The organism is Citrobacter sp. Ct235, assembly GCF_030332305.1.
Taxonomy (GTDB): Bacteria; Pseudomonadota; Gammaproteobacteria; order Enterobacterales; family Enterobacteriaceae; genus Citrobacter_A; species Citrobacter_A telavivensis.
This window is the reverse complement of sequence record NZ_JAOWIC010000048.1, coordinates 31,094-146,436: the sequence shown is the minus strand read 5'-3', so window position 1 is coordinate 146,436 and position 115,343 is coordinate 31,094. Positions and strand designations below refer to the sequence as shown.

Below are 115,343 nucleotides of genomic sequence, written 5' to 3'. Positions count from 1 at the left end.
TGCCAAACCAGAACGAGTTCGGCCATACCAGGCAAGACTGACGCAGCGCCAGCCCGGTGTATTCGCGAAAAACCTGAATGTCATCGAGCAGGATTTCCGTGAATTCACCATGAAATTTCCCCGGATGCAGCTGATCGTAAATCTGCTGCCAGGCGGTGATCGTCAGGGCGTGCTCATAAACATCCGTGGTCCGCCGCTGGTGAACGTTATCCACTTCAACCTTTGGCGTGAGTTTAACGTCTTCGGGTAACGCTTCATGATAAAGATGGTGCAAACTGGCTGAACGGGTCTTTTTCATGATCTTTTATGCCGGACGCCTGGTAAGACGCCCGGCCCTCCGACAGGTTAATTTTTTAAGCGATAGCGACTACTGCGTTTACGCAACGCCCCGTCAGTAAAGAGCTGTTCCAGCGCGTTTCTGGCCTCTTCAAGCGGCCAGCCAAAGTGCGCGGCGACCTCTCCTGCCGTCATGCCCTGACGCACTGTGGCGAGCTGTGCCAACAGCGCGTCGGCGTACTCAGACCGTGCAGGCGCTTCAGGCGTCGGCGCGTTCTTCTGCTCAGGGGGTTTCGACGCCCGCTTAAATCCGCCGATCAGCCACTGGGTGTCGTCTTCCGGCCGACCAATTTCTTTGCGGCTGATGACGCGACCTGTCCGCTGAGCCGCGGCGCTTCCGGCATCCAGCGCCGCGCGGCACGCCGCCAGATCGCCTTCCACCACCAGCGTCACCTTGCCCGGGTCAAGCACTTCATGGCTCAGCAGGTTGACGTTGGCGGCTTTCAGCATGGCATCCGCCGCGTCAACGGCGGCAACCATGCCCTCCACTTCCAGTAACCCCAGTGCATTGATCATCGATGACCTCCGTTACGCGCGCTGAACAGGGTTACGGGCGATATCCAGAACCGCATCGGCAAAGGCATTGCAGGCGGCTTTACAGGCAGCCTGGCTGCCGGTCAAAAATGCCGCCGAGTAGTTGGTTTCCGACGGTGGCGGCACGTAGGTCACCAACTGTACATCGGCAGATTTCATCGCCGCATCAATGCCATACGTCGCTTCCAGCGGCGGTGCCACCAGATAAGCCAGCGGATCGCCCAGCGCAATGCCTGCCGTTGACGAGAGATAAGAACCGGTGCGCGAGACCACGTGCGCCAGAAACGCCGTGTTTTCTGCATCATTCGCCCACTGGAACGCCGCGCCGCCTTCAATATGGGCGACCATCGCATCCAGACCGGCGCGCACTTCCGCCGGGTTCGGTCCCCCCAACATGATCAATACTTCACCAGCCGTCGGTGATGGCCCGTGAGCCGCCCCGGCGTACAGCGAACGGCCATACACCACTTCTACCATCGCCTGTTTTGTCGCTTCGTCTGCGGCAATATACGTGACGTCATCAGAATCTGCCGTGATGAGACCGAGGCTACGTATATGCGGCGGTAATTTAAGTTCGCGCGCAAACCCGTCGTTCACGGAAGCAATCACGCGCATCGCGCTGACCGAGGGTCGAATCAAATCTAATGCTGGCATGATGCCTCCTTAACGGGTCATGTTGATGCCGGACGCTTTCTGCTCCAGCATGCGTTTGGCCAAATCCACGATCACGGCGGCCGCTTCTACCGGCGGCGTGCCGCCCTGGTGGATGTTGGAAATACAGGTACGGTCGGCCTCAACGGTGGTCGCCACTTTCGGTGAATAGACCGCATAGCAGGAGAGACTTTCTGATTGCCCCAGCCCCGGACGTTCACCGACCAGCAGAATCACCACCTTCGCGCCGAGGATTTCGCCGATCTGGTCTTCAATCTTCACGCGGCCATAGCGAACAAAGAACGGTGTCCCGACCTTGAGCCCGGCCTGCTTCAGACCGGACAGCAGCGGTGGCAGGATCTCTTCATAGTTCGCGGTGATCGCATCGGTAGACAGACCGTCAGACACCACGACCTGGACATCCGGGTTCGCGACGCACTGCGATTTCAGCGCGTCAATGGCTTCCTGGCTCAGTCGGCGACCCATATCCGGGCGCGTCAGGTAGAGATTTTTATCGCTGATTTCCGAACGCACTTCCAGCAGTCCCTGGGCTTTCACCCACTCTTCCGGCACCTCTTTCAGTACGGTGTCTTTCGAGCGCGAGTGGTCGGCAAGAAAGCGCAGCAGCGCCTGAGTGCGCGGACGCGGACCGGCACGGCCGGTGCAGACGCGCGCCGCAGTACTGCGCCGCAGTTCAGTCAGCACTTCGGCACGGTGCGGATTCTCCACGCCAATCCACGCTTTCGCTTCTGCGGAGCCCAGATCCAGCGCGCAGCTTTCTGCGCTGGACGGTGCCGCGCACTGTGCCTGGCTGCAGGACTGCGGCGACGGGGCGGCGGTCTGCGGCTCGGTCTGTCCCATTGACGCCATCACGCTGCGTACAATTTCTTCAATCTGTTTTTGATCCATTGTTTGTCATCCCCGCGTCATCAGAAGAACAGTGACGGATCGCCCGCCCGTTTGGTCAGGCGACCATTTGCCATAATGCCCATTGTTTCCAGCCAGCGTTCAAATTCCGGCGACGGGCGCAGATTCAGCAACTGGCGTACGGTCGCGGTATCGTGGAAAGCGGTGGTCTGATAGTTGAGCATGATGTCGTCGCCAAGCGGCATACCCATGATGTAGTTACAGCCCGCAGTGGCGAGCAGAATCATCAGGTTTTCGTTGAGGTTCTGATCGGCATCGGCATGGTTGGTGTAGCAGCAGTCACAGCCCATCGAGATGCCGCTCAGCTTGCCCATAAAGTGGTCTTCCAGGCCGGCACGAATGATCTGCCGGTCATTGTAGAGATACTCTGGCCCAATAAAGCCCACCACGGTGTTTACCAGGAACGGATCGTAGTGGCGCGCCAGACCGTAGTTACGGGCTTCCATCGTCACCTGGTCCGCGCCGAAGTTCGCCCCGGCGGAGAGCGCCGAACCCTGTCCGGTTTCGAAGTACAGGCAGTTTTCCCCGGCGATGCGGTTAAACTCCGCCCCCACCGCACGCGCTTCGTCCAGCATTGCCAGTTCCACGCCGAACTCTTTTAAGCCTTTTTCGCTGCCGCAGATACTCTGGAAGATCAGTCCGCCCGGCGCGCCGCGACGAATAGCTTCAATCTGCGTAGTGACGTGTGCCAGCACGCAGCCCTGGGTCGGGATGTTGAACTTGTCGATCACCCCATAAACCGTGTCGAGTACGCGGCTTAGGTTCTCCACGTCATCGGTCACCGGGTTGACGCCAATCACCGCATCGCCGGCACCGAAAGAGAGTCCTTCGTAGATTTGTGCGGCAATACTCTGCACATCGTCACGGGTATCGTTCGGCTGTAGACGACAGCTAAAGGTGCCCGGAATACCGATCGTGGTGTTGGCCTTTTTGATAACCGGCATTTTCTTGCCGCCGTAGATCAGATCGGCGTTAGAACAGATCTTCGCCACCGCCGCGACCACTTCCGAGGTCAACCCTTTACGCGTAAAGGCAATATCATCAACCGAGGTTTCATCGCTCAGCACGTGCTCACGCAGCTCGCTGATGCTCCAGTGCTTAATGCGGTTATAAGCCGTTTCGTTGACGTCGTCCTGAATCAGACGCGTGACGCAGTCCTCTTCATAGGAAATCACCGGGTTGTTGCGAATATCCGCCACCGTCATTTCCGACAACACCTGTTTCGCCGCCACGCGCTCCTGCGAACTTTGCGCCGCGACGCCAGCCAGCACATCCCCCGAACGTAGTTCGTTGGCTTTTGCCAGCACCTCTTTTACATCCTTAAACTGATAAACATTGCCGAACAATGTAGTCTTTAGTTTCATAAGTCGTTCCCTCAGGAAGGAAATGCGAGTGATTTCACCGTCACCGGCACAACCGATCCGCCAAATAAAGGCGTACCAATGTCGATATAGTCGCCCGCCCGGACAATCACTTCGTCAATGACCGCCAGCGGGAGTTGCTGTAACTGTGGGCGCAACAGCATGCCCAGCGCTTTACCAAAGTCCTGCTCGGCCACCACCAGCAGGGGATGCGGATTCGGATAACGCGCGATAAACGCGAGCAGCGCGTCGATGACCGTGAGTAATGCGGCATAACGCACCGGCAACGAGGCGGGAAGCGCCAGTACGTATGCGTCAGTCTGTGGATCCAGATCGAGCTGCATCAGCGCCTGTTGCCACGCGCTCACCAGATCGGCGTCATCCACCGGGATCGCCACCGGCAGATTGCGCAGCGGCAGTTGAACCCCTTCCAGCCAGATGGTGCTGCCGGAGAGTGAAAGCGTGTGCGCCCCCGCGCCAATCACCGTGGCGCGCACGGTTTGCGCCGGGAACTGCACGTTCATTTCGCGCAAACGCGGGTGCTCATGCAGCGCCGTCGCCAACAGCGGCCCAATATCAGAAAAACAGAACGGGTCGGCAGGCAGGTTGCGATAGCACTCCCCCACGCCGCCGGACAGGGTGATAACCTCTGGTTTCGCGCCCGTCGGCAGTAACCCGGTTTGCATCAGCGCTTGCGCCAGCGGCGACAACGTACCGTCGATCACTTCCACGATCAGACTCGCCATCCGCTGCGCGATCTGCCCTAACTGGGAGACGGTCAACGAACGGGCGTCGGTACCGGCACCGAACACCTCGTCGACAATCTGCTGTCCGGGCTGATGGGCATGCACGACGCGCCCTTGACCGTCGGTTTCCAGCAGACGTCCGCCAACGTTCAGGCAGGCGGTACCGCTCACCTTTCCGGCATCGAACAGGGCGTAATTCGAGGTGCCACCGCCGATGTCAATATTCAGTACCCGGCACATCCGCTGCTCAGACAGGGTCTGCGCCCCGGCGCCGTGACCGGCAATCACCGATTCCAGATGTGGTCCGGCACTGGCGACCACAAAGTCGCCGAGTGACTGAGAGAGCGTCATCACCGCCGGGCGAGCGTTGCGGGTTTTCGCACTCTCGCCGGTGATGATGATCGCGCCTGAATCGACCGATTCCGGGGCGATCCCCGCCGCCTGATACTGTGCAAGGATCAGCGCCTTAAGTTCGTCCTCCCGTAACCCGCCCTGCTTATCGACGGGAGTAAAGAAGACCGGGCTTTGCCAGCTAATGTCGCGTTTAATAAATTCGTAACGGGGCACCTGCGACACTGCCGCACGGTTAACCAGTTCCAGGCGCGAGAAGATCACCTGAGTGGTCGTGGTGCCGATATCGATACCGACGCTCAGTAGCTGGCGGGTGTTCACGATTGCGCCTCCACTTCCGTTTCTGCCGGAACGTTTTCATCTTTTGGCACCAGCATCATGGCCACGCCAATCGCCGTCACACCGCCAATCAATTTGCCGACAATCATGGGGAAGATCATGGCGTTCATGTTGGCGGCCGCGAAGCCTAAGTGGTCACCCAGCGCGAAGGCCGCAGAGACGGCGAAAGCACAGTTGATCACTTTGCCGCGGGTATCCATCTGCTTCATCATGCCGAACATCGGGATGTTGTTCGCCAGCGTCGCGACCATGCCACCTGCCGCCATATTGTTGATTTTCAGCAGGCTGCCGACGCGCATCAGTGGTTTTTCAAACCAGCGGGTCAGCAACAGCACCATCGGATACGCCCCGAGCAGCACGCAGGAGATGGAACCGATGACTTCAATAGCGCGCATCACTTCACCGGGAGTGTCGCCAGGCGCCATGAAGATCGGGTCAAGACCGGGGATCAGTTCCCAACCCAGCAGGAACTTGATGACTGCCGCCGCGAGGCCAATAGTGATCAGCGCAACAAGGAATTTCGCGAAGATCTGGAAGCCGCTGATCATTTTTTCCGGGATGAACTTCAGCCCCAGCGCCACCAGCACGGCGACGATGATCACCGGGATCATGTTCATCAGGATCAGTGCGAAGGTGAACTCGACGGGCTGCCCGTTGATCTCAACCCCCGAGTACATCGCGACCAGACCGCCGGCGATACAGCCGATAGGTATGGTGACAATGCCTGCCAGCACGCCAAGCGCCAGATAACGGCGGTCAGATGGTTCAATAATGCCCAGCGCAACGGGGATAGAGAAGACGATGGTTGGCCCCATCATTGCCCCCAGAATCAGCCCGGAGTAAAGCCACGCCGCGATATCGCCACCCGCCAGCTCTTTGGCGAGGAAGAAGCCGCCCATATCGCACGCCAACAGCGTGCCGGCGAACATGGACGGGTTTGCGCCCAGCATTTCATACAGCGGAATAATCACTGGCCCGAGCAATTTGGCTAACACCGGTGCCAACGCGGTCATACCGACCATCGCCAGCCCCAGAGCGCCCATCGCCATAAACCCTTCTTCGAACTGACCGCCGGATCCCTCGATGCTTTTGCCGAACTTTCCAAGGAAGCGCGCTGACCCGCCGAACTGTGACAGGATCCTGTCAACGGCGGCAATCAGCATAAAGAACATCATGATGTACATGATGATTTCGTTAATTCCCATACCCTTGTCTCCATTTGCCAGGGTCTTCGTAGGCCTGATAAGCGCAGCGCCATCAGGCAATGATGCCGCGTTTTGCCGGATGGCGGCGCGAACGCCTTATTCGGCCTACGTCCTGGTATGCTTTTATTGTGCCGCCGCGTACAAATCGATAATGTCGCTCTGCGTAGCGGTGCGTGGGTTACTGCGAATACAAATATCCTCCAGCGCGGCTTGCGCCCAGGCGCTGTAGTGTTCTGGTTTTGCGCCGACGTCGGCGAGCCGTTTGTTCTGGCCCACTTCAGCAATCAGTTCACTGACCGCACTGATCGCATCGCGATCGTCTGATTTCTTATTGGTCAGCGCCCGCCCGATATGGCTGAAGCGTTCCCGACATACCATGCGGTTAAAGCCCATCACCGTCGGCAACAGCATGGCGTTCGCCTGGCCGTGCGGAATGTGTAATGTCGCGCCCGGTTGATGCGCCATCGCATGGCACAGTCCCAGTCCGGCGCTGGAAAACGCCATCCCCGCCATGCAGGAGGCGAGCAGCATGCTCTCCCGCGCCGCGAGGTCGTGACCGTAGCCCACCGCCTTCGGCAGCGATTTGCCGATCATCGCAATCGCGCCAATCGCCAGGCTGTCGGTGAACGGTGACGCATTCAGCGCGCTGTAAGCCTCAACCGCATGCGTCAGCGCGTCAATCCCGGTCATTGCCGTCACATGAGGCGGTACCCCTTCGGTCAGCGCGGCGTCGAGGATCGCCACGTCCGGCATCAGCGTCGCATGCGCCAGTACCTGCTTGCGTCCCGTCGCCGCGTCGATAATCACCGTCACGTTGGTGGTTTCCGATCCGGTTCCGGCCGTCGTCGGCACGGCAATCAGCGGCAGACGAGGACGTAACGCGCTGTATTCCGTCATCTCCGCCAGCGTCTGATTCGGATTGGTTACCAGCAGCGCGACCGCTTTTGCCGCATCCAGCACCGAACCACCGCCAAAGGCGACGACGCCGTCGCATTTTGACTCACGCAGTTGGGCGACCGCCGCGCAGACGTCGGTGATGCATGGCTCGCCCATCGGACACGGCCAGACCGTCATCGCCACGCCTTTCATCGCCAGACTGCGCTCTAACGACGCGGTCATTCCCGCCTGATGCAGGAAACTGTCGACCATCACGAACAGATGGCTTAAGCCTCGTGATTGCGCTTCTTGTCCGCAGGAACTGAGCGCCCCGAGCCCGCACAGCGTGACCGGCGGTACGCTGAACGTTTTCACGCGTTGCAGATTCAGGGTATCGAATGCCTGAAAGAGCGCCGTCTGCAATTCAGCTTGCATAGATTCCCTCCGCTTTCTCTCTCCCGCTGTTTGCGATCGCCAGCGGTGTCATAAACAGGCTGTGCCGGGGCAGATGCACCTGGAGTGCCGGGAAGCGCTGGCGAAACAACGCCTCCACGCCCGGCTGCATACAAGAGCCGCCCGCCAGCCATAAATCGGCTATTCCTTGTCCTTCGATATGACGGGCAACGATCTCCGCCATTTTTTCGTAGACCGGTTTCACCACCGGCCAGATATCCTGCGCGTTGCTGCGCTTGACCTGCTCGGCGTCTTCCAGTGGGATACGACGATTTCCGGCCAGAGTCAGAGAAATATGGTGACCGCCCGTCGCTTCATCCGCCGAGTACGCCACCTTGCCCCGCTTAACGATGGCGATCCCGGTCGTGCCGCCACCGATATCCACGACGCCGGCGTTATCCAGTTGCAGCAGGTCGGCAACGGCGGTCGGTTCATCCAGCACATGACTGACTTCCAGCCCGGCAGACTCCAGCACGTTGATGGAGATGCGCGGGTCGGTACCCGGCGGGAACGAGGTCGCCGCGTGGGTAAACCGACTGCCGAGTTGCTGTTCGAGCGTATCGAGATGGCGACGCACGATGGTGACCGCACCAAAGAAATCCCAGACGATGCCGTCGCGCACGACGTCAGCCCAGTCAAGACACACCGCAACCGGCTGTCCGTCGCCGTCGACAACCATCGACACCACATCACAGGTGCCCAGGTCAACGCCCAGCCACAGTGGGGAATCGCTCATTGCAGGCGCCTGATTACACAGGTCGGCTGCTTTTTGCAGTCTTGGGGTGAGCCAACTTTCTTCGTCGTGCGCCATCTCTCTCTCTCCGTTGGCCTGAGGCACTTAAACGATGCGAAACGCATCCACCAAAACACAGCGACGCAGACGCACAAACGTGCGCGCACTGGTCACCCCTTCCCCGGTTGGCGTGGTGATGGTCATGGTGGTCCAGCCTTCTCCGCCCAGCCCCAGTCCGGCAATGCACGGCCCGTTCTTGACGAAGATGCTGGTATCAATGGCGTTTGCCATCTGGTTCATGTTGTCGATGTTGCGCGAATGCATCGCGGCGGTATGGTGACAGCCGCCTTCCAGTTGCACCGCCAGCGCGATAGCCTCGTCGACATTTGCCACCCGTACCACCGGCAGAACCGGCATCATCAGTTCAGTGACGGCAAAGGGGTGCGTGGCAGGCGTTTCAACAAACAGCAGTCGGGTTTGATCCGGGACGTGCAGACCAATCGCGGCGGCGATTTTGGTCGCGTCGCGTCCAACCCAATCACGGCTGACGGTACCTTTGCCGCGTTCATCGATATTTTTCAGCAGTACCGGCTGGAGCTGTTCGGCCTGCGCGGCGCTCAGTTTCACCGCCTGCTGACCTTCCATCAGGCGCATCAACTCATCCGCTACGCTGTCGACAACAATCAGCACCTTCTCATCAGCACAAATGATGTTGTTATCAAACGACGCGCCTTTGACGATGGATTGCGCAGCCCGTGCCAGATCTGCGGTTTCATCGACGACGACCGGCGGGTTACCGGCACCGGCGGCAATCAGACGTTTATTAGTGTGTTTGCGCGCGGCGTCGACCACCGCTTCACCGCCGGTCACGACCAGCAGGCCAATGCCCGGGTACTTAAACAGCCGCTGCGCGGTTTCAATATCCGGATTCGCAACGGTCACCAGTAAATTTTCCGGGCCACCCGCTGCAACCACCGCCTGGTTAAGCAGCGTAATCGCACGTTGTGAAACCCCTTTCGCCGCGGGGTGGGGAGCAAACACGACGCTATTTCCCGCCGCAATCAGGCTAATGGCGTTGTTTATCACCGTTGCCGCCGGGTTTGTGGATGGCGTCACCGACGCGACAACGCCCCACGGCGCATTTTCGATCAGCGTCAGGCCGTTATCGCCGGTCAATACCTGTGGCGATAAACACTCCACGCCCGGTGTACCGCGCGCCTGCGCCACGTTTTTGGCAAATTTATCGTCAACGCGTCCCATGCCGGTTTCTGCGACGGCAAGTTCCGCTAATTCTTTGGCGTGCTTTTCGCCTGCTTCACGTAGAGCCGCAATGGCAAGCTGACGCATCGCCACGCTCTTCAGCCCCTGCTGAGCGACTTTTGCTGCCGCCACCGCATCATCCAGGGAGGCAAAGACGCCCATTTCATGAACGGCAGTCGCTGGCTGGCTGCTGTCTTTCATTTTCAGCAGTACCGCTTTCACCACCTGTTCAATATCCTGTTGATTCATGATGTTCAGTCCTATTTGTGGAATATCACCTGACCGCCAGCCACCACTTCGTCGACGATACCAATCACGCACAGATCGACAGGGGACGCTTCGCTGCGATGCGCCTGGCGAGCAGAACTACCGCTAACCAGCAGCACCCACTCCCCGGTTCCCGCCCCGATGCTGTCAATGGCGACGGCGCACTGCCCGTCGGGATTTCCCTGGGCATCGATAATCTCCACCATCAACAATTTGTCGTGTGCCAGTCCCTGATGGCGTACGGTACAAACGATTTGTCCTGTGACGACTGCCAGTTTCATACCCGCCTCCGTGGGTTAAGTTTTGCTGCTGTCCTGTAGGCCGGATAAGCGCAGCGCCATCCGGCCCCAGTCCTGCTTAGATGTTGTTGTCGCCCTTGAAGCTGATCGGGAACACTTCTTCCAGATCGCCATGCGGACGCGGGATCACGTGAACGGAGACCAGTTCGCCGATACGCTGTGCAGCGGCGGCACCGGCATCCGTTGCCGCTTTGCAGGCCGCGACATCGCCACGGACCATCGCAGTCACCAGACCGCCGCCAATCTGTTTCACACCAACCAGCTTCACGCGTGCGGCTTTTACCATCGCGTCAGAGGCCTCAATCAGTGCAACCAGGCCCCGGGTTTCAATCATTCCTAAAGCTTCCATTATGTTTTCCTCTCATGGGGTCCAGAACGGGACCATTTATACAACCAGGGTTTGTGAGTCACGTTCGCGACTCACGTCAGTCTGGCGCGGCACGGCTGCCACCAACGCCAGTTCGATAATTTCCTGTACGCTACAGCCTCGCGAAAGGTCATGAAGCGGTGCGGCAAGCCCCTGAATCAGCGGCCCGACGGCACGATATCCACCCAAACGCTGGGCGATTTTGTAGCCAATATTGCCTGCCTCCAGTGACGGAAAAACCATCACGTTGGCGTTACCCCGTAGCGGACTGGCTGGCGCTTTTTGCGCCGCGACCTCCGGTACAAAAGCGGCATCAAACTGCAGTTCACCATCCACCAGTAACTCAGGCGCGCGTTCACGAACGATCTCCGTTGCCTGCTGCACGTTAGCCACACACGGGTGGCGCGCGCTGCCCTGACTGGAGAACGACAGCATCGCCACGCGCGGCTCCTCGCCGGTGATGCCGCGCCAGGTGTCGGCGCTGGCGATCGCGATATCCGCCAGCTGCGCTGCCGTCGGCTGCGGCACCACGCTGCAATCAGCAAACCCTAACGCCGGGCCGACGTACTGCGGCAGCATCAGGAAGAGAGACGACAGCGTTTTACATCCCGGCTGCAGGCCGATAATGCGTAAGCCCGCGCGCAGCACACTGGCGGTGGAAGAGAGGTTGCCGGCGATACAGACATCCGCCTGGCCCGCACTGACCATTGCCGCGGCAAACATCAGCGGGTCATTGAGTTTCTCAACGGCATCCGGCGGCGTTTTCTCCCCGGCGCGGGCGAGCCAGCGCTCTGCGAACGCTTCACGCATCGCCAGATTGCTGTGTGGGTCGATAACCTGAATACCGTCCAGCGCGACACGATGAGTGAGGGCGAACTGGCGCAGCGCGAACGGACTGACCACCAGAATGGGGTGCGCCAGACCGTGCTGTTGCAGGTAGTGCGCGGCTTTCAGCACCCGTTCGTCTAACGCATCCGGGAAGACCACCCGAGCCGGAGATTGCTGAGCCCGTTCACGGGCGCGTTCAATGATCATTGTTCACCTCCCAGTCGCTGTTGAATCTGGCTGACGGTGAGTGGACGTTTGGTGACACACAGAATCATCATCACGTAGACCGCGCTGGAGAGCCGGTTCAGCGCCTGCAAAATATCCGGACGCAGGACATCAAAACCGCGGGTGATGAAGACCTGGGCGGCGATCGTTTCCGTCTCGCGGACTTTGGTTCGCAGCAGGTTCAGCAACGCGGACTCGCGACCATGACTGGCTTCGGGTACCAGATGATCGTGATCCAGATAGCGCAACGGTTGATGGGAAAGGCGGTGCAGATCATCTTCGTTCAACCCAACGATAGACTGTGCCGCCAGCGGTTCATCCATGGCATCGGCGCGCATAATGTTGCCCAACCGTGAACGGATGTCCGCCAGCCACGGCTGCCACGGTTCCGCCAGTTCGATTTGCAGCCACACCGCCAGCGCGATGGTGCTGTCCAGCGCGGCGCGAAAGCCCAGACGAGGGTCGCTTTTGGCGACCATTTTGTCCGCTGTCAGGTGGGTCAGCGTATCGGGCTTTTTCGCCACCGGCTGGCGACACAGTTCACAGCAGGCCTGTGGATGCGTATCGCTGCTGGTTAACCCGTGCACCGGTTGCGGCTGCTGTTGCTCGTCGTCGACAAACAGACTGCCCTGCTCATCCAGAAACTTGATGCGCAAATGACGGCCTTCCAACAGTTCGCGAGCAGAGGGCGTCAGGCGAGCGTCAGCAGGGAGATGGATTTCCGCCCCTTCGCTGAGCGTATGGTTCGCTCTGAGCCATGCTTCGGTGATGAAATCTTTCATACCGATTGCCAGTTCGCAGGCCACGCAACGTACAGAAAGCGCACGGTCGTCGGCGTGCCAAATTCAATGCTTGAGCCTTTCGGGATAAACATGACGTCCCCGGCTTTGGCGATCATCGTTTCGCCTTCATGGCGCACATGCAGTTCACCGTCGAGCACCATGTCGATTTCGTCGTAGTTCAGCGTCCACGGGAAAAAGGCGTTATCCCACTGCATGAACCCGGCGGCCATGCTGCTGCCATCCTGCTCGGTGACGAGATCGGTCAGGCCGACGCAGTGCGGCTGCGCACCGTCGAAGCGGCCAAACTTAACGCTGCTGCCGTCGATCACTTTGATACCGCCTTTGCCGGTCACCGAATGAAAACCCGGTTGCATCCCGCCCTGCTCCAGCGACTGTTTTTCCTTCAGCACTTTATCCATCAACTGCGAGACCAGACTCTCGGTAAACTGCCCTTCCGGCAGTTGCGCGATGATGGTTTCGCGAATGCGCTGCGTTTCAGATTTAGCCTCGTCCGCGCAACGCGTTGCCGTCGGGGCGGCACCCTCGCACTCCACAATCGTGATGCCCAGTAGCTCCGCGACTTCACGGGCCTCCGGGGTGATGATGCTGGCGCGCAGCACCACCGACATTTCCTGTTCGCCCCGTGCGTGCGCCGCACGTATATCGTTAGCTGTGATAAGTTTTTTCACCTGCCCCTTCCTCCTTTTGGCTGAGCTCAGTCAGATAATCCACCAGGTGCTGCACGCTTTGCGGGTCATGGCTATTGAGTTCGAAAATCGGCTCCTGAAACCCAATTCCGCGCAGTAATTCCCGCGTTGCGGTCACGTCAGCATCTGGCATATCCGTTTTGCTGATCACGGCGATTTGTCGTTTACTGGCGCCGATATCTAACAGCCCGGCAGGTAAGCGACTTTCTTTGTCATTGGCTGCATGGACATAAATCAACGTATCAACGTCCTGCAGCGTGGTAATTAAGGCGTGATACCAACGGGGGTGACTGAAATATTCCCCAGGAGTATCGATACCGCCATTTTCATTAAATTCCACGGCCTGCGTTTTTCTGGCGAGGGTATAATTCCCCTGTAACGCATTAAAAAGCGTTGTTTTTCCCGCACCGACAGTGCCAACAAACGCAATACGTTTCATAAGCACCTCAGAATTAGCTTTTTGTCAGGTCGCAGAGTGTGAAATTTAATAAACGCCCCAGCCCACTGACCGTTTGCAATAAGGCCTCTTCTACTGCGCCAACCGAGCCGTAGATAACCAATGCGCCGCTGAATCTGTCGAGAAAACCGATGTGTACGTCGGCAGCCTTCATCGCCAGATCGCCGGCAATCATTGCGGTTTCTCCCGGCGTCAGGGTCATAATGCCGATGGCACCTGCTTCGGGAACGCCGATCTTTTTCGCCAGTTCTTCACCAGGATGCGCAATGAGATGCGCCAGCGTGACCTGTTTGCCCGGCACAAATTCCTGAATAATGCGTTCTTTATCCATTGCTCACCGCCTGTGTTAAGACAGGGCTTATCGTGGCAATTTTTTGTCAGGGTAAATAACAAAATTCGGCAAAGAGATTTAAAAGGTGAGTTGGATCACTAAGAATGGGAAAATAAAAAGGCGCGGGAGAAACCCGCGCCGGAATTAATTAAAGTGAAATTACAGCGGTTGTGTTTGTGCCTCAACGACCGCCAGCGCCACCATATTCACGATTCGACGAACAGAGGCAATCGGCGTTAATACATGAACCGGTTTTGCCACGCCCATCAGGACTGGGCCAACCGTAACACCTTCTGAACTGGAGACGCGCAGCAAATTATAACTAATGCGTGCGGCTTCCATATTTGGCATCACCAGAATATTGGCCGACCCTTTCAGCGGACTGTCCGGCATCCGATCGTTACGGATGCTTTCCACCAGCGCGGCATCGCCATGCATTTCACCGTCAATCATCAGGTCAGGCGCACGTGCTTTGATAATCTCCAGCGCGGCACGCATTTTGCCGGCAGACGGGCAGTTAGATGAACCAAAGTTAGAGTGCGACAGCAACGCCACTTTCGGTTCGATACCAAACCGACGCACGGTTTCCGCCGCCATCACGGCGATTTCTGCCAGTTCTTCTGGCTCAGGATCGTCATTGACGTAGGTATCGGCAATAAAGGTGTTACCACTTGGCAGCAGCAGGGCGTTCATCGCCCCAGCGGTATGGACGCCTTCACGGTAGCCAAACACCTCTTTCACCACGCTGAAGTGTTCATGGTAGTCGCCAATGGTGCCGCAGATCATCGCATCCGCTTCGCCGCGCTGCACCATGATCGCGCCAATCACCGTGGTGTTGGCGATCACCGCACGCTGCGCCTGCTCCTGGGTAATGCCACGACGCTTCATGATCTGGTAGTACTCGCTCCAGTACTCTTTAAAGCGCGGATCGGATTCATTATTGACGATCTCAAAATCGACGCCCGCTTTGATCTGCAGCCCCAGTTTCTGAATGCGCATTTCGATCACGCTTGGGCGACCAATCAGGATCGGCTTCGCCAGACCCAGCGTGATCAGCTCCTGCGTGGCGTGCAGGACGCGCGCCTCTTCCCCTTCCGGCAGCACGACGCGTTTCGGTGCTTTACGCGCCTGCGAGAAGATCGGTTTCATGAACAGATTGGTTTTGTAGACAAACTCCGTCAGCTTGTCGATGTAAGCGTCAAAGTCAGCAATCGGGCGCATCGCCACGCCGGAATCCATCGCCGCTTTGGCAACCGCGGGCGCGATTTTGACGATCAGGCGCGGGTCGAACGGTTTTGGAATGATGTATTCCGGGCCGAAGCTCAGATCCTGGTCACCATAGGCCGAGGCCACCACTTCGCTCTGCTCGGCATGCGCCAGTTCGGCAATCGCATGGACCGCAGCCAGCTTCATTTCTTCGTTGATCGCCGTCGCGCCGACGTCCAGCGCGCCACGGAAGATGAACGGGAAGCACAGGACGTTGTTGACCTGGTTCGGGTAGTCGGAACGACCCGTACAGATGATGGCGTCCGGACGCACCTCTTTTGCCAGCGGCGGCAGAATTTCCGGTTCCGGGTTAGCCAGCGCCAGAATCATCGGCGCGCGGGCCATCTTTTTGACCATCTCCTGGGTCAGCACTTTCGGACCTGAACAACCGAGGAAAATGTCCGCACCGTCGATAACGTCATCCAACGTCCGTTTGCCGTCATCTTCTACCGCGTAGGCCGCTTTGGTTTCGGCCATATTCGGCTCGCGACCTTTGTAGATGACGCCTTTGGAGTCACAGACCACGATGTTGTGCTTCTGCATCCCCAACGCCACCAGCAGGTTCATGCAGGCGATCGCCGCCGCCCCCGCGCCGGATACCACCATCCGCACGTCGGAGATATTTTTTTCTACTACCCGCAGGCCGTTAAGAATGGCGGCGGTACTGATGATCGCAGTGCCATGCTGATCGTCATGGAACACCGGAATATTCATCCGTTCGCGCAGTTTCTGCTCGATGTAGAAACACTCTGGCGCTTTGATGTCTTCCAGATTGATCCCGCCGAACGTCGGTTCCAGCGCGGCAACGACGTTAATAAATTTGTCCGGGTCGAGTTCATCGACTTCGATATCGAACACATCAATACCGGCGAATTTCTTAAACAGAACGCCTTTGCCTTCCATGACCGGTTTACCGGCCAGCGCGCCAATATTGCCTAAGCCCAGCACCGCCGTCCCGTTAGAGATAACGGCAACAAGGTTGCCACGCGCGGTGTATTTATACGCAGCCAGCGGGTCTTTTTCGATTTCAAGACACGGCGCTGCGACGCCCGGCGAGTAGGCCAGCGCCAGATCGCGCTGCGTGGCAAGGGGCTTCGTCGGGGAAACCTGGATTTTACCAGGTACCGGGAATTCATGGAAATCAAGGGCGCTTTGCTTTAACTGGTCATCCATCTTGTTGTTCCTTTCACGTATCGTTCAAAAAAGTCACGCGCAGCCAGGTGCGTCGCACATTATCACCGCACTGCGGGACGCAAACTTTGAAGGTCCCCAAACTATCACGACTTAAATAAAGATTTCGTAATCAACTCATAACAACCATGTTACCTCCCTGAGCCAGCATTACCATGCCTGTCTGCTATGCTTTTTTGTGGTGCACCTCATGAATCTCTCAGAAGTGTGATGTTAAGCACTCACCTAACACGTTACTTTTCAAGGAGTATTTCCTATGAACCAGTTAGACGGCATCAAACAATTCACCACTGTCGTGGCCGATAGCGGTGATATTGAGTCTATTCGTCATTACCAACCCCAGGATGCCACCACCAATCCCTCCCTGCTGCTGAAGGCTGCCGGACTGGCGCATTACGCGCATCTGATTGACGATGCTCTCCAGTGGGGGAAGAAACAGGGGAAAACCCAGGAACAGCAGGTTGTCGAAGCTTGTGACAAACTGGCGGTGAATTTTGGTGCGGAAATTCTTAAAAGTATTCCGGGCCGGGTGTCGACCGAAGTGGATGCCCGCCTCTCCTTCGATCAACAAAAGAGCATCGAAAAGGCCCGCCATCTGGTGGATTTGTACCAGCAGCAGGGAATCGATAAATCCCGCATTCTGATTAAGCTGGCTTCCACCTGGGAAGGCATTCGCGCCGCGCAAACACTGGAGAAAGAGGGAATTAACTGCAACCTGACGCTGTTGTTTTCCTTTGCCCAGGCCCGCGCCTGCGCCGAAGCGGGCGTCTTTTTGATCTCCCCGTTTGTTGGGCGTATTTATGACTGGTATCAGGCGCGCAGCCCCATGGATCCGTACGTTGTTGAGGAAGATCCGGGCGTGAAATCAGTGCGCAACATCTACGATTACTTCAAACAGCATCGCTATGAGACGATTGTCATGGGTGCCAGTTTCCGCCGCACTGAACAGATCCTCGCGCTGGCCGGCTGCGATCGCCTGACGATCGCCCCCAATCTCCTGAAAGAACTGCAGGAAAAAGAAGAACCGGTCGAGCGCAAGCTGGTGCCGTCTTCACAAACCTTCCATCGCCCCGCCCCCATGAGTGAAGCCGAATTCCGCTGGGAGCATAACCAGGATGCGATGGCGGTGGAGAAACTCTCTGACGGTATTCGTCTGTTCGCCGTTGACCAACGCAAACTGGAAGACCTGCTTGCAGCCAAACTCTAAATCTTGCCACGGAGTGTTCTATGTCCCGTAAAGACCTTGCTAATGCCATTCGTGCGCTCAGTATGGACGCTGTTCAGAAAGCCAATTCCGGCCACCCCGGCGCGCCGATGGGAATGGCGGATATCGCCGAAGTCCTGTGGAACGACTTTCTCCGCCACAACCCGACCGATCCGAGCTGGTACGATCGCGACCGTTTTATTCTCTCTAACGGTCATGCCTCAATGCTGCTCTACAGCCTGCTGCACCTGACAGGTTACGATCTGCCGATTGAAGAGCTGAAAAACTTCCGCCAGTTACATTCCAGAACGCCGGGGCACCCGGAAATCGGCTATACGCCGGGGGTGGAAACCACGACCGGGCCACTGGGTCAGGGGCTGGCGAACGCCGTCGGTTTAGCCATTGCCGAACGCACGCTGGCGGCGCAGTTCAACCAGCCGGGTCACGAGATTGTCGATCATTTCACGTATGTGTTTATGGGCGACGGCTGCCTGATGGAAGGCATTTCGCATGAGGTCTGCTCACTGGCGGGAACGCTGGGACTGGGCAAGCTGATCGGCTTTTACGATAGCAACGGTATCTCCATTGATGGTGAAACCGACGGCTGGTTTACCGATGACACGGGCAAACGCTTTGAGGCCTACCACTGGCACGTCGTCCACGACATCGACGGTCATGACCCGGAAGCGGTAAAGAAAGCGATTCAGGAAGCGCAGAGCGTGAAGGACAAACCCTCGCTGATAATCTGCCGGACGGTGATTGGCTTTGGCTCGCCGAACAAAGCGGGCAAAGAGGAATCCCACGGCGCGGCGCTGGGCGAAGAGGAAGTGGCGCTGACGCGACAGAAACTGGGCTGGCACCACCCGGCGTTTGAGATCCCGAAAGAGATTTATCGCGCCTGGGACGCCCGTGAAAAAGGCGAGAAAGCACAGCAGCACTGGAATGAAAAATTCGCCGCTTATCAAAAAGCGCATCCGGAGCTGGCCGCCGAGTTCACGCGCCGCATGACCGGCGGTCTGCCAGAGGCGTGGAAAAAGACCACGCAGAAATACATCAACGAGCTTCAGGCGAATCCTGCCAAAATCGCCACCCGCAAGGCATCGCAAAATGCCCTCAACGTCTACGGTCCGCTCCTGCCGGAACTGTTAGGCGGTTCGGCGGACCTTGCACCGAGTAACCTGACAATCTGGAAAGGTTCGACCTCATTGAAAGAGGATCTGGCGGGTAATTACATTCACTATGGCGTGCGTGAATTTGGCATGACCGCCATCGCCAACGGCATCGCCCATCACGGTGGATTCGTGCCCTATACCGCCACCTTCCTGATGTTCGTCGAATATGCGCGCAATGCGGCGCGCATGGCGGCGCTGATGAAGGCGCGGCAGATTATGGTGTATACCCATGACTCTATCGGTCTGGGGGAAGATGGCCCGACGCACCAGGCGGTGGAACAACTGGCCAGCCTGCGTCTGACACCCAATTTCAGCACCTGGCGACCGTGCGATCAGGTTGAAGCGGCGGTGGGCTGGAAGCTGGCCGTCGAGCGTCATGATGGCCCAACGGCGCTGATCCTGTCACGACAGAACCTGGCACAGGTTGAACGCACGCCGGAGCAGGTGAACGCGATCGCCCGCGGCGGTTATGTGCTCAAAGATGGCGGTGGTAAGCCGGATATCATCCTGATAGCCACCGGTTCGGAAATGGAGATAACCCTGCTGGCCGCAGAGAAACTCACCGGTGAAGGGCGCAATGTCCGCGTGGTTTCCCTGCCCTCAACGGATATTTTCGATGCCCAGGACGAGGCATACCGCGAGTCGGTTCTGCCGTCGAACGTCAGCGCGCGCGTCGCGGTTGAAGCCGGTATCGCCGATTACTGGTACAAATATGTGGGCTTAAAAGGGGCGATTGTCGGAATGACCGGTTACGGTGAATCTGCGCCGGCAGAGAAGCTGTTCCCTTACTTCGGCTTTACGGTTGAGAACATTGTCGAGAAAGCACACAAGGTTTTGAACGCCTGATGTATGCAACGCCGGATGTATGCAACGCCGGATGACGACGCTAACGCGTCTTATCCGGCCTACGAAAAGCTATCTGTAGGTCGGATAAGACGCAGTCGCCATCCGACAGAAAATCAACGCGTGATCCATAGCGTGGGCCAGGCATCTGGCCCATGCCAGCCATCACAGCTCGGCTCTTCGGCATAACGCACCAGACGAAAACGCTGGCCGTCAAAACGCCAGCGCGTCTGGATGCCACAATCCGTTAATCCCCGCCCCTTTGCCAGAGTGACCAGTTCGCGCGACTTCTCATCAAACATGGCGTTCATCAACTCCATGTCATTGCTTTCCGCACCGCTGTTGAACGGTAAACGCAGCCGCACGGCGTGTGAGGCCAACGGTTTTTTACGCGACACGATCCACGCCAGATCGATAGTGTTATACGCCCCGGCTTCACAGGCAATCATCAGCAAGGCTTTGTCATCAGTAAGGGCGGTCACCCGCACCTCGCGGCGTGAAGGATCGAGTGAACACTTGATGCCGTTCATTCGCCAGTTGCCGTAATCAAGAAGGTCGTTGCGTTCGTCGAGGGAGAGCGGTGTTGGCGTCGGGTTAACGACGGCTACGCCTTTCAGCGCCGGGGCGGGCGGAACGCTGAGCGGTGGATCGTTACCTTTCTCAATCCACGCCGTTTCACTGCCTACCCGCTTTTGCTGCGCGTCGATGAACAACAGCGCGGCTTTCAGCCCGGCCAGCGAAATTATCTGATTGCCCTTTTGCAGGGTGACTGCCTTCCCGTCCTGAATCGTCGCCAGAAATTCTGCAATGGTTGTCGTGTCGTCCGTCATCAGGTGCCACGACGTTATTCGCCAGTGTTCCGGGCTCAGCGCCAGCGGTTTGCCGTCCAGCAACAGACGGGGCGCAATGTCCGCTTCATTGGACGGCGCGGTCAATCCGCCAAGATCGAGGCGCAGGACAGCATCGGTATGCGCCCCGGCGCTGCGACTCAGGGTCATCACCAGCCCACCGTGTTCCCCGGTGTTACGCGCGACGCAAAAATTCTGGTTATTACAGGTTACCTGCCAGTCAGAAAAGGCCTGTTGCGCGGGCGCGGCCCACAGCAAGCGGGCCGGAATCAGACCGAGCAGGAAAAGGAAAATAACGCGATAGCGCATGGACGGTAATAACCCCAGAAGTCAAACGAACAACACAGGTCGTATCTTCGTTGTGCTGTTCACCATGCTCAATCGGATTTGTCGGATAGATTCAATAATTCGTAAAGAAATATAAACCTTATTTATCAATCCATTAAATGAGAGGATTGCAAATAGTTGAGCAATAACACGGTCTTACCGTCTCGTATCTCACCGGTTTTAATCATTTCCAGCGCCCGGGTAAACGGCAATTCCAGCACGGCAATATCTTCATCTTCAACGCCGCCACCTGCACTGGCGCGCTGACTTTCGCTGTATTCGGCAATAAAGAAGTGAATCAGCTCCGTCACGCCGCCGGGGGACATGTACAGCTCAAAGAGCTTACGCACCTCGCCCACTTCATAGCCCGTCTCTTCAATGGCCTCTTTGCGAATGCAGGCTTCTGGTTCATCGTTGTCCAGTAAGCCGGCGCAGGTTTCAATCAACTGCCCGCTTTCGTTACCGTTCACCCATGTCGCTACGCGGAATTGACGAATCAGCACGACGGTCTTTTTCTCTGCGTTATACAGCAGAATCGTTGCCCCATTGCCGCGATCGTACACTTCGCGTTTGTGGCGGATGACCTCGCCGTTCGAGCGGGTGAGATCGTAAGTGATATTGCGCAGGATGAAATAATTATCAGAAAGGACTTTGTCTTTAACGAGGGTGATTTTTTGCGACATACCGGCTCCACAGCGTAAGAAGAGAAATCATACTACGCCGTGAAGCCGGTTTTGGTTAGTGAGATTTCACCGAATTAATGCCCAGCCAGTCGATGATGCCCTGCGCGGCATGACGTCCTTCCGCCATTGCCGTAACCACCAGGTCGGCGCCGCGAACCGCATCGCCACCGGCAAAGATCTTCGGGTTACTGGTCTGATACCGGTACGCGCTCTCGACGTTTGCCGCGATGCGTCCCCAGCTATCCACCTGAACACCGTGGGTCTCCAGCCACGGCATCCCGTGCGGATGGAAACCAAACGCCATGATCACGGCGTCTGCCGGCATCACAAACTCGCTGCCTGCGATCGGCACCGGACGGCGGCGTCCCTGGGAATCCGGCTCACCTAATTGCGTACGCAGGAAACGAATGCCGCAAACGCGCCCGTCCGCGCTCAGTTCCAGATCGACCGGTTGCACGTTGAACTCGAAGTTAGCCCCTTCTTCGCGCGCGTTTTTCACCTCTTTTTTCGAACCCGGCATGTTGGCTTCGTCGCGGCGATAGGCGCAGGTTACCTGACTTGCGCCATGACGCAGCGCGGTACGCACGCAGTCCATCGCCGTATCACCGCCGCCCAGCACCACCACGTTGAGTCCGGCGGTGTCGATGTACGGTTCTTCAGGATGTTCGTCCAGCCCCATCACCTGTTTGGTATTGGCAATCAGGAACGGCAGCGCGTCGTAGACCCCCGGTGCATCCTCATTGGGCAGGTCAGCCTTCATCGAACGATAGGTTCCTACGCCGACAAACACGGCGTCGTAATCTTCCAGCAACGCCTCCATTTTCACGTCTCTGCCCACTTCGCAGTTCAGCTCAAAATGGATCCCCATTGCGCTGAAGATTTCCCGACGGCGCGCCAGCAGTGATTTATCCAGTTTGAAGGCCGGGATGCCAAAGGTCAGCAGCCCGCCGATTTCCGGGTGGCGGTCAAAAACGGTGGCGCTGACGCCGTGACGCGCCAGCACGTCCGCGCAGGCAAGCCCTGCCGGGCCGGCACCAATAATCGCCACGCGCTTATCAACCTTCTGGACATGGCTCAGATCCGGGCGCCAGCCTTTACCCAACGCACGGTCAGAGATGTAGCGTTCAATGTTACCGATCGTCACCGCACCATGCTCGTCGCGCACCGTACAGGCACCTTCGCACAGTCGATCCTGCGGACAGACGCGCCCGGTAATTTCCGGCAAGCAGTTCGTCTGGTGAGACAGCTCTACCGCCGCATCAATATTCCCGGCTTTCACCAGTTCAATCCACTGGGGGATGTGGTTATGCAGCGGGCAGGTCCATTCGCAAATGCTGTGCTCACCGCACTTCAGGCAGCGAGAGGCCTCCTGTTCTGCCTGCGCCGTACGAAAGGGCAGATAGATTTCGTCAAAGCTGACTTTTCGCGCGTCGATAGCCAGTTTACCCGGCTCACCGCGCGCAGGCGTCGCGTGCATTTGCTCAATTTTGCTCATCCCGGGGGAGGCCGTCGCCGTCGCATCCGCATGCCAGGGCTGATTCTCCTGCCGGGCTGTACGTAAACGTCGCGCTTTTGCCAGTCGGGTTAACGTCCCTTCCGTCACCAGTTGCAGCGCGTCAGCAGGACAGTTTTCCACGCAGGCCGGTCCATTTTCCCGCCCCTGACAGAGGTCGCATTTATGCGCCGTTGCTTTGACCTGATCTTTGGCGACGGGCGTCAGGACTATCTGCATCGTGCCAAACGGACAGGCCACTACGCAGGATTTACAGCCGATACACTTTTGCTGATTAACCTGCACGCTGTCGTTGACGTGGCTTATCGCCCCGTTCGGACAACTGCGGGCGCAAGGAGCATCTTCGCAATGGTGGCAGGTTACCGCACTCCGCTGATGCTGATGCTTGATGACAGTGACCCGGGGCTGGTAGTGACGTTGGCTAAGGACATGTTGCTCTTCATTGTGGGCCAAGACACAAGCCACTTCACAGGCATGGCATCCCAGGCACTGTTGGCTGTTGGCCATAATAAAACGGTTCATGGCGACCTTCTTTTTTGGTTGTAAAAACCTTATTCTTTATATAAGTGTTGTTATTAACCGACTGACCACACGTCGGCAATGTTCATTTGCCCAGGAAGCGCAACTATTTCTACAGAACCTGTGGCAGATCAATTTATTTCAGCCCAGGTGAAATTACGTTTCAGATCTGCGAGGGATTTTCACCGTAAGCACTTTTAAAGGAAATTACGCGTGTGATCGTCAAACGCCCTGTCTCGGCCAGTCTGGCCCGGGCCTTTTTTTACATTGTCCTGCTCTCGATTCTCTCGACCGGCGTTGCGCTACTGACGCTGGCAAGCAGCTTGCGGGATGCCGAGGCCATTAACGTGGCGGGGTCTTTGCGCATGCAGAGCTATCGTCTGGGGTACGATCTGCAAAGCCAAAGCCCGCAGTTAAACGCCCATCGTCAACTCTTTCAGCAGGCATTAAACTCACCGGCATTAAACAATTTGAATGCCTGGTATGTGCCTCAGGCGGTGAAAGGACGCTACGCGCAACTGCATGCCAACTGGCTGGAAATGAACAACCGCCTGATCGATGGCGACCTGCAGTGGTATCAGGACAACATTAACGCCTACGTCGATAAGATCGATCTCTTCGTGCTGGCATTGCAACACTATGCCGAACGTAAAGTGATGCTGGTGGTGGGGATCTCGCTGGCGGGCGGTTTCGGGATCTTTACCCTCGTCTTCTTCACCCTGCGACGTATTCGTCATCAGGTTGTGCGCCCGCTTAATCAGTTGGTAATGGCCAGTCAGCGCATTGAACACGGTCAGTTTGACTCACCGCCGCTGGACACGCACCTCCCCAATGAACTGGGGCTGCTGGCGAAAACCTTTAATCAGATGTCGAGCGAACTGCACAAGCTGTATCGCTCGCTGGAAGCAACGGTCGAAGAAAAGACCCACGATCTCCATGAAGCCAAACGTCGTCTGGAAGTGCTGTACCAGTGCTCTCAGGCGCTGAATACCAGTCAGATTGATGTGCACTGCTTCCGTCATATTTTGCAGATTGTCCGTGATAACGAAGCGGCGCAATTCCTCGAACTTACCGTCGGCGAAAACTGGCGCATCAGCGAGGGCGAAAAACAGACCAACCTGCCCATGCAAATCCTGCCGGTAACCATGCAGGAGACGGTCTACGGCGAGCTGCACTGGCAAAGTCAGCATGTCGCCAGCGCGATCCCGCTGTTAAATAGCGTATCGACAATGCTGGGCCGCGGTCTGTACTTCAACCACGCGCAGAAACACTTCCAGCAACTGTTGCTGATGGAGGAACGCGCCACCATTGCCCGCGAGCTGCATGATTCGCTGGCGCAGGTGCTCTCGTATCTGCGCATTCAGTTGACGCTGCTCAAACGCGCCATTCCGGAAGATAACGCCCCGGCGCAGGCCATTATGGATGATTTCTCGCGGGCGCTGAACGATGCCTATCGTCAGTTGCGAGAACTGCTGACCACCTTCCGCCTGACGTTACAGCAGGCTGATTTACCTTCTGCCCTGCATGAGATGCTCGAAGCGCTGCAGGGGCAGACTGCGGCTAAACTCTCTCTGGACTGCCGCCTGCCGACGCTGGCTCTCGACGCGCAGATGCAGGTCCATTTATTGCAGATTATCCGTGAAGCGGTGCTCAACGCGATGAAGCACGCCAATGCCAGTGAGATTGCCGTCAGCTGTGTGACGGCGCCTGATGGTAATCACACGGTGTATATCCGTGATAACGGAGTGGGCATCGGCGAGCCTAACGAACCAGCGGGGCATTATGGCCTGAACATTATGCGCGAGCGTGCGGAACGTCTTGGCGGTACATTAAGTTTCTCGCAGCCTTCCGGCGGCGGGACGTTAGTGAGCATTAGCTTTCGCTCGACGGAATCAGAAGAGGACGCGAGTCATCTGACATAAATTCGCACAAAACCGGACGTGAGCGTGCGGGAAGCTGACAAACGCTGTAATCAGGCATGATAATTTACATTATCTCCTTTTTTTCTCCACGTTTGGCTCGTACCTTCCCGCTACAGTGAAGCAAGTCATACCTATAAAGATATGTAGAATAATGAGGTCCTCTTTCTGATGGCGAATTTCTTTATCGATCGCCCCATATTTGCCTGGGTGCTGGCTATCCTGTTGTGTCTGACAGGTACCCTGGCTATTTTCTCGTTGCCGGTGGAACAATATCCGGATCTGGCGCCGCCAAACGTGCGTATCACCGCGAACTATCCCGGCGCCTCCGCGCAAACGCTGGAAAACACCGTCACCCAGGTCATTGAACAGAACATGACCGGCCTCGATAATCTAATGTACATGTCATCGCAAAGCAGCGGTACCGGACAAGCGTCGGTGACGCTGAGCTTCGTTGCCGGCACCGATCCGGATGAAGCCGTACAGCAGGTCCAGAATCAGCTGCAGTCAGCGATGCGTAAACTGCCGCAGGCGGTACAGAACCAGGGCGTGACGGTACGTAAGACCGGGGATACCAACATCCTGACGATTGCCTTTGTCTCCACTGACGGTTCGATGGATAAGCAGGATATTGCGGACTACGTTGCCAGTAATATTCAGGATCCACTCAGCCGGGTGAACGGCGTCGGCGATATCGATGCCTACGGCTCGCAATATTCCATGCGCATCTGGCTGGATCCGGCAAAGCTCAACAGTTTCCAGATGACCGCGAAAGATGTCACTGACGCCATTGAGTCGCAAAACGCGCAGATCGCCGTCGGACAGTTGGGTGGAACCCCTTCCATTGATACCCAGGCGCTGAACGCCACCATTAACGCCCAGTCGCTGCTGCAAACGCCGGAACAATTTCGCGCCATTACGCTGCGCGTCAATCAGGATGGTTCAGAAGTGACCCTGGGCGATGTCGCCACCGTCGAAATGGGGGCTGAGAAGTATGACTATCTCAGCCGCTTCAATGGCAATGCGGCGTCCGGGCTTGGGGTTAAACTGGCGTCGGGAGCCAACGAAATGTCCACCGCGACGCAGGTGATTAAGCGCCTTGATGAGCTGGCGCAATACTTCCCGCACGGTCTGGAGTACAAGGTGGCCTATGAAACCACCTCTTTCGTTAAAGCCTCCATTGAAGACGTGGTGAAAACATTGCTGGAAGCCATCGCGCTGGTATTCCTCGTAATGTACCTGTTCCTGCAAAATTTCCGCGCCACATTGATCCCCACGATTGCCGTACCGGTGGTGCTGATGGGCACCTTCTCGGTGCTCTATGCCTTCGGTTACAGCATCAACACCCTGACCATGTTTGCGATGGTACTGGCGATCGGACTGCTGGTGGATGACGCCATCGTGGTGGTGGAAAACGTCGAGCGTATTATGAGTGAGGAAGGTCTCACGCCACGCGAGGCAACGCGAAAATCGATGGGACAAATTCAGGGCGCGCTGGTCGGTATCGCGATGGTGCTGTCAGCCGTCTTTGTGCCGATGGCCTTCTTTGGCGGAACCACCGGGGCAATCTATCGTCAGTTCTCCATTACCATTGTGGCGGCAATGGTGCTTTCCGTGCTGGTGGCGATGATCCTCACCCCTGCCCTGTGCGCCACCTTGCTTAAACCGCTGCACAAAGGCGAGCATCACGGGCAAACCGGTTTCTTCGGCTGGTTTAACCGCACCTTCAACCGTAACGCCGAGCGTTACGAGAAAGGCGTAGCCAAAATTCTGCATCGCAGCCTGCGCTGGATCCTGATCTATGTGTTGCTGCTTGGCGCGATGGTAGTTCTGTTCCTGCGTCTGCCAACCTCGTTCCTGCCGCTGGAAGACCGCGGCATGTTTACCACGTCGATTCAGTTGCCGAGTGGCTCTACGCAGCAGCAAACCTTAAAAGTGGTGCAGGAAGTCGAGAAATATTACTCCACCCACGAAAAAGATAACGTCCAGTCCGTGTTTGCGACAGTCGGTTCCGGGCCGGGTGGCAACGGTCAGAACGTGGCGCGTATGTTCGTACGCCTGAAAGACTGGGGCGAACGCGACTCCACCACCGGCACCTCGTTTGCCATTATCGAACGTGCGACGAAGGCTTTTAACAAAATCAAAGAGGCGCGCGTATTCGCCAGCAGCCCGCCAGCCATCAGCGGTCTCGGCAGTTCCGCAGGCTTTGACATGGAACTGCAGGATCACGCCGGTGCCGGTCATGACGCCTTAATGGCCGCACGCGACCAGCTGATTCGTCTGGCGTCGCAGGATAGCGCCCTGACCCGTGTGCGCCACAACGGTCTGGACGACAGCCCACAGTTGCAAATTGATGTCGACCAGCGCAAAGCCCAGGCGCTGGGCGTATCCATTGACGATATCAACGATACGTTGCAGACCGCCTGGGGGTCGAGCTACGTCAACGACTTTATGGATCGCGGCCGCGTGAAGAAGGTTTACGTTCAGGCTGCTGCGAAATACCGCATGCTGCCAGATGATATCAACCTGTGGTACGTGCGCAATAACAGCGGCGGCATGGTGCCTTTCTCTGCCTTCGCCACCTCACGCTGGGAGACCGGTTCTCCGCGCCTGGAGCGCTACAACGGCTATTCTGCCATCGAGATTGTCGGTGAAGCTGCGCCCGGTGTGAGCACCGGGACGGCGATGGATGTGATGGAGTCGCTGGTGCGTCAGTTGCCAACCGGATTTGGTCTGGAATGGACTGCCATGTCCTACCAGGAGCGGCTCTCCGGGGCGCAGGCACCGGCCCTGTATGCCATTTCACTGCTGGTGGTATTCCTGTGCCTGGCCGCGCTGTATGAAAGCTGGTCGGTACCGTTCTCGGTTATGCTGGTGGTGCCGCTGGGGGTCATTGGTGCGCTGCTCGCCACCTGGATGCGCGGTCTGGAAAATGATGTCTATTTCCAGGTCGGGCTACTGACGGTCATTGGTCTCTCCGCCAAAAACGCCATTCTGATCGTTGAATTTGCCAATGAGATGAACGAGAAAGGACACGATCTTCTGGATGCGACGCTGCACGCCTGTCGGCAGCGCTTACGTCCGATCCTGATGACCTCGCTGGCGTTTATCTTCGGCGTGCTGCCGATGGCTATCAGCAACGGGGCAGGTTCCGGCGGTCAACACGCCGTCGGGACGGGCGTCATGGGCGGGATGATCTCAGCAACGGTGCTGGCTATCTATTTTGTGCCACTGTTCTTCGTCCTGGTCCGTCGCCGTTTCCCGCTGAAACCGCGCCAGGAATAAGCGATAAAAAAAGGCGACCTGCCAACGGGTCGCCCTTCCTGTGTGATGAATCTCACACGGTATGTTCTGTTATTTGGTCATCCTTCCAGAAATTTATTTGCGAAGCATCACTTCAATAAAATCTTTCCAGTTCCCCAGTTCGCGTTCAATCATAACAACCTCTGCTTTTTATTATGGGCATTCTACAAAAATATTATCTCCTGGTGAAGACAAATTAACCAATTGCTGTGATTACATCCTCCGGGGTGTGGGGTAATGTCATCACTATGGCGCGCTACCCATAAATTTTATGTGACATACAGCAATAATTCGAAACAATCATACGTTATCTGGTACTCCTTCAATTTTGATTAAAAAACAGGTGGCTGCAAGTGGGAAATTCCGAATTTTGATTAAGCCGTAAATCTCCCCGGATTCAGGAATTATTATTCACATTACTTCAACAATGTTATATTTACCGATCACGATTAAATGACAAAATGTATTATCGGACGTAACGATATTGATGACTATATAGTCAATTTACGTTAATAAGGATGCAAATGATTACCCTCTACGGTATTAAAAATTGCGACACCATTAAAAAGGCCCGCCGCTGGCTGGAAGCGCGTGGCATTGACTACCGTTTTCACGATTATCGTGTCGATGGTCTGGACAACGCCCTTCTCACTTCATTTATCAATGAATTAGGTTGGGAGTCGCTTCTCAACACCCGTGGAACAACGTGGCGCAAGCTGGACGAAACCACGCGCAGTCACATCACCGATGCAGCGTCTGCCGCCGCATTAATGACTGAAATGCCGGCGATCATCAAACGCCCATTGCTCTGCGCGCCCGGTAAGCCTATGCTGCTGGGTTTTAGTGAATCCAGTTATCAGCAGTTTTTTGACGAGGTGTAGTCTATGTCGTGCCCGGTTATTGAGCTGACACAGCAGCTTATTCGCCGCCCTTCCCTGAGCCCGGATGATGCGGGATGTCAGGCGTTGATGATTGAACGCCTGCGCGCGATCGGTTTTACCGTTGAGCGTATGGATTTTGCCGATACTCAGAATTTTTGGGCATGGCGTGGACAGGGTGAGACGCTGGCGTTTGCCGGTCACACCGACGTTGTGCCAGCGGGCGATGCCGATCGCTGGATCAACCCGCCTTTTGAGCCAACTATTCGCGACGGGATGTTGTTCGGTCGCGGCGCGGCGGATATGAAAGGTTCGCTGGCGGCCATGGTGGTGGCGGCAGAGCGCTTTGTCGCTCAGCACCCAAACCACAAAGGACGTCTGGCGTTTCTGATCACCTCAGATGAAGAGGCCAGCGCAAAAAACGGCACCGTCAAGGTTGTCGACGCGCTGATGGCGCGTAATGAGCGCCTGGATTACTGTCTGGTCGGCGAACCCTCAAGCACCGAAGTGGTTGGTGACGTGGTGAAGAACGGTCGTCGCGGCTCGCTGACCTGCAACCTGACCATTCATGGCGTGCAGGGGCACGTCGCCTATCCGCATCTGGCGGATAACCCGGTACACCGCGCCGCGCCGATGCTCAACGAACTGGTAAGCATTGAGTGGGATCAGGGCAATGAATTTTTCCCGGCCACCAGCATGCAGATTGCCAACGTCCAGGCTGGCACCGGTAGCAATAACGTCATTCCCGGGGAACTGTTCGTGCAGTTCAACTTCCGTTTCAGTACCGAACTGACCGACGAGATGATCAAAGCGCGGGTGCACGCGCTGCTCGAAAAACATCAGTTGCGCTATACGGTGGACTGGTGGCTCTCCGGTCAGCCGTTCCTGACCGATCGCGGGAAGCTGGTGGATGCCGTCGTGAACGCCATCGAGCACTATAATGAAATTAAACCGCAGTTGCTGACCACGGGCGGTACGTCTGATGGACGGTTTATCGCTCGCATGGGAGCACAGGTCGTGGAGCTGGGTCCGGTGAATGCCACGATTCATAAAATCAATGAATGCGTGAACGCCGCCGACCTGCAGCTACTTGCCCGTATGTATCAACGTATTATGGAACAACTCGTCGCCTGACGAGGTTCCTGCAAGAGGTAACGCGCATGGACTGGTTGGCAAAATATTGGTGGATTCTGGTGCTGGTGTTTTTGGTAGGTGTGCTGCTGAACGTGATCAAGGATCTCAAACGCGTCGACCACAAAAAATTCCTCGCCAATAAGCCGGAACTTCCTCCGCATCGTGACTTTAACGATAAGTGGGATGACGACGACGATTGGCCGAAGAAAGACCAACCGAAGAAATAACCAAAGGCCGGAAGGGATCCCTTCCGGCCTTGTCTTTTAGATCATCTCAATCACGTCATCATCATTTGGCGTACCGCCGCTGAGCGCTTCATCAAAATAGTGCTTCGGCACGGTATAGCGCAAATGATCGAGGGCAAACTGCATGCTACGGTCGTCTATCGCGTGACCGAGGTCTTCCACGATATCCAGCGTGACATCTCCGCCTACACTTAACAGCGCGTCCTGAGCGGCCACCGCATGCGAAAGTTCAATCACCCGATCTTCACCACCGTGGATCAGATGGAAAGTGGTGGCGGTCGGCGCGGTTTCCGGCAGGCTGGCATAGCGTCCGTTAAACGCAATCACCCGCGAGGCAAGGCCCGGCTCGGCTTTGATGCTCTCCAGCACCATAATCGCCCCCTGAGAGAAACCAATCAGCGCCGTGGCATTTGCCCCTACGCCACTCTGTTTTTGCCAGTAGCGCACCGTTTCGATAAATACCGGCATGATCGCGTCAATCCGCGCCTGGCGATTCTCTTCCGTCACCCCTTGCACTGAAAACCACTGACGCCCGGATGCCGGACCGCTCGGCTCAACGCCACCGATGCTGACCACCAGCGCGTCCGGGAAGAGAGGGGCAAACCACGAACCGATCTCACCCATTGCGACGGGGTTATCGCCCACGCCATGAAACAGCAGCAACAGCTGTTGAGCAGGTTGGGTCGGACTTTGAACAACAAAATGGTCATGTTTCATGGCGGTCTCCTTAACTGATGCCGTTAATTCTACGCTGCTCAATCGCAATGACCATGCCAGAAAATTGAAGGAGTTAGTGAAAAAATTGCCATTGCAGAATGCGATTACGGTCATGATCGGTCCGCTCGGGGTCCAGCGCGGTTAACGCCTGCGTCGCCTCTTCTCGCTGACGCTTCAGCAGTGCTTTACGCCCTGAAAGGCGCAACGTCAGACAGAGATCTGCATCGCTAAGCCGCGCTTGCAGGCTGCCCCGCAGCGCCGGTAACGGCAGCGTGCTGGTCGCCAGCAGGCGGCTCAAACCGCCAAGCGAGGTCAACAACGGACGATGTGCGAAGGCAAACCCCGCCAGCGTCAGCCAGTCATCTTCATTAAGCGTAGTCGTTTTCAACGGCTCAACCGGAATCGCCTCCCCATTCCACCGCGCAAGAATGTCGGCATCGCGACGTAAGCGGTGATGCTCATATTCAGCCAGACGTCTTCCCGCCGCGTTTAGCGGCAGGAGTGCCATTGCGGTATAGCAGCCGCTGCTGGCCTCCTTGTGATTCCCTACGCGCACCAGGATGAAACCGCAGCGCTGCCAGAAGCGCCACAGCTCAGGCGTATAGCCAAAGCTAACGGAAAGGTAGTCACAGTTTGCCGCATGAGCCTGCGCGATCAGCTGTTGTCCAATACCCTCGCGCTGACGTCCCGGATGGACGGCGATGCGGCTGATCCGACGACCAGTCAAGGTAGCTGCCAGCGGATCGCCGCCGTGCGCCGCCAGCGACTGCGCGACGAGATTCCCCCGAGGTCGCCGAAATCCCGCCCAGACGGCCTGGCTGAGTTCGGGAGCAAGGCCGCCTTCCTCAACCAGCCAAAGCGCCCCGACGATTTGCCCATCACAGGCGGCGTTGAAAAAATGCTGGCCCGGCGCATCCATCATTCGGCGTAGATCCAGCGGAGAGGTGCGGTAATGCGCCCCGGAAAGCAGTCGGTAGACCGCCAGAGGCATTTCCGGCCGCGTCTGCCAGGCGTCCTGTTCGAAAGGGGCAATCGTAATGCTGCCCTGCGGTGTGGCCGCAAAACGGTCATCATCAAAAACCAGCGCGTCGCTGACCCATTTCTCCAGCGGGCAGCCCTGCGCCCAGCGAACGGGTTGCCGGAGTTCATAACGCTGTAGTTTTGGAAAGCGGGCGCAGAACTTCAACAAAAAGCCGCGTCCGGTACCTTCGTAGCCCTGTACCGTTGTGGTCAACAGGGTGCGCGGGAAACGGGAAACAAGGCGCAGAAGGAGCGGCGCGGGGATCGCCGCGGCTTCGTCTACCACCAGCCAGTCGGCGCGCACCACCGTACTCAGCAGCGCATCCGGTGCCATAAAGCAGAAGTTGCCGCCGGCAAACTGAGCCAGCACGTCCGTTGCCGCTTTTGCCGGCGCGGTCACGATAGCGCTGCCCTTGATGCGCGAAATCAACTGCCCCGCCAGCGCCGATTTACCGCGCCCACGCGCGGCGGTGACCGTGGCGATCCCTTCGGGCATCTGTAACAACTGCGCCAGAATAGCCGCCTGTTCAGGCAGCGGCGAACCGGTTGCGGACTGCCAGTGGGGACGTTCAGGAAAATGGGGTACACAAAACGGCTGAGACTGCTGCCAGCACAGCGTCTGCTCATCCGCCGCAATGAGTCGACGGATGTGATCGATAAAATGGGGGGTCGCAATAGGTTGCGCGCAGTCGCTCCAGCGCAGCGAATCCGTATCAGGACAGTGATGCCAGCGCGCCAGTGGCGGCGCGAGTAGCACCAGCCAACTGCCCGCTCGCAGCGTTCCGCTTAACGCGGCAAAGGCCGCCGCATCAAACCCTGCCAGCGCATCGAAGATGGCATGGCGGAATTCGCGCCCCAGGAGCGTTTGCAGCGCCAGCGGCGTGCAGCAGGGTTCAGCGGACACATCAGGGGAAACCCATAGCCAGTCGCCGGGTAATGTGTCACGCAGGCGCTGCGCCTGTTCATGACACCAGGACGCCTCGCCGCTCAGCAACAGCAGACGACGAATCCCCTCCCGGGTCATTTGTGCGGTTAACGCATTCAGCGCGGTATAACCAGACATCCCTGCCTCAGAAGTTAAAAACCTTTGCCAAAGGTATTACATTGCGCCGGGTTGCCGCTATCAAAACCGCGCTTAAACCAGCTATAGCGCTGCTCTGACGTTCCATGGGTGAAACTGTCCGGAACGACGCGGCCCTGACTTTGCTGCTGGAGACGATCGTCACCAATCGCTTCGGCGGCATTCAGCGCCTCTTCCAGATCGCCAGACTCCAGAACGCCCTGCTGCTGCATACTGTTACCCCAGACGCCAGCAAAGCAGTCCGCCTGCAGTTCCATACGCACAGAGAGTTGGTTGACTTCCGCCTGCGAGGCGTTCTGCTGCATCTGACGTACTTTCGGTTCGATGCCCAGCAGTTTCTGGACGTGATGTCCCACTTCGTGAGCAATCACATAGCCCTGAGCGAAATCCCCCTCCGCGCCCAGTTTTTCTTTCATGTCATCGTAGAAGGAGAGATCGATATAGACCGTGCCATCCGCCGGGCAGTAAAACGGCCCCATAATGGATTGTCCGGTACCGCAACCGGTACGCGTCGCCCCACGGTACATCACGAGTTTTGGCGGTTGGTAGGTGCGGCCCATTTTTTCAAACTGTTGACCCCAGGAGTCTTCCGTTGTCGCCAGAATCACCGAGGTAAATTTTGCCGCTTCGTCTTCATTCGGGCTAATGGAACGCGAAGACTGCTGCGGTGAGACCGGTTGTCCCGTCATCAGTCCCGTTAAATCGACACCGTAATACCCGGCAACCAGCACGACGATGAGCAGAATAATCCCGCCTTTGCCGCTCGGCAGACGAAACCCTGGCCCGCCCAGAGAAGGACCGCCACCCGAGTTGCTGCGCCTGTCTTCCACATTGTCACTTTCACGACGCCCTTGCCAGCGCATACTCACCTCAACAATATATTCGTTATGATGATGATCGTAGGCGGTTCAGCGCAAGATTACCACAGGAAAGCGCGATTGAAGTGCGCAGAGCAGGCCGGAGAATGTTCCCCGGCCCGAAAGGCGAGTTAGTCGAGATTCACACCCAGACGACGTGCAACGGTTTCATAGGCTTCAATCAGGCCACCCAGGCTCTGGCGGAAACGGTCTTTGTCCATTTTTTCGAGGGTCTCTTTATCCCACAGACGGCTGCCATCCGGAGAGAATTCATCACCGAGAACCACTTCGCCTTTGTACAGACCGAACTCCAGTTTGAAGTCGACGAGGATCAGCCCCGCATCATCGAACAGTTTTTTCAGCACGTCATTCGCTTTATAGGTCAGCTCTTTCATTCGTGCCAGATTCTCTTTGCTCACCCAACCAAAGGTTTCGCAGTAGGAATCGTTGACCATCGGGTCATGCATTGCATCGTTTTTCAGGAACAGGTCGAATAACGGCGGATTCAGTTCGATGCCCTCTTCAATACCCAGACGTTTAACCAGAGAGCCTGCCGCACGGTTACGCACCACGCACTCGACCGGCACCATATCCAGCTTTTTCACCAGACATTCGGTATCGGAAAGCAGTCGCTCCATCTGCGTCGGGATACCCGCTTCGGCCAGTTTGGTCATGATGAAATAATTAAACTTATTATTTACCATGCCTTTACGATCAAACTGCTCAATGCGTGCGCCATCCCCTGCTGACGTATCATTGCGGAATTCGAGCACCAACAGGTCCGGGTTTTCCGTGCTGTATACGGTCTTCGCTTTACCACGATACAACTCAGCTTGCTTTTGCATCTTCATTACTCCTGGGTGTGATCATTTGTATTCAAAACGGGGAATATTATGCCACGCACACGTTTGCGTAGCACGGAAATAAAAAGGGCCGGATTTCTCCAGCCCTGTTTTTTTACTTGCTAAACGCTGCCTGGAAGATAGCAACCAGCGCGTCGTTCTGGCTCTGCGTCAGGGTATGCCCCTTCGGATCGATAAACTGCAAGCTGCTGCGGTTATCTAAATCACCGACCTGCAGTTTGTAGTCACCGGAAGAGAGCCCAGGATCGCGAGCGCCCAGTTCCTGCCAGCCGCTGTCGGACAGCGGTTTGTAGGTTACTGCCAGGCTCCCCTGCGAACGCGTGCTGTCGGTCACTTTCATACCGACTTTCTCCAGTACTGCCGGGAGGCGCTGCCAAACGGCGTTGAACGGACCACGCACCACCAGCATCGGTAAACCGGTGTCATCGGCGGCGCTCTGCACGTCCATCGTAGCGGTAGAACGGTTCTGCGCGGCATTCGCGGCATCTGTCGCGGTCTTATCGAGCCCCGCAGAAATCACGTTCATCATCTCAGTGCTGTAACGCTGCAGTGAAGCGGCGTCCGCAACAGGTTTACCAGCCTGCTCAAGGTTCACCAGTTTCACCATCACCGCCTGCTGATAGCCCTGCGGTTTAACCGAGATTTGATAACGACCACGATACTGCTCGTCTTCGTCCAGACGGTTCCAGTCAATCCAACCTGTCGTCAGCGTCTGGCTGGCATCATCACGTTTTTCAATCGTGTAGTTTTTAGACTGAATCACGCTGACCACCTGCGGCCACAGCGTATTTCCACGCCCATTTTCCACCAGCAGCGTTGCAGTATCGCCCGCAAACTGGGTCCGGGCCCCGGAGACCAGCGCCAGCGGCTGTGCCGGCGGACGGATATCCAGCGCTTTTCCTACCGCACCACTGCCGTTGGTGACCGGAATGTTGTAGTCGCTCGTGGTCACCGGCAAAATCATACCGGCAGGCGCATGAAGTTCAGCAAGCGGTGCGGCTTCCAGATAGGATTCATCACCACTCACCTGGCGCTTGTAGCGCGAGTCAGAACTACAGGCCGCGAGCAGCAAAACAAGCGAAACACCCGCAACCCTGGCCAGGCGCGACTTTTGTACTGAGTAAGCCATCAAATCTCCCTAAACTTTACAGCAAACCGGCATGCTTGAGCGCCGCTTTGACAATTTCACGACCATTGTCCGTAATCGGTGTCATCGGCAAGCGCAGCGTATCGGTCGCCACAAGGCCCAACGCCTTACATGCCCATTTCACTGGGATAGGGTTGGGTTCGACAAACAGTTTGTTATGTAACGGCATCAGACGCTGGTTAATGGCACGCGCCTCGGCAAAGTGCCCTTCCGCTGCCAGTTTGCACATTTCCGCCATGTCACGCGCCGCAACGTTAGACGTCACGGAGATCACGCCATGACCGCCTAACTGCATAAAATCCATCGCGGTCGCGTCATCGCCGCTGAGCAGCAGAAAATCATCTGAAACCAGCTCTTTGATCTGGTGAACCCGACTTAAGTTCCCTGTCGCCTCTTTAATTGCGACAATATTTTTTAATTCCGCCAGACGGCCAACGGTTTCCGGCAGCATATCGCAACCGGTACGGGATGGCACATTATACAGAATTTGTGGCAGGTCAGTATGTTCAGCGATGGCTTTGAAATGCTGGAACAGACCTTCCTGAGTCGGACGGTTATAGTAAGGCGTCACCGTCAGACAGCCGACAATCCCGCTGTCATTGAAACGCTGCGTCAGACTAATGGCTTCTGCGGTCGCGTTTGCGCCCGTTCCGGCAATCACCGGGATACGTCCATCAGCCAGCTCCAGCGTCATCATCACCACGTCGCCATGTTCGTCATGACTCAGCGTGGCAGACTCACCGGTGGTGCCAACAGAAACGATCGCCGAGGTGCCGCTGGCGACATGATAATCAATCAGTTTTTTCAGGCTTGACCGGCAGACATTACCTTTTTCATCCATCGGTGTAACAAGCGCGACAATACTTCCCGTGAACATGGGCCATCCTCTGTGCAAACAAGTGTCTCAATGTTACGTTTGGTACGACAATAAAAGCAAGCGACGAGAGCCCTTCTGATTGTTGTATGCAGGTTTTTTTTATGCTTTCCTTATGATTACCCCACCTCTCAAAGGAAGAACAGGTTTGACACCTTCATCGCAACATTACCTGGTTATTACTGCGCTGGGTGCCGATCGCCCGGGAATTGTGAACACGATCACCCGCCATGTCAGCAGTTGCGGCTGTAATATCGAAGACAGTCGCCTGGCCATGTTGGGCGATGAGTTTACGTTTATCATGCTGCTGTCGGGTACCTGGAATGCCATCACCCTGATCGAATCGACCCTGCCGTTGAAAGGTGCAGAGCTGGATTTACTGATTGTGATGAAACGTACGACGGCACATCCCCGCCCGCCAATGCCGGCAACGGTATGGGTACAGGTCGATGTGCCGGATTCGCCACATTTAATTGAACGATTTACGGCCCTGTTCGATAACCATCGTATGAACATCGCGGAACTGGTTTCGCGCACGCAACCTGCTGAAAATGATAAGGTGGCGCAGTTATACATCCAGATTACCGCCCACAGTCCGGCGTCAGATGATGCTGCAAATATTGAGCAGGCCTTCAAAGCACTATGTACAGAACTCAATGCACAAGGCAGTATTAACGTTGTTAATTATTCACAACATGATGAACAGGATGGAGTTAAGTAATGAATCCACTGAAAGCCGGTGACATCGCACCGAAATTTAGCTTGCCGGATCAAGACGGGGAACAAGTAAATTTGACCGACTTCCAGGGACAGCGTGTGCTGGTCTATTTCTATCCGAAAGCCATGACGCCAGGCTGTACCGTTCAGGCCTGTGGCCTGCGAGATAACATGGATGAGCTGAAAAAAGCGGGTGTGGACGTGCTGGGTATCAGCACGGATAAACCTGAAAAGCTTTCCCGTTTTGCCGAAAAAGAGCTGCTTAATTTTACCCTGCTGTCCGACGAGGATCATCAGGTCTGCGAGCAGTTTGGCGTCTGGGGCGAGAAATCCTTTATGGGGAAAACCTATGACGGGATCCATCGCATCAGTTTCCTGATTGACGCGAACGGCAAGGTTGAACACGTTTTCGATGATTTCAAAACCAGCAATCACCACGATGTGGTGCTGAACTGGCTGAAAGAAAACGCCTGATTTTCGCGCTGCCGGATGACGGCTAACGTTCTGTCCGGCCTACAGTTTGTAGGCCGGGTAATTTGCTGCCTGTTCAAACGTCCTTTTTACGCACGCCTTTTTATCTCGCACCACCCGTTTATCTTTCGCCCGGAGCGCATTACGACTCGTCAACAACCTGCGCATCCGGCCAGGCATGGACAACGGCCTTGATGAGAGTCGCCAACGGAATAGCGAAGAAAACCCCCCAAAATCCCCACAGTCCGCCAAAGATCACTACCGACAGGATAATCACCAGCGGATGCAGATTCACCGCTTCAGAAAACAGCACCGGCACCAGCAGGTTGCCGTCCAGCGCCTGGATAATCAAATAGACGGCGAAACAACTCCAGAATTCGGTCCCCAGACCAAACTGGAACAGCGCCACGCCAACCACTGGGATGGTCACCACAAAAGCGCCGATATAGGGGATGAGCACAGAAAACCCGACCAACACAGCCAGCAGCAGCGAGTAGTTCAGGCCAAACAGCAGGAAACCAAGCCAAGTGGCCACGCCCACCACCATCATCTCCAGCACTTTACCGCGAATATAGTTGGTAATTTGCTGGTTCATCTCCTTCCAGACCTGTCCTGCCAGGCCGCGATTGCGCGGCAGCACGCGACGCACGGCGTTCAGCATCTGATCTTTGTCTTTGACGAGGAAGAACACCATTAGCGGCACCAGCACCAGATAAACTGCCAGGGTCAGCAAGCCGACCAGAGAGGCCAGCGAATACTTCACCACCGAATCGCCCATCGTCAGCATGCGAGTGCGCATGTTTTCCGCCATGGCATCGATGATGCCCGCATCCATTAAGGCCGGATAACGACGCGGCAGGGTGGCGGCAAAATCCGATAGTTTATTCAACATGCCGGGCATGTCGCGAATCAGTAAGATCCCCTGTTGCCATGCCACTGGCATCACCACAAAGGCCATGAGCAATAGAATGCCGACAAATACAATCAGCACAAGAGAGGTCGCCCAGCGGCGCGAGCAGCCGATGGCTTCGAGACGCACCGTTGGCCATTCCAGCAGATAAGCCAGCACAATGGCGACCAGCAGCGGCGCCAGTAATCCGCTAAAAAAGAAAAGAATGCCAAACCCGGCGACCAGAATAACCAGCAAGGCAATCGCCTCGGGGTCGCTAAAGCGACGGCGATACCATTGCATCAACATTTCGAGCATAAAACCTTCCCTGAACCTCAATAGCGGGATTGCGATCCCGAATTGTATCGAAATGTCACAAAAAAGACTTCGCTTTTTATTGCTGATTCTGGAAACTGAAAAGTCATTTGTGCAGGGTATTCATCGACAAATTTCGCCGTTACACTGCCTGTGTCGGCTAAACGGAACGATACAGCCCGGCATCGGTCAAATGACTATCTCAAAGAAAACAGGACAGAGGTTATGTTCAGGCAGTTCAAGAAAAACCTGGTGGCGACCCTCATTGCCGCGCTGACCCTGGGTCAGGTGGCTCCCGCGTTCGCAGACTCCGCGGACAACCTGCCGGACATGGGAACCTCGGCGGCCAGCACGCTCTCCATCGGGCAGGAAATGCAGATGGGAGATTATTATGTACGCCAGTTGCGCGGCAGCGCGCCGCTGATTAACGATCCGTTACTGGTTCAGTACATTAATAGCTTAGGTATGCGTCTGGTTTCACACGCCGATTCGGTTAAGACGCCCTTCCATTTCTTTTTGATCAATAACGATGAAATCAACGCCTTTGCTTTTTTTGGCGGTAACGTCGTGCTGCACTCCGCGCTGTTTCGCTATTCCGACAACGAAAGTCAGCTCGCCTCCGTCATGGCGCACGAAATCTCACACGTCACCCAGCGCCACCTGGCGCGCGCCATGGAAGATCAGAAACGCAACGCACCGCTGACCTGGGTTGGCGCACTAGGCTCCATTCTGTTAGCGATGGCTAACCCACAGGCCGGGATGGCCGCACTCACCGGTACGCTGGCGGGAAGTCGTCAGGGGATGATCAGTTTTACCCAGCAGAACGAACAGGAAGCCGACCGTATCGGCATTCAGGTCTTACAACGTTCCGGGTTCGATCCGCAGGCAATGCCAACCTTCCTGGAAAAACTGCTCGACCAGGCGCGTTACTCCTCTCGTCCGCCTGAAATTTTGCTGACCCACCCCCTGCCAGAAAGCCGTCTCTCGGATACCCGCAACCGCGCAAACCAGATGCGTCCGGTGGTCGTGCAATCCTCTGAAGATTTCTACCTGGCGAAAGCGCGAACGCTGGGAATGTATAATTCCGGGCGCAACCAACTGACCAGCGACATTCTGGACGAGTGGGCAAAAGGGAATGTCCGACAACAGCGCGCGGCGCAGTATGGTCGTGCGTTACAGGCGATGGAAGCCAGTAAATACGACGACGCTCGCAAAGCGCTGCAACCGCTGCTGTCTGCAGAACCGAATAACGCCTGGTATCTGGATCTGGCAACCGATATCGACCTCGGACAGAAGAAAACCAACGACGCCATTGCCCGACTGAAAAAGGCGCGTGATTTGCGCGTCAACCCGGTCCTGCAACTCAACCTTGCAAACGCCCTGCTGCAGGGCGGTCAGCCACAAGAAGCGGCGACCATCCTCAACCGCTATACGTTTACTAACAAAGACGACGCCAACGGCTGGGATCTGCTGGCGCAGGCGGAAGCGGCGCTGTTTAACCGCGATCAGGAACTGGCCGCCCGTGCGGAAGGGTATGCGCTGGCGGGCCGTCTCGATCAGGCCATTTCGTTACTGAGCAGTGCCAGTTCGCAGGTGAAACTGGGTAGCCAACAGCAGGCACGTTACGATGCGCGCATCGACCAGTTACGCCAGTTGCAGGAACGCTTTAAGCCGTACACGAAAATGTAATAAGGACTTACCATGTCAAAGGCCGTAAAAATCTACCATAACCCGCGTTGCTCAAAGAGCCGCGAAACGCTGAATCTGCTGCAATCGCACGGGGTGGAACCGGAAGTGGTGCTTTACCTGGAAACGCCCGCAGATGCCGCAACGCTGCGTCAGCTGTTGAAGATGCTGGGTATGTCCAGCGCCCGGGAACTGATGCGCCGGAAAGAAGATCTCTACGCATCACTCAACCTGGCAGACAGCAGCCTGAGCGAAGAGGAACTGATTCAGGCAATGGTGGAAAACCCGAAACTGATGGAGCGCCCCATTGTCGTTGCAAACGGCCAGGCGCGCATCGGCCGTCCGCCGGAGCAGGTGCTGGACATTATCGGCTAATCACTACGCCGTAGCGCTTCAAGAAAAGCCTGCGGCGTCATCTCCCCCAGCTTTTTTTGCGCCTTGCCAGTATTGTAACTTTCGCTAATCTCTATCAGCAGCCGGCTGGCCGATACATCCTTTACCCGTGGAACGATCGCCGCCAGCGGAAGATTGACCTGGACAGCATTCTGCACGTTCCGGTTTATTTTGTGCGTTATCCCCCGCGCTATCAGCCTTTGTTCCAGCCCAACGCAATTCGCGTCAGTAATGAAAGTCTCAATAGATTGTATATCAACAGGACAGGCCGCCAGTAGCGTATCCAGCCATTTCATGACCAGATGCGACGAAATCCCCGCATACAAACGCGCATAACACCAGCCGCTCACCGGTTCGCGAGCCCAGAGCAGATGATGCTCCCCGCCATCCTCCATATGCAATGACAGCGGGAGATGGCGTACCTCAAGCAAATGAGGGAATTGCCCGGCCTTCAGTGCTTTTTTCCCCTGCAAACACGCCCCCTGACGCTGCACCATCGCAGGTTTAAGATAACGATTTAGCGTTGCGCGGGAGACGCGAATTCCCAGTCCCTCATTGACCAGCAACAGAAGTTCATCTAACGGCGCGCCGGTGGCATCCCGCAGTCCGTTAACCAGCGCAATTTGTTCCTGTCTCATCGCTTTATGTATCACTTTCGGGGTGGTTTGCCGATCGACCGTCTGCTCTCGTTGACGCCAGCGCCTGACCGTGGTGACCGAAATCCCCAGCTCAGCGGCCAGCGCCCTGTCGCTTTTATCCGACTGCTGCAGATAACGTCGGATGCGCGGTGTGGTGGTGGCATTGGCATGCAGTTTTATTTCCATCGCCAAATCCTTTTTCGCAAAGATAACTAATCATATGAGATTTATATTCATACAGCGAACACATTGTGACCAGACTCACCTTTCGACCAGCATCCTTCACTGATAATCCATTGGCATAACACAACTACCCTCAGCCGATCTTGTACGGAGTTCACAATGAACAATGTTCTGGGATTTCTTGAAGCAAAACTGATGCCGCTTGCGGCCAAAACGGCGCAGCAGCGTCACCTGGGTGCGATCCGCGGTGCCTATGTTTCCTTTATGCCGTTTATTATCGTCGGCTCCATTCTGTTGGTTATCTCCTCTTTTCCGAACCAGACCTATCAGCAATTTATGTCTGGCGCGTTTGGCGAAAGCTGGAGCAGCATTATTGAGATCCCGTTCAACGCGGTGTTCTCAACAATGTCACTGTTTATCAGTTTCCTGGTTGCCTACCGTCTGGCGGAACATTACGGTGAAGACCGTATCTCCTGCGGCATTCTGGCGCTGGTCAGCTTTTTGATCCTCACCCCGTTTGTCAAAGTTGCGGATAACGGCGGTATCACCGTGATACCTGTGGAGTGGATCGGCACTAAAGGGCTGTTCGTTGCGATGATTGGCTCGTTGCTGTGGACGGAATTGTTCTGCTGGCTGAAACGCAAAAAGCTGGTCATCAAGATGCCCGAAGGGGTTCCGCCTGCCGTGCAGGAATCGTTCGCCGCGCTGATCCCGGCCCTGTTAGTGATGATCCTGGTGCTGGTCATTCGCATCCTGTTTGAAAATACTCACTACCAGACCATTCACCGGTTTATCTACGACGTGGTTGCAACGCCGGTTCGCCACTATGGCACCTCTTATTTTGGCGCGTTGATGACCGTATTCAGCATCACCATTTTATGGTCGGTGGGCATCAACTCCGGGTCGATGATCAATGGCATTATTCGTCCATTGTGGATGGAGAACCAAACGGATAACATCGCCGCAATTCAGGCGGGCGTTACGCCGCCGCATATTATCACCGAGCAGTTTTTTGACATGATCTGGATGGGCGGGGCTGGCGCAACCTTATCGCTGGTCATCGCGATGCTGATTTTTGCTCGCAGTAAAAATATGCGGGAAGTAGCCCGACTGGGGGCCGGCGCATCGATTTTCAATATTAATGAACCCATTCTGTTCGGTCTGCCAGTTATCATGAACCCTATCATGCTTATCCCGTTCAACCTGGTGCCTCTGGTGTTAGTCACCATCCAGTACGTCGCAATGAAAATCGGGGCTGTCGCCGTCACTACCGGGGTATTCATCCCGTGGACACTGCCGCCGGTTATCAGTGGTTTTATCGTCACAGGCCATCTCAGCGGCAGCGTCATGCAAATCATTAATTTACTGATTGGCGCAATGCTCTATCTGCCCTTCATGCGCATTGTCGATAAACAATACCGCGCGGCGGAAATCGCCACACTGACACAAAACGAGAGCACACCCGTTAAACAGGAGTAAAACATGTGGGGAATTATCGCCACCTGGCGAATGGCGCTTGAAGGCGTTACGGAGGCCGCTTCTGCGCTGTCTGCAGGACAACCGACTGCCCGCGCGGTGGTGGATGCCGTTGCCGCTGTTGAGGACTTCCCATTGTACAAGTCCGTTGGCTACGGCGGGCTGCCAACAGAAAATGGTGAGGTGGAACTGGATGCCGCATTTATGGATGGCGACACGCTGGCGTTCGGCGCCGTGGGAAATCTCGTGGACATCGCGAATCCGGTACGCGTAGCGCACGCCCTGAGCCGCCAGCGCTATAACAGCCTGCTTGTTGGCCTGGGTGCTCGCGAATGGGCGCTAAGCCAGGGGTTTGCTGAAAAAACCATGCTTACCGATCGCGCCATCCAGCACTATCGCAAACGCTGTCGCGAAACGCTGGATAAGGGGCTGAGTCCTTATGACGGCCACGATACCGTCGGAATCATCGGGCTGGACGCACACGGTTCGATGAGCGTGGCGACCTCCACCAGCGGTCTGTTTATGAAAAAACGCGGTCGTCTGGGGGACTCACCGATTATTGGCTCCGGTTTCTACTGTGATAGTCAAATCGGTGCCGCAACCGCCACGGGCGTCGGCGAAGACCTGATGAAGGGCTGCACCAGTTACGAGATCGTTCGCCGTATGGCGCAAGGCATGACGCCGCAGCAGGCAGCGGACTCGGTGGTTTTTGAACTTGAGGACAACCTGATGTCCCGCTTTGGTCGGGTGGGCGATTTGTCTGTCGTTTGTATGAACAACCGGGGAGAGTTTGGCGCGGCGACCAATATCAAAACCTTCACGTTTACCGTTGCCACAGCCAGCCAACCACTCACCGTTTATCTCGCTGAACGTCGACACGAAAAGACCCACTACCAGCCTGTCAATGAGGCCTGGATGCAGGCCTATGCGGCACGGATCCGTGCGCCAATAGAGGAAGAATAATGATTACCTATCAGTTGATTCATTCCCTTTCAGAGGCGCAACCCAACGCGCACCTGATTGCTCCGTCCACAAGCCAACCGTTACCGGACAGCACGCTGATAAACGAAATGCGTGCAACGGGTAACATAGCGGACGCCTGTTTCGGCTGCGCCCCCTTCAAACGTATTACCCTTATTCCGCCAGCGCTGTGGCAGGACAACCTGACTGACGGTTTACTGAAGGCCCTGCGTCCACTGCTCGCCACGCCGGCCAGTGCCCGCGTGATTATTGATATCCGCGACATTCACGAAGCCGTGCTGCTTCAGGTTCTGCGTTTTCTGTTCAATCAGGTTTATCGCCTGAATGATCTACAGCTGAAAACAGCAGACAACGCGACGGTGCGACTCTCCCACATCGACGCGCTTTGTTTACCCGGGCAGCAGGAAGCATTAGAGATAATTTTTCGTCAACAGCAGGCCATTGCCAACGGAATGGTCGCCGCCCGCCGTCTTGCCGACACCCCATCCGACTGCTGTACGCCACAGTTTGTCGCCGACCAGGCGCAAGCGCTTTGCGCCGCCTTCCCCACTCTGCATTGCGAAGTGCTGAATGAGCAGCAGATTGTTGAGCAGGGCCTCGGATTGTTACATGCGGTTGGCAAAGGCGCGGCATGCCCCCCGCGTCTGGTTGCCATTCATTACGATGGCGCAGCCGACGGCCCCGTCCGCTGCTATGTCGGAAAAGGCATCACCTTCGATACAGGAGGGCTTTGGCTGAAAGAAGGCGCAGGCATGTATACCATGAAATACGATATGTGCGGCGCGGCAAATGTGTTGGGTCTGCTGCTTAGCGCAGCAGAGTTAAATTTGCCGGTGCGCATGATGGGCGTACTGGCGCTGGCTGAAAATGCCATCGGGCCGAATGCAATGCAACCGGGCAATGTGGCGCGCGCCTGCAACGGTATGACGGTGGAGATTAATAATACCGATGCCGAAGGGCGACTGGTGCTCGCTGACGCCATCGCCTGGACCAGCCAACGCCATCCGCAGGCGCGTTATATCATCGATATGGCGACCTTAACCGGCGCGGTAGTGAAAGCACTGGGATACGAACTGAGCGGGCTGATGACACAGGATGAGTCGCTACGGGATAATCTCACCCGGGCAGGGAAAAAATGTGGCGATGAAGTCTGGTCGCTGCCACTGGACGCGCGCTTGCAGAAACAAACCGAAAGCGCGATTGCCGATCTCTGTAATACGCCCACGAACAATGCCGCGATCAGCGCGTCAGCGGCCTGGCTGTTGCATCATTTTTGTCCGGCAACTATTCCGTGGGCGCATCTCGACGTCAGCGGTACGGCATTGTGGCGCGAAGGAGGGAAAAGCGTGGCGTCGGGCAGGCCCATTCCACTGCTGATGCAGCATTTGTTCAACGAGCTGGCAGTTGAGAAGTAAACCCCGGCGTTACGGCGTTTGTTCGGCAGCGGATGCCTGATGGCGCTACGCTTATCAGGCCTACTGTGATACGTAACCTTGTATTCCGGCTACAGCTTCAGGATCTCTTTCACGAACGGGATGGTTAATTTGCGCTGCGCGGTGATGGACGCATGATCAAGCTGATCGAGCGTTATAAACAGCGTGCGCATTTCCCTGTCGAGTCGCTTGAGCAAGAAGCGTCCCACGTCTTCCGGGAGTTCAAATCCACGCAGCCGCGCGCGCAACTGCAGCGCCTGCAGTTTGTCTTCATCCGACAGAGGTTGCAGCTTGTAGATTTGTCCCCAGTCCAGACGCGAGGCCAGATCGGGCAGACCGAGGTTTAACTGACGCGGCGGACGATCGCCGGTGATCAGCAACCGCGTTTTTCCAGATTCCAGAATGCGATTGTAGAGATCAAAAATGGCCATCTCCCACAGTTCGTCCCCGGCAACGCATTCGATATTGTCGATGCAGACTAATGACAGATGTTCCATCCCGTCGAGCACTTCCGGGACAAACCAGGTGCGTTTGTCCAGCGGCACATAGCCCACCGCATCACCACGCTGAGACAGTTCAGCGCACGCGGCGTGCAGTAAATGACTACGGCCCGCGCCTTCACGCGACCAGAGATAGATGTATCCGCTATGATCCTGGCGCAGCACGTTTTGCAGTGCAGCCAGTAAAGAGGCGTTATCCCCCGGCCAGAAACTTGAGAAAGTTTCGTCGTCAGGAAGATAAAGTGGCAAAGAGAGCTGTGCCGGTGTGTTCAGAGAGACCTCAATCCAGATTTCATTCAATCGCGATGAGTTTATCACAGAATTCTGTCGTGTTAGAACCGGGCAGCATCACTGCCCGGATCCCATGTTACTGCTGCGGCGTATCCGCATCTTCCGCGTCCAGCACCACTTCTTCCGGGCGCAGGACAGAGATCAGCTTGAAGATCAGGCTCAGCGCGATCCCAACGATTGTCGCCAGCGCCATCCCTTTCAGCTCCGCCGCACCAATGTGTACCTTCGCCCCGCTGACGCCGATGATCAGGATAACAGAGGTCAGGATCAGGTTCTGCGCTTTGTTGTAATCCACTTTCGATTCAATCAGCACGCGGATACCGGACGCGCCGATCACTCCGTACAACAGCAATGACACCCCGCCCATAACCGGCAGTGGGATTATCTGGATAGCCGCCGCCAGTTTGCCGACGCAGGAGAGCAGAATGGCAAAAATCGCCGCACCGCCGATCACCCAGGTGCTGTAAACACGCGTGATCGCCATTACGCCAATGTTCTCACCGTAAGTGGTGTTCGGCGTGGAGCCAAAGAAGCCGGAAATCACCGTCGACAGACCGTTAGCAAACATCGAGCGATGCAGGCCCGGATCGCGAACCAGATCCTTTTTGACGATATTCGCTGTCACTACCAGGTGACCAACGTGTTCGGCAATCACCACCAGCGCCGCAGGCAGAATGGTCAGAATAGCGAACCACTCAAAGCGAGGAGTGTAGAAGGTCGGCAGTGCAAACCAGTGCGCCTCGGCAATCGGTGTGGTATCGACCACGCCCATCGCAAATGACAACGCATAACCTGCCAGTACCCCAATCAGGATAGGGATGATCGCGAGGAAACCGCGGAACAGCACCGAGCCGAACACGGTAACCGCCAACGTCACCATCGAGATAATGATGGTCTTTGAGTCCGCAGTTTGTCCTTCCGCAGGCAGCAGCCCGGCCATTCCGGCGGCAACGCCTGCCAGTTCCAGACCGATGACGGCAACGATTGCGCCCATTGCCGCAGGAGGAAACATAACGTCCAGCCAGCCGGTACCGGCTTTCTTCACAATGAAAGACACCAGGCAGAACAGCACACCACACATGATGAAGCCGCCCAGCGCCACTTCATATCCCAACGGCAGCAACAGCAAAACCGGTGAGATAAAGGCGAAGCTTGAGCCTAAATAGGCCGGGATTTTTCCTTTACAGATAAAGAGATACAGCAATGTCCCGATCCCGTTGAATAACAAAACGGTGGCCGGGTTAATATGAAACAGAACTGGCACCAGCACGGTTGCGCCAAACATGGCGAACAGGTGTTGCAAACTAAGCGGGATTGTCTGTAAAAGCGGCGGTCTTTCACTCACCCCGATAGCACGGCGCGTCATAGTGTTTTCCTCTGAGTGTGTTTGTTATGAGTCGTTGAGTTGTTTTATTCAAAAAAAAGCCGACTCTTAAAGTCGGCTATTTATTAGTTATTCACTTACTTGGTACCAAAAATCTTATCGCCAGCATCACCAAGCCCCGGAATAATGTATCCGTGCTCGTTTAAGCCCTGGTCGATCGATGCGGTGTACAGTTCCACATCCGGATGCGCTTTTTCCAGCGCGGCGATGCCTTCCGGTGCCGCCACCAGCACCAGCACTTTAATGCTGCTGCAGCCCGCTTTTTTCAGCAGATCGATGGTTGCGATAACGGAACCCCCGGTCGCCAGCATCGGGTCGACGATCAGCGCCATGCGCTCGTCAATGTTAGAAACCAGCTTCTGGAAATACGGGACCGGCTCCAGCGTCTCTTCGTTACGGTACATGCCGACCACGCTGATACGCGCGCTTGGCACGTTTTCCAGCACGCCGTCCATCATCCCCAGGCCTGCACGCAGGATAGGCACGACGGTAATTTTTTTGCCTTTGATTTGATCCACTTCGACCGGACCATTCCAGCCTTCAATGGTCACTTTTTCAGTTTCCAGGCCCGCAGTCGCTTCGTAGGTCAGCAGACTGCCTACTTCCGAGGCGAGTTCACGAAAGCGTTTGGTGCTGATATCGTTCTCACGCATCAGACCCAGCTTGTGTTTGACGAGTGGGTGTTTGACTTCCACGATCTTCATACTCTTCTCCTTTCCTCAGACGAGTGGCAACCACAAAAAAATCGCCGGATTATACCGCTTTTCCTCTCTGGCGCAACATAACGTATGCATGACCTGGATCAAGCAAAGTGGTATACGTTTGGGTGATGAGTATAAAACACGCCCCGTATTCTGTGCGGGGCTGGGTGTCAAGTGGCTGAAATCAGAGGGATTCACCGTTGCTTTTTATCACCTGCTGATACCAGGCGAAAGATTTTTTAGGCCGCCGTGCCAGCGTCCCGCTACCGTCATTATTTTTATCGACGTAGATAAACCCGTAGCGTTTTTTCATTTCACCCGTTCCCGCAGAGACCAGATCGATACATCCCCATGGGGTATAACCCATCAGGTCCACGCCATCCTCTTCGACCGCTTTTTTCATCTCGCGAATGTGCGCGGCCATGTACTCAATACGATAACTGTCGTCCACGGTGCCGTCCGGTTGCTGAACATCAATCGCGCCAAACCCGTTCTCAACGATAAACAACGGTAGCTGGTAGTGATCCCAGAACCAGTTCAGCGAATAGCGCAGCCCCACCGGATCAATCTGCCAGCCCCAGTCCGATTTCTGTACGTAGGGGTTGGAAACGAGGCTTTTACTCTCGTCATAATCGAGCTGTGGATTATCGTCCGTCGCTTTGGTAGCAAACGACATGTAGTAGCTGAAGCCGATGTAATCCACACAGCCTTCAGACAGGGCAACGCGGTCTTCCTCAGTAATATCAAGGTCAAACTCGCGGCGCGCAAAATAGTTGAGGATATGCTGCGGATATTTCCCCCGCACATGCACGTCAGTAAACCAGTAGCGACGGTGCATGGCATTCATCGCCATCATCATGTCATTCGGCGCACAGGTCAGTGGGTAGATTGGGCACATGGCAATCATGCAGCCTATCTGTAACGACGGGTTAATGTCTCGTGCGGCCTTCACCGCCAGCGCACTGGCCACTAGCTCGTAATGCGCGGCCTGGTACATCACGGGTTCACGATCTTCGCCAGGCTGATACTTCAGACCAGAGTTCGTAAACGGCGCAAAATCCTCATGGAAATTGGCCTGGTTGTTGATCTCATTGAAGGTCATCCAGTACTTCACTTTATGCTGATAGCGGGTAAAGACCACTTTTGCGAAGCGGACAAAAAAGTCGATCAGCTTCCGGTTGCGCCAGCCGCCATACTCCGTCACCAGATGGTAGGGCATTTCGAAATGCGACAGGGTAATCACCGGTTCAATGCCGTACTTCAGGCATTCATCAAACAAGTCATCATAAAATTGCAGTCCGGCCTCGTTTGGCTGCGTTTCATCCCCGCGCGGGAAAATACGCGTCCAGGCAATGGAGGTGCGAAAACATTTAAAGCCCATTTCCGCGAACAGCCTGATGTCCTCTTTGTAGCGGTGATAGAAATCGATCGCCTCGTGGTTAGGATAGTTTTTCCCAGGCAGCACGCCATCGGTGATTTCACGCGCCACGCCGTGAGCCCCCGCCGTCATGACGTCGGCAACGCTGACGCCTTTTCCCCCTTCCTGCCAACCGCCCTCAAGTTGATGAGCCGCAACCGCCCCACCCCACATGAAATTCGCATTAAATCCAGACATAGTTTCCCTCGTTGATTCGCAATGGCAAAACAGAAACCGGTTTCAGTAAGATACTGAGCAATCCCTTCAATGCTTTCAAGGAGGAAACTGAACCCGGTTTCATTTTCGTGGGTCAGGTCATAAAAACGAGCCATCGCGGAGAAAATGCAGCAAAAATCGACAGATAAAAACGGATGTAACGCAGGCTCGCAAACGTTTGCTTTCCCTGTTAGAATTGCGCCGAATTTTACTTTTACCGTAAGAAAACGTGGGGAACCAGGCAGTGACCGATAAAACCTCTCTTAGCTACAAAGATGCCGGTGTTGATATTGACGCGGGTAATGCTCTGGTGGATCGAATCAAAGGCGTAGTGAAGAAAACTCGCCGCCCGGAAGTAATGGGTGGTCTGGGTGGCTTCGGTGCGCTGTGCGCATTGCCGCAAAAATATCGTGAACCGGTACTGGTTTCCGGCACTGATGGCGTAGGGACAAAACTGCGTCTGGCAATGGATCTGAAACGTCACGATACCATCGGCATCGATCTCGTGGCGATGTGCGTCAACGACCTGGTGGTTCAGGGTGCTGAACCGCTGTTTTTCCTCGACTACTATGCCACTGGTAAACTGGATGTGGATACCGCAGCCAGCGTGATTCAGGGTATCGCAGAAGGTTGTCTGCAGTCCGGCTGCGCGCTGGTTGGCGGAGAAACGGCGGAAATGCCCGGGATGTATCACGGTGAAGATTATGATGTCGCCGGTTTCTGCGTCGGCGTAGTAGAAAAATCAGAAATCATCGACGGTTCCAAAGTGACCGATGGCGATGTGCTGATTGCGCTGGGTTCCAGCGGCCCGCACTCCAACGGTTACTCACTGGTACGTAAAATTGTGGAAGTCAGCGGTTGCGATCCAGAAACAACGGATCTGGAAGGCAAACCGTTGGCCGATCACCTGCTGGCGCCGACCCGTATCTACGTGAAATCGATACTGGAACTGATCGAGAAGGTTGATGTGCACGCTATCGCGCACCTGACCGGCGGCGGCTTCTGGGAAAACATTCCGCGCGTCCTGCCGGACAACACACAGGCGGTGATCGATGAGTCCTCCTGGCAGTGGCCAGCGGTCTTTAACTGGCTGCAGCAGGCCGGTAACGTCAGCCAGCATGAAATGTATCGTACCTTTAACTGCGGCGTCGGCATGGTCATTGCCCTGCCAGCGGCGGAAGTGGATAACGCCCTTACCCTGCTGAAGGCCAAAGGTGAAGACGCGTGGAAAATCGGCGTCATCAAAGCGTCTGACTCCGCGCAGCGCGTGGTTATTGAATAATGAATATTGTGGTGCTTATTTCCGGTAACGGAAGCAATTTGCAGGCGATTATTGATGCCTGCAAAGCGAAGAAAATCAACGGCACCCTGCGGGCAGTATTCAGCAACAAGGCCGACGCGTTCGGCCTTGAGCGAGCCAGAAAAGCGGCAATCCCTGCCCATACGCTGACGGCTGACCAGTTTTCCAGCCGTGAAGCGTTTGACCGCGAACTGATCCTTGAGATCGACGCTTATGCGCCTGACGTGGTGGTGCTGGCCGGTTTCATGCGCATTCTGAGCCCGGCGTTCGTCGCACACTACAACGGACGGTTGCTGAATATTCACCCTTCCCTGCTGCCCAAATACCCCGGTTTACACACCCACCGTCAGGCACTGGAAAATGGCGATGAGGAACACGGCACGTCGGTCCACTTTGTGACTGACGAACTCGACGGCGGACCGGTCATTTTGCAGTCCAAAGTCCCGGTCTTTGAAGGCGATGACGAGGATGAAATCACCGCTCGCGTTCAGGTACAGGAACACGCCATTTATCCGCTGGTGGTCAGTTGGTTTGTGGACGGGCGACTGAAAATGCATGATAACGCCGCCTGGCTGGACGGTGTTCGCCTGCCGCCACAGGGCTACGCTGCCGACGAATAAAACCGAGCCGGATAGTGGACGTCATCCTTTATCCGGCCTGCTGTTCTCTTCAACCCCCCAGTCCCCCTTCCTCTTTGCGATCGGACGGTTTATTGTCATACTTTTCTGGCACAGTTGGACATCTGAGCGCAATGCTCGCCATAATAATCAGGCAGTGTCCCGTGAATAAAACGGAGTATAAGTATTAATGGGTCAGGAAAAGCTATACATCGAGAAAGAGCTGAGCTGGTTAGCGTTCAACGAACGTGTGCTTCAGGAAGCTGCGGATAAATCAAACCCGCTGATCGAACGGATGCGTTTCTTAGGCATCTATTCCAATAACCTGGATGAATTCTACAAAGTTCGCTTCGCAGAACTCAAACGCCGCATCATTATCAGTGAAGAACAGGGTTCAAATTCGCATTCTCGCCACCTGTTAGGCAAAATCCAGTCCCGCGTGCTGAAAGCCGACCAGGAATTCGATGGCTTGTATAACGAACTGCTGCTGGAGATGGCGCGTAATCAGATCTTCCTGATTAACGAGCGTCAGCTGTCGGTCAATCAACAAAGCTGGTTGCGCCACTACTTCAAACAGTATCTGCGCCAGCACATCACCCCGATTTTAATTAACCGCGAAACGGATCTGGTGCAGTTCCTGAAGGATGACTACACCTATCTGGCAGTCGAAATTATTCGCGGCGACACAATTCGCTATGCGCTGCTGGAAATTCCGTCTGACAAGGTTCCTCGCTTTGTGAATCTGCCGCCGGAAGCCCCGCGTCGTCGCAAGCCGATGATCTTGCTGGACAACATTCTGCGCTACTGCCTGGACGATATCTTTAAGGGCTTCTTTGATTATGACGCGCTGAACGCCTATTCCATGAAGATGACCCGTGATGCCGAGTACGATCTGGTCCACGAGATGGAATCCAGCCTGATGGAGCTCATGTCCTCCAGTCTGAAACAGCGTCTGACCGCCGAGCCCGTGCGTTTTGTCTATCAGCGCGACATGCCTAATGCGCTGGTTGAAGTGCTGCGCGAGAAGCTGACGATTTCACGCTACGACTCTATCGTTCCCGGCGGGCGCTATCACAACTTTAAAGATTTCATTAATTTTCCCAATGTGGGCAAAGCGAATCTGGTGAATAAGCCGCTCCCGCGTTTGCGTCACATCTGGTTCGATAAAGAAAAATTCCGTAACGGATTTGACGCCATTCGCGAGCGCGATGTGTTGCTCTACTATCCGTATCATACCTTTGAGCACGTACTGGAACTGTTGCGACAGGCGTCGTTTGACCCCAGCGTGCTGGCGATCAAAATCAATATCTACCGCGTCGCGAAAGACTCACGCATTATCGACGCCATGATCCACGCCGCCCATAACGGTAAAAAAGTCACTGTGGTGGTGGAACTGCAGGCACGTTTTGACGAAGAGGCTAACATCCACTGGGCGAAGCGTCTGACGGAAGCGGGCGTTCACGTGATCTTCTCTGCGCCAGGCTTAAAAATTCACGCCAAGCTGTTCCTGATTTCGCGTAAAGAAGGCGAAGAGGTCGTGCGTTACGCCCATATCGGCACCGGTAACTTCAACGAAAAAACCGCCCGCCTGTATACCGACTATTCGCTGCTGACCGCCGATGCGCGGATCACTAACGAAGTCCGCCGGGTGTTCAATTTCATCGAGAACCCGTATCGCCCGGTGACGTTCGATTATCTGCTGGTCTCGCCGCAGAACTCGCGCCGCCTGCTGTATGAAATGATCGATCGTGAAATCGCCAACGCCCAGCAGGGACTGCCCTCCGGCATTACCTTGAAGCTGAATAACCTGGTGGATAAAGGGCTGGTCGATCGACTGTATGCCGCATCCAGCTCCGGCGTGGCGGTGAATCTGTTGATTCGCGGCATGTGCTCACTCATTCCGAATCTGGAAGGTATCAGCGATAATATCCGCGTCATCAGTATTGTGGACCGTTATCTTGAGCATGACCGGGTGTACATCTTCGAGAACGGCGGCGATAAGCAGGTCTACCTCTCCTCCGCAGACTGGATGACGCGTAATATCGACTACCGCATTGAGGTAGCGACGCCGCTGCTCGACCCACGTCTGAAGCAGCGGGTGCTGGATATTGTTGACATCCTGTTCAGCGATACGGTAAAAGCCCGCTACATCGATAAAGAACTGAGTAATCGCTACGTGCCGCGTGGAAACCGCCGCAAAGTGCAGTCGCAGTTGGCTATTTACGACTATATCAAATCACTCGAACAATCTGACTAACGCTATGCCAATACATGATAAGACCCCACGACCGCAGGAGTTTGCGGCGGTCGACCTCGGTTCAAACAGTTTTCACATGGTGATTGCCCGTGTGGTGGATGGCGCCATGCAGATTATTGGCCGCCTGAAGCAGCGCGTACATCTGGCGGATGGCCTCGGCGAAGACAACATGCTGAGCGAAGAGGCGATGGAGCGTGGCTTAAGCTGCCTGTCGCTGTTCGCTGAACGCCTTCAGGGGTTCGCCCCCTCCAGCGTGTGTATCGTCGGGACGCATACGCTTCGTCAGGCGCAAAACGCCACCGATTTTCTCAAACGCGCGGAAAAGGTGATCCCTTATCCGATCGAAATCATTTCCGGCAATGAAGAGGCGCGCCTGATCTTTATGGGCGTTGAACATACGCAACCGGAGAAAGGCCGCAAGCTGGTTATCGACATTGGCGGCGGCTCGACGGAACTGGTCATTGGCGAAAACTTTGAACCGAAGCTGGTTGAAAGCCGTCGTATGGGCTGCGTCAGCTTTGCGCAGATCTATTTCCCCGGCGGGGTTATTAGCCAGGAAAACTTCCAGCGCGCCAGAATGGCGGCGGCGCAGAAGCTTGAAACCTTGACCTGGCAATTCCGCATTCAGGGCTGGAACGTGGCATTAGGGGCCTCCGGCACCATCAAAGCCGCGCATGAAGTGCTCCTGGCAATGGGCGAGAAAGACGGCTTCATTACGCCTGAGCGTCTGGACAGGCTGGTTGCCGAACTGCTGCAACACCGTAGTTTCGAAGCGCTAAGCCTGCCGGGTTTATCTGAGGAGCGAAAAGCGGTCTTTGTTCCGGGTCTGGCAATTTTGTGCGGTGTCTTTGATGCGCTGGCGATCCGCGAGTTACGTCTTTCCGATGGTGCATTACGCGAAGGCGTGTTGTACGAAATGGAAGGTCGCTTCCGTCATCAGGATGTTCGCAGCCGCACCGCCAGCAGCCTGGCGAATCAGTACAACATCGACAGCGAGCAGGCTCGACGCGTGCTGGAAACTACCATGCAAATGTATGAGCAATGGCAGGAACAGCAGCCGAAGCTGGCGCATCCGCAGCTCGAGGCGCTGCTGAAATGGGCGGCAATGCTGCATGAGGTTGGGCTGAACATCAATCACAGCGGCCTGCATCGCCACTCGGCGTATATTCTGCAAAACAGCGATCTGCCCGGCTTTAATCAGGAGCAGCAAACCATGATGGCGACGCTGGTTCGCTACCATCGTAAAGCGGTTAAGCTGGACGATCTCCCGCGCTTTACGCTGTTTAAGAAGAAGCAGTTCCTGCCGCTCATTCAACTGCTACGTCTTGGCGTGCTGCTGAACAACCAGCGTCAGGCCACAACCACGCCTCCCACGCTGACGCTCATCACCGACGACAACCACTGGACCCTGCGTTTCCCTCATGACTGGTTCAGCCAGAACGCGCTGGTTCTGCTCGATCTGGAAAAAGAACAGCAGTACTGGGAAGCCGTGACCGGCTGGCGTTTGAAAATCGAAGAAGAACGCTCACCGGAAATCGCTGCGTGAAGCACACTCAGGTGCCAGTGACTGGCACCTGCTCTTTCAACGTCTCGCTTAACGGCTGCGGCACCCCGATTAAATATCCCTGCATGTAGTCAATCCCCAGCGAAATTGCCGCACGGCGAATCTCTTCGCTTTCGACAAACTCAGCGACCACCTGCATTTTCTTCATTCGTGCCAGATGACAGATCGAGGCTACTATCTGATAGTCGAGGCTATTCGAAACAATATTACGGATGAAGCTACCGTCAATCTTCAGAATATTGGCGTCAACGTTTTTTAGCCTTGCATAGCTGGCGTAACCCGTACCGAAGTCATCGATGGCAATCTGGCAGCCCAACTGCTGCAGGTTTTGCAGCGTAGTTTCCGCCTGTCCGGCATTCATCAACGCCTGACTTTCCGTCACTTCAAAAATCAATTGCCATGCTTCGATCTGGTATTTGCTCAGTAGTTTACTGATGTCCTGCGCAAACCTGGCCCGACAGACAGAGGACGCCGACAAATTAAGTGCAAAGCGACGAGCGGGCATCTGCGCACGATTCTCCGCCATAAAGCGTAACGTGTGTTCGATAACCCAGAGATCGATTCTGGAGGAGAGACCAAATTCGTGCGCGACGGGCAGGAAGGTATCAGGGTTAATCATGCCACCGTCATCGTCCAGCAATCGCAGTAAAATCTCGTGATAAACATCGCCGCGAAGCCCTTCGATTGGCTGCGCCATCAGACAAAAACGGTCATGCTCCAGCGCATGCTGCAGCCGGTTCATCATCGCGACTTTGTCTCTCAGATTGCGCTGCATATTCATGGCACCACTACGCTCTAAATTCTCCGGCGTATTGGTCATGATGGACAACTCAGCAATGGTGCTCAACTCGCCCAGCAACAAGTAGATGTGATTGACCGGAGAACGCACGTAACAATAGCTCATCCCCACCTGCGGCAGGAACGTCATGCCATCCCAGACAAACCGGAACTTCTTGATGTGCTCATCCAGCGCTTCAATACGTTGCTGATGCGACTCCGTATTTAAGCGCAGCAGTAGATCGGGCCCGGACATTTGATAAACATGCTCATCTGGCCCCAACTTTTCGGCTATCCAGTGGGATAATTGCTGCTTGTACTGAATACGCAGCATAATTCCGTAATTTTTTACAAGAAATTCCAGTTCAGGAACGCGCAGAAAGCACAGTGCTGACCAGGGTGTATTTCTCAGCGCGCGATTGAGTGCGCGAAGATTGGGAAGATGGACCACTGGGTCAAGAAACGCAAGGCGGCGGGCACGTCCGCTCACAATCCGCTGGCGCGTCGCCAGTACCGCCATGTAATTCACAATAAAAGAAAAAACCAGAAAACTGGAAGAGGTAATCGCCAGTTGCACATCGTAACCCGAATAAAAGGGCGTATAACTTTTGTAATTATGAATCGCAATAATTAAAACCGGTGCCCACAGCAGCGATATGAAACGATAACCATAACGCATTGCTCCCCATAACATGACCGGGAGTAATAACGACATCGTATAGTTTGTACTGAATATTGAACTATTTTCATTCAATGGCATACAAAGCAAAGACATTAATGCGAACAATACCAGCAGCCAAATAATGACCTCTTTTTGTGAGGCTTTGGCATCAAACTGTAATTTTAACTGTGAATAATAGCTGCGCAAATGTAACGGATTACGAATGACGCGAATAATAAAATAGAAGAGCGGTACACCAATCAAATTCCCCACCAGAATGCCCTGGTAGTTTATTAATGCGTTGATGTTAAACGGTGTTGCTCCCATTAAGCTCAGCTTACTTTCATACATCCCCACAAAGGCGGCAAACTGGAAAAGCACCAGAAATAACGTCGCAGGACAAAAAACTTGCCAAAAAATGCGGGGGAAAACCAGCTGCGCCTCGCCATGAGAAATGTTATTACGCCGGGGCGTAAAGACGCGGTAACCGCCCCAACTGAGCACAATAGCAATAAGAAAATGCACAATAATGGGCAGCGTTTCCGCCAACCCGACCTGGGAATATTTGCGAATAAAAATCGCCAGAATAATTCCGGGTAATGCCGCCCAACCGAAAAAAATCATCAGGCTCATCATGAGTGATAACGGTAAGAAGAAAAGGATAACGTCCCCGGTGGCCACATGCGCATAGGTATTCGTATGGCTCACAAGCGGTAAAAACAGGGAAGGTAAAACCAGAGGGAGTCCCCACCACTTATCTCTGATTGCAATATAATTTTTATTCAGTCGCATAGATGCTCAGCGGAACCCCCAGAATCCTGAAGGGGGTGTATCAGACAGGCATCCCACCTGACGTCAAATTAAGATGAAAAACTCACCATACATGTCGCACCGATTTTAGTTATCAACGGAAAGTAAATTTTGACGTATATCAAATATTTTAGTCCCCATTAATCAATTATTACTTTTATTTCGCTGCGTTATCATTTTCACATTATTAATGTAAATAATGTAATTAATTTCCATAACACCTGGATATGAATCAACTGACGCAATTTTACATAATCAGTAATTGACCCGTCCGACACAGTGTGCCTTAATGTACTTATCGCCCGAATGGGCATCTCTTAAGGAACCTTTTGTGAGTCAGGCAACCAGTATGCGAAAACGACATCGATTTAACAGTCGCATGACCCGTATCGTATTGCTTATCAGCTTTATCTTCTTTTTTGGACGCTTTGTCTACTCTTCTATCGGTGCCTGGCATCATCATCAGGACAAAAAAGACGCGCAACAGTCCAGTCTCTCTGTCGAAACGCCTGCTCAACGTTAATCCTTTATTTCCAGACAGACGCCATCTGGTATTTTTTACGCCCGAATAAAACAAAAAACCCCCTGTATAAACAGAGGGTTTTGTCGACTACGCATCAGCGACGCGAAGGGATATTTACTCCCACTCGATCGTGGCTGGCGGCTTACCGCTGATATCATACACAACGCGTGAAATACCATTCACTTCGTTGATGATGCGGTTAGATACACGCCCCAGGAAGTCATACGGCAGGTGCGCCCAGTGCGCAGTCATAAAGTCGATAGTTTCGACCGCGCGCAAAGAAACCACCCAGTCGTATTTACGACCATCGCCCATCACGCCAACAGAGCGAACCGGCAGGAACACGGTGAACGCCTGGCTCACTTTGTTGTACAGGTCGGCTTTGTGCAGCTCTTCAATGAAGATAGCGTCTGCACGACGCAGCAGGTCGCAGTACTCTTTCTTCACTTCACCCAGCACGCGTACGCCCAGACCTGGCCCCGGGAACGGGTGACGGTAAAGCATGTCGTACGGCAGGCCCAGTTCCAGACCAATTTTACGCACTTCGTCTTTAAACAGCTCTTTCAGCGGTTCAACCAGACCCATCTTCATCTCTTTCGGCAGACCGCCTACGTTATGGTGAGATTTGATGACGTGCGCTTTACCGGTCGCAGAGGCCGCAGATTCGATAACATCCGGATAAATGGTGCCCTGCGCCAGCCATTTCACATCTTCCAGCTTGAGCGCTTCTTCGTCGAAGACTTCAACAAAGACGCGACCAATGATCTTACGTTTCGCTTCTGGATCGTTTTCGCCTTTCAGCGCCGTCAGGAAACGTTCTTCCGCCGGAACGTGAACAATGTTCAGACCAAAGTGGTCACCGAACATGTCCATCACCTGCTCGGCTTCATTCAGACGCAGCAGGCCGTTATCAACGAAGACACAGGTCAGGTTTTTACCGATCGCACGGTGCAACAGCATTGCGGTGACTGAAGAATCCACACCGCCGGAAAGGCCGAGGATCACTTTGTCATCGCCAACCTGCTGGCGGATACGCTCAACGGCGTCATCGATAATTTTTGCTGGCGTCCACAGCGCTTCACACTGGCAGATGTCGCGGACAAAACGCTCCAGCATGCGCATTCCCTGACGGGTGTGGGTGACTTCCGGGTGGAACTGTACGCCATAGAAGCGTTTTTCTTCGTTCGCCATGATGGCAAACGGACAGCTTTCGGTGCTGGCAACGGTGACGAAATCAGACGGAATCGCCGTCACTTTATCGCCGTGGCTCATCCACACGTCCAGCAGCGGTTTGCCGTCAGCGGTCAGGGAATCTTCGATGCCACGAACCAGTGCGCTGTCGGTCACAACTTCAACCTGCGCGTAGCCAAATTCACGCTCAGTCGAACCTTCAACATGACCGCCCAACTGCATTGCCATCGTCTGCATGCCATAACACACGCCGAAGACCGGAACACCGGCTTCGAAAACGTATTGCGGTGCGCGTGGGCTGTTTTCTTCGGTGGTGCTTTCTGGGCCACCGGAAAGAATGATACCGCTAGGATTAAACTCGCGAATCTGTGCTTCAGTCACATCCCATGCCCACAGTTCGCAGTAAACGCCCAGTTCACGCACGCGACGTGCAACCAGTTGTGTGTACTGAGATCCGAAATCAAGGATGAGAATGCGATGCTTGTGAATATTGTCTGTCATTGACGCTAATTCCGAGGCAAGTGAAACAGGTTAAATAAATCGCCCGACACAAGGTCGGGCGAAGAAAATCAGGAGCCCATACGGTAGTTCGGGGACTCTTTGGTGATGGTCACGTCGTGAACGTGGCTTTCCTGAATACCCGCACCACTGATACGTACGAATTCCGCTTTAGTACGCAATTCGTCGATAGTACCACAGCCGGTCAGCCCCATACAGGAGCGCAGGCCGCCCATCTGCTGGTGAATGATCTCTTTCAGGCGGCCTTTATAGGCAACACGGCCTTCGATACCTTCCGGCACCAGTTTGTCAGCAGCGTTATCGCTCTGGAAGTAACGGTCAGAAGAGCCTTTGGACATTGCGCCCAGAGAGCCCATGCCGCGGTAGGATTTGTAAGAACGGCCCTGGTAGAGTTCGATTTCACCTGGGGATTCTTCGGTACCTGCCAGCATGGAGCCTACCATTACCGCGCTTGCGCCTGCGGCGATGGCTTTGGCGATATCACCAGAGAAACGGATACCGCCGTCAGCGATCACCGGAATACCCATGCCTTCCAGCGCTTCAACGGCATCAGACACCGCGGTGATCTGCGGAACGCCCACGCCGGTCACGATACGGGTCGTACAGATGGAGCCAGGGCCGATACCCACTTTCACCGCGCTCACGCCGGCTTCCGCCAGAGCACGTGCGCCCGCGCCGGTCGCCACGTTGCCGCCAATAATTTGCAGATCCGGGTATTTAGCACGCGTTTCACGAATGCGCTGTAACACGCCTTCTGAGTGCCCATGAGAAGAGTCGATCAGCAGCACGTCAACACCGGCAGCTACCAGCGCATCAACACGCTCTTCGTTACCCGCGCCAGCGCCAACCGCAGCGCCAACGCGCAGACGACCATGCTCATCTTTACAGGAGTTCGGTTTACGTTCGGCTTTCTGGAAGTCTTTCACGGTGATCATGCCGAGCAAGTGGAAGCTGTCATCGACAACCAGCGCTTTCTCAACGCGTTTCTCGTGCATTTTAGACAACACGACATCGCGCGCTTCGCCTTCGCGAACGGTGACCAGACGCTCTTTCGGCGTCATGTAAACGCTGACCGGTTGGCTCAGATCGGTCACAAAACGCACGTCACGACCGGTGATGATCCCGACCAGTTCATTGTCTTGTGTCACCACCGGGTAACCCGCAAAACCATTGCGTTCGGTCAGTTCTTTCACTTCACGCAGGGTCGTGGTTGGCAGAACGGTTTGCGGGTCGGTTACCACGCCAGATTCATGTTTTTTCACGCGGCGAACTTCTTCCGCCTGACGCTCAATCGACATGTTTTTATGGATAAAACCGATGCCGCCTTCCTGTGCCAGCGCAATTGCGAGGCGCGCTTCAGTCACGGTGTCCATTGCTGCGGAAAGCATAGGAATGTTCAGACGAATGGTTTTCGTCAACTGCGTGCTGAGGTCGGCAGTATTCGGCAGAACGGTGGAGTGAGCGGGAACGAGGAGGACGTCGTCAAACGTCAAAGCTTCTTTAGCAATACGTAGCATGGGCAATATCTCTAACCTGGGGGTGGATAAATATTGCCGTGGCATTATACAGAGCGTAATCGGTTGCATCCACACTTTTTTGCAAATAATGCTTGCGCTCCTGCTCAGGCGGGTTACTATCGATTGAATAACCTGCTGATTTAGAATTTGATCCCGCTCACATGTTATCCTCTCAGACCTCCGCAATCTTTACTGTTAGCCGCCTGAATCAGACGGTTCGTCTGCTGCTTGAACAAGAGATGGGGCAGGTCTGGATCAGCGGTGAAATATCCAATTTTTCTCAGCCGTCATCGGGGCACTGGTACTTCACGCTCAAAGATGACACTGCGCAGGTGCGCTGTGCAATGTTCCGCAACAGCAATCGTCGGGTGACCTTTCGCCCCCAGCATGGTCAGCAGGTGCTGGTTCGCGCCAATATCACTCTGTACGAGCCGCGCGGCGACTATCAGATTATCGTCGAAAGTATGCAGCCTGCCGGCGAAGGCCTGCTCCAGCAAAAGTATGAACAGTTAAAGGCCAAGCTGCAGGCTGAAGGGCTTTTTGATCAACAGCACAAGCAGCCTCTCCCCTCTCCCGCCCACTGTGTGGGCGTGATCACCTCGAAGACCGGGGCCGCACTGCACGATATTCTCCACGTACTGAAACGCCGCGATCCCTCTTTGCCGGTCATTATCTATCCGACCGCCGTCCAGGGCGACGACGCGCCGGGGCAGATTGTCCGTGCTATTGAACTGGCGAATGCGCGCCAGGAGTGTGATGTTCTGATTGTCGGGCGTGGCGGCGGTTCGCTGGAAGATCTCTGGAGCTTTAACGACGAGCGCGTCTCCCGGGCTATTTTTGCCAGCGCGATCCCCGTCGTCAGTGCGGTCGGCCACGAAACCGACGTGACGATTGCCGATTTTATTGCCGACCTGCGTGCGCCAACGCCTTCGGCCGCGGCTGAAATGGTCAGCCGGAATCAGCAGGAGTTGCTGCGCCAAATCCAGTCCGCCCAACAGCGTCTTGGCATGGCAATGGACTACTTTCTGGCGAACCGCAGTCGCCGATTCACCCAGATTTATCACCGCCTGCAACAGCAGCATCCACAGTTGCGTCTCGCCCGTCAGCAGACAGCGCTGGAAAGATTGCATCAGCGTATGAACGTGGCCATCGACAGCCAGGTGAAGCGCACCAGCCAGCGCCAGTCTCGCCTGGTACAACGCCTGAACCAGCAAAGTCCTCAGCCGCGTATTCATCGGGCGCAAACCCGTATTCAGCAACTGGAATATCGTCTGGCGGAGAATGTGCGCTCACGTCTGAGCGCCACGCGTGAACGCTTTGGCAACGCGGTAACGCATCTGGAAGCCGTCAGCCCACTCTCAACCCTGGCACGTGGTTATAGCGTCTCTACCGCCACCGATGGCAAAGTGCTGAAAAAAGTGAAGCAGGTGAAGGCGGGTGATGTGATGACCACCCGACTGGAAGACGGCTGGGTGGAAAGCCAGGTCACCGATATCAAACCGGTGAAGAAGCGTGCCCGCAAGTAAGTGGCCAGCCCCTGTCAGGGACTGACCCCATCCGTTCACGCGTTATGCAACGTAAACTCAACGCGTTTTTTTGAAATCAATCCGTGGCCGTTCTGGCAAAAATAATCCACCGCACCGCAGGCTTTCAGCACCTGGAGCGGCGTGTGGCAGTCCGGACAGCATGCTTCAACGGTAAAGTCTGTATGACAGGTCGCGCAATGGGCCGTTTCACCATTGCGCTCCAACGGGTTATGACAAACAGGACACATCAGTTCCATACTATCTCCTTACTCTCCTCTTCTGAGGATGCCATCAATTACTGGGGGCTCTGTCCTGAAGATACTGACCCAATGCCTTTTCTGACGTGAAACAGGTAAAGGTCATCTTCGGGCTCACCGTCATTAGAGGACTGTGCGGCAAGCGCCAGTAGCTTACGGGTTTTCTCGATTTGTTTTGCTTTATCGGTCATCAGGCGATCTTCTAAAGACGGACTTCCGTGCGCCTGAGTAACGTTACCAGAATATAAACGGTAGACGGAAAGATACCAAAAAGCCCGACGGGTGCGGGCTTTTTTGGGAGTTACCTGCCTGGCAGGTAAGTTATTACTTACTTTTCTTGATGTGCTTAATCAGACGTTTACGCTTACGCATCTGGGTTGGAGTCAGCGTATTGCGCTTGTTGGCGTACGGGTTCTCGCCCTCTTTAAACTGAATGCGAATCGGCGTCCCCATCACTTCCAGCGATTTACGGAAGTAGTTCATCAGGTAGCGCTTATAGGAATCCGGCAGGTCTTTGACCTGGTTACCGTGAATCACCACAATCGGTGGGTTATATCCCCCCGCATGGGCATATTTCAGCTTCACGCGACGGCCACGGACCAGCGGTGGCTGGTGATCTTCAGCCGCCATCGTCATGATACGGGTCAGCATCGCCGTACTGACGCGGCGGGTGGAGCTGTCATACGCTTCACGGACGGATTCAAACAGGTTACCGACACCGCTGCCGTGCAGCGCAGAGATAAAGTGCACGCGCGCGAAGTCGATAAAGCCCAGACGGTAGTCCAGCGTCTCTTTCACCTGCTCTTTCACTTCCTGAGTCAGTCCGTCCCACTTATTCACCACGATAACAAGTGAGCGCCCACTATTGAGGATGAAGCCCAGCAGAGACAGATCCTGGTCAGAAATACCCTCACGAGCATCAATCACCAGCATCACCACGTTAGCGTCTTCAATTGCCTGCAATGTTTTGATAACCGAGAACTTTTCCACCGCATCGGTGATCTTGCCACGCTTACGCACCCCGGCGGTATCGATCAGCACATACTCGCGCTCATCACGTTCCATCGGGATATAAATACTGTCACGGGTAGTGCCGGGCATGTCGTAAACCACCACGCGGTCTTCACCCAGAATACGGTTAGTCAGTGTGGACTTACCGACGTTCGGACGACCGACAATCGCCAGTTTGATCGGCAGGTCCTGCGGATTGAAGTCATCTTCCGGCTCTTCTTCACCGTTCTCGTCGGCTTCGAACTGCGCCCAGTATTCGGCGTCTTCATCCACCTCTTCCTGCGGCGCGGCATCGTCCATCCACGGCAGCAGAACGTGTTCCAGCAAACTGAGCACGCCACGACCATGAGACGCGGCGATCGGGTGAATTTCACCCAGACCCAGCGAGTAGAAATCAACGATGGCCTGATCCGGATCGAGTCCGTCCGTTTTGTTGGCGACCAGGAACGTCGGTTTTTCACGGGAGCGTAAATGCTGGGCGATAGCTTCATCGGCTGGCATCAGGCCTGCACGTGCATCAACCATGAACAGCACCACATCCGCCTCTTCAATCGCCAGCAGCGACTGCTCCGCCATACGCGTTTCTACACCATCTTCAGTGCCATCAATACCGCCGGTATCGATACAGATAAACTCACGACCTTCAATCTCCGCACGACCGTACTTACGGTCACGAGTCAGACCCGGGAAATCCGCAACCAGCGCATCTCGGGTGCGAGTTAGACGGTTAAATAACGTGGATTTTCCGACGTTAGGGCGCCCGACAAGCGCGACCACAGGTACCATGTTTAAAGCCTCATTTTAAAAATCATCAGACAACAGCCGCCATTTTTGCGCTGTTGTTAAAAACAGGAAAACGGCCCCTGCACCAGGAGCCGTTTTTTAAAGCGTACGACCAGGACGATTAACGTGTAATAGAGTACACGGTACCGTCTTTGGCCTGGATCAGCAGTTTGCCATCGGCAGAGACCGGTTCGGTCAGGAAGCCGGAGCTGTCTACTTTCTGCTGAGCCACAAAACGGCCGTCTTCGACGTTAAGCCAGTGCAGGTAACCTTCGCTATCCCCTACCACCAGGTTGCCATTATACAACGCCGGGGAAGTCAGCAGACGGTGCAGCAGATCGCTCTGCGTCCACAGCGTTACGCCGCCATCGGTAGTCAGCGCCAGTACGCGGTCATTCTGATCCACCAGGTAGATACGGCTGCCGTCGACGATAAAGTCATTCACCGAGCCCAGTTCACGTTTCCACATGATCTGGCCACTGCGCAGATCCAGCGCGGTCAGGTTACCATTATAAGCCAGGGCGTAAACGACGCCATTGACGATAACCGGCGTGGTATCCACATCGCTCAGACGGTCGATCTCGGTAGAGCCGGTGGCCTGAGAAATACGCTGCTGCCAAATCATCTGGCCTTGCTGCATCAGCACAGCACTTACGCGACCATTATCACCACCGACGATGGCTGCACCAAAGGCGGTTGCCGGCGCAGATTCGCCACGCAGCGACAGAGACGGCATATCCAGGTTCACGGTCCACTTAATGGCGCCGTCGGCTTCGTTCAGGGCCTGCAACTGACCGTTACTGGTATGAATCAGCACCATTCCGTCGCTGACTACCGGACGAGAGAGCGCTTCGCCCGCCACTTTGGTTTGCCACGCAACCGTACCGTCCGCCGCGTTCAGCGCGTAAACCTGCGCTTTTTCGCTGCCAAGATAAACGTGACCGCCAGCAATCGTTACGCCGCCAGACAACTGCGCCGACGAGCGTGAGAACCAGCCATCTTTCTCGCCCAGGTTAACCGACCAGACTTCTTTACCGTCATCAGCATTTAACGCTTTCACCACGCCAGCCCGATCGGCAGCGTAGACCACGTTATCGGCATACGCCGGGTGGAGGTTGGAATAGAAATCACCGATACCGTTGCCTACAGAAGTGCTCCAGACCGTAGACGGGGTAAATTGATTTTCAACCACCGGTAATGGGGACATTTTTACAACGTCTTCTTCGCCACTAAACAGTGAACAGCCGCTCAACAGGGTAACGGAAAGCAGCCCTGGCAGAAGTAATTTACGCAATTGCATCGGGTCCCTCTCAGATGGACAAATTATTGATTTTCATCTGCATCATTTCGCTCAGTGCCGGGGAGGCATTACTTTTCACGCCCGCTTCCCATGCACTACGCGCACCTTGTTTATCACCTTTGCTCAGCAGCGCTTCGCCGCGCAGATCGGCAACAATTGCAGCCCATCCTTCACCCTTCACGCTATCAAGGGTTTTTAGCGCCGTGTCCGCCTGCTTGAGTTGAACCTGAACGCGAGCAAGACGCAGCGTGATCACCGCGTTAAGATTCTCATCACTCGTGGCGGCCAGTCCCTGCTGAAGCTGGGCTGCGGCTTTCTCAAGTTGATTCTGATCGACAAACTGCTGCGCCAGTTCCATCGACGCTAACGCGCCGTAGGCGTTCTTATTGTCTGCGGCAAATTTCTCCGCTGCAGACAGGTCTTCTGCTTTACCCGCACTGAGCGAACTCACTACAGTTTGATATGACAGAGAAGTAGAGCGTGCGGACTCAGTCTGATGACTGTTCCAGTAGCGCCAGCCAACCAGCGCTCCAACACCTAAAATAACCCCAACAGCCAGGGCTTTGCCGTTTTCGGCAAAGAAGCGTTTAATCGCATCGACCTGGTCGTTTTCGTTCTCGTAAATTTCCACGCAGTCCTTCTCCTTAAGCCATTAACGTGCGCAAATGGGCGGCAACGCTGTCCTGTGCCACCTCAGTTTGCTCACCGGAGCGCAAATCCTTCACTACAACGGTGCCGGCAGCCATTTCGGACTCGCCAAGCACCAGAGCAACGCGGGCGCCCCATTTGTCAGCTCGGGCAAACTGTTTCTTAAAGTTGCCGCCGCCGTGGTTTGTCATCAGCTTCACGCCCGGGATTTCATCACGCACGCGCTCAGCCAGTGTCATTGCCGCAGACTGCGTATCCGCGCCTGAAGCGACCAGGTATATATCGACAACAGAATCGGCTTTAAATTCCGGATTAACTGCCTGAACCAGTAAAACAAGTCGCTCCAGACCCATTGCAAAGCCTACCCCCGGGGTCGCGCGACCACCGAGTTGCTCTACCAGTCCGTCATAACGACCGCCGGCACAGACCGTACCTTGAGACCCCAGACTGTTGGTGACCCACTCGAATACGGTGCGGTTGTAGTAGTCGAGGCCGCGCACCAGACGCTGGTTGACTGTGTAGGCAATGCCTGCGGCTTCCAGTAGTTTGCACAGGCCGGCAAAGTGCTCGCGGGAATCGTCATCCAGATAGTCGCCAAGCTGAGGAGCATCGTTGAGCAGCGCCTGAACGTCCGGATTTTTTGAATCCAGGACGCGCAGTGGATTGGAGTACATGCGACGTTTGCAGTCTTCGTCCAGTTTCTCAATGTGCTGTTCCAGGAACGCCACCAGCGCATCGCGATAGTTTGCACGCGCGTCCTGAGAACCAATGGAGTTCAGTTCCAGATTGACATGCTCAGCGATACCCAGTTCACGCCACCAGCGCGCGGTTAACATGATCAGTTCGGCATCAATGTCCGGTCCTTGCAGACCAAAAACTTCGGCGCCCAACTGATGGAACTGACGATAGCGCCCTTTCTGAGGACGCTCGTGGCGGAACATCGGCCCGATGTACCACAGACGCTGTTCCTGATTGTACAGGAGACCATGTTCGATGCCGGCGCGTACACAGCCCGCCGTCCCTTCCGGACGCAGCGTCAGGCTATCGCCATTGCGGTCCTCAAAGGTATACATCTCTTTTTCAACCACGTCGGTCACTTCGCCGATCGCGCGTTTGAATAACGGGGTCTGCTCTACAATCGGCAAGCGGATTTCACTGTAACCGTAGCTGCCGAGCACGTTTTTGAGTGTGCCTTCAATGCGCTGCCAGATGGCGGTTTCGCCAGGCAGATAATCGTTCATGCCGCGAATGGCTTGAATGTTTTTTGCCACGTTTATTCTCTTTCTGAATATAAAAATGAACCCTCAGCGCTTCCCCGAGCGATACGGGAGCCATGCGGGTTCAATCATACACGGGAAGCACGCCGCTTCCCATCACGTTATTATTTTTCAACCTGCTGCACGTTAATACGCTGTGCTTCGTCGAGCATCGTCGCTTTGGCACGAATGCGGGCTTCAAGCTGGTCAATCATATCGCTATTATCCAGACGATCTTTGCGAACGCCATCTTCATAGAGACCACTTTTCTTGTTGCCGCCGGTCACACCCAGCGTGGACACCAGCGCTTCACCCGGCCCGTTAACCACGCAGCCGATGATGGAGACATCCATTGGCGTAATGATGTCTTCCAGACGCTGCTCCAGCGCGTTAACCGTACCGATCACGTCAAACTCCTGGCGCGAACAGGTCGGACAGGCGATGAAGTTGATCCCGCGAGCGCGGATGCGCAGAGACTTCAGGATATCGAAGCCAACTTTGATCTCTTCCACCGGATCGGCTGCCAGCGAAACTCGCAATGTATCGCCAATCCCTTCAGACAACAGCAGGCCAAGACCGATCGCCGATTTCACCGCACCGCTACGCGCACCACCGGCTTCGGTGATCCCTAAATGCAGCGGTTGATCGATTTGCTTTGCCAGCAGGCGATAGGATTCAACGGCGAGGAAAACATCAGATGCTTTTACACTGACCTTGAACTGATCAAAGTTCAGACGATCGAGATGATCCACATGGCGCATTGCCGATTCCAGCAAAGCCTGCGGCGTCGGTTCGCCGTACTTTTCCTGTAGATCTTTTTCCAGCGATCCGGCGTTAACACCGATGCGAATCGGGATGTTTTTGTCACGGGCGCAATCCACTACCATGCGGATACGCTCTTCGTTACCGATATTGCCAGGGTTAATACGCAGGCAATCAACGCCGTACTCCGCCACTTTAAGCGCAATACGGTAGTCGAAGTGAATGTCAGCGACCAGCGGAACCGAAACCTGTTGCTTGATCAGTTTGAAGGCTTCTGCGGCATCCATCGTGGGGACGGAGACACGAACAATATCAGCGCCCACACGTTCCAGCGCTTTGATCTGATTAACCGTTGCTTCCACATCCGTGGTCCGCGTGTTGGTCATCGACTGTACGGCGATGGGAGCACCATCGCCAATCGGCACATTCCCAACGTAAATACGCGTTGATTTTCTACGTTGAATTGGAGCCTGGTTATGCATGAAAAATCTCCCGCGTTACCCGTCTATTACTGCGCCGGTGATTGTTCGGCATTTAGGGTCAGACGCGCAACCTGGTTAGTTCTGATAAAACGGCTCAGATCGACAGGTTTTCCTTGATACTGGATCTGCACCGCAGCCGGCGCGCCAATTTTAAGCTTATAAGGCGCCTGACCGGTCAGGTTTAAATTACCATCTTTGCGCTGCATTCCGCTAAACAGCTTTTTGCCCGTTGCATCGCTCACTTCCAGCCAGCAGTCGGCGGTAAAATTCATTACCAGTGCGTTCGGATCGGCAGCCGCTTCCACGCCCGCCTGATTGGTTGGCAACGGGGCCGCGCCGTCTGGCGTTGCCGGTGTAGCAGGGGCGGCTGTTGCGGTGTCAACGTTGGCCTGAGATGGGGCGACCACGGCGTTCTGCTGCGGATCAATCGCCGGTGCCGTCGTCGGCGCAGGCGTTTGTGCCGTCTCCGCCAGACCGGTGGACGCCGGCGTGTTGTCCTGGCTTGCCGTTGCGCTGGTATCCAGCGGCACGCTTTGCGTGTTTTCGCTGTTGGCGTTCAGCTCAGCAGAGGATTGATCGGCCATTGTGGAGATCTCTTCCTGCTGCGCTTTGTGGTTTTGCCACCACCATGCGCCCGTCAAACCGACCACCACAAACAGCACCAGCCAGGTAAACGTCATCAACCAGCCATCGCGCTTTTTACGGCGTTTGCCTAACGAGAAGCTCTGCATCGGTGCAACTTTCGCTGTTCGAACCGGCGCCTGCTTCTCCAGAGCCGGTAGCAGTTCTTCTTCAGGAATATGGACCAGACGCGCATAAGAGCGGATGTACCCACGCAGGAACGTTGAAGCCAAATCGGCAGGTGCCTTATCGTCTTCAATGTCGCGTACGGTGGATACCTTCAGGCAAAGTCGCTCAGCGACAGCCTGCTGGCTGAGTCCGAGTTGTTCACGGGCATTGCGTAGACGAACGCCGGTGGATTGTGCTTCATGTTGGTCGTGAGTGGCTTCAGTATTCATTCGCTACAGCTGCTGGTGAAAATTAAGGTTCAGGCGCCGGCGAGTCATAATGCCCACCCACGCCGCGAGAATCTGGTCAGTCAACCTGAGTCAAACAGTATAAACCCGTCTGCTGACTCTTAACAAAAACAGCTTAAGCCTGAGGGCTAAACTATTGTCGCGCCGTACATACTGCCCTAAAGTCGACAAAAACGCACCGTTATTATTGACCGGACAAGTACGACTCTGACCCTCATGCAAATTACACTGTGCCACAGCACAAAAATCAGGCTGTAGCACGTTCTGCATCAGACAGTTTTAACGTCGATAGCCTCACCCTGCATACGCTTACGCAGCGTACGTTTAGTACGGTCGATCACATCCCCCGCCAGTTGCCCACAGGCGGCGTCGATGTCATCACCCCGCGTTTTACGCACAATAGTGGTAAAACCATAGCTCATCAACACTTTAGAGAAACGGTCAATGCGGCTATTAGAGCTACGTCCATATGGCGCTCCCGGGAACGGGTTCCATGGGATGAGGTTTATCTTACAAGGCGTATCCTTCAACAACTCCGCCAACTGATGCGCATGTTCTGTGCCGTCGTTAACGTGATCAAGCATGACGTATTCAATCGTGACACGTCCCTGGTTGGCATTGGATTTCTCCAGATAGCGGCGAACCGCGCCCAGGAAAGTTTCGATATTGTACTTTTTGTTGATGGGCACAATTTCGTCACGAATTTCGTCATTTGGCGCATGCAGCGAGATAGCCAGCGCGACGTCAATCATGTCACCTAATTTGTCGAGCGCAGGCACCACGCCGGAGGTCGACAGCGTAACGCGACGCTTGGACAGACCGAAGCCGAAATCATCAAGCATGATTTCCATGGCTGGCACGACGTTAGTCAGGTTAAGCAGCGGTTCACCCATCCCCATCATCACCACGTTGGTGATCGGACGCTGACCGGTGATTTTCGCCGCGCCGACAATTTTCGCCGCACGCCAGACCTGACCGATAATTTCAGAAACGCGCAGGTTACGGTTAAACCCCTGCTGTGCGGTTGAACAGAATTTACACTCCAGCGCACACCCTACCTGCGAAGAGACGCACAGCGTGGCACGGTCATCTTCCGGGATATACACCGTTTCAACGCGCTGATCGCCCACGGCAATCGCCCATTTGATGGTGCCATCCGAGGAGCGCTGTTCTTCAACCACTTCCGGTGCGCGGATTTCCGCCACCTCTTTGAGCTTGTTACGCAGCACTTTGTTGATGTCGGTCATATCATCAAAGTTGTCGCTGCAATAATGGTACATCCATTTCATCACCTGGTCGGCGCGAAACGGCTTCTCGCCCATCTCTTTAAAGAATTCGCGCATCTGCTGACGGTTCAGATCCAACAGGTTGATTTTGCCATTTTTCGCAGGAACCGCAGGCGTGATAATTTCGGAAGTGTTAACTAATTCAGACATAATTTTTTCCGGCCTCGTTGTTACACGTTATGGCCCATGGGAGGTTGAAAAGAAACGCCCCGGTAAGCAGTGGCTCATCCGGGGCGTTGCATTGTACAAAGTCTGGCGCAAGGATGCCACGTTTGCACGCGGCATTTATCGAAAAATTATTCCCGAATATTTCGCGTCACGGGAAGGTGGCACACTGACGAATTCCCGGATGAAGGGAATTAGCGCGTGCGGGCGCACACTTCGCCTTCGCCAAAGAAGTAGGCGATTTCACGCTGGGCGGATTCCACGGAATCAGAACCGTGAGTACCGTTTTCGGTGAAGCTGTCAGCGTAGTCAGCACGCAGCGTACCCGCCAGGGCGTTAGCCGGGTTGGTTGCGCCCAGCAGATCGCGGTGACGCTGTACCGCGTTTTCGCTTTCCAGCACGGACACCACGATAGGACCCGAGGTCATGAACTCAACCAGGCCGTCGAAGAACGGCTTGCCGTCATGCTCAGCATAGAAGCCGCGAGCCTGCTCAACGCTCAGGTGCAGCATTTTGGTGCCGACAATTTTAAACCCTGCTGCTTCAAAGCGCGCAAAGATATTACCAATAACGTTTTTTGCCACCGCGTTTGGCTTGATGATGGAAAAAGTACGTTCAATAGCCATGATTACCTCTGAAAGATGTTCTGTTGTGTTTTACCTGGCGCGGATTATAAAGAGCATCCCGGCTATTGCATATGGACGAAGGTAACATTTTTTTAAAATAAGATGAGCATTAGCAACAAAAAGTGTCAATCTGGTCTACTGCAGCGTAAATCTCACCGTCGCAACCTGTCCGCTCGCCACCATCGCCAGTAGCTGATAATCCCCCTTTTCGCTCAGACGCAACGTGATACTGCGCCCACGTTCTTGCAGCGGTTCACCATTGAGGAACCACCAGCGCTCGCCTGCCCCGCCGCTGCTCTGAATCGTTAAGCTTGCCTCAGCGGCCCCCGGTAAACGTTTGACGATAGCGCCATCACGTACGCCTGACAGCAACAGCGGCAACGCAGGATCCTGCCCGTGTGGCGGACATTCCGTTGAGGCCAACGGCAAGCGCGCGCTGCGACGTTCTGCGGCGGGCAGCCACGGTTCCAGCGGCAACGGCCAGACAATCAACATCTGCTCTCGCGCCTGCGGGCAATCGGCAGCAACGCGTCGACCAGCCTTATCCAGCCAGACAGGGAAACGAATACCGCTCACTCCCTCCTGTTCCGGCAGCAGTAGCGTGGGCGGTTGTGCGTCCTCCAGCAGCCAGGTGGCCAGACGACGCCGGCAATTGCTGTCACCCGGAGGAAGAGACTGTCCGCCTGGCCAGCACACGACGCCACGCGTAACCGACTGCGGTCGCGAGTCTTCCGGCAGCGAGGTATTGCGGGCTAAGAGTAGGTTGTTCACCTGATTGAGCAGCGGGATCGCACTGGCATAACCGAACTGTCCGGCAACGGGCGTGCCGTCCGGTCTGCCCGTCCAGATACCGATGATATAACGGGCATTGAGGCCAATCGCCCACGCATCACGATAGCCGTAGCTGGTGCCGGTTTTCCATGCCAGCGGCACTACCCGGGGAAGCGCGCTGTCCGGCAGCGGTTGCGCTTCATCGGCTAAAATTCGTCGGATGATCCACGCCGAGCCCGGTGACATTAGCGTGCGTTCGACAAGCGGATCGCCCGGTTGCAGACGCAGGATTCCCGCTTTGCCGTGGCGGGCAAAAGCGCTGTACCCCGCGACCATATCCTCCAACCGTGCGCCTGCCCCTCCCAGAATAAGCGACAGATTGGGAGCCGCGCCTGCGGGCAGGAACAGCGGCAGCCCGATATTACGTAATTGTGCGGCAAAGCGCTTTGGACCGTAGGCTTCCAGCACCTGTACCGCTGGCAAATTCAGCGAGCGCACCAGCGCTTCGCTCATACTGACGGGGCCATGAAAACCGCTGTCAAAATTACCTGGGCGATAGTCCCCGCTACGACGCGGCACATCCTGCAATAAAGACGCCGGATGGATTAATCCGTCATCCAGCGCCAGTCCATAAACAAAAGGCTTCAGCACTGAGCCAGGCGATCGAATCGCCTTAACCATATCCACATGACCGAAGCGCGTGTCATCGTTCAGATCGACCGATCCGACCCAGCCGCGCACGCTCATGTCGGTGTGATCGACGACGATCATCGCCAGCGAACTGCGCGCAGGCAGCCTGCCCTTCCAGTTTTGCGCCAGCTCTTCCAGTTGTCGCTGCAGTCCGGCATCCAGGGTCGTGACAATTTTGTCGCCTTGATTTTTGCCCAGCATCATCCGCGAGAACAGCGGCGCCAGTTGCGGCATCTGGCGGGGCGTCAGCCATACAGGCTCTTCACGTGACTCCTTAACCTGGCGCTGCGACCAGATCCCCTGCGCCGCCATGCGCGCGAGCACTTTGTTGCGCGCCGCTTCTGCCCGATCCGGCCAGCGATCGGGACGCAGTCGGCTCGGCGCCTGCGGTAATACCGCCAGTAAAGCGGCTTCAGAGTAACTGAGTTGCGCCGGAGGTTTACCGAGATAAGCCCAACTGGCCGCGCCAATCCCCTGCAACGTGCCGCCAAACGGCGCGCGGTTGAGGTACAACGTCAGGATGTCGCGTTTTGAGAGGTGCCATTCAAGCTGCAGGGCGCGCCAGAGCTGGCGAAACTTGCCGCCGAACGTGCGGGGATGCGGATCCAGCAGACGCGCCACCTGCATGGTCAGCGTGCTGCCACCGGAAATCACCCGCCCGGAGGAGAGATCCTGCCAGCCGGCGCGAAGGATAGAGAGAGGGTTTACTCCCGGATGTTGCCAGAACCAACGGTCTTCATAGTTGATCAGTGCCTCAAGATAGCGCGGAGAGACCTCTTCGATCGTCACCGGATAGCGCCAGATACCGTCCGCGTCTGCAAACCGCCACAGCGGCGTCCCGTCATGCGCCACCACCACCCGCGCCGGATTGACCTCACGCAAAGGCAGCGGCCAGATTTTATCGGCCGCCCAGACGGCGCAAACAAGTAAAACAGATGCGGCAACCAGACCAAGCCAGCCGCCGCGTTTACCGGTTAATTGCCCCATTTACGGCTTAACAATCAGTATTTCCTCAGCCGCGCCGGTTGCCCGCCATTGCGGAACATACATTGATTCCACCATGGGCATCGGCACCTTATAGGTTCCCGGCGTCACGGCTCGCGCCAGATAGACCAGCGTTACTGGCTGCCCCTGATTCACCGCCACGGCGGCGACAAAGCGGTCATCGCGAAACTCCACGTGCTGAATATCTGCCTGCTGCATCTGATTTAGCAGATTCTGTACCTCACTGCCGCTGTCCTGCAAACTGGCGCTGCCGTTGGCCAGATTCTGGTTTTCCAGTTCCAGTCCGGCAGGCAGCAGATCTACCACCAGCGCATCCGGCACGTCCTGGCTGGCTTTCACTTCCAGCCAGACCAACACCAGCTCACCGCTGCGCAGTGATTCCAGCGATTTGCTCTGCCCATCGCTTCCCAGAATATGGCGCTCAATCTGCAACACATTGCTGGCAGGTGCCGGAATCGTTTGTGGATAACCGCTCACGTCCAGACGCAACCACATTGGCAGAGAACCGTTATTCGTCACCTGCAGCGCCGCGAGTTGATCGGCATCCAGATTACGGGTTTGCGCTTTATCGCCCGTCAGCGGTTGTTCCGCGAGTGAGGTCTGCGCCTGCCAGGTACCGGGTAAATCCTGTAGCGAACGGGCGGCCAGGAACAGTGCGTTATTCTCCTGTGTTGACAGCCAGCGCTGACCAAACGCCTGTTCAGAGAGCGTGTTCAGCAACGTGTTCTGGACATCCGGCTTCAGGTTATTCTCTTCCAGCAGCGCCAGCATCAGCGCGTTATCACGAAGCGGACTGCCGTAATCGGCCAGCCACTGACGTTCATCATGACGTGGGGTAGACAGTGCCAGCGTCACCGCGTCGTCACTCCGCTTCGCGTCACCCATGGTTTTCAACGCCATGCCAAGTTGCAGCAGCGGTAAGCCGGAAGCAGCCTGACTGCGACGCTCCCAGATCTCGCGCAGTGCGCCAAGCGGGGCTTTCTGCTGACGCGCCAGTACCAGTGCAGCATAGGCCTGCACGGCAAATTTGCTCGCCTGCGTGTCGCTGGTGTAGCGAATCGACATCATCCCCGGATCCTGCAGATAACGCAGTAGACGCGCATTACCCTGATTGATCCCCTCTGTCGGAACGCTATAACCCTGCTCACCCGCCCGCACCAGGAAATCCATCGCATAGGCTGTCAGCCAGTACTCTTCCGGACCATTTTTATCCCACAGCGCGAATCCGCCGTTGTCACGCTGCATTTGCAGCAGACGGGAAATCCCGGTTTCGATTGCCGCACGACGCTTCTCGTCGGTATCACCCGTAATGCCCAGCGCTTTTAGCTGCGCAGCATTGGTATAAAGCGACGGGAACAGACCGCTGGTGGTTTGTTCCAGACAGCCGTAAGGATATGCCTTCAGCTCACGGATGTAGCGCGCCAGATTCAACGGCGGTTTACCGCTGAACAACAACTGACCCTGTACGGTAACCGGAGAGAAATTCGCTAACGCCTCCGCGGGAGGTGTCCAGTTTTCACCCGGTTGCAGCATCACGCCGTTATTGACCGTTTGCGCCGGGAATGCCGGACGTACGCCAATCTTCCACTGCTTCTGTTGCGGTCCGATGCTTTCTCCCGGCACGTTCAGTCCTCTTATCGTCGCCTGCAACTCGCCATCACCAAATCCCTCTTTCGCACGAACAGGAACAAACAACGTTGTACGCACGCCCGGCGCCAGACTAACCTGCGCAGGCTGGTCGCTGACCCGTTCAATCAGTCCGCTGGCGGTCAGCGCCACGTTCAGTGATTGCGGTTGATCGGTCAGGTTGGTCACGTCCAGTACCAGTCGCGAAGTATCACCGCCGGCCATAAAGCGCGGCATATTCAGCTCAGCAATGATCGGGGCGGCGACGATGGTCTTGCTTTCATTGCTGCCAAAGTCATCCGACGTCCACGCCTGCGCCATCACGCGCAGCTCGCCGTTGAAATCGCCAATCGGTAGCGTCACGCTGCCTTCACCCTGTTCATTCAGCATGACCGGTTGCGCCTGCTGCGCCACAATAGTCACATGATTGACCGGCGGTTTGCCGCCGCGCTTCAGTTCATCGCCATCACCACCAAAGCGCAGTGCTGCCTGCCGCCCCTGGCCCTCAATCACCTGACCATAGATGTCATAAATATCCGCGCCGTAGCGTTTTTGCCCGAAGAACGCCTGCCACGGATCCGGCGTGACGTAATCAGTAATGTTCAACACGCCGCTGTCCACCGCCGACACCAGCACATTTACCTGTTTTGGCGTCTCGCCATTTTTACTGCTGGCCTTGATCTTCACGGTCAACGGCTGGTTCGGACGCATTTTAGCCGGGGCTTCGAGCGCCAGATCCAGACGACGGTTTTCGTCCCCCAGCGGGAGATGCAGCAGCCCCACGGCACGTTTCGGCGTTGCAGAGCGGGATTTATCGCCCGGACGCACCACCAGCGTGCTCAGATACAGATCGTGGCGATTCCAGGATTTATCGACCGGAATGGAGAGATCCAGCCCCTGGGCCGGAACATCAATTTCCTGCCACCACAGCGGACCTTCGCTGGATTCCACCATCGCATAGCCTTTCCCTGCCGCCGGTGCCGCGATATGCAATTTCATCGTGTCGCCCGGACGATAGGCCGGTTTGTCCAGTTTCAGCGTGACGCGATCCGGCCGCGCCGCGCCGCTGCCATCGCTGTTATCCTGCCAGCTATAGCCCGCCCAGAAACGGACGCTACTGACCGCATTGTTTGGCGCTTTAACTTCCAGTCGGTAAGCACCCCATTCCACCGGGAATGTCACTTTGCCGGTTTCATCCGCTTTCAGATCCAGCGTCTGTTCACCTTCCACCAGATCTTTTTGATCAAAGCGCGACTGCCAGCCTTCGCTTTCCAGCCAGTCCCAGTAGTAGTCGCGACGCTCACGAATCAAACGCACCTGTAATCCGGAGACCGCTTTCTTCTCGCCCTGGGCATCGACATAGACAATGTCAAAGGCGGCGTTGCTGTCTTCATCGACAATCGGCTGATTCACCGTGGTATCGGTGCGGTAGTCATACACTGCTTTCACCGCAAATTGCGGACGGATACCCGGTAACGTGTCTGCCGGCCAGATAGCCTGTTCAGCGCGACGCGTAACGGGACGACCACCGGACTCCAGCAGACTGGCCTGCAAAATCACCTTCAACGGCGAGTGGGTCTCACGCCATTCGCTGTTGGTGCTGATGTCGCCACGCCCGGTTTCGTCCAGCGTCAGCTGTACTTCATCGAGACTACGTGACAGGTTTTCCTCGGCGATATTGCCAAACTGGAAGCCTGGCAATGACGGTACCGCATCACGCAGCGGGCGCAGGTACCACTGTCCCTGCAACGCATTGCCGTTCGCCGGGGCACCGTAAAGGTAGTAGCCGGCCACCGAAAACGTCACCTTATCAGACGGTGACAAAGGCGTTTTTTGACCGGTGAGATTCAGCGCCATCCGCTCCGGCATGAAATCTTCAACGTGGAAATCCCACATCCGGGTCTGGTTATCCCCCGTGTTGGCGCGAATGTGCCACATTCCGGTCGGCGCGCCGCTGTCCAGCGGATACGTAAAGCGATACAACCCGTTCTCCGGCTGACTGACCACAGTACGGATTACCTGACCGTCCGGCTTAACCACTTCCAGCTTCACCGGCTGATCGGGCAGCGTCTTGCCGTCACTGTCGCGCAGCAGACCATTGAGGATCACCGTCTCGCCGGGACGATACAGATCGCGCGGGCCAAACATAAAAAACTGCTTGCTATAACCGGGATCCCCGGCGATATCGAATTCCGCTAAATCCAGCGCCGGGAGTTTCAGATCCAGCAGCGTGGTTTGCCCCTCTTTACGCGCCAGCAGCAGCGCGGCGTTTGGGTTATTTTCAAGCTGGACATAGCCTTTCGCATCGCTGGTTGCCTTCGCCAGGGTCTGCCCTTTCTCATCCAGCAAGGCAACCTCCACGTCCTGCTGCGCGGTACCATTCTCCAGGCTTTGCGTAAACACATCGAGCCGACTCTGATAGCGATGCGCCGACACGCCGATATCGCTGAGCGTGAATAACGTTGCAGCGTTGCTGTACTCGTACTGCCCGGCTTTGGTCATCACCGCAACATAGACACCGGCCTGCTGCAGCGGTTTAATCTCGCTCAGTGGTAGAAGGAGTTTTTCGCGGGTGTTACGCGCAGGATTGAGATCAAAACGACCGGTATAGACCAGATCCGCCATTTTCAGCAGATTGTCAGATTCCCAGTTGGACAGAGAATTTCGGTACTCCCACTGGCTGACAAAGGCCGCCAGCGACTCCTGCTTCACGCGGAAAAAGTTAACGTCTACGTTGTTCACGTTAAGCGCCATCACCGGTAAACCTTCCACCACTTTACCCGGCAGCAGCGAACCGCGGCTGGCAAAGCCCACGCTGGGCTGGATATCACGCGTGGTCAGGCTTTTCTCATAGTTGATTTCGAAAATCGCTTTGTTCAGCGCTCTGAGATCGCGCTCAATGGTCACAATCAGTTCGCGATTGGGTTCCAGGTGACGTAAGCGCAACTCTTTCAGATTCGGCGACAGCTCCCATGCGCCATCAACTTTGCCGCTTTTTTTATCCACCACGTGGACAACACGGGCAAAATCCTGTTCAGGATCTAACGGGATGGAGAAGGTCAGCACCAGGGTGGATGCACCGTCCAGTTGCACCTCAGAGGCATCCAGCAGCGTCAGCGCTTTGCCTTCACTCTGTTGGGCCAGTTTCTGCAACTGTGCGGTATCTTTGTCCGCTTTCTTTTCCGCAGCGGGTTGCGCGGCGGGGGCGTCGTTTTTCGCCACCGTCGGTGCTTTATCGTTGTTGTCGCACCCTGCCAGCGCCAGCATTAACATGCAGGCGACTACGCGTATGTGTTTCATTTTTAATCCCTGGCCAGCATGACCCGTTAGCAACGTAGAACCGTTATTATGCGTGAGATTTCACTTTGTGTAAGTCCCTATCCCCCCCATCGAGTCTGAATTTAATTAAGAAGTGTGGGATCACCAGACAAATCGGCCTCTTTTACTTGTCCCCTGTTGGCAAAGGTCCGACAATTTGCCGGACACCTGATAAACATGGAGATACCCATGACTACTGCCTTTTTTGTCGCCGCCGACTGGCTTGCCGAGCATATTGACGATCCGCAGATTCAAATTATCGACGCCCGTATGGCGCCGCCAGGACAGGAAGACCGCGACGTTGCGCAAGAGTATCGCGCGGGACACATCCCGGGCGCGGTGTTTTTTGATATCGAAGCGCTCTCCGACCACATCTCACCGCTGCCGCATATGATGCCGCGCCCGGAAAGCTTCGCCGTTGCGATGCGTGAACTGGGGGTAGATCAGGATAAACATCTGATTGTTTATGATGAGGGAAATCTGTTCTCCGCCCCGCGCGCGTGGTGGATGCTGCGAACCTTTGGCGTGGAGAATGTATCCATTCTGGGAGGAGGCCTGGCCGGCTGGCAACGTGATGAATTGCCGCTACAGGAAGGCAACGTCGAACTGCCGGAAGGCGACTTTGATGCGGCGTTTACTCCTGAAGCCGTCGTACGCGTTACCGACGTTTTGCTCGCCAGCCACGAAAAAAGCGCACAGATTGTCGATGCCCGCCCGGCAGCGCGGTTTAATGCCGAAGCCGACGAGCCGCGTCCGGGTCTCAGACGCGGTCATGTGCCTGGAGCCTTAAACGTGCCGTGGACAGAACTGGTTCAGGACGGTGAACTGAAAACAACCGACGAACTGGATGCCATCTTCTTTCGCCACGGGGTCAGTTTTGACAGACCGATCATCGCCAGCTGTGGTTCCGGCGTGACGGCCGCGGTTGTTGTACTGGCGCTGACGACGCTGGACGTGCCAGACGTCGCGCTGTATGACGGCGCGTGGAGCGAATGGGGAGCCCGTGCCGATTTACCGGTTGAACCGGCGGAAACTCAATAAATTCTGATTTATTAGCCTGTCTCACCCACAAAAAAACCGCTCTGACGTTTGAGCGGTTTTTTTGTGCTGGTCCGGTTCGCGGCCTTTCCAGCTGGCTGTGTTGCCATAGCAACGCAGGCACACCTCAGTGTTGCAGATAGTCCCTTTTCAAGAAAAGAAAGTCAAGTTAATTAGCTGGGAAACTATTTCACAATTGAAGTATTATCCTTACTGGCCCTTTCCGCCGCCTCGCAAGCGGGCACTGGTTACGGGAAAGGTCGTTCCATGGCCGTCTGCGCAGGCACACCTCAGTGCTTGCTGTCACGGCATTATCGCCAGTGGTGCTGTCGTGAAGCGGTCTTCGCATGGACCGCACAATGAAGATACGGTACGTCTGTATCGTGCTTCTTGTTTCTGGCGTGTTGTGCCTTCACGCAGACCAGAGTTACTTCGGTAATTCTGTTTTCGTAAAGACCAACGGCCAGGGCAGGTAAGCGAGGATGCCGCCTTTCGGGGCGGCTTTCCTTCACTTAAATTATCCGATTCTGTTTAAAATCGCGCAGGAACCCACCCCAACGGCGTTCGTAGAACGGTGCGATATGTTCGGTGATAAAGTGGCTGATCCCCTTCTCCCCTTTTACCACCTGGCAAATATCAATCGGTTCATCGCCCGGTAATGTATCTGTCGCCACACTGCCTGCAGCATGAATAATTTCTTCAATATCGCCATCGGCTTCGATACCAATCAGCAGGTTGGCCTCAGCGTCCGCACGCTCTTTAATCGAGCAGAGAAAGGCGCGCTTCACCGGTTTGATGGTTTTGAACAACGTAGTGAGCGAGTCAATCATCTGCGCGGGCGGTTCGGCCACTTCGGAGAGGATCAGGGATTCCCCGCCTTCCAGCACTTCCTGCGTACTCAGCGGATTACCCTCTTCCCCCATCAGCAGGCTGATTTCGCGCGGCATGAACTCTTTGCCCGTCGGCAATTTAGCGTTAAGGAACAGCGTTTCGCCGAGCGTCATTTCAAACAGCGTGCGTACCGGCATCACCACAAACGCCTGCTCATCTTCTACTGCCTGCTGCAACGCTTCCAGAGAGGTGAAAAAGGGAATAACGGTGGTGCCATCTTCTTTTTCCCAGTGCTGAAGATCGAGCGCGCTGTCTTCGACAATCGCCTCGCCTTCTGCCGCAGTGCCTGGCACCCAAACGGTGGATTCCAGCAGGGTGCGGAAAAATGCCGGACGATGCGCAGGTTCAGTCGCGGCTTGTTCCAGTAAGGTTTCTAATTCGTTTTTGGTTTCAGACATAGGGGTCACAAATTATCTATATGAATTGTAGGCCTGATAAAACGCACAGCGTCGCCATCAGGCAAAATGCCGGGTGGCGCTTCGCTTATCCGGCCTACAAAAACACCTTTCAGGCAGTCAACAAATTGGCGATGGTACGCACGCCCAGACCTGTCGCCCCGGCAGACCACTGCTCAACCGGCGCTTTGCGATAGGTTGCAGAGCAGTCGATATGCAGCCAGCCCTGCTGGTAGTTTTCCACAAAGTGCGACAGGAATCCTGCGGCCGTGCTCGCCCCCGCCGGATACGCTGCGCTGCCGGTATTGTTCAGCTCGGCAAAATTAGACGGCAACTGGTTGCGATGGAATTCCGCCAGCGGCAGACGCCAGAACGCCTCGTTCTCTTCGGCAGCGCTTGCCAGCAGACGATTCGCCAGTGGGTCATCAAAGCTGAACAGTGCATGATAGTCGTTACCCAGCGCGGTTTTCGCGGCACCGGTCAGGGTTGCGGCATCGATGATCAGTTCCGGTTTCTGCGCACTGGCGTCGATCAAACCGTCCGCCAGCACCAGACGCCCTTCAGCATCGGTATTCATCACTTCCACGCTTTTACCGTTGCGATAGTGGATGATATCGCCCAACTTGAAGGCATTACCGCTGATCAGGTTGTCCGCACAGCACAGGTACAGCTTCACGCGTTTGTTCAGACCGCGCGTGATAGCAAACGCCAGCGCGCCGGTTACCGTTGCGGCACCACCCATATCAGACTTCATGGAGTCCATAAAGGCGCTCTGCTTGATGCTGTAGCCGCCGGAATCGAAGGTGATCCCTTTCCCGACCAGGCAGGCATAAACCGGGGCTTCTTTATCCCCTGTCGGGTTGTAATCAAGTGCCAGCAGAACCGGTTGACGTTCAGAACCGCGACCAACGGTATGCAGTCCCATGTAGTTCTGCTCGCGCAGATCTTCACCTTTGGTAATGCGGTAGGAGACGTGATCGCACGCCACGCTGCACAGGAGATCAACGGCGCGCTGCGCCAGTTGCTCTGGCCCCAACTCTTCCGCCGGTGCGTTAATGGTGTCACGCACCCAGTCAATGATGGTCAGACGGTTATCCAGTTCCTGGCGCTGTGCATCGTCCAGGTTTGGCCATTCCACTTTGCGGCTGCCTTTAGGCCCTTTGTAGCCCTGCCAGAATGACCAGCAGCGGTCAGCATCCCAGCCCTCACCTGCCAGCTGTGCATGCTTGATACCGAGGCCGTCGATCTTCCGCGCTGCGCGCTGGATCAAACCGAGGTCGTCTTTACCGTTAAGATGCAAAGCAATACCGTCGTTATTAATGCTGTATGTGGCTTTTTCGCCCCAACGCGCATCGGCAGGCTGCGTAGTGAGCGTGATTTTCATGGCTTCTGTCATTGTAATTTTTCCTTATTAGCAAACGGGCCGCCCGAAGGCAGCCCGTATGTTCATTCCACTAAATGATTCGCGCTGCAGGAAGGCGGCAATCGAGTGAATCCCCGGGAGCAGAGATTACTCTGTGACTGGGGTGAGCGAGCGCGGCCAACGCATCTGCAGCGTGAAGCATGACGGGGAAATTACTCTGCTTCATCTAACCAGACTAACAGAATCGCCTCCAGAATTTTTTCACTGGATGCGTCAGGGTCGTCATCAAATTCCTCAAGATCGCAGATCCACTGATGGAGATCGGTGAAACGAACGGTCTTGGGATCGAGATCGGGGAAGGCGTCGTACAGCGCTTCGCCGATTTCGCGGCTATCGGTCCACTTCAGTCCCATACTACCCTCTGTTAATGCTCACGAGCATGATTGATTGTGTAACGTGGGATTTCGACCACTAAATCATCCCCGGTCACGCGAGCCTGGCAGCTTAAACGGCTTTCCGGCTCCAGTCCCCAGGCTTTATCCAGCATGTCGTCTTCTTCTTCCGTGCTTTCCGGCAGGGAATCAAAACCTTCACGCACGATGCAGTGGCAGGTCGTACAGGCGCAGGATTTTTCGCAGGCGTGTTCAATCTCGATACCGTTGCGCAGCGCAACGTCAAGAATGGTTTCACCGGTCTCCGCTTCCAGAACTGCGCCATCCGGACAGAGATCCTGATGAGGCAGAATAACAATCTTTGGCATATTAAACCTCGTCCACGGAATGGCCTTTCAGCGCGCGACGGACCGACTGGTCCATGCGCCGGGCGGCGAATTCCTGGGTTTGTTTGTCTACGTTTTTAATGGCTTGCTCGATAGCGTCAACATCATCGCCCAGCGCCACCTCGCTCAGGTGCGCGGCGGCATCGTCGATCTGTTGACGTTCTGCGGCGCTTAACAGCGCGGCATCAGCGGTCAGCGCGCCGGTTAAACTCTCCAGCACGCGCGCCGCTTCGACTTTCTGCTCTGCCAACATACGGGCTTTTACGTCCTGTTCGGCAAAGCTCATCGAATCCTGAATCATCGAGGCAATTTCGCTGTCGGTCAAACCGTAGGACGGTTTCACCTGGATAGAGGCCTCAACGCCGGTGGATTTTTCCATCGCGGTGACGCTCAGCAGACCGTCAGCGTCCACCTGGAAGGTGACGCGAATGTGCGCGCCGCCAGCCGGCAGCGCCGGAATACCGCGCAGTGCAAAGCGCGCCAACGAACGGCAGTCCTGCACCAGTTCACGTTCGCCCTGCATCACGTGGATAGACATCGCGGTCTGACCGTCTTTGAAGGTAGTAAAGTCCTGCGCGCGGGCCACCGGAATGGTGGTGTTACGTGGGATCACTTTCTCCACCAGACCGCCCATCGTTTCCAGTCCCAGCGACAGCGGGATCACGTCGAGCAGCAGCATTTCACTGTCCGGCTTGTTGCCGACCAGGATATCGGCCTGGATAGCCGCGCCAATCGCCACCACTTTATCCGGGTCGATGGACGTCAGCGGCGGGCGACCAAAAAATTCACCCACACGTTCGCGCACCAGCGGTACGCGCGTGGAACCGCCAACCATCACCACTTCCAGGACTTCCTGCGCCTCAACGCCGGCATCTTTCAGTGCACGACGACAGGCCAGTAGCGTGCGCTTAACCAGCGCGGAAATGAGTTCATTAAACTGTTCGCGGGTAATCTCACCCTGCCAGCCCGCCACGTTGACCGTTACGGATTCGGCATCGCTGAGCGCAATTTTCGCCGCGATGGCGGCATCCAGCAATTCGCGCTGAACACGGTTATCACTGCGATCGGCAATCCCCGCCTGTTCGCGGATGTAATCCGCCAGCAGGTGATCGAAGTCATCGCCGCCAAGCGCAGAATCCCCGCCGGTCGCCAGCACTTCGAACACGCCGCGGCTCAGGCGCAGAATAGAAATATCAAACGTTCCGCCGCCGAGGTCATACACCGCAATGACGCCCTCTTTGCCGGAATCCAGGCCGTAGGCAATCGCCGCAGCGGTCGGTTCATTGAGCAGGCGCAGGACATGCAGACCCGCCAGACGCGCGGCATCTTTGGTCCCCTGACGCTGTGCATCGTCAAAGTACGCCGGTACGGTAATGACCACGCCATCCAGATCGCCGGAAAGCGACTCGGTGGCACGCGCCGCCAACGCTTTCAGGATATCAGCAGAAACACGAATCGGATTCAGCAAACCCGCCGCCGTTTCAATCATCGGCAGGCCATTAACGCTTTCCTGAAAACGGTACGGCAGATGGGGGTAACGAGTCTGAATATCTGCCAGCGAACGCCCCATCATGCGTTTTACCGAGCTGATGGTATTGGCGGTATCCAGCGCGGCATTGGCGCGCGCATCATAGCCGACCGTGTGGCCCTGCTGCTGATAGTGAACGACGGACGGCAGCAGATGACGACCGTCGTGATCGGCCAGCGTTTCCGCCTGCCCGCTACGTACGGTTGCGACCAGAGAGTTGGTGGTCCCGAGATCGATACCCACAGCCAGACGACGCTGGTGTGGCGCTGCGCTCAGACCAGGCTCACTAATTTGTAATAAGGCCATAATTGCTTCCGAATATTAAAAATCGAGCAGTTTTTCTTCGAGTTGTTCTGCACTGCTTCGCAGTTTATCGAGAAAACGCAGTTTACGCACGGTATCGGCCGCAACGTCCCACGTCTCGCTATCCAGTTGTTCCACCATCAGCTGATGGCGGCTATCAAACATCTTTTTCACGCGCTGAGTAAAACGTTCCAGCCGCGCCTCGTCTTTCGCCTGTTCGATCTCATCGAGTTCTTCACGCAATTCCAGTTGTTCCATCAGGAATGCGGTATCGCGCACCGTGTGCTGCTCGTTGCTGAGATCAAAACCGTGTAACGAAAGCAGATATTCTGCGCGCATCAGAGGATGGCGCAGCGTTTGCCAGGCCTGGTTGATGGTGGCGGATTGCGAAACGGCAGCAAGCTGTTCCGCCTGGGTACCGCTGGCAAATTTATCAGGGTGATACTGACGTTGCAGATCCTGAAAACGAAGGCTCAGCGCCTGAATATCGAGCGGATAACGGGCCGGTAAGCCAAAGAGGGTGAAGTAGTCCATAACATTCTCAGGGGTAGCCTGTTAGAACAAACCCCACACGTAGCTTGGCCACGGCGGGGTTTTCGGATGACGCGCGTTACACGTGGAAGCTTTCGCCGCAACCACACTCGTCTTTCACATTCGGGTTAGTGAATTTAAACCCTTCGTTCAGACCTTCTTTTACGAAGTCTAACTGCGTTCCGTCCAGAAATTGCAGGCTTTTTCCGTCAACCACGACCTTAACGCCTTTGTCTTCAAACACGGTGTCTTCTGCCGCCGGTTCATCAACAAATTCCAGTACATACGCCATACCTGAGCAGCCGGAGGTTCTCACGCCCAGACGCAGGCCAAACCCTTTACCGCGGTTCGCCAGGAAGGTATTTACTCGCGCTGCTGCACTGTCGCTAAGTGTAATCGACATAATAAAACCTCAACTCTTCTTATTTTGCTTCACGTTTGCTTTTGTAGTCCGCAATAGCGGCTTTGATCGCGTCTTCTGCCAGAATAGAACAGTGAATTTTCACGGGCGGCAGCTCAAGCTCATCGGCGATATCGGTATTTTTGATCGCCTGTGCTTCGTCCAGCGATTTCCCTTTCACCCATTCGGTGACCAGGGAGCTGGACGCGATAGCGGAACCGCAGCCGTAAGTCTTGAAACGCGCGTCTTCAATGATACCTTCATTGTTGACTTTGATCTGCAACTTCATCACGTCGCCACAGGCTGGTGCACCCACCATGCCGCTGCCCACGTTCTCGTCGCTGTTGTCAAAAGAGCCCACGTTACGTGGATTCTCGTAATGATCGATTACTTTTTCGCTGTAAGCCATGATGAATTCCCCTTATCGGTACCGATTAATGATGTGACCATTCGATGCTGTTCAGATCCACGCCCTGCTTGTGCATTTCCCACAGTGGAGAAAGGTCACGCAGACGGCCGATAGATTTACGAACCAGTTCGATGGTGTAATCAATCTCTTCTTCGGTAGTAAAACGACCTAAAGAGAAACGAATAGAGCTATGCGCCAGCTCATCGGTCATTCCCAGCGCGCGCAGCACATAGGAAGGCTCGAGGCTCGCAGAGGTACAGGCGGAACCTGAAGAGACCGCAAGGTCTTTCAGCGCCATGATCAGCGACTCGCCTTCAACATAGTTAAAGCTCACGTTGAGGATGTTTGGCGCGCCCTGTTCGAGGTCACCGTTCAGGTAGACTTCTTCCATATCTTTCACGCCGTTCCACAGACGGTTACGCAGACCGCGCAGACGCGCCATCTCGGTTTCCATCTCTTCTTTCGCGATGCGATAGGCTTCGCCCATGCCGACTATCTGGTGGACGGGCAGCGTACCGGAACGCATACCGCGTTCGTGGCCGCCACCGTGCATCTGTGCTTCGATGCGAATACGCGGTTTACGGCGAACGTACAGCGCGCCGATCCCTTTCGGGCCATAAATTTTGTGACCGGAGAAAGACATCAGGTCAACTTTCAGTTGGCTCAGATCGATAGGCAGTTTGCCCACGCTCTGGGTGGCGTCAACGTGATAGATGATGCCGCGCGCACGGCACATTTCGCCGATAGTCGCGATATCCTGCACCACGCCGATTTCGTTATTCACGTGCATGATGGAAACCAGAATGGTGTCGTCACGCATCGCCGCTTCCAGCGCGTTGAGATCGATAATTCCGTTGCTCTGCGGCGCCAGGTAGGTTACTTCAAACCCTTCGCGCTCCAGTTGACGGCAGGTATCCAGCACGGCTTTGTGTTCGGTTTTGCTGGTGATGATGTGCTTGCCTTTTTTCTGATAAAAGTTGGCTGCACCTTTGATCGCCAGGTTGTCGGATTCAGTCGCACCGGAGGTAAAGACGATTTCACGCGGATCGGCACCCACCAGATCGGCAATCTGATTACGGGCGATATCCACCGCCTCTTCAGCCTGCCAGCCGAAACGGTGTGAACGGGAGGCCGGGTTACCAAAGGTTCCGTCCAGCGTCAGGAACTGCATCATTTTCTCGGCAACACGCGGGTCCACCGGCGTGGTTGCGGAGTAATCGAGATAAATCGGTAATTTCATTGCTCTATAAACTCCGTACATCGCTTCAATGCAAGGAGTCAGGCAACCGGCTGGATGTACGACCGTGTTAACGGAGCGCAAGCGCCCCGGCCTGACTCTGAAATACTTTTACGCTTCATCCTTCAGACTGCCTCTGCGTTGGCGGTCTTCACTCACCTCAGTCACTTACTGATGTAAGCGCCTGAGGATTCGCTCAGTTGCCGCCCTGATGCAGCCAGAATGATATTGCGTACTTTTCTAATTAAGCGCGTAACTTAACGTCAATTGCGTCTTGTGCACGATTTGTGCGTGGAGCGTCGTGGCTGTGCTGGCGACCAGACACATCCAGGACTTCCTGATTATTCACCAGTTCGCCTAACGTGATGTTGTTGAGGAAACCGGTCAGACGGTCGCTCAAGTCACGCCACAGCGCGTGGGTCAGGCATTTATCGCCGCCCTGACAACCGCCTTTGCCCTGACAACGGGTCGCATCAACCGACTCGTCAACAGCGCTAATCACTTCACCAACTGCAATACTGCCGGCATCTTTGCCCAGCAGATAACCGCCGCCTGGTCCACGTACGCTGGAAACCAGACCATTTTTACGCAAACGGGAGAACAGCTGTTCCAGATAAGAAAGGGAAATTCCCTGACGTTCAGAAATATCAGCCAACGGTACCGGGCCCGCTTCGGAGTTGAGCGCAACGTCCAACATTGCGGTCACGGCATAACGCCCTTTAGATGTCAGTCTCATGTCTTACTTAGCCTCAAACTCGCCCCTGCCCGGGGTTTTTTATTGTAAAATGGGGGTATTGCATAGCAGGGCCAAGTCTGACATTCCCGACTAAATCAGTCAACTATTTACTTGACTGTTTTAGTCAGGTATTTAACCTTCAGTGCCATTTTGCGTTACCGGATGACGCTTCGCTTATCCGGCCTACAGACCGCACGATTCGTAGGCCGGATAAGCGAAGCGCCATCCGGCATTAGCACCGTTACTTGCTTTTATTCTGCTGCTCAATAGAGGCAAGCATTCCACGCAGAATATTCAGCTCCTGGCTCTCCGGACGCGCGCGCGTAAACAGACGACGCAGTTTGTTCATCACCTGCCCGGGGTGGTTCTCACGGATAAACCCCGTCGACAGTAACGTTTGCTCAAGGTGACCGTAAAAACGCTCCAGATCGTCCACCAGCGGGTACGGTGCTTCTTCATGCACCACCGCGTCAGGGTTTTCCTGTGTTGCCAGCCAGGCCATGCGCACTTCGTACGCGATGACCTGTACCGCCATCGCCAGGTTCAGCGAACTGTACTCCGGGTTTGCCGCAATCGCGACGTGGTAATGGCATTTTTGCAGTTCGTCGTTGGTCAGTCCAACGCGTTCACGACCAAACACCAGCGCTACGGGGGTATTTGCCGCTTCCGCGACGCTTTTTAAACCGCATTCGCGCGGATCGAGCATCGGCCACGGCAGCGTACGCGAACGCGCGCTGGTTCCGACGACCAGACTGCATCCGGCCAGCGCTTCATCGAGGGTGTCGACGATCTGCGCGTTGCCGATCACATCACTGGCCCCTGCTGCCAGGGCGATAGCCTGGGAGTCAGGTTTTACGAGCGGGTTAACCAGCCACAGATTGGTTAACCCCATTGTTTTCATTGCGCGGGCAACAGAGCCCATGTTGCCGGTGTGTGACGTTTCCACCAGCACGATTCGAATATTTTGCAGCATTGTCTTTCTTCAGCTAAAGATTATTCGCCCATATTATCATAAATCGAAGACATATTCCGATCTCGCTGCTATACTCTGCGCCGTTTTCCCGTTCTTTAACATCCAGTGAGAGAGACCGATGCATCCGATGCTGACCATCGCCGTGCGCGCAGCGCGCAAGGCGGGTAATGTAATTGCCAAACACTACGAAACGCCTGACTCAGTAGAAACCAGCCAGAAAGGCAGCAATGATTTTGTGACCAACGTCGATAAAGCCGCCGAAGCGATTATTATCGAAACGATCCGCAAATCTTACCCACAGCACACCATCATCACCGAAGAAAGCGGTGAACATGAAGGTACCGATCAGGATGTTCAATGGGTTATCGATCCACTGGATGGCACCACCAACTTCATAAAACGTCTGCCACACTTCGCCGTTTCTATTGCAGTACGCATTAAAGGCCGTACTGAAGTCGCTGTGGTTTACGATCCCATGCGTAATGAACTGTTCACCGCCACTCGCGGCCAGGGCGCTCAGCTGAATGGCTATCGTCTGCGCGGCAGCAATGCGCGCGATCTGGACGGCACCATTATCGCTACCGGCTTCCCGTTCAAAGCCAAACAGCACGCCACCTCTTACATGAATATCCTCGGCAAAATGTTTACCGAGTGCGCTGACTTCCGCCGCACTGGTTCTGCCGCACTGGATCTGGCGTATGTTGCCGCCGCGCGCGTTGACGGTTATTTCGAAATCGGCCTCAAGCCGTGGGATTTCGCCGCAGGTGAACTGATCGCCCGCGAAGCAGGCGCACTGGTTTGCGACTTTACCGGCGGTCATAACTACATGATGACCGGCAACATCGTGGCGGGTAACCCGCGCGTGGTAAAAGCAATGCTGGCGAGCATGCGTGATGAACTGAGCGACGCGCTGAAGCGTTAATCGTTTGCTGCCGGATGGCGGCTAACGCCTTATCCGGCCTACAGAGTAAAATGATCTGTAGGCCGGATAAGCGAAGCGCCATCAGGCATTCTCCCTCAGGGCACGTTTAAAACGGTCGTAATCCCCTTCCCACGGGCACCGTGCTCACCCACATTATTCCCGCAGCCACCACCAATATCGCGCCACCGGCTAACGCCAGCGTCGACCAGCCAACCTGTCGCCACAATACCGGCGCGCGGTTACCGCTCAGCCTGACCGCAAGCGTGCGAAAACTGTGCACCAGCAGCGCCAGAGAGGTAATGGTCAACGACGTGCCCGCCGCCATTGCCAGCGCCGACGCTATTCCCCAGTAAAATACGCCGATGACTTTGCTAAACAGCAGCACCATGATAGCCCCGGAACAGGGACGCATCCCCATCGACAGGATAATCATCAGCCGTGCGCGCCAGTCATCGCCATGGTGCAGTTGTTCCGGATGCGGCAAGTGCTGATGCCCGCACCCACAGTTTTCATGGTGCACATGGTGTGGCGTAAAGGTGGTAAATCTGGGTTTGCGCAGCAGCGCATGTAGTTTCTTCAGCGCCCGCCAGCAGAGCAACAGGCCCAGAATCCCCACCAGCGCGTAGCTCCCCTTCTCCAGCCAGAAACCGCTCAGATGGAGCTGTCTCGCCGGCAGTTGCAGGATGCTGAGTACCACTACAACCAGCCCGATCGCCACCAGCCCCTGCAATAACGAGGAGGCCAGCGTCAGGCCAATGCTCGACTTCAGTTTTGAAGGATGGGTCGCCAGCCAGGTGGTAATCACTACTTTTCCGTGCCCCGGCCCCAGCGCGTGCAGTACGCCATATAAAAAGCTAAACAGCAGCAACGAACCGCCCGCCTGGGCTGGGCTGGCGGCAACGGCCTTCAGCAGCACACTCATCTGCTGATTCACCTCCCGCTGCCAGACGATACTTTTGACCATCACCTGCGGCCAGGTTTGCCACAGCCAGACGCCACCGATCGCCGCCATCAGCAAAAAAAGCGCCAGCGGCCACAGCGATATCCAGCGTTGTGCGCGAATACGGTTTAGCGACATTACTGGCATGTGACTGTCACCGTCTGCGCGAATTGTTTACCCAGTTCCATATCCTCTGGCGGCGCATCGTCCTTATCCAGAGACTGGGCAAAACTGAGCGACGCCTCGTTCGGCTCGGGGGTATGTAGCGCGATTTTGCAGCGCTCACGCATCATCGGCGATAGCGTCGCATCGCGGTCTTCTTCGTAGCTCATATCGACATAATAAGAGGGATCAAAGGTCGAGAAGGTATAACGTTGCCCGCTTAACGGCTGCGGTTCGGCAAGCGGCAGCATAAAGGTGAGCACCGCCTGATGCTCATCGCGCGCCATACCGTATTCCGTGGGGCGGTTTTTAAATTTGACGCGCTGTCCGTTGTGCCACATTTCGGTGAAATAGTGCTGTCCCAGGACATTCGCCATCACTTCCGCCGCCAGTTTTTTCCAGATGTCGGAACCCGGTTTTGCATCGCCCGCGTCATAGAGCAGGTCGGCAGAGGTCAGCTCATCCATCGTCCAGCGCATTTTTAGCGCCACAATAGACCCGTTATCGCTAACCACTTCCGTTTTCAGACGGATAAAACTGTGAGGATGTGCGCTCACCGTAAACGTCAAAAAAGCGAGTAACACCAACAAAGCGCCGCGTATCATGAATGACTTTGACTCCCCATAAAAACAGGATGGCCACGAGAGTCACGATCGCCGTGACAGGATTGCCCGTGAGGATAACATTGAAATGATGAATGTTGAGCGCGGATTTATGGGCTCGATTCAGTTCTCAGATTTGAGATTTTGTCGTTAAGTACAACGTTCCCATTCCGGTAATTTTCTGTGCGCCATGCCTGAATTGATAACAAATTGTGAAATAAAATAAGCCAATTACGACATTTTTTAACATACCAATTAACCCGCACTGCACAAAAACCATTAAAACTAACAAATATTTAACCAAATAATATCCAAAAATTAACAATAATGGGCATTTATCACATTTTGTAAACTTGAGATTCATTACCTCTTCCCTTCGTTGATAACCTCCTGTTCGTGACATGCCCCGGTCCCTACAAAAGGTACAACTATGAAATTCAAACTCGCATTACTCAGTGCAACCCTGGTTTCTGCATGCATGTTGTCCGGCCCGTCCTTTGCGGCAGAAAAATACGAAATCGCTGTGGTTGCTAAAGTCACCGGCATTCCGTGGTTCAACCGCATGGAAACCGGCGTGAATGAAGCAGCGAAAAAACTGGATGTGAATGCTTATCAGACCGGCCCTTCCACGCCGGATCCGGCTCAGCAGGTGAAGGTTATTGAAGATCTCATTGCCAAGAACGTTAACGCGATCATTGTGGTACCTAATGACGCGAAGGTGCTTGAGCCCGTGCTGAAAAAAGCGCGCGATAAGGGCATTGTCGTTCTGACCCATGAATCGCCGGATCAGCAAATCGGCCAGTGGGATATCGAAACGATCGACAGCGAGAAGTACGCGCAGGCCAACGTCGACGAGCTGGCGAAGGATATGGGCGGCAAAGGCGGCTATGCGATTTACGTCGGCTCGCTGACCGTGCCGTTACACAACGCCTGGGCCGATTACGCCATCAAGTACCAGAAAGAGAAATACCCGGAGATGTTTGAAGTGACCACCCGTCTACCGGTGGCTGAGAGCATCGACAAATCCTACTCCACCACGCTGGATCTGATGAAAACCTATCCGCAGATGAAGGGCATCATTGGCTTCGGTTCGCTGGGTCCGATTGGTGCGGGTCAGGCAGTACAGAAAAAACGCGCGAAAGATAAAATTGCCGTGGTGGGGATTGCCATGCCCGCACAGGCTGCACCTTATCTGATGCGTGGCGACATCAAAAAAGCGATGCTGTGGGATCCGAAAGATGCCGGCTACGCGCTGGTGACCGTGGCAGATCAGTTGCTGCAAGGCAAAGAGGTGACGCCAGATCTGACCATTGACGGATTAGGGAAAGCCGATGTCGACATGGAGAAGAAAGTGATCCGCTTTAACAAGATCCTCGAAGTCACCAAAGACAACGCACAGTCACTCGGTTTCTAAGGCTCCAGCCACCACCAGGGAAACCCAACGCCGACCGTCTGGTCGGCGCTACCAACAGGCTTAACACTCTGCGCCGTCAGGGCGCTCGCAGGGGTATTGTCCATGACAGACACCACCGCATTTATCACTCTTGAGAATATCAGCAAGCAATTCCCGGGCGTGCTGGCACTGGATAATGTGAATCTGACGCTGAAAAAAGGCGAAGTTCACTGTCTGGCAGGGCAGAACGGTTGCGGCAAAAGCACCATTATTAAAGTGATCTCCGGAGTCTACCAGCCGGAAAAAGGGGCGCAGATCCTGCTGGACGGCAAACTGTTCCATCATCTGTCGCCACAGCTCTCTTCGCATTACGGCATCCAGGTTATCTACCAGGATTTATCCCTCTTCCCGAACTTCAGCGTGGCAGAGAATATTGCCGTCAACCGCTATCTGCCCGGCGGTGATATCTGGGTGCGGCGCGGTTCGATGAAGCAACAGGCGCTGGCGGCGATGAAGCGGATTGGCGTCAGCATCGATCCCGATAAAAAAGTGGAAAAACTCTCCATTGCCGATCGCCAGTTGGTGGCGATTTGCCGCGCCATTGCTGCCGACGCACGCCTGGTCATCATGGACGAACCCACCGCGTCCCTGACGCGCCAGGAGGTCAACGGCCTGCTGCGCGTGGTCAACGAACTGAAAGCCGACGGGATTTGCGTGGTATTCGTCAGCCACCGTCTCGATGAGGTGATGGAAGTGGCGGACCGCATCAGCGTCATGCGCGACGGTAAACTGGTGGGGACGTATCCCGCCAGCGAACTCGACAGCCATGAGCTGGCATTCCTGATGACCGGTCAACGCTTCCACTACAGTCCGCTGCCGGAAAAACCACCGGTTGATCAGGAGCCGATGCTGGAACTGCGCAACCTGAGCCGCAAAGGAAAATATCAGGATATCAACCTGTCACTGCGCAGCGGTGAGATCGTGTCGATCGTCGGTCTGCTCGGCGCGGGCCGCACCGAGCTTTGCCTGAGCCTGTTTGGCATGACGCACCCGGAAAGCGGGGAAATCCGCGTTAACGGCAAACCGGTTCAGCTTCGTAACAACCATGACGCCATCAAACATGGGATCGGCTATGTCTCGGAAGATCGCCTGACCCAGGGGCTCATCATGGAACAGTCGATCTACGACAACACCATTGTCACGGTCTTCGACAAACTGCATACCCGCAGCGGCCTGCTCGATCACGGTAAAGCAAAAACGCTGGTCGCTGATTTAATCCGTGAACTGAATATCAAGGTGGCCGATCCGCAGTTGCCGGTCAAAACGCTCTCCGGCGGCAACGCCCAGCGCATCGCCATCGCCAAATGGGTGGCGACCCAGCCGCGTATCCTGATCCTGGACTCCCCGACGGTGGGCGTCGATATCGCCAACAAAGAAGGGATTTATCAGATTGCCCGCAACCTGGCGGAGCAAGGAATGGCAGTGCTGATGATTTGCGATGAAATCCCGGAAGCCTATTACAACAGCCATCGCGTGTTGGTTATGCGGCGTGGGAAGTTGGTCGCCGAGTTTAATCCGCATCGTTGTCGTGAAGAGGACATTGCAGAGGTGGTCGAGGTCATCCATGAATAACTTTCGTCTCTCCCGTTTAGTCGGGCACCATGAATTCTGGCTGGGGCTGCTGGTGATTGCGCTTGCCGTTGGACTGAGCGTCAGCACCGACGAGTTTCTGTCACTCGGCAACCTGACAGACGTCGCCACCAGCTATGCCATTCTCGGTATTCTCGCCTGCGGGCTGTTCGTCGTGCTGATCTCCGGGGGGATCGATATTTCGTTCCCGGCGATGACGGCGATAGCGCAATACGCGATGGCAAGCTGGGTGATCGCGCATGGCGGTAACTTTCTGCTGGCGCTGGCCATCGCTGTCATCGTCGGACTGCTGCTCGGGCTGATTAACGGCTTTCTGGTCTACTGGCTGCGTGTGCCTGCGATCATCATCACCATCGCGACGCTGAACGTCTATTACGGTCTGCTGGTGTACGCCACTAAAGGCACCTGGCTGTACGGCTTCCCGGACTGGTTTATGAACGGCATCAACTGGTTCTCCTTCACGGCGGCAGATGGCTATGACTATGGCCTCACGCTCCCGCTACTGTGCCTGGCAGCCGCGATCGTTTTCACCGCCATCCTGATGAATTACACCCGTCTCGGGCGTCAGATTTACGCGATGGGCGGCAACCGCGACGCCGCATCCCGCCTCGGGCTGAACCTGTTGAAGCTGCATTTCTATGTCTATGGTTTTATGGGTGTTCTCGCAGGCGTAGCTGCTGTCGTGCAGGCGCAGATCACACAGTCCGTGGCGCCAAACTCGCTGCTCGGTTTTGAGCTGACGGTACTGGCGGCGGTCGTGCTGGGCGGCACCAGCATGAGCGGCGGGCGCGGTACATTGACCGGTACGCTGTTGGGGGTGATTCTGCTGGCCTTTTTGCAAAACGGCCTGACGCTGCTCAGCGTCTCCTCGTACTGGCACACCGTTTTCAGCGGCGTCATTATCCTGGTCAGCATCAGCGCCACGGCGTGGAATGAGAAACGCAAACTGGCAAGGGAGCTTTGAGATGAAAGCGTTAGCAAAAGTATTACCCGGTGATGCCATCATCCGCCTGCAGTGCGTGATTATTATCGTCGTCGCCGTCGTCTTCTCAGCGCTGTTGGGCTCCCGCTTTTTCAGCGTTGCAAACTTCCAGTCTATCGGCTCACAGTTGCCGATCCTCGGCATGCTGGCGCTGGGTATGGGCATGACCATGCTGACGGGCGGCATTAACCTGTCAATTATCGCCGGTGCCAACGCCTGCTCGCTGGTCATGGCCGCCGTCATCGTCAGCCATCCGGACAATCCGCTGTTCCTCGCGCTGGCGCTGCTGGCCGGTGCCGCGGTCGCCGTCGCGATAGGTACGCTGAACGGCGCGCTGATCGCCTGGGTTGGCGTGTCGCCGATCCTTGCCACGCTCGGCACCATGACGCTTATCTCCGGGCTGAACATCTTGCTCTCCAACGGCACGGTGATTTCCGGCTTCCCGGCAGCGATCCAGTATCTCGGTAATGCTACCCTTGCGGGTATTCCCGTCGCCCTGCTGCTCTTCTTGCTGGTCGCCGTACTGCTGTGGGTTCTACTGGAACACACCACGCTTGGGCGCAGTCTCTATCTGATGGGTTCCAACGAACAGGCGACCCGCTACAGCGGCGTGAACACCGTTCGGGTGCAGATTTCCGTCTACGTCATTTCCGCCCTGCTCGGCTGGGTGGCCGCAATCTTAATGATGGCGAAATTCAACTCGGCGAAGGCCGGATACGGAGAGTCTTATCTGCTGGTCACTATTCTCGCGTCGGTGCTGGGCGGCATTAATCCGGACGGCGGATTTGGCCGTATCATCGGCCTGGTGCTGGCGCTGATTGTGCTGCAAATGCTGGAAAGCGGCTTTAACTTGCTGGGGATCAGTAGCTATCTGACGATGGCGCTTTGGGGCGCGGTCCTCATCCTCTTTATCGCATTACAGAATCGTAGAGCCTGATTTCAGGAGAAAAATTATGGCGAGTTACTTTATTGGTGTGGATGTAGGAACCGGCAGCGCTCGCGCAGGCGTATTTGATCTTAACGGCAGAATGGTCGGTCAGGCCACTCGCGCGATTGAGATTTACCGCCCGCAGGCCGATTTCGTCGAGCAGTCGTCCGATAACATCTGGCAGGCCGTCTGCAACGCGGTTCGTGATGCCATTAATCAGTCCGATATCAACCCAATCCAGGTGAAAGGGCTGGGATTTGACGCCACCTGTTCGCTGGTGGTGCTGGATAAAGAGGGCAAACCGCTGACCATCAGCCCTTCCGGGCGCAGCGAACAAAACATTATCGTGTGGATGGATCACCGCGCCATCACCCAGGCCGAACGCATCAACGCGATGCACCACCGGGTTCTGGATTACGTGGGCGGGATTATCTCTCCGGAAATGCAGACGCCGAAGCTGCTGTGGCTGAAACAGCATATGCCTAACACCTGGGCGAACGCGGGCTACTATTTTGATTTACCCGACTTCCTGACCTGGCGCGCGACCGGCGACGACACGCGTTCCCTCTGTTCCACAGTGTGCAAATGGACCTACATGGGCCATGAAGACAAGTGGGATGCCAGTTACTTCCGCGAAATCGGGCTGGAAGATCTGCTGGAACACGATGCGGAAAAAATTGGCCGCTACGTGAAAACGATGGGTGAACCGCTTGGACACGGACTGACCCAGCGCGCCGCCAGTGAAATGGGGCTGATTCCGGGCACTGCCGTCAGCGTGTCGATCATCGACGCCCACGCCGGCACGCTCGGCACGCTCGGCGCCTGCGGCGTCTCCGGCGAAGTCGCTGACTTTGACCGCCGCGTCGCGCTGATTGGCGGAACCTCGACCGGTCACATGGCCATCTCTAAACAGCCGCGCTTTATCGGCGGCGTCTGGGGTCCCTACTATTCCGCCGTACTGCCGGAATACTGGCTCAATGAAGGTGGACAGTCCGCTACCGGCGCGCTGATCGACCATATTATTCAGTCGCATCCTTGTTACGAGACGCTGCTGGCGCAGGCAAAAGCGCAGGGACACACCATTTATGAAGTGCTGAACGCGCTGCTGCGTAAAATGGCGGGTGAGCCGGAAAATATCGCCTTCCTGACCCGCGATATTCATATCCTGCCCTACTTTCACGGCAACCGTTCACCACGCGCCAACCCAACGTTGACCGGGGCGATCAGCGGACTGAAGCTTTCCCGCACGCCGGAAGATATGGCGCTGCACTATCTGGCGACCATTCAGGCCATCGCGCTGGGTACGCGCCATATCATTGAGACGATGAACCAGAGCGGTTACAGCATTGACACCATCATGGCCAGCGGCGGCGGCACCAAGAACCCTATTTTTGTGCAGGAACATGCCAATGCCACCGGTTGCGCCATGTTACTGCCGGAAGAGAGCGAAGCGATGCTGCTGGGTGGCGCGATGATGGGCACTATCGCCGCCGGCGTTTTCGAGACCTTCCCGGAAGCGATGTCGGCGATGAGCCGGATAGGTAAAACGGTCACCCCACAGACCAACCGCATTAAGCAGTATTACGACCGCAAATATCAGGTGTTCCATGAGATGTATCAGGATCATATGAAGTACCGTCAACTGATGCAGGGGGACGCATGAGTAGCTCATGGCAGCAGGCAAGCGACACCTGGAGCCTCTACAGCGAGGCGCTGGCCGGTCTGGGTCAGCATCTTAACGAACCGGTCTGGAATGCATTAATGACGGAACTGCGCGAATGCCGTGGGAAAATTGTGGTCACCGGCGTCGGCACCTCCGGCATTGCGGCGCGAAAAATCGCCCACATGCTGGCCTGCGTTGAGCGCCCGGCAATCTATCTCAACGCCACCGATGCCGCGCACGGCGATCTCGGTTTTTTACGCGCGGACGATCGGGTCATTCTGCTTTCCCGTGGCGGTAACTCTGACGAGCTCACGCGACTGTTGCCGGGTCTGGCCGCACGCAACGTGCCGATTATCAGCGTCACGGAAAACCCGGATTCCGCCATTGCCCGCGCCGCCCGACTGGTAATTTCTACCGGCGTCCAGCGCGAGGCGGATCCGCTGAACATGCTGGCGACCACCTCCATCATGCTGGTGATTGCGATCTTTGATGCCGCCTGCGCGTGTCTGATGAGCGAGAGCGGCTACACCAAAGAAACGCTGCTGGCCGTGCATCCGGGGGGGGATGTCGGTTTAACCCTGCGACAGGAACGCTAATCCATTAGCAACCTTTCAGCCTCGCCTTCTCCGGCGGGGCTTTTTTTGCGCCATCTGAAGATAAAAAACGCGAAAAATCCTGGTAAAGCGCTGCGTTAAACTTTCTGATGTGGCTGCACGCGTGAAAAATTCTGTGACCTCTCCCTGCAATCCTGACGCAAAACATTTCATTCGTAATGGCTATGGAAAAACTTTAGCTATTCTTATCTAACATACCTACGGGAGATCCGACAGATGATGCCAACGCTTGCTCCGCCATCTGTACTTTCTGCTCCCCAGCGCCGTTGCCAGGTTTTGCTGACGCTTTTCCAGCCGGGGCAAAGTGCCACCGCGGAAATGTTCAGTGCGCTAAATGGTGTCGATGATGCTGTTGCCCGTGAGGATATTGTCGAAACGGGACGGGAGATCCAGCGTTATCATCGACTCAGCATTAGCACTGGTCCAAACGGGTGCTACCGGATCGAAGGTACCGCGTTAAACCAACGCCTCTGCCTCTTACACTGGCTCAGACGCGGCCTGCGTTTGTGTCCGGCGTTCATTACCCAACACTTTGCCCCCGCCCTCAAAACCGAACTGAAACAGCGGGGGATCCTGCGCACGCTGTATGACGACACCAATCTACATGCCCTGATTAACCTCTGCGCGCGTCGCCTGCAAAAACCGTTTGAGTGCCGGGATATTCAGTTCCTGCACCTCTATCTGCAATATTGCCTGTTGCAGCATCACGCGGGGATCTCCCCGGAATTTAATCCTGTTCAGCAGCGCTGGGCGCAATCCTGCGCCGAATACCCGCTGGCGCAGGAGATCGGTCGCCACTGGCAGCGGCGCGTCATGCAAAATGCGCCGCTCACGGAATCACTGTTTATGGCGCTGCTGTTTTCGATGATCCGCATCCCGGATCCGATTCGCGATAACCATCAGCAGAACCGGCGGTTGCGTCTGGCGATCGCCCGACTGATCCTGCGCTTTCGCGAAATGGGCGCGGTGCGTTTCAATGACGAGCACGGACTGAATGCCCAACTCTACATCCACCTCGCTCAGGCGCTGAACCGCAGTCTGTTTTCTATCGGTATCGATAACACGTTGCCGGAAGAATTCGCCCGCCTCTATCCGCGTCTGATGCGTACCACTCGTGATGCGTTACGCGGGCTTGAAGAAGAGTATGACGTTGAATTTTCCGAGGAAGAGACGGGACTGGTGGCGGTGATTTTTGGCGCATGGCTGATGCAGGATAATGATCTGCATGAGAAGCAGGTCGTCTTACTGACCGGGGATAATCCGCAACTGGAGCAGCAGATAGAGCAACAGTTGCGTGAGCTGACCCTGCTGCCGCTGAACATCAAGCCGTTGCCAATGCGGACTTTCCAGCGGGAGGGCTCGCCGCGCGGCGTGGCGCTGATTGTCACCCCTTACGCCACGCTGCTGCCGCTCTTTTCACCACCGTTGATTCACGCGGATCAAGCGCTGACGCCACATCAGCAACAGCAGATCCGCAAGATGCTGGAATCAGGCTGAGGCGGTCACCTTTGGCCGCAGCACCATGGCCGGTAGCGCCACCAGCGCCATTACCCAGAAGACGCCGTTGCCCAGGTTCTGATACAGGAAGCCGGCGAACACGGTCATGATGGCAATACTGCCGCCCATCGCCACCGCAGAATAGACCGCCTGCAGACGGATCACTTCGCTTCCCTGACGCGCCGCGATATAGCGCATCGCCGCCAGGTGGCACACGGTAAAAGTGCCGCAATGGAGGATCTGCACGACAATCAGCCACGGCAGCGCCGTCGTCCAGCCCATCAGTCCCCAGCGAATCACCCCGCAGACGGCGGAGAGCAGTAACAGATCGCGGGCGCTGAAGCGGCGGAACAGTTTGTTGCTTAGAGCAAAGATAATCACTTCCGCAACCACGCCGAGCGACCAGAGATAGCCTACCGCCGAAGCGGAATAGCCGGCTCCCTGCCAGTAAATGGCGCTAAAGCCGTAGTAAGCGGCATGCGCCCCCTGCAACAGACATACGCAGGCCAGAAAGCGCCAGCTCTGCGTGACCAGCGCACGCCAGGCGGGCCAACCGGCGCTCTCCTGATGCCGGTTTTCCCCCTGTGGCAGCACGCTGGGGCGAATCAGCATTCCCAGCAGCATTGAGGCGACGCCCAACGTCAGCAGCGCCAGAACCGCCCGATAATCAAACACGCTGACCAGCTTTCCGGTCAACGCCGAACCGATAACAAACGCCACCGATCCCCACAGTCGTACCCGACCGTAGTCCATCGTAATCTGTTTTTGCCAGGTATTCGCCAGCGCGTCCGTGAGCGGCACCAGCGGTGAGAAGAAGAGGTTAAAGCCAACCATCACCACCATCAGCCACGCGACATGGGTTCCGGCCCAGAAGGCCAGTGCAAAGACCAGCGTCAGCAGCGCCAGGAGGCGTAACGCACGGATCAGTCGCGACGGGTCGCTGACCCGCGGGGCAATGATCAGACTCCCGAGAAAACGCGCCACCAGTCCAGCGCCTAGCAGCAGGCCGATCGTTTCTGGCGTGAGGCCAAGCCCTTTAAGCCAGACGCTCCAGAAGGGAAGAAAAATCCCGTAGCTAAAAAAGTAGGTGAAGTAACCGAGCGCCAGCCAGCGCGTGGAGTGCAAAGACATGATCCCCTCCCGTGTGGAGGCGATAGTCTGGCGATAAACGCAGGCTGGCGCAAGTGAACATTAACAGCGACATAACAACGTCTTGTCGCTAATCAACGCGAATCTCCATCGTAAAACAACACTGTTCTCCGGAGCCTAACATCCGTAATCCCGGCTGCCCCGGCATGTGGTGGGCATTTACCGGATGCGTCTGCGGTTCCAGACAAAGGAATGACTGACCTGGCATTCTGAAGAGCATCAGCCAGGGAGTTTGCGCAGAAATCGTGATATTCATCACACCTCTACGGATGACCGCCTGTCCGCTCCATCCGGAATATCCCACGTTCAGCCAGCGATCCGCGCCATATTGCGCCCTAGTGAAATCGACTTCCGCCGGGAGTTCGCTCTGCCAGGCCAGTGGCAAATGATGTTCGCCTTCTGGCCAGTAACCGCTTGCCGAGAACTGCACGGTGCTTTGAGCATCAAACACAAAGAACGGGTGAAAACCGCAGCCGTAAAGCATCGGGCGTTTGCCCAGATGAACGATCGTCAGCGACGCTCTGAGTACCGACGCCTCCAGCACATACTGGAGTTCCGCCAGATAGTCATACCCGCACGCCAGTTGACTGCGCAAACACAATCGACAACTGTCGTCGGTTACGTCTGCTATCTCCCAGCGCTTAAGCCAGCCGTCACCATGCAGAAAGAAACGTTCATCCGCATTATGCAGCGGCAACTGCACCTCTGTTCCGCGCTGGCTGAAGCGGTTATCGGCCACACGATTGGCGATCGGAAGCATCGGAAACAGCCCACCCTCACCAACGGATTTCTCCTCGCCTGCACGTAAAACCGGCTGTTGATGTTGTAACGAAAACAACGCCAGCAGCCTACCGCCCTGCGGGTCCACGCGCATCCGCAGATGCGCGTTATTCAGCGTCAGCGGCGTCGTCATCAGCGAGCACTTCTCTGCTGTGCCGACGGGCTGGCCTTCAGGTGTCTCGCCGCCAGTTGTTCCTCAAGGGCTTCCAGGGTGACGCCTTTGGTTTCAGGTACATTACGCAGCACGTACACATAGCCCATCGCACAAATCACGCCGTAGAGCAGGAAACTCCCGGCTGCGCCCAGCCCGGCATTGAGCAGCGGGAAGGTATAGGTCAGCAGGAAGCAGGCAATCCACAGTGCCAGCGTGCCCAACGACATCGCCAGCCCGCGCACGCGGTTAGGGAAAATTTCGGACAGCAGCACCCAGGTGACAGGTGCCAGCGTCAGGGCATAGATTGCAATGGCTGCCAGCACCAGAACCAGCACCGGCCAGCCCATAATCCCCATCCCGTATGCACCAGCAATCAACACATAAATCACGGTCAGGCCGGATGCGCCAAACAGCATCAGTTTGCGGCGACCGAGTTTATCCACCAGCGGCAGCGCGGCAATAGTAAAGACCAGATTGATAATGCCGGTGGCGACGATGGATTTCAGGGTGCCGTTGATGTCGAAACCGGCGGAGGCGAAAATCTCCTGCGCGTAATTAAAGATCACGTTGATCCCACACCACTGCTGGAAGACCGCCAGCACCATGCCGATAATAACTATCGGTTTGATCTGTGGTTGCAACAGCGTTGACCATGCCACCTTATGGTTATCTTTGAGCAGCGTGTGCTCAATCTCCTTCAGCGTCTGCCCGGCATATTCCGTAGAACCAATGCGTTGCAGCATGGCGCGCGCGCGTTCCGGTTTACCCGCCTTCACCAGCCAGCGCGGGGATTCGGGAACGAAAAACATCAGCACCAGAAACACCAGTGCAGGGACTAACTCTGCGCCAAACATCCAGCGCCAGCCCATCTGCCCGTTCCAGCTCTCGACGATCGCCTGCTGCGTGGCCCCTGTCGCAACGGGTTCGGCGATCATCAGGTTGATCAGTTGCGCCGCCAGCACGCCAATCACAATGGTCAACTGGTTCACCGCCACAAAGCGTCCGCGTTTCTCCGCCGGACTGACTTCGGCGATGTACAGCGGACTGAGCGCGGAGGCTAGGCCAATCCCGACGCCGCCGACGATGCGGTAAATCACGAACATGTCGAAGTTACTGGCAACGGCGGTTCCCCATGCGGAGGCGCTGAACAGAATAGCCGAGAGGATCAGCGGCATTTTTCGGCCAAATTTATCCGCACACCAGCCGGAAATCAGCGCCCCAAAAATACAGCCTACCAGCGCTGAACTCATCGCCCAGCCCGACTGCGCCGGATCGGTTATTGAGAAGTACGCTTCATAAAAGGGTTTTGCCCCGCCAATCACCACCCAGTCGTAGCCAAACAGCAAACCACCACAGGCCGCGACCAGACAGATGGTCCAGACGTAGCCGATTTTCAAATGTGTCTGCGCGTTATTCATTATGATTCCTCTTTCAGGGAAACGCAGGGAACAGTAGGTTTCCGGTGGCGTCACCACCACCGGTTCAGGGTTTAGTGCAATAACTCCAGTCTGATGACATGGCGCAGGAGCAGAGCTTTGTCATGCGCCGGATTCTGTTGCAGAAGAGCGTCAAGCGCCTGCTGGCAGGCGGATAAATCCCCCAGCCCCAGATGCCCCAACGCGGTGATAAACAGGCAGTGCTGCTGATGCTTTGCCTCCGCCGGGGTATCGAGCACCACCAGATCCGGTAATGAGACGGCGAAGAAATCCACCTCTGGCACATGGTCTCGCTGTGACGCTACCCATTGCAGGAAGCTTTTGAAGAGTTGTTCTGCATCGTCACTCTTACCCAGTTTTTTCAGCGCCATGCCCTGCCAGAAGAGATAGTCCACGGGCTGATCGTTGTAATAACGACCAGCATCCAACGTACTTCCACCGCGGGTGGCGCGCGCAAAGTAACGCTGTGCCTCGTCATGATGCCCCTGACGTTGGGCGCAATAGCCCAACAGATACCAGATATCGTTATCGGTTTGTCCGGGCAGGCGTCCTTCCCCCAGATTTTGCGGGTAGCTCAGCGCCTGTTGTAGCAGGCTGACCGCGGCAGATAATTCCTGCCTGCCGATCGCCGCCAGCGCCCGATGAACCTGGTTCAGCAAGTACTGCCCGGTCGCTTTCCCTTCGCCCCCTTCCCAGGGATGGAACACGCGCTCGCCAAGAACCTTCGCCGCTTCATCGTAGTAGCCCAGTCCGTTCCACAGGCTAAGTAACTCCACCGTCAGATCGTCACGCTGGAATACCACCGTTTTGCGTGATTCAAGCTGTTGCAAACGCTGCCCGACAGGCGTAGCCAACAGCTTATTGAGATAATCCAGTTCAAACAGGAAGCGGGCGTTGTCGGGCTCCAGCGCCACTGCCTGCGACAAATACTGGTGTGCTTTTACGGCATCCTGCTGTTTGTTCCACGCATAAATCCCCAGCAGACGATGCACTGGCGCAAATTCAGGTTCTTGTTGCAGGGTGAATTGCCAGCAGGAAAGCGCCTCTTCGTAGCGGCGTTTGCTGTACCAGAAGCAGCCCAGCAGATAGCGGGCATAGGCGCTGTGCGACAGCGTTTGCAGCATCTGCACTTCATCAAGAGTGTTTGGGAAACGCACCCGGTTGTGCAGGCAGGCCCGCGCCTGGTCGATGAACGGCTGCGGATTGTCGCTTAGCGACGCCCGCCACAGCAGCGGCAGCGTTTCCTGGCTGTCCAGTAGCTCCAGCAGTTCGCGAGCCGCGGCTTTCTGACCGAAAGAGAGCAGCCACCCCGCCAGTTCACAAGCGTTGGTACCGCGTCGACCCGTAATAGCGATAAGCGCCGTTTTCGACAGTTCATCCCGGCGTATTGCCCAGCGCGCATAGTGCAACGCATAGCTGAGCGGATAGTCATGGAGCTGCTGTTCGATGTACTTCAACGCCTCTGATGTGCGCCCCAACGCTGCCAGCACCAGCGCTTTCAGCCCCATCGCCAGGTTGTTGCTGCCGTTAAAACGCAGACTCTGCGTCACTTTTTCCAATGCATCCGCCTGGTCGCCACGCGCCATCGCGATCCTCGCCAGAGCCCAGAAGGCCGCATCGCGACAGTTTCCACTCCAGCTCGCCTTGTAGTTATGCTCCCAGGCCTGTTCGCAATCGCCCTGGCGTTCCAGCGCAGTGGCCAACAACATACTGGCTTCGCCATCGCGCGGGTTTTTGTTCAGGTGATGCGCTCGCTGTAATGCTGCTCTCGCACAGCGTTCAGCCTGCGTCCAGTCAGCCTGGTTCAGCGCCAGCGTCCCCAATGCGACGTTGTTGCGGTAATCCAGCGGATCAATCGCTAACGCCCGGCGATAGTAATCCCCGGCGTAACGACTGGCATGGTTGTACTGCTCCAGATGCTGACCGATAAAGTAGAGTTCATCCGTGTTAGACAACGCCTCCGGTTGTGCGGGGGCCGTTGCCGCCGAAGGTAGCGGCAGGTCGTCAGCAATATGCTCTTCGTATCGCAGCAGCGTCTGACCGTCGTGACGCGTGACCGTCATGGCGATCCGCGTATAGCCCGAATCGGCAAGCGTCGTCAGCCAGTGTTCCCCCGGTGCCAGCGTCAGCGTGGTTTCGAAGAAAGGCCCGCGGTCTGCGCTGAGCGTCACCCGCACGTCATGTAATGGCGCAACGGCATAGACGCCGACGGACAGATGGTTTTCATCACGCACCAGTCGCAGCGCCAGGTCAGTGCTGGCGTTTTGCACCGTCCCTAATTCGCTATACGGCAGGAAGTTCTGAACGAACACCTTCTCTTCGTAAGGCGCAAGCCAGGTGAAATCAGGCTGGTTGTCGGTAAACACCCCGGTCATTAATTCGATGTACGGACCATTTTCATCGGTCAGGTTGCGATCCCAGGCGACACCGAAATCCCCGTAGCCCCAGCTCCACTGTTTTTTTCCCGGCGAGATATGATGATCGGCAACGTGCAACAGTCCGCCGCGCTCGCCGTGATGCCAGGCACCGACAAAGTCGTAGTCCGATTTTTCCGCCATGTACGAAGTCGGCACCGGCACATTCTTGTAGCGGGAGATATCCACCCCCGCCGAGTAATCGACTTTGTAATAGGTGCCCGTGGCGATCGGAAAAGCGGAAACATCGCGCTTGCCGTGATCGAATACCGCCGTAACATCAGGTGGGAACACGCTTTGATGATCGTCGCCGCCCTTCACCGCCGGGTTCGCCCACCATAAAAAGTGGCGCGGCGTGGCGTTGCCGTTGAAGACTTTACCGGTAATTTCTATCAGCGCGCGATCCGGGTAGAGGGTGAATCCGGTCATCACCTGTAGGCCGCGCATCGGCTCCACTTCGCCCATCCAGACGGTTTGCTCACCGTGCTCCCCTGCCCGCTGCGTAAAATCCACCGGCATAAAAGTGGTGGGACGATGGTGCTGCGGCCAGTTAAATTCGATCCCACCCGAGATCCACGGCCCCAACAGACCAACCAGCGCGGGTTTCACCACCTCGTTGTAATAGACAAAATCGCGCTGCTGTACTTTGTCATACGCGCGGTGAATACGCCCACCCAGTTCTGGTAACAGCATGACGCGGATAAAATCGTTTTCCATCCACACGGCCTGGTAATCGCGCATCTCGCGTTTGCCGGTCAGAGTGTCGATCACGCCATAAGGGTAAACCGCCCCTGAAGAACCCTGATAAACCCGTTTTTCCAGGAACATTGGGTTGGTGTCTTCCTCACCCACCGTCCAGGTCGGTAATGAGAGGGTCTCCTGCCAGACCTTAACTGAACCGTACATGCTGCCTCCACTCAATAAACAAAAGTAAAATGTCATCTTGTGGCTATTGTGTGGCAGTTAACTGGCGGTAAAATGTGCAATGCTCACGCAATATAGTTAAGGGAGTTAAGTGTATGCAGCGTTCGGGATTCAATAACGCCCGGGTCAGACAGGCGAATAAACAGATCTTTCTGTCGCATTTGTGGCGCGAAAAGCAGCTCAGTAAATCGCAGCTGGCGCAGCTCACCGGCCTGTCGATTCCGGCAGTGAGTAACATTCTTGAAGAGTTGCTGGATGAAGGCCGAATTTACCACTCCCGGGAAACGCTAAGCCAGCGCGGGCTCAGCAGCGGGAGTTTTCATCTGCCGGAACGGGGCGCGTGGACGCTGTGTATGAACGTCACCCCCACCAGCCTGACCAGCCAACTTGCCGATGCCCGACTGATGGCGGTTGGCAACTGGCAGCACGAGGTGATCAACGCCGCAACGCCTGAAGCGCTGCTCGCGGCGATTGCCAGCCACTGGCGGCGCTGGCGTCAGCGCTATCCCGACATCACAATCAACCTGGCGCTGGGCGTCCACGGTCAGGTGGATCCGATCACCGGCGCGTCGAAAACCATGCCGCAGGCACCGTGGAAAACGCCAGTGGAAATAAAGTATCTGCTGGAGGAGCGACTCGGCATACAGGTCCGTCTGGACAACGACTGTGTGATGTTGGCGCTAGCAGAAAAATGGCAAAACCCGGCTGCCAACGAGGATTTCTGCGTCATCAACGTCGACTACGGTATTGGGTCCTCTTTCGTTATCAACGAACAGATTTATCGCGGCAGTCTGTACGGCAGCGGTCAGATTGGTCATACCATCGTTAACCCCGACGGCATCGCCTGCGACTGTGGCCGTTATGGCTGTCTGGAAACCGTCGCCTCACTGAGCGCATTGAAAAAGCAGGCCAGAGTCTGGATGAAAGCGCAGCCGGTGCCGGGAAGGGATCCGGAAACGCTGACCACGGATATGCTAATCGATGCCTGGCGCAGGGGTGATGTGCGCATTCAGGCGTGGGTGGAACATGCCGCCAGCGCGATTGGTCTAAGCCTGTATAACTTTCTCAATATCCTGAATATTAATCAGATCTGGCTGTACGGGCGCAGTTGCGCCTTCGGTGAACCCTGGCTCAACACGCTAAGACAACAGACGGGATTTAATCCTTTCGATCACGGAGATAACCCGCGAGCAAAAGCGACACAGATTGGCTTTGGTACGCTGACTCGCGCCCAGCAGCTGATGGGAATTGGCTATCTGTACGTTGAGTCGCAGCTGAACGACATTTAGCCAATGGCGAGGCGGGCCGTTGTGTATTAATTTTAAAGTACGTTACTCATGTCAATGAGCCTGCTATGAACACGTTACGTTATTTTGAGTTCGGTGAATCACGCCATCTGTTTTTATTGATTGCCCGCATTGCGCTGGCGGTTCTGTTTATTATTTTTGGCTTTCCTAAGCTGACGGGTTTCGACGGGACCGTACAGTACATGACCTCTCTCGGTACGCCTGCGCCAATGCTGGCGGCCATTATTGCCGTCGTCATGGAGGTTCCCGCAGCGATACTGATTGTACTGGGCTTTTTTACTCGCCCGCTGGCAATCCTCTTCGTTTTCTATACGCTGGGTACGGCAGTAATCGGCCATCATTTCTGGAATATGACCGGTGATGCGGTCGGTCCGAATATGATTAATTTCTATAAGAATGTCAGCATTGCGGGAGGTTTTCTGCTGCTGGCACTGACGGGACCGGGGGCGATATCGGTAGACAGGCGTTAGACCGTCGCCCGATGACGCTTCGCTTATCGGGCCTACAAAACCATTGATATCGCAGGTTTTTGTTATTGGCCGTGACTGGTCCGGGGCGATATCGGTAGACAGACGTTAGACCGTCGCCCGATGGCGCTTCGCTTATCGGGCCTACAAAACCATTGATATCGTAGGTTTTTGTAGGTCGGGTAAGCGTAGCGCCACCCGACAATTCATGTGTCGAAGATATACCAATTTCGTCTGCAGGATGTTTGTCATCAATCAAAAAGGCCGCTCGCGCGGCCTTTTTGACTTCTGCGATAACTTATGCGTAAACCGGGAAACGTGCGCAGATATCCAGAACTTTACCTTTGATGCGCTCAATCACCGCTTCATCATTGATGTTGTCCAGCACATCACACATCCAGCCTGCCAGCTCTTTCGCTTCCGCTTCTTTAAAGCCGCGACGCGTGATAGCCGGAGAACCGATACGGATACCGGAAGTGACGAACGGGCTTTTCGGATCGTTCGGCACGCTGTTTTTGTTCACCGTGATGTTGGCACGACCCAGCGCGGCGTCAGCTTCTTTACCGGTCAGATTTTTGTCCACCAGATCCAGCAGGAACAGGTGGTTCTCAGTACCGCCGGACACGACTTTGTAGCCACGATTCAGGAATACTTCCACCATCGCTTTGGCGTTTTTCGCAACCTGTTGCTGGTAGACTTTGAACTCTGGCTCCATGGCTTCTTTCAGCGCCACGGCTTTACCCGCGATCACGTGCATCAGCGGGCCGCCCTGCGCGCTTGGGAAAACGGCAGAGTTCAGTTTTTTGTACAGCTCTTCGTCACCGCCTTTCGCCAGGATCAGGCCACCGCGCGGGCCAGCCAGCGTTTTGTGGGTGGTGGTGGTCACAACGTGAGCATGCGGAACCGGGTTCGGGTAAACGCCTGCGGCGATAAGACCCGCGACGTGCGCCATATCGACGAACAGGTATGCGCCAATGCTGTCAGCGATTTCACGCATTTTTGCCCAATCAACCACGCCGGAATAGGCAGAGAAGCCGCCGATGATCATCTTCGGTTTGTGGGTCTGAGCCAGCTGCGCCATCTCTTCGTAGTCAATTTTACCGGACTCATCAATACCGTAAGGCACGATGTTGTACAGTTTGCCAGAGAAGTTAACCGGGGAGCCGTGAGTCAGGTGACCGCCTTGCGCCAGGTTCATACCCAGAACGGTATCACCCGGTTGCAGCAGCGCGGTATAGACGGCGAAGTTAGCCTGGGAGCCAGAGTGCGGTTGCACGTTAGCGTAGTCTGCGCCAAACAGTTCTTTCGCGCGGTCAATCGCCAGTTGCTCAACGATATCCACGTATTCGCAGCCGCCGTAGTAGCGCTTGCCCGGATATCCTTCAGCGTATTTGTTAGTCAGCTGAGAGCCCTGCGCCTGCATGACGCGCGGACTGGTGTAGTTTTCGGAGGCGATCAGTTCGATGTGCTCTTCCTGACGTACTTTTTCCTGCTCCATAGCCTGCCACAGTTCGGCATCATAATCGGCAATGTTCATTTCACGCTTTAACATCCGCATCTCCTGACTCAGCTAACGATAGAATTTTTGGCCTTAAAAGGCGGTCCTGTTGGACAACGGGCAACAGTATAACTGAATCATTCTGCGATAACAGGTCTTGACAAAGGAATTTACGCAAACGATTACCTTCACACGACACAAGGCTTTGCCGAATGAAGACCTTACAAATTTCAACGGATTTCTTTTCAGGTTTGTGATGCAGATTTTTCACGTTGTCGCTTTTAAAACGCAAAGCGTCAAAGAACCATTTACAGTGCAGGGGTATTTTTTATAAGATGTATTTGACATACATCATTAAAAGTTCACATAAAGGAAGACCGTATGCTTGACGCTCAAACCATCGCCACTGTAAAAGCTACCATTCCCCTGCTGGTTGAAACGGGCCCCAAACTGACCGCCCATTTTTACGATCGCATGTTTGCTCATAATCCTGAACTCAAAGAAATTTTTAACATGAGTAACCAGCGTAATGACTCCCAGCGTGAAGCCCTGTTCAATGCCATTGCCGCCTATGCCAGCAACATTGAGAATCTGCCTGCCCTGCTGCCTGCGGTCGAAAAAATCGCCCAGAAGCACACCAGCTTCCAGATCAAGCCAGAACAGTACAACATTGTCGGAACCCATCTGCTGGCGACCCTGGACGAAATGTTCAACCCGGGCCAGGAAGTGCTGGATGCGTGGGGCAAAGCCTACGGCGTGCTGGCTAACGTCTTTATCCATCGCGAAGCGCAAATCTACCGTGAAAACGCCAGTAAAACCGGCGGCTGGGAAGGCACACGTCCGTTTCGGATCGTGGCGAAAACCCCGCGCAGCGCACTGATTACCAGCTTTGAATTTGAACCGGTGGACGGTGGCGCCGTGGCTGACTACCAGCCAGGCCAGTATCTGGGCGTCTGGCTGAAACCGGAAGGTTTTCCGCATCAGGAAATTCGTCAGTATTCTCTGACCCGTAAAGCGGAGGGTAAAGGTTACCGCATTGCCGTTAAGCGTGAAGAGGGTGGTCAGGTCTCCAGTTGGCTGCACAATCAGGCGCGCGTTGGCGACGTGGTGCATTTAGCGGCGCCGGCTGGCGATTTCTTTATGGCAGTTGACCACGACACACCGGTTTCGCTGATTTCTGCCGGTGTCGGTCAAACGCCGATGCTGGCAATGCTGGATACGCTGGCCAACGCGCCGCACAGCGCCCAGGTCAACTGGTTCCACGCCGCAGAAAACGGTGATGTACATGCGTTTGCCGATGAGGTAAACGAACTGGGTAAAACGTTGCCGAACTTTACCGCGCACACCTGGTACCGCGAACCGAGCGAAACAGATCGCGCTAACGATGCCTTTGACAGCGAAGGTCTGATGGATCTGAAGGCGATGAAAGCGGCTATCGATATTCCAGGAATGCAGTTCTATTTGTGCGGTCCGGTGGGCTTTATGCAGTTTGCCGCGAAGCAGCTTGTTGAACTGGGCGTGAATAACGAAAACATTCATTACGAATGCTTCGGCCCGCATAAGGTCTTGTAATTACGTCATGCCTGATGGCGCTGCGCTTATCAGGCCTACGGGATATTGTAGGCCGCATAAGGTCTTGTAATTACGTCATGCCTGATGGCGCT

99 protein-coding genes and 1 pseudogene (1 of these 100 cut by a window edge) are annotated in these 115,343 nt (G+C 55.7%); 33 read left to right on the top strand and 67 right to left on the bottom strand.

Annotation, left to right across the window (positions count from 1 at the left end):
- From eutR to maeB, 18 genes are all read right to left on the bottom strand, one after another.
- Nucleotides 1-298, bottom strand: the beginning of a protein-coding gene (gene eutR, locus OGY35_RS16105) for an HTH-type transcriptional regulator EutR (protein ID WP_042999892.1). Its footprint begins 755 nt before the window's first position; the window shows 298 of its 1,053 coding nt (coding positions 1-298); the start codon lies at nt 296-298; its stop codon lies beyond the left edge, outside the window.
- A 47-nt stretch (nt 299-345) separates the two neighbouring features.
- Entirely contained in the window at nt 346-852 is a 507-nt protein-coding gene (gene eutK / locus OGY35_RS16100) for an ethanolamine utilization microcompartment protein EutK (protein ID WP_286632794.1), read from the bottom strand.
- Between the two features lie 12 nt (nt 853-864).
- Nucleotides 865-1,524: an ethanolamine utilization microcompartment protein EutL gene (gene eutL / locus OGY35_RS16095; RefSeq protein ID WP_046484833.1), complete on the bottom strand. Its 660-nt coding sequence runs from the start codon at nt 1,522-1,524 to the stop codon at nt 865-867.
- Nucleotides 1,525-1,533: 9 nt separating this feature from the next.
- On the bottom strand, nt 1,534-2,430 hold the full coding sequence (gene eutC, locus OGY35_RS16090) for an ethanolamine ammonia-lyase subunit EutC (RefSeq protein WP_286632793.1): 897 nt from the start codon (nt 2,428-2,430) through the stop codon (nt 1,534-1,536).
- A 20-nt stretch (nt 2,431-2,450) separates the two neighbouring features.
- Nucleotides 2,451-3,812 (bottom strand): ethanolamine ammonia-lyase subunit alpha, encoded by a 1,362-nt coding sequence (gene eutB, locus OGY35_RS16085; protein ID WP_152403049.1) that lies wholly within the window; start codon nt 3,810-3,812, stop codon nt 2,451-2,453.
- An 11-nt stretch (nt 3,813-3,823) separates the two neighbouring features.
- Nucleotides 3,824-5,227: an ethanolamine ammonia-lyase reactivating factor EutA gene (eutA, locus tag OGY35_RS16080; protein WP_286632792.1), complete on the bottom strand. Its 1,404-nt coding sequence runs from the start codon at nt 5,225-5,227 to the stop codon at nt 3,824-3,826.
- On the bottom strand, nt 5,224-6,450 hold the full coding sequence (eutH, locus tag OGY35_RS16075; RefSeq protein ID WP_286632791.1) for an ethanolamine utilization protein EutH: 1,227 nt from the start codon (nt 6,448-6,450) through the stop codon (nt 5,224-5,226). The genes eutA and eutH overlap by 4 nt, the downstream gene beginning before the upstream one ends.
- Before the next feature lie 123 nt (nt 6,451-6,573).
- Nucleotides 6,574-7,761, bottom strand: coding sequence for an ethanolamine utilization ethanol dehydrogenase EutG (eutG, locus tag OGY35_RS16070; protein ID WP_286632790.1), 1,188 nt, complete (start codon nt 7,759-7,761; stop codon nt 6,574-6,576).
- Nucleotides 7,751-8,590: an ethanolamine utilization protein EutJ gene (eutJ, locus tag OGY35_RS16065; protein ID WP_286632789.1), complete on the bottom strand. Its 840-nt coding sequence runs from the start codon at nt 8,588-8,590 to the stop codon at nt 7,751-7,753. Before eutJ ends, eutG begins: the two co-directional genes overlap by 11 nt.
- Before the next feature lie 27 nt (nt 8,591-8,617).
- Complete coding sequence (locus OGY35_RS16060) at nt 8,618-10,021, bottom strand: aldehyde dehydrogenase family protein (RefSeq protein WP_152403038.1); 1,404 nt, start codon at nt 10,019-10,021, stop codon at nt 8,618-8,620.
- Between the two features lie 11 nt (nt 10,022-10,032).
- Nucleotides 10,033-10,320: an ethanolamine utilization microcompartment protein EutN gene (gene eutN, locus OGY35_RS16055; RefSeq protein ID WP_286632788.1), complete on the bottom strand. Its 288-nt coding sequence runs from the start codon at nt 10,318-10,320 to the stop codon at nt 10,033-10,035.
- A gap of 76 nt (nt 10,321-10,396) precedes the next feature.
- Entirely contained in the window at nt 10,397-10,687 is a 291-nt protein-coding gene (gene eutM, locus OGY35_RS16050; RefSeq protein ID WP_286632787.1) for an ethanolamine utilization microcompartment protein EutM, read from the bottom strand.
- Between the two features lie 36 nt (nt 10,688-10,723).
- A complete protein-coding gene (gene pta, locus OGY35_RS16045; protein ID WP_286632786.1) occupies nt 10,724-11,740 on the bottom strand; it encodes a phosphate acetyltransferase in 1,017 nt (338 codons plus the stop codon).
- On the bottom strand, nt 11,737-12,540 hold the full coding sequence (eutT, locus tag OGY35_RS16040; RefSeq protein ID WP_178825955.1) for an ethanolamine utilization cob(I)yrinic acid a,c-diamide adenosyltransferase EutT: 804 nt from the start codon (nt 12,538-12,540) through the stop codon (nt 11,737-11,739). The genes pta and eutT overlap by 4 nt, the downstream gene beginning before the upstream one ends.
- Nucleotides 12,537-13,229: an ethanolamine utilization acetate kinase EutQ gene (eutQ, locus tag OGY35_RS16035; protein ID WP_152403032.1), complete on the bottom strand. Its 693-nt coding sequence runs from the start codon at nt 13,227-13,229 to the stop codon at nt 12,537-12,539. The genes eutT and eutQ overlap by 4 nt, the downstream gene beginning before the upstream one ends.
- Nucleotides 13,207-13,686 carry an ethanolamine utilization acetate kinase EutP gene (gene eutP / locus OGY35_RS16030; protein WP_286632785.1) on the bottom strand — a complete coding sequence of 160 codons (480 nt, stop codon included), beginning with the start codon at nt 13,684-13,686 and terminating at the stop codon, nt 13,207-13,209. Before eutP ends, eutQ begins: the two co-directional genes overlap by 23 nt.
- 13 nt (nt 13,687-13,699) lie before the next feature.
- Nucleotides 13,700-14,035, bottom strand: a complete 336-nt coding sequence (eutS, locus tag OGY35_RS16025) for an ethanolamine utilization microcompartment protein EutS (protein ID WP_042317647.1) — start codon at nt 14,033-14,035, stop codon at nt 13,700-13,702.
- A gap of 159 nt (nt 14,036-14,194) precedes the next feature.
- Nucleotides 14,195-16,474, bottom strand: coding sequence for an NADP-dependent oxaloacetate-decarboxylating malate dehydrogenase (gene maeB, locus OGY35_RS16020; RefSeq protein ID WP_152403027.1), 2,280 nt, complete (start codon nt 16,472-16,474; stop codon nt 14,195-14,197).
- Between the two features lie 274 nt (nt 16,475-16,748).
- Here maeB and tal point away from each other — a divergent pair, with 274 nt between their 5' ends.
- The gene (gene tal / locus OGY35_RS16015) at nt 16,749-17,699 is read left to right on the top strand and encodes a transaldolase (protein ID WP_286632784.1); all 951 of its coding nucleotides are present in this window, start codon (nt 16,749-16,751) and stop codon (nt 17,697-17,699) included.
- Nucleotides 17,700-17,719: 20 nt separating this feature from the next.
- Entirely contained in the window at nt 17,720-19,714 is a 1,995-nt protein-coding gene (gene tkt / locus OGY35_RS16010) for a transketolase (RefSeq protein ID WP_286632783.1), read from the top strand.
- A 113-nt stretch (nt 19,715-19,827) separates the two neighbouring features.
- On the opposite strand, the gene OGY35_RS16005 is transcribed toward tkt, so the two are convergent.
- The 3 genes from OGY35_RS16005 to aegA all read right to left on the bottom strand — a co-directional run bounded on the left by OGY35_RS16005 (nt 19,828) and on the right by aegA (nt 23,604).
- Nucleotides 19,828-20,868, bottom strand: a complete 1,041-nt coding sequence (locus OGY35_RS16005) for a DUF1176 domain-containing protein (protein WP_286632782.1) — start codon at nt 20,866-20,868, stop codon at nt 19,828-19,830.
- A 125-nt stretch (nt 20,869-20,993) separates the two neighbouring features.
- Nucleotides 20,994-21,569 carry a GDP-mannose pyrophosphatase NudK gene (nudK, locus tag OGY35_RS16000; protein WP_286632781.1) on the bottom strand — a complete coding sequence of 192 codons (576 nt, stop codon included), beginning with the start codon at nt 21,567-21,569 and terminating at the stop codon, nt 20,994-20,996.
- A gap of 55 nt (nt 21,570-21,624) precedes the next feature.
- A complete protein-coding gene (gene aegA / locus OGY35_RS15995; RefSeq protein WP_286632780.1) occupies nt 21,625-23,604 on the bottom strand; it encodes a formate-dependent uric acid utilization protein AegA in 1,980 nt (659 codons plus the stop codon).
- Nucleotides 23,605-23,816: 212 nt separating this feature from the next.
- On the opposite strand from aegA, the gene narQ reads away from it, so the two are divergent.
- Together narQ and acrD are read left to right on the top strand one after the other, a co-directional pair.
- Entirely contained in the window at nt 23,817-25,523 is a 1,707-nt protein-coding gene (narQ, locus tag OGY35_RS15990) for a nitrate/nitrite two-component system sensor histidine kinase NarQ (protein ID WP_178825459.1), read from the top strand.
- 168 nt (nt 25,524-25,691) lie between these two features.
- Entirely contained in the window at nt 25,692-28,805 is a 3,114-nt protein-coding gene (gene acrD, locus OGY35_RS15985) for a multidrug efflux RND transporter permease AcrD (RefSeq protein ID WP_286632779.1), read from the top strand.
- 93 nt (nt 28,806-28,898) lie between these two features.
- On the opposite strand, the gene ypfM is transcribed toward acrD, so the two are convergent.
- A complete protein-coding gene (gene ypfM / locus OGY35_RS15980) occupies nt 28,899-28,958 on the bottom strand; it encodes a protein YpfM (protein ID WP_001386977.1) in 60 nt (19 codons plus the stop codon).
- Between the two features lie 389 nt (nt 28,959-29,347).
- Between ypfM and OGY35_RS15975 the strand changes: the two genes are divergently transcribed.
- Genes OGY35_RS15975 through OGY35_RS15965 form a run of 3 tightly spaced genes read left to right on the top strand, consistent with a single transcriptional unit; the run spans nt 29,348 to nt 31,062 of the window.
- Nucleotides 29,348-29,704 (top strand): ArsC family reductase, encoded by a 357-nt coding sequence (locus tag OGY35_RS15975; RefSeq protein ID WP_286632778.1) that lies wholly within the window; start codon nt 29,348-29,350, stop codon nt 29,702-29,704.
- 3 nt (nt 29,705-29,707) lie between these two features.
- Nucleotides 29,708-30,835 (top strand): succinyl-diaminopimelate desuccinylase, encoded by a 1,128-nt coding sequence (dapE, locus tag OGY35_RS15970; protein WP_152403009.1) that lies wholly within the window; start codon nt 29,708-29,710, stop codon nt 30,833-30,835.
- 26 nt (nt 30,836-30,861) lie between these two features.
- Nucleotides 30,862-31,062 carry a YpfN family protein gene (locus OGY35_RS15965; RefSeq protein ID WP_012906607.1) on the top strand — a complete coding sequence of 67 codons (201 nt, stop codon included), beginning with the start codon at nt 30,862-30,864 and terminating at the stop codon, nt 31,060-31,062.
- A 36-nt stretch (nt 31,063-31,098) separates the two neighbouring features.
- Here OGY35_RS15965 and ypfH read toward each other — a convergent pair whose 3' ends face one another.
- The 6 genes from ypfH to dapA form a co-directional block, all read right to left on the bottom strand.
- On the bottom strand, nt 31,099-31,797 hold the full coding sequence (ypfH, locus tag OGY35_RS15960; RefSeq protein ID WP_286632777.1) for an esterase: 699 nt from the start codon (nt 31,795-31,797) through the stop codon (nt 31,099-31,101).
- A 73-nt stretch (nt 31,798-31,870) separates the two neighbouring features.
- Nucleotides 31,871-33,880, bottom strand: coding sequence for a tRNA(Met) cytidine acetyltransferase TmcA (locus tag OGY35_RS15955; protein WP_286632776.1), 2,010 nt, complete (start codon nt 33,878-33,880; stop codon nt 31,871-31,873).
- Nucleotides 33,881-33,894: 14 nt separating this feature from the next.
- Nucleotides 33,895-34,761 carry a KPN_02809 family neutral zinc metallopeptidase gene (ypfJ, locus tag OGY35_RS15950; protein WP_152403003.1) on the bottom strand — a complete coding sequence of 289 codons (867 nt, stop codon included), beginning with the start codon at nt 34,759-34,761 and terminating at the stop codon, nt 33,895-33,897.
- A 125-nt stretch (nt 34,762-34,886) separates the two neighbouring features.
- Complete coding sequence (purC, locus tag OGY35_RS15945) at nt 34,887-35,600, bottom strand: phosphoribosylaminoimidazolesuccinocarboxamide synthase (RefSeq protein WP_152403001.1); 714 nt, start codon at nt 35,598-35,600, stop codon at nt 34,887-34,889.
- A gap of 112 nt (nt 35,601-35,712) precedes the next feature.
- Entirely contained in the window at nt 35,713-36,747 is a 1,035-nt protein-coding gene (gene bamC, locus OGY35_RS15940) for an outer membrane protein assembly factor BamC (protein WP_042317632.1), read from the bottom strand.
- 16 nt (nt 36,748-36,763) lie between these two features.
- Complete coding sequence (dapA, locus tag OGY35_RS15935; RefSeq protein WP_042317631.1) at nt 36,764-37,642, bottom strand: 4-hydroxy-tetrahydrodipicolinate synthase; 879 nt, start codon at nt 37,640-37,642, stop codon at nt 36,764-36,766.
- 145 nt (nt 37,643-37,787) lie between these two features.
- Between dapA and OGY35_RS15930 the strand changes: the two genes are divergently transcribed.
- Nucleotides 37,788-38,360, top strand: coding sequence for a glycine cleavage system transcriptional repressor (locus tag OGY35_RS15930; protein WP_199800599.1), 573 nt, complete (start codon nt 37,788-37,790; stop codon nt 38,358-38,360).
- Entirely contained in the window at nt 38,360-38,830 is a 471-nt protein-coding gene (bcp, locus tag OGY35_RS15925; protein WP_046484951.1) for a thioredoxin-dependent thiol peroxidase, read from the top strand. Before OGY35_RS15930 ends, bcp begins: the two co-directional genes overlap by 1 nt.
- Before the next feature lie 139 nt (nt 38,831-38,969).
- On the opposite strand, the gene OGY35_RS15920 is transcribed toward bcp, so the two are convergent.
- The gene (locus tag OGY35_RS15920) at nt 38,970-40,034 is read right to left on the bottom strand and encodes an AI-2E family transporter (RefSeq protein WP_152402997.1); all 1,065 of its coding nucleotides are present in this window, start codon (nt 40,032-40,034) and stop codon (nt 38,970-38,972) included.
- Between the two features lie 222 nt (nt 40,035-40,256).
- Here OGY35_RS15920 and bepA point away from each other — a divergent pair, with 222 nt between their 5' ends.
- Both bepA and arsC read left to right on the top strand, forming a co-directional pair.
- Nucleotides 40,257-41,720 (top strand): beta-barrel assembly-enhancing protease, encoded by a 1,464-nt coding sequence (gene bepA / locus OGY35_RS15915; protein ID WP_286632775.1) that lies wholly within the window; start codon nt 40,257-40,259, stop codon nt 41,718-41,720.
- 12 nt (nt 41,721-41,732) lie between these two features.
- Nucleotides 41,733-42,092 carry an arsenate reductase (glutaredoxin) gene (arsC, locus tag OGY35_RS15910; RefSeq protein WP_094465615.1) on the top strand — a complete coding sequence of 120 codons (360 nt, stop codon included), beginning with the start codon at nt 41,733-41,735 and terminating at the stop codon, nt 42,090-42,092.
- Here arsC and OGY35_RS15905 read toward each other — a convergent pair.
- Nucleotides 42,089-42,934 carry an XRE family transcriptional regulator gene (locus OGY35_RS15905; protein ID WP_286632774.1) on the bottom strand — a complete coding sequence of 282 codons (846 nt, stop codon included), beginning with the start codon at nt 42,932-42,934 and terminating at the stop codon, nt 42,089-42,091. The two genes, arsC and OGY35_RS15905, sit on opposite strands and share 4 nt — an antisense overlap.
- A 156-nt stretch (nt 42,935-43,090) precedes the next feature.
- Between OGY35_RS15905 and celB the strand changes: the two genes are divergently transcribed.
- Genes celB through OGY35_RS15890 form a run of 3 tightly spaced genes read left to right on the top strand, consistent with a single transcriptional unit; the run spans nt 43,091 to nt 46,803 of the window.
- On the top strand, nt 43,091-44,410 hold the full coding sequence (gene celB, locus OGY35_RS15900; protein WP_286632772.1) for a PTS cellobiose transporter subunit IIC: 1,320 nt from the start codon (nt 43,091-43,093) through the stop codon (nt 44,408-44,410).
- Nucleotides 44,411-44,413: 3 nt separating this feature from the next.
- Nucleotides 44,414-45,370, top strand: coding sequence for a glycosylasparaginase (locus OGY35_RS15895; protein WP_286632771.1), 957 nt, complete (start codon nt 44,414-44,416; stop codon nt 45,368-45,370).
- Nucleotides 45,370-46,803 (top strand): leucyl aminopeptidase family protein, encoded by a 1,434-nt coding sequence (locus tag OGY35_RS15890; RefSeq protein WP_286632770.1) that lies wholly within the window; start codon nt 45,370-45,372, stop codon nt 46,801-46,803. The genes OGY35_RS15895 and OGY35_RS15890 overlap by 1 nt, the downstream gene beginning before the upstream one ends.
- A gap of 89 nt (nt 46,804-46,892) precedes the next feature.
- Here the strand turns inward: OGY35_RS15890 and OGY35_RS15885 are convergent, their stop codons facing one another.
- From OGY35_RS15885 to OGY35_RS15870, 4 genes are all read right to left on the bottom strand, one after another.
- The gene (locus OGY35_RS15885; protein WP_216631413.1) at nt 46,893-47,594 is read right to left on the bottom strand and encodes a DnaA inactivator Hda; all 702 of its coding nucleotides are present in this window, start codon (nt 47,592-47,594) and stop codon (nt 46,893-46,895) included.
- Nucleotides 47,595-47,688: 94 nt separating this feature from the next.
- Nucleotides 47,689-48,978 (bottom strand): uracil permease, encoded by a 1,290-nt coding sequence (gene uraA / locus OGY35_RS15880; protein WP_046484976.1) that lies wholly within the window; start codon nt 48,976-48,978, stop codon nt 47,689-47,691.
- Nucleotides 48,979-49,073: 95 nt separating this feature from the next.
- Nucleotides 49,074-49,700 (bottom strand): uracil phosphoribosyltransferase, encoded by a 627-nt coding sequence (gene upp / locus OGY35_RS15875; protein ID WP_103775515.1) that lies wholly within the window; start codon nt 49,698-49,700, stop codon nt 49,074-49,076.
- Between the two features lie 181 nt (nt 49,701-49,881).
- Nucleotides 49,882-51,312 (bottom strand): 6-phospho-beta-glucosidase, encoded by a 1,431-nt coding sequence (locus tag OGY35_RS15870; protein WP_178828010.1) that lies wholly within the window; start codon nt 51,310-51,312, stop codon nt 49,882-49,884.
- Nucleotides 51,313-51,574: 262 nt separating this feature from the next.
- Between OGY35_RS15870 and purM the strand changes: the two genes are divergently transcribed.
- The 4 genes from purM to ppx all read left to right on the top strand — a co-directional run bounded on the left by purM (nt 51,575) and on the right by ppx (nt 57,050).
- Complete coding sequence (purM, locus tag OGY35_RS15865; protein WP_286632767.1) at nt 51,575-52,612, top strand: phosphoribosylformylglycinamidine cyclo-ligase; 1,038 nt, start codon at nt 51,575-51,577, stop codon at nt 52,610-52,612.
- Entirely contained in the window at nt 52,612-53,250 is a 639-nt protein-coding gene (gene purN / locus OGY35_RS15860) for a phosphoribosylglycinamide formyltransferase (protein WP_286632766.1), read from the top strand. Before purM ends, purN begins: the two co-directional genes overlap by 1 nt.
- Before the next feature lie 187 nt (nt 53,251-53,437).
- Nucleotides 53,438-55,504: a polyphosphate kinase 1 gene (gene ppk1 / locus OGY35_RS15855; RefSeq protein ID WP_178828007.1), complete on the top strand. Its 2,067-nt coding sequence runs from the start codon at nt 53,438-53,440 to the stop codon at nt 55,502-55,504.
- Between the two features lie 4 nt (nt 55,505-55,508).
- Entirely contained in the window at nt 55,509-57,050 is a 1,542-nt protein-coding gene (ppx, locus tag OGY35_RS15850; RefSeq protein ID WP_152402971.1) for an exopolyphosphatase, read from the top strand.
- Nucleotides 57,051-57,057: 7 nt separating this feature from the next.
- Here ppx and OGY35_RS15845 read toward each other — a convergent pair whose 3' ends face one another.
- Together OGY35_RS15845 and OGY35_RS15840 are read right to left on the bottom strand one after the other, a co-directional pair.
- Complete coding sequence (locus OGY35_RS15845) at nt 57,058-59,298, bottom strand: bifunctional diguanylate cyclase/phosphodiesterase (RefSeq protein ID WP_286632765.1); 2,241 nt, start codon at nt 59,296-59,298, stop codon at nt 57,058-57,060.
- A 162-nt stretch (nt 59,299-59,460) separates the two neighbouring features.
- A pseudogene (locus OGY35_RS15840) lies at nt 59,461-59,607 on the bottom strand (hypothetical protein).
- A gap of 40 nt (nt 59,608-59,647) precedes the next feature.
- Between OGY35_RS15840 and OGY35_RS15835 the strand changes: the two are divergent.
- Nucleotides 59,648-59,839 (top strand): YfgG family protein, encoded by a 192-nt coding sequence (locus tag OGY35_RS15835; RefSeq protein WP_012906630.1) that lies wholly within the window; start codon nt 59,648-59,650, stop codon nt 59,837-59,839.
- 114 nt (nt 59,840-59,953) lie between these two features.
- On the opposite strand, the gene guaA is transcribed toward OGY35_RS15835, so the two are convergent.
- Both guaA and guaB read right to left on the bottom strand, forming a co-directional pair.
- The gene (gene guaA / locus OGY35_RS15830) at nt 59,954-61,531 is read right to left on the bottom strand and encodes a glutamine-hydrolyzing GMP synthase (RefSeq protein ID WP_061074957.1); all 1,578 of its coding nucleotides are present in this window, start codon (nt 61,529-61,531) and stop codon (nt 59,954-59,956) included.
- 68 nt (nt 61,532-61,599) lie between these two features.
- Nucleotides 61,600-63,066: an IMP dehydrogenase gene (gene guaB / locus OGY35_RS15825; RefSeq protein ID WP_046485000.1), complete on the bottom strand. Its 1,467-nt coding sequence runs from the start codon at nt 63,064-63,066 to the stop codon at nt 61,600-61,602.
- Nucleotides 63,067-63,227: 161 nt separating this feature from the next.
- Here guaB and xseA point away from each other — a divergent pair, with 161 nt between their 5' ends.
- Nucleotides 63,228-64,592 carry an exodeoxyribonuclease VII large subunit gene (gene xseA / locus OGY35_RS15820; protein ID WP_286632763.1) on the top strand — a complete coding sequence of 455 codons (1,365 nt, stop codon included), beginning with the start codon at nt 63,228-63,230 and terminating at the stop codon, nt 64,590-64,592.
- A 35-nt stretch (nt 64,593-64,627) separates the two neighbouring features.
- Here xseA and OGY35_RS15815 read toward each other — a convergent pair whose 3' ends face one another.
- The 11 genes from OGY35_RS15815 to OGY35_RS15765 all read right to left on the bottom strand — a co-directional run bounded on the left by OGY35_RS15815 (nt 64,628) and on the right by OGY35_RS15765 (nt 81,597).
- Nucleotides 64,628-64,849 carry a zinc ribbon domain-containing protein gene (locus tag OGY35_RS15815; RefSeq protein WP_286632762.1) on the bottom strand — a complete coding sequence of 74 codons (222 nt, stop codon included), beginning with the start codon at nt 64,847-64,849 and terminating at the stop codon, nt 64,628-64,630.
- Between the two features lie 324 nt (nt 64,850-65,173).
- Nucleotides 65,174-66,646, bottom strand: coding sequence for a ribosome biogenesis GTPase Der (gene der / locus OGY35_RS15810; protein ID WP_152402963.1), 1,473 nt, complete (start codon nt 66,644-66,646; stop codon nt 65,174-65,176).
- Nucleotides 66,647-66,764: 118 nt separating this feature from the next.
- Entirely contained in the window at nt 66,765-67,943 is a 1,179-nt protein-coding gene (bamB, locus tag OGY35_RS15805; RefSeq protein ID WP_286632761.1) for an outer membrane protein assembly factor BamB, read from the bottom strand.
- 10 nt (nt 67,944-67,953) lie between these two features.
- Entirely contained in the window at nt 67,954-68,574 is a 621-nt protein-coding gene (locus OGY35_RS15800; protein WP_152402959.1) for a YfgM family protein, read from the bottom strand.
- Nucleotides 68,575-68,587: 13 nt separating this feature from the next.
- Nucleotides 68,588-69,862, bottom strand: coding sequence for a histidine--tRNA ligase (gene hisS / locus OGY35_RS15795; protein WP_152402956.1), 1,275 nt, complete (start codon nt 69,860-69,862; stop codon nt 68,588-68,590).
- 110 nt (nt 69,863-69,972) lie between these two features.
- Nucleotides 69,973-71,091, bottom strand: coding sequence for a flavodoxin-dependent (E)-4-hydroxy-3-methylbut-2-enyl-diphosphate synthase (ispG, locus tag OGY35_RS15790; protein WP_042999832.1), 1,119 nt, complete (start codon nt 71,089-71,091; stop codon nt 69,973-69,975).
- Between the two features lie 26 nt (nt 71,092-71,117).
- Entirely contained in the window at nt 71,118-72,110 is a 993-nt protein-coding gene (gene rodZ, locus OGY35_RS15785; protein ID WP_286632759.1) for a cytoskeleton protein RodZ, read from the bottom strand.
- A 287-nt stretch (nt 72,111-72,397) separates the two neighbouring features.
- Entirely contained in the window at nt 72,398-73,564 is a 1,167-nt protein-coding gene (rlmN, locus tag OGY35_RS15780) for a dual-specificity RNA methyltransferase RlmN (protein ID WP_152402952.1), read from the bottom strand.
- Nucleotides 73,565-73,773: 209 nt separating this feature from the next.
- Nucleotides 73,774-74,205: a nucleoside-diphosphate kinase gene (gene ndk, locus OGY35_RS15775; RefSeq protein ID WP_046485030.1), complete on the bottom strand. Its 432-nt coding sequence runs from the start codon at nt 74,203-74,205 to the stop codon at nt 73,774-73,776.
- Between the two features lie 135 nt (nt 74,206-74,340).
- On the bottom strand, nt 74,341-76,653 hold the full coding sequence (gene pbpC / locus OGY35_RS15770; protein WP_286632758.1) for a peptidoglycan glycosyltransferase PbpC: 2,313 nt from the start codon (nt 76,651-76,653) through the stop codon (nt 74,341-74,343).
- On the bottom strand, nt 76,654-81,597 hold the full coding sequence (locus OGY35_RS15765) for an alpha-2-macroglobulin family protein (protein ID WP_286632757.1): 4,944 nt from the start codon (nt 81,595-81,597) through the stop codon (nt 76,654-76,656).
- Between the two features lie 207 nt (nt 81,598-81,804).
- Between OGY35_RS15765 and sseA the strand changes: the two genes are divergently transcribed.
- Both sseA and timP read left to right on the top strand, forming a co-directional pair.
- Entirely contained in the window at nt 81,805-82,656 is an 852-nt protein-coding gene (gene sseA / locus OGY35_RS15760) for a 3-mercaptopyruvate sulfurtransferase (protein ID WP_286632755.1), read from the top strand.
- A 344-nt stretch (nt 82,657-83,000) separates the two neighbouring features.
- Complete coding sequence (gene timP / locus OGY35_RS24450) at nt 83,001-83,129, top strand: small toxic inner membrane protein TimP (protein ID WP_353655488.1); 129 nt, start codon at nt 83,001-83,003, stop codon at nt 83,127-83,129.
- Between the two features lie 36 nt (nt 83,130-83,165).
- On the opposite strand, the gene sseB is transcribed toward timP, so the two are convergent.
- The 11 genes from sseB to trmJ all read right to left on the bottom strand — a co-directional run bounded on the left by sseB (nt 83,166) and on the right by trmJ (nt 92,197).
- Nucleotides 83,166-83,942, bottom strand: a complete 777-nt coding sequence (gene sseB, locus OGY35_RS15755) for an enhanced serine sensitivity protein SseB (protein WP_152402943.1) — start codon at nt 83,940-83,942, stop codon at nt 83,166-83,168.
- Between the two features lie 109 nt (nt 83,943-84,051).
- Entirely contained in the window at nt 84,052-85,335 is a 1,284-nt protein-coding gene (gene pepB, locus OGY35_RS15750) for an aminopeptidase PepB (protein WP_286632753.1), read from the bottom strand.
- Between the two features lie 179 nt (nt 85,336-85,514).
- Nucleotides 85,515-85,715, bottom strand: a complete 201-nt coding sequence (gene iscX / locus OGY35_RS15745) for a Fe-S cluster assembly protein IscX (RefSeq protein WP_152402939.1) — start codon at nt 85,713-85,715, stop codon at nt 85,515-85,517.
- An 11-nt stretch (nt 85,716-85,726) separates the two neighbouring features.
- Nucleotides 85,727-86,062, bottom strand: coding sequence for an ISC system 2Fe-2S type ferredoxin (gene fdx / locus OGY35_RS15740; RefSeq protein WP_042317595.1), 336 nt, complete (start codon nt 86,060-86,062; stop codon nt 85,727-85,729).
- A 1-nt stretch (nt 86,063) separates the two neighbouring features.
- The gene (gene hscA, locus OGY35_RS15735) at nt 86,064-87,914 is read right to left on the bottom strand and encodes a Fe-S protein assembly chaperone HscA (RefSeq protein ID WP_286632751.1); all 1,851 of its coding nucleotides are present in this window, start codon (nt 87,912-87,914) and stop codon (nt 86,064-86,066) included.
- Nucleotides 87,915-87,929: 15 nt separating this feature from the next.
- A complete protein-coding gene (gene hscB / locus OGY35_RS15730) occupies nt 87,930-88,445 on the bottom strand; it encodes a co-chaperone HscB (RefSeq protein WP_286632749.1) in 516 nt (171 codons plus the stop codon).
- A 76-nt stretch (nt 88,446-88,521) separates the two neighbouring features.
- The gene (gene iscA / locus OGY35_RS15725; RefSeq protein WP_003037681.1) at nt 88,522-88,845 is read right to left on the bottom strand and encodes an iron-sulfur cluster assembly protein IscA; all 324 of its coding nucleotides are present in this window, start codon (nt 88,843-88,845) and stop codon (nt 88,522-88,524) included.
- A 19-nt stretch (nt 88,846-88,864) separates the two neighbouring features.
- A complete protein-coding gene (gene iscU / locus OGY35_RS15720; protein WP_002913991.1) occupies nt 88,865-89,251 on the bottom strand; it encodes a Fe-S cluster assembly scaffold IscU in 387 nt (128 codons plus the stop codon).
- A 25-nt stretch (nt 89,252-89,276) separates the two neighbouring features.
- The gene (gene iscS, locus OGY35_RS15715) at nt 89,277-90,491 is read right to left on the bottom strand and encodes a cysteine desulfurase (RefSeq protein ID WP_152402936.1); all 1,215 of its coding nucleotides are present in this window, start codon (nt 90,489-90,491) and stop codon (nt 89,277-89,279) included.
- 241 nt (nt 90,492-90,732) lie between these two features.
- Entirely contained in the window at nt 90,733-91,224 is a 492-nt protein-coding gene (iscR, locus tag OGY35_RS15710) for a Fe-S cluster assembly transcriptional regulator IscR (RefSeq protein WP_042317591.1), read from the bottom strand.
- Between the two features lie 241 nt (nt 91,225-91,465).
- Nucleotides 91,466-92,197: a tRNA (cytosine(32)/uridine(32)-2'-O)-methyltransferase TrmJ gene (trmJ, locus tag OGY35_RS15705; RefSeq protein WP_152402934.1), complete on the bottom strand. Its 732-nt coding sequence runs from the start codon at nt 92,195-92,197 to the stop codon at nt 91,466-91,468.
- Nucleotides 92,198-92,315: 118 nt separating this feature from the next.
- On the opposite strand from trmJ, the gene suhB reads away from it, so the two are divergent.
- Nucleotides 92,316-93,119: an inositol-1-monophosphatase gene (suhB, locus tag OGY35_RS15700; protein ID WP_152402932.1), complete on the top strand. Its 804-nt coding sequence runs from the start codon at nt 92,316-92,318 to the stop codon at nt 93,117-93,119.
- A 106-nt stretch (nt 93,120-93,225) separates the two neighbouring features.
- Here suhB and OGY35_RS15695 read toward each other — a convergent pair whose 3' ends face one another.
- Together OGY35_RS15695 and OGY35_RS15690 are read right to left on the bottom strand one after the other, a co-directional pair.
- Nucleotides 93,226-94,206, bottom strand: coding sequence for a nickel/cobalt transporter (locus tag OGY35_RS15695; RefSeq protein WP_286632748.1), 981 nt, complete (start codon nt 94,204-94,206; stop codon nt 93,226-93,228).
- On the bottom strand, nt 94,197-94,826 hold the full coding sequence (locus OGY35_RS15690; protein WP_286632747.1) for a DUF1007 family protein: 630 nt from the start codon (nt 94,824-94,826) through the stop codon (nt 94,197-94,199). Before OGY35_RS15690 ends, OGY35_RS15695 begins: the two co-directional genes overlap by 10 nt.
- A gap of 427 nt (nt 94,827-95,253) precedes the next feature.
- Here OGY35_RS15690 and OGY35_RS15685 point away from each other — a divergent pair, with 427 nt between their 5' ends.
- The 7 genes from OGY35_RS15685 (at nt 95,254) to csiE (ending at nt 103,550) form a co-directional block, all read left to right on the top strand.
- The gene (locus OGY35_RS15685) at nt 95,254-96,237 is read left to right on the top strand and encodes an autoinducer 2 ABC transporter substrate-binding protein (protein ID WP_178826434.1); all 984 of its coding nucleotides are present in this window, start codon (nt 95,254-95,256) and stop codon (nt 96,235-96,237) included.
- 102 nt (nt 96,238-96,339) lie between these two features.
- On the top strand, nt 96,340-97,848 hold the full coding sequence (locus OGY35_RS15680) for a sugar ABC transporter ATP-binding protein (protein ID WP_286632745.1): 1,509 nt from the start codon (nt 96,340-96,342) through the stop codon (nt 97,846-97,848).
- Nucleotides 97,841-98,830 carry an ABC transporter permease gene (locus OGY35_RS15675; protein ID WP_178826438.1) on the top strand — a complete coding sequence of 330 codons (990 nt, stop codon included), beginning with the start codon at nt 97,841-97,843 and terminating at the stop codon, nt 98,828-98,830. Before OGY35_RS15680 ends, OGY35_RS15675 begins: the two co-directional genes overlap by 8 nt.
- A gap of 1 nt (nt 98,831) precedes the next feature.
- On the top strand, nt 98,832-99,785 hold the full coding sequence (locus OGY35_RS15670; protein ID WP_178826440.1) for an ABC transporter permease: 954 nt from the start codon (nt 98,832-98,834) through the stop codon (nt 99,783-99,785).
- Between the two features lie 16 nt (nt 99,786-99,801).
- Nucleotides 99,802-101,439: an FGGY-family carbohydrate kinase gene (locus tag OGY35_RS15665; RefSeq protein WP_152402915.1), complete on the top strand. Its 1,638-nt coding sequence runs from the start codon at nt 99,802-99,804 to the stop codon at nt 101,437-101,439.
- Nucleotides 101,436-102,035, top strand: coding sequence for a KpsF/GutQ family sugar-phosphate isomerase (locus OGY35_RS15660; protein WP_152402913.1), 600 nt, complete (start codon nt 101,436-101,438; stop codon nt 102,033-102,035). Before OGY35_RS15665 ends, OGY35_RS15660 begins: the two co-directional genes overlap by 4 nt.
- A gap of 234 nt (nt 102,036-102,269) precedes the next feature.
- On the top strand, nt 102,270-103,550 hold the full coding sequence (csiE, locus tag OGY35_RS15655; protein ID WP_286632744.1) for a stationary phase inducible protein CsiE: 1,281 nt from the start codon (nt 102,270-102,272) through the stop codon (nt 103,548-103,550).
- On the opposite strand, the gene OGY35_RS15650 is transcribed toward csiE, so the two are convergent.
- The 4 genes from OGY35_RS15650 to OGY35_RS15635 all read right to left on the bottom strand — a co-directional run bounded on the left by OGY35_RS15650 (nt 103,542) and on the right by OGY35_RS15635 (nt 110,389).
- Nucleotides 103,542-104,681 carry a 3-phenylpropionate MFS transporter gene (locus tag OGY35_RS15650; RefSeq protein WP_152402907.1) on the bottom strand — a complete coding sequence of 380 codons (1,140 nt, stop codon included), beginning with the start codon at nt 104,679-104,681 and terminating at the stop codon, nt 103,542-103,544. The genes csiE and OGY35_RS15650 overlap by 9 nt on opposite strands.
- 88 nt (nt 104,682-104,769) lie before the next feature.
- On the bottom strand, nt 104,770-105,612 hold the full coding sequence (locus tag OGY35_RS15645) for an aldose 1-epimerase (protein WP_286632743.1): 843 nt from the start codon (nt 105,610-105,612) through the stop codon (nt 104,770-104,772).
- The gene (locus OGY35_RS15640; protein ID WP_286632742.1) at nt 105,612-107,051 is read right to left on the bottom strand and encodes a sugar porter family MFS transporter; all 1,440 of its coding nucleotides are present in this window, start codon (nt 107,049-107,051) and stop codon (nt 105,612-105,614) included. The genes OGY35_RS15645 and OGY35_RS15640 overlap by 1 nt, the downstream gene beginning before the upstream one ends.
- Nucleotides 107,052-107,122: 71 nt before the next feature.
- A complete protein-coding gene (locus OGY35_RS15635; protein WP_286632741.1) occupies nt 107,123-110,389 on the bottom strand; it encodes a DUF5107 domain-containing protein in 3,267 nt (1,088 codons plus the stop codon).
- Nucleotides 110,390-110,502: 113 nt separating this feature from the next.
- On the opposite strand from OGY35_RS15635, the gene OGY35_RS15630 reads away from it, so the two are divergent.
- Nucleotides 110,503-111,696 (top strand): ROK family transcriptional regulator, encoded by a 1,194-nt coding sequence (locus tag OGY35_RS15630; RefSeq protein WP_286632740.1) that lies wholly within the window; start codon nt 110,503-110,505, stop codon nt 111,694-111,696.
- Nucleotides 111,697-111,761: 65 nt separating this feature from the next.
- Nucleotides 111,762-112,184, top strand: a complete 423-nt coding sequence (locus OGY35_RS15625) for a DoxX family protein (RefSeq protein ID WP_152402896.1) — start codon at nt 111,762-111,764, stop codon at nt 112,182-112,184.
- A gap of 295 nt (nt 112,185-112,479) precedes the next feature.
- Here OGY35_RS15625 and glyA read toward each other — a convergent pair whose 3' ends face one another.
- On the bottom strand, nt 112,480-113,733 hold the full coding sequence (gene glyA / locus OGY35_RS15620; protein WP_042999800.1) for a serine hydroxymethyltransferase: 1,254 nt from the start codon (nt 113,731-113,733) through the stop codon (nt 112,480-112,482).
- Nucleotides 113,734-114,060: 327 nt separating this feature from the next.
- Here glyA and hmpA point away from each other — a divergent pair, with 327 nt between their 5' ends.
- Nucleotides 114,061-115,251 (top strand): NO-inducible flavohemoprotein, encoded by a 1,191-nt coding sequence (gene hmpA / locus OGY35_RS15615; RefSeq protein ID WP_286632739.1) that lies wholly within the window; start codon nt 114,061-114,063, stop codon nt 115,249-115,251.
- Nucleotides 115,252-115,343: the final 92 nt, after the last annotated feature.

Bases quoted from the DNA above. Each gene is read 5' to 3' on its own strand.
- eutK (WP_286632794.1), bottom strand. From the start codon at position 852: ATGATCAATGCACTGGGGTTACTGGAAGTGGAGGGCATGGTTGCCGCC.
- eutL (WP_046484833.1), bottom strand. From the start codon at position 1,524: ATGCCAGCATTAGATTTGATTCGACCCTCGGTCAGCGCGATGCGCGTG.
- eutC (WP_286632793.1), bottom strand. From the start codon at position 2,430: ATGGATCAAAAACAGATTGAAGAAATTGTACGCAGCGTGATGGCGTCA.
- eutB (WP_152403049.1), bottom strand. From the start codon at position 3,812: ATGAAACTAAAGACTACATTGTTCGGCAATGTTTATCAGTTTAAGGAT.
- eutH (WP_286632791.1), bottom strand. From the start codon at position 6,450: ATGGGAATTAACGAAATCATCATGTACATCATGATGTTCTTTATGCTG.
- eutG (WP_286632790.1), bottom strand. From the start codon at position 7,761: ATGCAAGCTGAATTGCAGACGGCGCTCTTTCAGGCATTCGATACCCTG.
- eutJ (WP_286632789.1), bottom strand. From the start codon at position 8,590: ATGGCGCACGACGAAGAAAGTTGGCTCACCCCAAGACTGCAAAAAGCA.
- OGY35_RS16060 (WP_152403038.1), bottom strand. From the start codon at position 10,021: ATGAATCAACAGGATATTGAACAGGTGGTGAAAGCGGTACTGCTGAAA.
- eutN (WP_286632788.1), bottom strand. From the start codon at position 10,320: ATGAAACTGGCAGTCGTCACAGGACAAATCGTTTGTACCGTACGCCAT.
- eutM (WP_286632787.1), bottom strand. From the start codon at position 10,687: ATGGAAGCTTTAGGAATGATTGAAACCCGGGGCCTGGTTGCACTGATT.
- pta (WP_286632786.1), bottom strand. From the start codon at position 11,740: ATGATCATTGAACGCGCCCGTGAACGGGCTCAGCAATCTCCGGCTCGG.
- eutT (WP_178825955.1), bottom strand. From the start codon at position 12,540: ATGAAAGATTTCATCACCGAAGCATGGCTCAGAGCGAACCATACGCTC.
- eutP (WP_286632785.1), bottom strand. From the start codon at position 13,686: ATGAAACGTATTGCGTTTGTTGGCACTGTCGGTGCGGGAAAAACAACG.
- eutS (WP_042317647.1), bottom strand. From the start codon at position 14,035: ATGGATAAAGAACGCATTATTCAGGAATTTGTGCCGGGCAAACAGGTC.
- maeB (WP_152403027.1), bottom strand. From the start codon at position 16,474: ATGGATGACCAGTTAAAGCAAAGCGCCCTTGATTTCCATGAATTCCCG.
- tal (WP_286632784.1), top strand. From the start codon at position 16,749: ATGAACCAGTTAGACGGCATCAAACAATTCACCACTGTCGTGGCCGAT.
- tkt (WP_286632783.1), top strand. From the start codon at position 17,720: ATGTCCCGTAAAGACCTTGCTAATGCCATTCGTGCGCTCAGTATGGAC.
- OGY35_RS16005 (WP_286632782.1), bottom strand. From the start codon at position 20,868: ATGCGCTATCGCGTTATTTTCCTTTTCCTGCTCGGTCTGATTCCGGCC.
- nudK (WP_286632781.1), bottom strand. From the start codon at position 21,569: ATGTCGCAAAAAATCACCCTCGTTAAAGACAAAGTCCTTTCTGATAAT.
- aegA (WP_286632780.1), bottom strand. From the start codon at position 23,604: ATGAACCGTTTTATTATGGCCAACAGCCAACAGTGCCTGGGATGCCAT.
- acrD (WP_286632779.1), top strand. From the start codon at position 25,692: ATGGCGAATTTCTTTATCGATCGCCCCATATTTGCCTGGGTGCTGGCT.
- OGY35_RS15975 (WP_286632778.1), top strand. From the start codon at position 29,348: ATGATTACCCTCTACGGTATTAAAAATTGCGACACCATTAAAAAGGCC.
- dapE (WP_152403009.1), top strand. From the start codon at position 29,708: ATGTCGTGCCCGGTTATTGAGCTGACACAGCAGCTTATTCGCCGCCCT.
- OGY35_RS15965 (WP_012906607.1), top strand. From the start codon at position 30,862: ATGGACTGGTTGGCAAAATATTGGTGGATTCTGGTGCTGGTGTTTTTG.
- ypfH (WP_286632777.1), bottom strand. From the start codon at position 31,797: ATGAAACATGACCATTTTGTTGTTCAAAGTCCGACCCAACCTGCTCAA.
- OGY35_RS15955 (WP_286632776.1), bottom strand. From the start codon at position 33,880: ATGTCTGGTTATACCGCGCTGAATGCGTTAACCGCACAAATGACCCGG.
- ypfJ (WP_152403003.1), bottom strand. From the start codon at position 34,761: ATGCGCTGGCAAGGGCGTCGTGAAAGTGACAATGTGGAAGACAGGCGC.
- purC (WP_152403001.1), bottom strand. From the start codon at position 35,600: ATGCAAAAGCAAGCTGAGTTGTATCGTGGTAAAGCGAAGACCGTATAC.
- bamC (WP_042317632.1), bottom strand. From the start codon at position 36,747: ATGGCTTACTCAGTACAAAAGTCGCGCCTGGCCAGGGTTGCGGGTGTT.
- dapA (WP_042317631.1), bottom strand. From the start codon at position 37,642: ATGTTCACGGGAAGTATTGTCGCGCTTGTTACACCGATGGATGAAAAA.
- bcp (WP_046484951.1), top strand. From the start codon at position 38,360: ATGAATCCACTGAAAGCCGGTGACATCGCACCGAAATTTAGCTTGCCG.
- OGY35_RS15920 (WP_152402997.1), bottom strand. From the start codon at position 40,034: ATGCTCGAAATGTTGATGCAATGGTATCGCCGTCGCTTTAGCGACCCC.
- bepA (WP_286632775.1), top strand. From the start codon at position 40,257: ATGTTCAGGCAGTTCAAGAAAAACCTGGTGGCGACCCTCATTGCCGCG.
- arsC (WP_094465615.1), top strand. From the start codon at position 41,733: ATGTCAAAGGCCGTAAAAATCTACCATAACCCGCGTTGCTCAAAGAGC.
- OGY35_RS15905 (WP_286632774.1), bottom strand. From the start codon at position 42,934: ATGGAAATAAAACTGCATGCCAATGCCACCACCACACCGCGCATCCGA.
- celB (WP_286632772.1), top strand. From the start codon at position 43,091: ATGAACAATGTTCTGGGATTTCTTGAAGCAAAACTGATGCCGCTTGCG.
- OGY35_RS15895 (WP_286632771.1), top strand. From the start codon at position 44,414: ATGTGGGGAATTATCGCCACCTGGCGAATGGCGCTTGAAGGCGTTACG.
- OGY35_RS15890 (WP_286632770.1), top strand. From the start codon at position 45,370: ATGATTACCTATCAGTTGATTCATTCCCTTTCAGAGGCGCAACCCAAC.
- uraA (WP_046484976.1), bottom strand. From the start codon at position 48,978: ATGACGCGCCGTGCTATCGGGGTGAGTGAAAGACCGCCGCTTTTACAG.
- upp (WP_103775515.1), bottom strand. From the start codon at position 49,700: ATGAAGATCGTGGAAGTCAAACACCCACTCGTCAAACACAAGCTGGGT.
- OGY35_RS15870 (WP_178828010.1), bottom strand. From the start codon at position 51,312: ATGTCTGGATTTAATGCGAATTTCATGTGGGGTGGGGCGGTTGCGGCT.
- purN (WP_286632766.1), top strand. From the start codon at position 52,612: ATGAATATTGTGGTGCTTATTTCCGGTAACGGAAGCAATTTGCAGGCG.
- ppk1 (WP_178828007.1), top strand. From the start codon at position 53,438: ATGGGTCAGGAAAAGCTATACATCGAGAAAGAGCTGAGCTGGTTAGCG.
- ppx (WP_152402971.1), top strand. From the start codon at position 55,509: ATGCCAATACATGATAAGACCCCACGACCGCAGGAGTTTGCGGCGGTC.
- OGY35_RS15845 (WP_286632765.1), bottom strand. From the start codon at position 59,298: ATGCGACTGAATAAAAATTATATTGCAATCAGAGATAAGTGGTGGGGA.
- guaA (WP_061074957.1), bottom strand. From the start codon at position 61,531: ATGACAGACAATATTCACAAGCATCGCATTCTCATCCTTGATTTCGGA.
- guaB (WP_046485000.1), bottom strand. From the start codon at position 63,066: ATGCTACGTATTGCTAAAGAAGCTTTGACGTTTGACGACGTCCTCCTC.
- xseA (WP_286632763.1), top strand. From the start codon at position 63,228: ATGTTATCCTCTCAGACCTCCGCAATCTTTACTGTTAGCCGCCTGAAT.
- OGY35_RS15815 (WP_286632762.1), bottom strand. From the start codon at position 64,849: ATGGAACTGATGTGTCCTGTTTGTCATAACCCGTTGGAGCGCAATGGT.
- der (WP_152402963.1), bottom strand. From the start codon at position 66,646: ATGGTACCTGTGGTCGCGCTTGTCGGGCGCCCTAACGTCGGAAAATCC.
- bamB (WP_286632761.1), bottom strand. From the start codon at position 67,943: ATGCAATTGCGTAAATTACTTCTGCCAGGGCTGCTTTCCGTTACCCTG.
- ispG (WP_042999832.1), bottom strand. From the start codon at position 71,091: ATGCATAACCAGGCTCCAATTCAACGTAGAAAATCAACGCGTATTTAC.
- rodZ (WP_286632759.1), bottom strand. From the start codon at position 72,110: ATGAATACTGAAGCCACTCACGACCAACATGAAGCACAATCCACCGGC.
- rlmN (WP_152402952.1), bottom strand. From the start codon at position 73,564: ATGTCTGAATTAGTTAACACTTCCGAAATTATCACGCCTGCGGTTCCT.
- ndk (WP_046485030.1), bottom strand. From the start codon at position 74,205: ATGGCTATTGAACGTACTTTTTCCATCATCAAGCCAAACGCGGTGGCA.
- pbpC (WP_286632758.1), bottom strand. From the start codon at position 76,653: ATGGGGCAATTAACCGGTAAACGCGGCGGCTGGCTTGGTCTGGTTGCC.
- OGY35_RS15765 (WP_286632757.1), bottom strand. From the start codon at position 81,597: ATGAAACACATACGCGTAGTCGCCTGCATGTTAATGCTGGCGCTGGCA.
- sseA (WP_286632755.1), top strand. From the start codon at position 81,805: ATGACTACTGCCTTTTTTGTCGCCGCCGACTGGCTTGCCGAGCATATT.
- timP (WP_353655488.1), top strand. From the start codon at position 83,001: ATGGACCGCACAATGAAGATACGGTACGTCTGTATCGTGCTTCTTGTT.
- sseB (WP_152402943.1), bottom strand. From the start codon at position 83,942: ATGTCTGAAACCAAAAACGAATTAGAAACCTTACTGGAACAAGCCGCG.
- pepB (WP_286632753.1), bottom strand. From the start codon at position 85,335: ATGACAGAAGCCATGAAAATCACGCTCACTACGCAGCCTGCCGATGCG.
- iscX (WP_152402939.1), bottom strand. From the start codon at position 85,715: ATGGGACTGAAGTGGACCGATAGCCGCGAAATCGGCGAAGCGCTGTAC.
- fdx (WP_042317595.1), bottom strand. From the start codon at position 86,062: ATGCCAAAGATTGTTATTCTGCCTCATCAGGATCTCTGTCCGGATGGC.
- hscA (WP_286632751.1), bottom strand. From the start codon at position 87,914: ATGGCCTTATTACAAATTAGTGAGCCTGGTCTGAGCGCAGCGCCACAC.
- hscB (WP_286632749.1), bottom strand. From the start codon at position 88,445: ATGGACTACTTCACCCTCTTTGGCTTACCGGCCCGTTATCCGCTCGAT.
- iscA (WP_003037681.1), bottom strand. From the start codon at position 88,845: ATGTCGATTACACTTAGCGACAGTGCAGCAGCGCGAGTAAATACCTTC.
- iscU (WP_002913991.1), bottom strand. From the start codon at position 89,251: ATGGCTTACAGCGAAAAAGTAATCGATCATTACGAGAATCCACGTAAC.
- iscS (WP_152402936.1), bottom strand. From the start codon at position 90,491: ATGAAATTACCGATTTATCTCGATTACTCCGCAACCACGCCGGTGGAC.
- iscR (WP_042317591.1), bottom strand. From the start codon at position 91,224: ATGAGACTGACATCTAAAGGGCGTTATGCCGTGACCGCAATGTTGGAC.
- trmJ (WP_152402934.1), bottom strand. From the start codon at position 92,197: ATGCTGCAAAATATTCGAATCGTGCTGGTGGAAACGTCACACACCGGC.
- suhB (WP_152402932.1), top strand. From the start codon at position 92,316: ATGCATCCGATGCTGACCATCGCCGTGCGCGCAGCGCGCAAGGCGGGT.
- OGY35_RS15695 (WP_286632748.1), bottom strand. From the start codon at position 94,206: ATGCCAGTAATGTCGCTAAACCGTATTCGCGCACAACGCTGGATATCG.
- OGY35_RS15690 (WP_286632747.1), bottom strand. From the start codon at position 94,826: ATGATACGCGGCGCTTTGTTGGTGTTACTCGCTTTTTTGACGTTTACG.
- OGY35_RS15685 (WP_178826434.1), top strand. From the start codon at position 95,254: ATGAAATTCAAACTCGCATTACTCAGTGCAACCCTGGTTTCTGCATGC.
- OGY35_RS15680 (WP_286632745.1), top strand. From the start codon at position 96,340: ATGACAGACACCACCGCATTTATCACTCTTGAGAATATCAGCAAGCAA.
- OGY35_RS15675 (WP_178826438.1), top strand. From the start codon at position 97,841: ATGAATAACTTTCGTCTCTCCCGTTTAGTCGGGCACCATGAATTCTGG.
- OGY35_RS15670 (WP_178826440.1), top strand. From the start codon at position 98,832: ATGAAAGCGTTAGCAAAAGTATTACCCGGTGATGCCATCATCCGCCTG.
- OGY35_RS15665 (WP_152402915.1), top strand. From the start codon at position 99,802: ATGGCGAGTTACTTTATTGGTGTGGATGTAGGAACCGGCAGCGCTCGC.
- OGY35_RS15660 (WP_152402913.1), top strand. From the start codon at position 101,436: ATGAGTAGCTCATGGCAGCAGGCAAGCGACACCTGGAGCCTCTACAGC.
- csiE (WP_286632744.1), top strand. From the start codon at position 102,270: ATGATGCCAACGCTTGCTCCGCCATCTGTACTTTCTGCTCCCCAGCGC.
- OGY35_RS15650 (WP_152402907.1), bottom strand. From the start codon at position 104,681: ATGTCTTTGCACTCCACGCGCTGGCTGGCGCTCGGTTACTTCACCTAC.
- OGY35_RS15645 (WP_286632743.1), bottom strand. From the start codon at position 105,612: ATGACGACGCCGCTGACGCTGAATAACGCGCATCTGCGGATGCGCGTG.
- OGY35_RS15640 (WP_286632742.1), bottom strand. From the start codon at position 107,051: ATGAATAACGCGCAGACACATTTGAAAATCGGCTACGTCTGGACCATC.
- OGY35_RS15635 (WP_286632741.1), bottom strand. From the start codon at position 110,389: ATGTACGGTTCAGTTAAGGTCTGGCAGGAGACCCTCTCATTACCGACC.
- OGY35_RS15630 (WP_286632740.1), top strand. From the start codon at position 110,503: ATGCAGCGTTCGGGATTCAATAACGCCCGGGTCAGACAGGCGAATAAA.
- OGY35_RS15625 (WP_152402896.1), top strand. From the start codon at position 111,762: ATGAACACGTTACGTTATTTTGAGTTCGGTGAATCACGCCATCTGTTT.
- glyA (WP_042999800.1), bottom strand. From the start codon at position 113,733: ATGTTAAAGCGTGAAATGAACATTGCCGATTATGATGCCGAACTGTGG.
- hmpA (WP_286632739.1), top strand. From the start codon at position 114,061: ATGCTTGACGCTCAAACCATCGCCACTGTAAAAGCTACCATTCCCCTG.